Source organism: Streptomyces sp. NPDC096311, from assembly GCF_044763085.1.
GTDB lineage: Bacteria > Actinomycetota > Actinomycetes > Streptomycetales > Streptomycetaceae > Streptomyces.
This window is the reverse complement of record NZ_JBIWFN010000005.1, coordinates 171,422-286,764: the sequence shown is the minus strand read 5'-3', so window position 1 is coordinate 286,764 and position 115,343 is coordinate 171,422. Positions and strand designations below refer to the sequence as shown.

Sequence of the window (115,343 nt, the reverse complement as noted above, 5' to 3'; positions counted from 1 at the left end):
ACGCGTTCACCTCCGCCGAGGACACCCTGCACGACGCCCATCTCTGGGGCAGTGGGCACATCTTCTGGCTGATGGGCGTCTGGATATTCTTCCAGGCCGCCGTCGCCTTCCCTGCCGGGCAACTGCGTGAGAGCGGACGGCTGCCCGCACGGTACGCCATGATGCTCGGCGCGCTGGGCACGGTCCTGGGGTACCTCTCGCTCGCGTTCGCGCCGCATGTGACCGTCGCGTACATCGGCTTCGGCATGTTCAGCGGTATCGGCGCCGGCCTGGTCTACGCGACCTGCGTGAACATGGTCGGCAAGTGGTATCCGGAGCGCAAGGGCGGCAAGACGGGCCTGGTCAACGGCGGTTTCGCCTACGGCTCGGTGCCCTTCGTCTTCCTGTTCACCTCGTACATGGACCTCGGTAACTACCAGGGCGTCCTGGTGACGGTGGGCCTGGTCTGCTGTGCCGTGGTCGCCTTCGCGGGCTGGTTCTTCAAGGACCCGCCCAAGGGCTGGTGGCCCCCGCACGTGGATCCGCTGAAGGTGTCCGACGACCCGAGGATCCGCCGGGCGCTGGAGAAGAACCCGCCGGCGGTGAAGCAGTACACCCCCAAGGAGGCTGCCCGTACGCCCGTTCTCTGGATGATGTGGTTCTGTCTGCTGTGCACCGCCGGGATCAACATCTTCGGCATCGCCTTCCAGGTGCCGTTCGGCAAGGACATGGGGTTCGCGGGCGGCATCGTGGCCACCGCGATGTCCCTGAAGGCGATCGTCAACGGCACGGGGCGCGGCGTGATCGGCTGGATCTCCGACCGCTTCGGACGCCGCAACACACTGATCATCGTCTGTCTGGTGCTGGGCTCCGCCCAGTTCGGGGTGCTGGTCTCCGGCCAGATGGGCAGCATGCCGTTCTTCCTGTTCTGCTCCATGGTCTCCGGATTCGGCGGCGGGGCGATCTTCCCGCTCTTCGCGGCCATGACGGCGGACTACTTCGGCGAGAACAACAACGCGTCCAACTACGGAATGGTCTACAGCTCGAAGCTGATCTCGGGCCTCGTGGGCTCGGGCATGGGCGCGGTCGTCGTCGGCGCGTGGGACTACCACGGGGCCTTCGTGCTCGCGGGCTCCATCGGCCTCGCCTCCGCCGTGCTGGCGCTGTTCCTCAAATCACCGGGCCGCCCGAAGGCCCGCAGCATCGTCCCCAACCCGCAACCGCTCGGCGAGGAGATGGCGTGACATGACGACAGAACCCATCGCCACCCATGGCGCGTCGGCCACCGCCGGCGCCTCGAACCGCTCGTACCGTGAAGTCACCGACGCCCGGGGCCGTGTCTACCGGATCGGTGAGACGGACCGCGACATCCTCGGCCACTCCCGCACGTTCATGGTGTATCTGCCGTGGATCGCCATGATGGCCATCAGCGTCTTCGAATACGCGTACGGCTCGGCCGAGGACACGCTGTCCCACGCCCACGGCTGGACGCAGAGCAACACCTTCTGGATATTGAGCGTCTGGGTCTTCTTCCAGGCCGGCATAGCCTTCCCGGCGGGCTGGCTGCGGGAGCGGGGCATCCTCACCGCCCGCAGGGCCATGTACATCGGCGCGATCATGTGTGTGATCGGCTTCCTGGCCCTCTCGCACCTGAGCAACGTGCTGCTGGCCATCCTGGGGTTCGGCGTCATCGGCGGCCTCGGCTCCGGCCTGGTGTACGCGACCTGCATCAACATGGTCGGCAAGTGGTTCCCCGAGCGCCGTGGCGCGCGGACCGGATTCGTCAACGGCGGATTCGCGTACGGCTCCCTGCCGTTCATCTTCATCTTCAACTACGCGTTCGACACCGGGAACTACCACCGTGTCCTGGACCTCATCGGCTGTTACGTGATGATCGTCGTGCTGTCGTGCGCGTTCTTCTTCAAGGACCCGCCGAAGAACTGGTGGCCCTCGGACATCGACCCGCTGACGTACGGCGGCAACAGCAAGACCTCCGCCGCCCTCGCCAAGAACCCTCCCGCGGTGAAGCAGTACACGCCCAAGGAGGCCATCAGGACGGGTGTGCTGCCCCTGATGTGGATCACTCTGGTCATGACCGCGGGCGTGTCGATCTTCGGGATCTCCTTCCAGGTCGACTTCGCCAAGGAGGTGGGCTTCGGCCCGCTGGTGGCGGCGTCCTCCATGGGCATCATGGCCGTCATCAACGGCATCGGGCGGGCCGTGGTGGGCTGGCTGTCCGACACCTGGGGCCGCAAACTGACCCTGGTGTTCGTCATCGTCGTGCTGGGTCTCGCGCAGTTCGGCGTGATCTGGGCCGGTGACATCAAGAGCGAGTGGCTGTTCCTGTTCTTCGCCTTCCTCTCCGGGTTCGGCGGCGGCGCGTTCTACCCGATGTTCGCGGCCCTGACCCCGGACTACTTCGGCGAGAACTACAACGCCACCAACTACGGCCTGGTGTACAGCGGCAAGCTGATCAGCGGTCTGTTCGGCGGCGGCCTCGGCTCGATGGTGGTCGCGGCCTGGGGCTACAACGGCGCGTACGCACTGGCCGGCGGTATCTCGATGCTGGCGGCGGCGATCGCGTTGCTGCTGAAGCAGCCAGGGCGCGACAGCGAGGTGCGCACTCCGCAGCCGCAGCCCGCGAGCTGAGAGGTCTCCTGGTCAACGGATTGAGAGCTTCTCCTACCGGCACGGAGCACGGATCGGGCGGCCCTCCCCACGTGGCGCGTTGTGGGGAGGGCCGCCCGGTGCACCGCCGCGCAGCTAGTGACGCCGCTTGCGGAGGGCCGCGAGGTTGTCGTAGCCGATCTTCGCGTGCGTGAGTGACTGCCCGGGATCCGTGGCGCTCGGGGCGTTGTCCTGCTCGACCATCGGATTGTGGTAGTTCCGGTCACCGACGCGCGAGAAGAACGTGGTGTAGTCGATGACGCCGGTACCGAAGGGCACCATGTCGTAGCCCATGCCGTTCGTCGTGTTGGCGACGCCGTCCTTGGCGTGGAAGAGCGGGTAACGCTTGTTGTTGCGGACGACGAGCCCGGCGGGATCGAACACCTTCTCCCGGGTGGAGCCGTCGTGGGCCGTGTACGTGTGGAACTTGTACTGGGCCACGTGCGCCCAGAAGATGTCCATCTCCAGCCAGACCACCTTCGGGTCGGTGATCTTCAGGAAGTACTCCAGCTTGCGGATGCCGGAGCTGCGGGTTGGATTGCCCTGGGAGTCCAGCGGGCCCCCGTCGAGCAGGAAGCCGTACGCCGCGTCGTGGTTGTGGGTGTACAGCTTGAGGCCCTCGCGGCGGGCGATCTTGCCGAGCGCGTTCCACTTGTCGGCGGCCACGTCCCAGTCGGCGCGGTAGGCGCTGCCGGTGGGGTCGCCACCGGTGCCCATGTGCGCCATGCCGAGGATGTTGGCGATCTCCAGGTGCTTCTTGAAGGTGTCCAGGTCTGCCGTGGTGAGGGGCCAGGACGGGGGTATGAAGCCGTGGTTGCCCTGCGCCCGCAGGCCGTAGTCGTCGAGCCAGGAACGCAGCAGCTTGGCGCCCTGCACGGACTCCAGGCTCGCGCCGCCGGGAGCGTTGGCGTGCTGGCCGTATCCCGCGAACTCCACCTGCCGGTAGCCGAAGCGCGAGAGCTGCTTGAAGACCTCGCGGAATCCGGAGGGCAGGTCGGTGGCGAGCGGGTCGCGGCCCGTGGCGTCCCGGACGGTGTAGAGGATGATGCCGCGCTTGTTCGCGGGGACGAGGACGTCACCGCCGTGGTCGTGGTCGTGGCCTCTGCCCCGGTCCTGGGCCAGGGCGGGCGAGGCACCGAGGACCGGTGCCGCGATCGCCGCGGCCGCGGCGGCGGTGCAGGTGCTCAGAAAACGGCGGCGATTGAGGCCGAGAGTGCGGCGCAGGACTTCGCCGGTCGCGGGTTCGTCGTTGAAGACGGTCACGGTTTCTCTCTTTCGGATCGGTGTACGGCTTTGACGGGTGCCGTTGAGGCTGCTGCTCGTGCGCAGGTCAGAGGCGTGCGAAGCGCTCGCCGGACGCGTTGTCAGTGGCTCGTGCTTCACTTTCCGTAGTTGCTCGTCACGCCCTGTCAGGTCTCGTCAGGTGAGGCCGGCCAGGTCGAGCAGCAGGGATTTCACTTCGGTGGCCGCGATGCGGCCGGGAGCAGTGCGGGGGGTGGAGCAGATGAGGAGCGGACCTTCGTCGTCGCTCGTGGGAAGGCGGCCGTGGCTGCCGCGCATAGGTGAGGGGTCCAGCGGCACGACCGCCATGCGATAGCGCAGTCCGAGCTTCTTGCGGGCCAGTGCCGTGGCCGCCTTCACCTTGACGTAGGGGTCGAGGGGATCCATGAAGAGTTCGACCGGGTCGTAGCCGGGTTTGCGGTGGATCTCGACGAGCTGCGCGAAGTCGGGCGCGCGGGCGTCGTCGAGCCAGTAGTAGTACGTGAACCAGGCGTCCGGCTCCGCGACGGCGACGAGTTCGCCGGAGCGCGGATGGTCGAGGTGGTGGGTCTTCTTGCCCTCGTCGTCGAGGAGCCGCTCGATGCCGGGCAGGTCGGCGAGGACTGCCTTGGTGGCCTCCAGGTCCTCGGGGCGGCGCACGTAGACATGGGCGATCTGGTGGTCGGCGACCGCGAAGGCTCGGGAGGTCATCGGATCGAGGTACTCCATGCCGTCCTGTGTGTGCACTTCGAGGAGTCCGGCGCGGCGCAGGGCGCGGTTGATGTCGACGGGGCGGTCCGCGCGGGTGATGCCGTACTCGGAGAGCGCGACGACGGTGCGGCCTTCCGCCTTCGCGTCGTCGAGGAGGGGAGCCATGGCCGCGTCGAGGTCCGCGGCCGCCTGGAGGGAGCGCGGGTCGTCGGGGCCGAAGCGCTGGAGATCGTAGTCGAGGTGAGGGAGGTAGCAGAGGGTCAGGTGCGGCCGGCGGGTGCGGTTGATGTAGCGGGTCGCGTCGATGATCCAGCGGCTGGAGACGAGGTCGGCGCCGGGACCCCAGAAGTGGAACAGGGGGAACGTGCCGAATTTCTCGGTGAGTTCGTCGTGCAGGGCCGGGGGCCGGGTGTAGCAGTCGGGCTCCTTGCGGCCGTCGGCGTAGTAGACGGGACGGGGAGTGACGGTGATGTCGGTGTCGGCGCCCATGGCGTACCACCAGCAGATATTGGCGACCGTGTAGCCGGGATGCGCGCGCCGGGCGGCGTCCCACAGCTTGTCGCCGGACACCAGACCGTTGTGCTGCCGCCACAGCAGTACGTCGCCGAGCTCGCGGAAGTACCAGCCGTTGCCGACGATGCCGTGCTCGGACGGGTGGGTGCCGGTGAGGAAGGTGGACTGGGCGGCGCAGGTGACAGCGGGCAGGACGGTGCCGAGCGGGGCGCGGAAGCCGGACTGGCCGAGGGCCTTGAGGTGGGGCATGTGGTCGAGGAGACGGGGGGTGAGGCCGACGACGTCCAGGACGAGGAGAGGAATGGGGACGGACGGCTCCTGGGGTGGTGGGGTCACGGCAGCTCCTTCAGGCCGAGTTCCGTCAACAGGTCCCGGGCGAGGGTGAGTTCGGCGGCGATGCCATCGACGAGCTGGGCGCGGGCACGGGGGCGCAGCTCCGGCGGGAGTGCCTGCCAGGTGTAGGTCTCGACCTCCAGGTGATGGGTCAGGGGGTGCGGACCGCCGACGAGGCGGGTCAATGCGGCCCGCAGGACGGGGAGTGTGGAGGTGAGGGGTGCGGCGGGGGCCGCGTGCAGCGGGACGTGGAAGTGGGCGCGCCACGGGGAGGCGTCGGGCAGGGCGTCACCGGCGAGGGCCTCGCCGAGGTCGTCGGTGCCGCGCAGGCCCGCGGCGGTGAGGGTGCGGGTCTGGTGCAGGAAGCGGGGTTCGTCGAAGGCGGCGAGGGTCGCGCGGACTTCGGGGAGATGGGGGTGTTCGGCGTGCAGGGCGGCTGAGAGCTGGGATTTGACGATGGGGACGCGGGCCTGGGCGAGCGCGTCCAGGGCGGTGTGCGGGTCTTCGAAGGAGGTGGCGAGATGACAGGTGTCGACGCAGATGCCGATGCGGTCGTGACCGATCGCGGTGAGCGGGGCGAGGGCGTCACGGGTGGTCTCGACGGTGCAGCCGGGTTCCGGTTCCAGGCCGATGCGCAGGGAGCGGCCGGTGAGTTCGTGGAGGGCGTCGAGGCGTTCGGCGAGCATGGTCAGTGCGGTGTGCGCTGCCGTCGCCCGCTCCTGGTCGTACGCGGTGCGCCAGGCGAGGGGCAGGGTGGAGATGCTGCCTTCGGTGACGTCGTCGGGCAGGAGCTGGGCGAGGACTCGGGCCAGGTCGGTGGTGTGGGCGAGGCGTTCGGGGTCGGCCCAGTCCGGCTGGTAGACGCGGTACTTGACCTCTTCGGCGCCGAAGCCTTCGTAGGGGAAGCCGTTGAGGGTGACGACTTCGAGGCCGCGGTGTTCGAGTTCGGTACGCAGGCCGCGCAGCGCGGAGGGGTCGGTGACGAGGGCGTGGGCGGCGTCCCTGGCCAGCCACAGGCCGATGCCCAGGCGGTCGCGGCCGAGGCGGCGGCGGACGGGTTCGCAGTGGTCGCGGAGCTGGGCGAGGACGCCGTCGAGGGTCTCGGCCGGGTGGACGTTGGTGCAGTAGGCGAGGTGGACGGTGGAGCCGTCGGGGTGGCGCAGGCGCATCGCTCACTCCCCGCCGCGCAGGATGGAGTTGCCTTCGTGGGTGACGTCGGGGGTGGTGACGTCGAGGCTCAGCCGGCCGCTGAGGCCGTAGAAGGCGACGGGGTTGCGCCACAGCACCCGGTCGACGTCGTCCTCGGTGAACCCGGCGGCCAGCAGGGCGTCGGCGACGCGGCGGGTCTTGAGGGGGTCACTTCTGCCCCAGTCCGCGGCCGAGTTGACGAGCACCCGCTCCGGCCCGTACTCCGCCAGGACGGCGACGATGCGTTCCTCGTCCATCTTGGTGTCGGGATAGACGGAGAAACCCAGCCAGCAGCCGCTGTCCTTGGCCTCCTTGACGGTGTTCTCGTTGAGGTGGTCGACCAGGACGCGGTCCGGGGACAGGGCGGACTCCCGGACGACGTCGAGGGTGCGGCGCAGGCCGGCCTGCTTGTCCCGGTGCGGGGTGTGGACGAGCGCGGGGAGCTCGTGGTCGGCGGCGAGTTGCAGCTGGGCGGCGAGGGCGGTGTCCTCGGCGGGGGTCATCGAGTCATAGCCGATCTCGCCCACGGCGACGACCTGGTCCTTGACGAGATAGCGCGGCAGTTCGTCGAGGACGGGGACGCAGCGGGGGTCGTTCGCCTCCTTGGGATTGAGGGCGAGCGCGCAGTGGTGGGCGATGCCGTACTGGGCGGCGCGGAAGGGTTCCCAGCCGAGGAGGGAGTCGAAGTAGTCGAGGAAGGAGGCGACCGAGGTGCGGGGCTGGCCGAGCCAGAAGGAGGGCTCGACGAGGGCGCGGACACCGGCGGTGTGCATGGCCTCGTAGTCGTCGGTGGTCCGTGACGTCATGTGGATGTGAGGGTCGAAGATGCGCATCAGGACTCCTTGCCGGATGTGCGGGAGGTACCGCACGGGCCTGCGGGGGCGGCGGGCTCGGTCAGGGCCAGGACGCGGTGCAGGTCCTCGGGGACGGGTCGGTCCGCGGCGGTGCGTTCCCGTGCGTAGTCGCCGAGCATCCGGGCGAGTTCGGCGTCCGCGTGGGCGCGCGGCGCCAGGTCGGCCAAGACGTCCACGGGTACGCCGGTGAACAGGCACTTGAGGACCGCGTGCCGCCAGGTGTGGGCGTCCAGGTGGCGGGCGGCGTACGGGCCGAGGGCGGCGGCGACGAGCCGGGTGTCGTTGGTGCGCAGGGCGTCCTCGACGAGGGGCAGCGCGTCGGGGCCGGGCACGAGGTGGGGCAGGGCGTGCAGGACGGCCCGGCGTTCGGCGGCCGTGCCCTGCCGGTAGACGCGGGCGAGTGCGTCCGGGTCGGCGCGGGCGGCGTGCAGGAGGAGCACGCGGGCGGCGTCGGCATGCTCCGGGCCGCAGCGACGGCCCGCCTCGGCGATGCGCAACTCCCAGACAGAGATGGGTCCGTGGGTGCCGGGGTGGTCGGCGGCCTCGTCGAGGGCCTGGTCCAGCCAGGCGCGGGCGGGCGGAGCCAGGGAGGTGTTCAGGCGGGCGTGCAGGGCGGCGAGGGCGGGTTCGGCCGGGTGGTTCACCGTGCTGCCGTGGGATGCGTGCGGGTGCTGGTTCACGGGGTGCTCCCTTCGGCGCCGCCGTCGGGGATCGCCCGGGCCGCGCGGTGGAGGAACGGGAGGGACTGTGCGGCGAAGTGGGGGCCCGCGTGGGAGTGACGGGGCAGTTCGACGACGGTCAGCGCCTGGTAGTCGGTGGCGGCCAGGGCTTCGAGTACGGGCGGGAAGTCGATCTCCCCGTCCCCGAAGGGGAGGTGTTCGTGGTGGCCGCGGCGCATGTCCTCGATCTGGACGTGCCGCAGCCAGGGGGCGGCGGCGCGGACGCAGTCGGCGGGTGGCAGGGGTTCCAGGCACTGGCAGTGGCCGATGTCGAGGGTGAGGCCGAGGGCGGGCGGGTCGCCGAGGATGCGGCGCAGGTGGTGGAAGTCGGCGAGGGTGGCGAGGAGATGACCTGGTTCGGGTTCGACGGCGAGCGGGACGGCGGTGTGGGTGGCCGCGTCCAGCACGGGAGTGAGTGCCTCGGCGAGGCGCTTCCAGGCGGTGTCCTCGACTGTGTCGGCCGTGGCGGCGGGACGGGCCGGGTCGGCCGGGTGGCCCGGGTCGGCCGGGAGTACTCCGCTGAAGCAGTGGACGGCGTGGGCGCCGAGGTCGGCGGCGATGCGGACGGCGCGGATGAGGAGGTCGACGCGGCGGGCCCGGTCGGCCGGGTCCGGGTCGAGGAGCGAGGGGCCGTGCTTGCGGCGCGGGTCGAGCACATAGCGGGCGCCGGTCTCGACGGTGACGCCGAGTCCGAGGGTGTCCAGCCTGCGGGCCACCTTCCGGGTGCGGGCGGCGACGTCCGGGGCCAGGGGGTCCAGGTGCATGTGGTCGAGGGTCAGGCCGACGCCGTCGTAGCCGAGGTCCGCGAGAAGGGCGAGGGCGTCGTCGAGGCGGAGGTCGGCGAGACCGTTCGTGCCGTAGCCGAAGCGGAGGGGGTGGGCGTTCGTGGCGTGGGGCCGGGGGTTCGTGCGGTGGGGTGCCGGGGTCATGTGACGCTCACCTTCCTCGCGAATCTGCGGGCCGCCGGGGCGAGGGCGGCCGTGACAAGGGCGGAGGCGAGGGCGCCGGAGCGCGCTGCGAGGGCGGCCTGGAGGGGGATCATCGCGCGGATTCCGCCGCCGACGGCTCGCTGGGTGAGCGGGGGTGAGGGGTTGAGGGCGGCGTGGAGGAGGGGGCGGCCCGAGGTGGTGACGAAGGCGGCGGCGAGGACGGTGCGCAGGGCGTCGGCGGCGGGGTGCCGGGAAGGGACCGCGGCGGGGTGCCGGGAGGGGGCCGTGTCCGGGGCTCCCGGGGGCCTCGTCAACGTCCAGGCGAGCATGCCCGTCGTGGTGAGCGCGGCGAGCGGTGCGAGTGGCGAACCGCCCCGGGTCTCGCCGCGGGACACCGTGGTCACCGCGAGGGTGTGGGTGGCCAGGGTCAGGGCGGAGGGCAGGGCGGGGCGGGCGCTGCCGCCGGTGGCCGTCGCGCCGAGGAGCAGGTCCAGGCCCCGCGCGGTGGCCATCGCCACCGGCCCGGCGGGGGTTCGCTTGAGCGCGAGGTCATACGCCCAGACGGTGGCCGCGAGGGGGGCCGCGACGGCGAGGGCCGGGCGTCCGGCGCGTGCTGCCAGGGCCAGGCCCGCCGCCGTGAGGGCGCCTGCGGAGACGAGGGCCGCGGACGGGCGGACGCGTCCGGAGGGCAGTGGGCGGTGTGGGCGTTCGAGGGCGTCCTCGGCCTGGTCGGCCCAGTCGTTGAGGGCCATGCCCGCCTCGTACAGACAGAGGGAGGAGGCGATGGCGAGCAGGGTGTGGGGGTTGGGGCGAGTGCCGGTGGTGGCGGCGCCGGCGAGGGCGTCGCCCGGGACGGTGAACAGGGCGGGCAGACGGAGGAGTTCGGCCCAAGCCCTGGCCCTGGCCCTGGCCCTGGCCCTGACTCCGGCCCCGGCACTGACTCCGGCTCCGGCTCCGACACTGACTCCGGCACCGGCACCGGCACCGGCACCGGATGTTGTACCCGCTCGCGGGCTCTGGCTCGGGGTGATGGTCCGCGGCGGGCTCGTCGTGGTCGGTCGGTCCGGCCTGGGCGAGCGCGTCGTCATCGGGTCTCCCCGGGGAGTGCGCGGAGCCGCCCCGCGAGCCCCGCCAGGGCCGCGTACTGCTCACCCAGCGCCGCGGGCCCGTCGCCCACCGGGTCCTTGAAGTAGAAGCCGAGTTCGCTCAGGGGGCCGGAGAGACCGGCCTCGTGCGCGCGGGACGCCAGGCGCGCGAGGTCGAGGACCAGGGGCGCCGCCAGTGCGGAGTCGCAGCCCTGCCAGGTGGTCTGCAGGATCATCCGGGTGCCGAGGAAGCCGTCGAAGGCGATGTGGTCCCAGGCGGTCTTCCAGTCGCCGAGGGCCGGTACGTCGTCGATGTGGACCTCGCCCTGCGGGGCCCCGCCCAGGGTGTCCGCGAGGACCCGTTCCTTGCCGGCGTTCTTGGCCGCGGCGGCGGCCGGGTCGGCGAGGGAGGCGCCGTCGCCGCCGCCGAGCAGGTTGGTGCCGGACCAGGCACGGACCTCCAGTGCACGCTGCGCGAACATCGGGCCGAGCACCGACCGCAGCAGGGTCTGGCCCGTCTTGCCGTCGCGGCCGGCGTAAGGGAGGCCGCAGGCGCGTGCCGCCGAGGCCAGCGCCGGGTGGTGCAGGCCGGTGGACGGGGTGAAGTTCACGTAGGGGCAGCCGGCCGCCAGCGCCGCCGCCGCGTACAGCGAGCTCGGGGGCAGGGCGGAGCCCACGGGCGCGGGTTCGGTGGAGGCCACGTTCAGCACGACCGCACGAGTCAGGCCCCGTCGTCGTACGAAGTCGCGTAGATCGGCCGCGAAGGCGTCCACGAGCTCGGCGTCGTTCCGTGTGTCGCCGGGGACGGGGCCGCCGGGCCGGATCTCCGCGTCGGCGGCCTCCAGTTCGGCCGCGATCGCCGAGGGGAGGCCGGGTGGGAGCACGCCACCGGCGGCCAGGGCCTCGGCACGTTTCGGCAGGGGGCAGTCCACGGTGTCGTGGCCGCCGAAGACGAGGGAGGACAGGGTGGGCAGGCCGCACTCGGCGAAGAGGGATGTCTCGGTGACCATGCCCGTCGGGGGGTGCAGGCCGGCGGTGAGGGCCGCGCAGCCCGCGATGACGGTGGTGGCGACGGAGCCGCGGGCTCCGATCAGCCACACCCCCACCCGAGGTTCGGAAAGGGACGCGGGCATGGGGGACATGGGCAGCCTCCTTGTCGTACGTCAGCCACACAGGAGTGAGGAGAGAGGAGAAAGGAGCGAGGTGGGCGAGACGGCGGGCGGGGGTCCGGCGTCCCCCGCCCGCCGCCGGTCAGTCGCCCTTCGTGGGCAGTTCCTTGATCCGGACGTCACGGAAGGACACCTGGTCGTCGGCTCCGTGGTTCTGGAGGCCGATGTGTCCGTCGCGCAGGCTTCGTACCGGATCGGTGTTGGTGAAATCGTTGATCTTCACGCCGTTGAGCCAGACGCGGAGGTGCTCGCCCTCCACGCGGATCTCGTACGTGTTCCACTCCCCCGGCGGGTTCAGCGCGTGGTCGCGCTTCTTCAGGTCGGCGGACTGGAAGCTGTACACGGCCCCGGTGGTGCGGTCGGGGGCGTCGGTCGCGTCGATCTGGATCTCGTAGCCGTTGTTGACGGCCGACCAGGGGTCGTCGGACTCCGGGAACCCGACGAACACGCCGGAGTTGTCGTCCCCGGCCACCCGCCAGTCCAGCTTCAGCGAGTACGAGCCGATGCCGGAACCGGCGTACCAGAGCATCCCCAGGCCGTCGTGCGACGTCAGCGTGCCGTCGTCGCTCAGCGAGAACGCACCCGGGCCCGCCTGTCTCCACGCCGCCAGCGACCCGGCCGTGCCGTCGAAGAGCGGCCGGTAGCCGTTCTCCGGGCGGCAGTCGGCCTGGGCGGCGCCGATGGCGTACCGGATGCCGCCCAGCAGGTGCTGCCGGAAGGCGGGTTCGGCGTACGACTCCTTGGTGTGGCCGCCCCCGGTGTAGAAGGCGCGACCGCCCCGGTACTCCTGGCACCAGGCGATCGGATGGTCGCCGCTCATCGTGCCGCCGGTGTACGAGGACTCGTCGAGCGAGGCGAGGACGTGGGCCCGCTCGCGCGGATTCGAGCGGTAGTTGTACCACTCGTCCGTGCGCTCCCAGGATCTCGGGAGCTGCGAGGTCGCCGGGTGGGAGCGGTCCTCGACGGTGACCGTCGCGGGCTGGATCGCGGGGTGCGACTGGAAGTACGCGCCCGCGAGGCCGCCGTAGAAGGCCCAGTCGTACTCGGTGTCGGCGGCCGCGTGGATGCCCACATAGCCGCCGCCCCGCTTGATGTACCGCTCGAAGGCGGCCTGTTGGGGGATGTCGAGGACGTCACCGGTCGTCGAGAGGAACACGACGGCGTCGTACCGCGCCAGGTTGCGTGGCGTGAAGGCGCCTGCGTCCTCCGTGGCGTCGACCGCGAAGCCGCCCGTGGCCCCGAGCTCCCGTACGGCCGCGATCCCCTCGGGGATCGAGTCGTGCCGGAAGCCCGCGGTCTTCGAGAAGACCAGCACCCGGCTCCTGTCGGTACCGTCCGTGCCCTTCGACGCCGCCGGTCCCGACACGCAGCCGAGGAGCAGGGCGGCAGCGGCACCCACGGTCAGCAGGCGTGCCGATGTGCGCATGACCGTCACCCCCCGTCAGCTCGTCGTGAAGGTGAAGTCGTCCACGTCGTAGAGCGCTCCGGTGCCGCTTCCCTTGAAGACGAGGTAGAGCGTGGTGGTGCCGCGCGGGGCGTGCGCGAGGTCGGCGCTCACGTCCTGGAAGGTGTCCCAGCCGCCCGTCACCGGTACGGTCGCCCGGCCCAGGGTGCGGCCGGTCGGGGAGCCCGCGCGGATCTCGAGGGTGCCGCCCGCGCCGGCAGAGGCGACGCGTGCCGTGATCTTCTGGGCGTCGCTCAGGGAGTAGGGCGTGAAAGAGATCCAGTCGCCGTTGTCGATGTCGCCGACGGTCTTGCCGCCGTGCGCGGTGGTCTTCGTCTGGACGGTGATGCCGGAGGCCTTGCTGTAGTGCTCGGCCTGGCGGTGCTTGGGCTGGAGCACGTTCCGGTCGTGGGTGGTCAGCGGGGCCTGGCCGCCGCCTCCGCCGTCGGTGTACTCGGCGTCGAGGACTCCGAAGATGTTGGCGTCCTGGTCGTGGCCGCCGTCGGCGCTGGTCTGGAGGGTGCCGGAGCAGCCGTTCGCCGAGGTGAGCGGGTGGCCGTGGCTGTCGTGACCGAGGATGAAGGTGACCTTCACCTTGGCGCAGTCGATCGCTCGGCCGTCCTCGGGATCGGTGATCTTCACCTTGAACGGTACGGGGTCACCGAAGCTGAACAACTGACCGTCACGCGGCTGCTCGATCACGACCTTGGGTGCGGTGTTGCCGACCACGATCTGCACGCTGGCGCTGCCGGTGCGGCCGGTCGCGTCCTTGGCGGTCACCGTCGCCGTGTAGGTGCCGTTCGTCCTGTACTTGTGGGAGGGGTTCGCGGCCGTCGACGTACCGCCGTCGCCGAAGTCCCAGCTGTAGGTGAGGGCGTCGCCGTCCGCGTCGGACGAACCGGCCGAGGAGAAGCTCACCTTGAGCGCGGCCTGTCCCGAGGTGCGGTCGGCCGCGGCCTGGGCGACGGGCGAGTGGCCGTCGGTGGCGTTCTCGATGCGGTAGAGGCCCGAGTTCTCGTCGCCGCCGAACCAGGCGGTGCCGTAGTCGAGGACGTACAGGGCGCCGTCGGGTCCGAACGCCATGTCCATCACCTGCGTGCCGGACCACGGGACGGAGTTGATGGACTGCACCGTGCCGGCGGAATCGCTCGCGATCCGCTTGATCCAGCGGCGGCCGAACTCTCCGGCGAAGAAGTTCCCGTCGTACGCCTGCGGGAACTTCACGGGCGAGTCGAGTGCGGCGTCGTAGTGGTAGACCGGGCCGCCCATCGGGGACTCCGAGCCGCTGCCGAACTCCGGGACGGAAGCGCCGTCGTAGGGGATCCAGGCGGGCTGGGCCGGGGGCAGGTCCGTCAGTCCCGTGTTGTGCGGGGAGGTGTTCTTCGGGGCGTTGCAGTCGAAGGCGGCGCCGGAGGTCTTCGTCGCGAAGTCGTAGTCCACGTAGGCGTCGTTCTTGCCCGTGCAGTACGGCCAGCCGAAGTTGCCGGGGCCGGTGACGCGGGCGAACTCGACCTGGCCGCCGGGGCCGCGTGCCGGGTCGGCCGCGCCCGCGTCGGGGCCGTAGTCACCGACGTAGACGATGCCCGTCGCCTTGTCGACGCTGAAGCGGAACGGGTTGCGGAAGCCCATCGCGTAGATCTCGGGGCGCGTCTTGTCCGTGCCGGGCGGGAAGAGGTTGCCGTCGGGGATGGCGTACGAGCCGTCCTCGTTGACCTTGATGCGCAGGATCTTGCCGCGCAGGTCGTTGGTGTTGCCGGCCGAGCGCTGGGCGTCGAAGACCGGGTTGCGGTCGGGGCGCTCGTCGATCGGCGTGAAGCCGTCGGACTGGAAGGGGTTGGAGTCGTCTCCGGTCGACAGGTACAGGTTCCCCGCCGCGTCGAAGTCGATGTCGCCGCCGACGTGGCAGCAGATGCCGCGGGTGGCCTGGACGTCGAGGATCTTCTTCTCGCTGGCGGTGTCGAGGGTGCCGTCCGTCTTGAGGACGAAGCGGGAGAGACGGTTGACGCCGTCGAAGGGGGCGAAGTCGGCCGCCGTGCCCGTCTCGGGGGCGTCGCCCGCCGGGGTGTTCAGGGGCGGCGCGTAATAGAGGTAGATGAAGCGGTTGCCGGCGAAGCCCGGGTCCACGCCTACGCCTTGCAGGCCTTCCTCGTCGTGCGTGTAGACGTCGAGCTTGCCGGCGAGCTCGGTGTTTCCGGCCGCGTCGGTGAGGCGGAGTTCGCCGTCGCGCGAGGTGTGCAGGACCGAGCGGTCGGGGAGCACGGCGAGCGACATGGGCTCGCCGACCTCGGGCTCGCCCTTGGCGAGGGTGACCTGCTGGAAGTCCTCCGCCGCTGCCGTGTTCCCCGGGTCGGCGACGGCTGCGCCGGCCGGGGGTGCGCTGAGGGAGAGCGAGGCCGCCGCGAGCAGCGCGCCGCTCAGCAGGGCGAGCGCTCGGCGCAATGCGGGGCGTCGTCTGCGGGTCTCGGTTCTGTCGGTGCGGGTGGCGCGGTCTTTCCCGTGCACGAATGCCTCCAGAAAGGGGCTGGTTGTACGAGCGGGTGCTTGCGCCGGGGTGCGCCGTCACCCCGGAGACACAGGAGAAGTCAGTCGTTGCCGCCGAACGCCGCGTCGAAGGACGCCGACGGCGGCTCGAAGTCGTACGCCTTGAGACGGGTCAGGGCCTCGGGTGCGCCCTGGAGCCGGTCCATGCCGGCGTCCTCCCACTCGACCGAGATGGGGCCCGTGTAGTCGATGGAGCGGAGCATGCGGAAGACGTCCTCCCAGGGGACGTCGCCGTGCCCGGCCGACACGAAGTCCCAGCCGCGCCGGGGATCACCCCAGGGCAGGTGCGAGCCGAGCCGGCCGCCTCGGCCGTCGAGCCGCTTGCGGGCTTCCTTGCAGTCGACGTGGTAGATGCGGTCGCGGAAGTCGTAGAGGAAGCCGACCGGGTCCAGGTCCTGCCACACGAAGTGCGAGGGGTCGAAGTTCAGTCCGAACGCCGGTCGGTGGTCGACTGCCTTGAGCGCGAGCTGTGTTGTCCAGTAGTCGTAGGCGATCTCGCTCGGGTGGACCTCGTGCGCGAACCGCACGCCCTGCGCGTCGAAGACGTCCAGGATGGGGTTCCAGCGCGTCGCGAAGTCCTCGTAGCCGCGCGCGATCATCGACTCGGGGACGGGTGGGAACATCGCGACCAGGTGCCAGATCGCCGAGCCGGTGAAGCCGACGACGGTGTCGACGCCGAAGGCCGCCGCGGCGCGCGCGGTGTCGGCGATCTCGGCGGCGGCCCGCTGCCGTACGCCCTCGGGTTCGCCGTCGCCCCAGATCCGGGCGGGCAGGATCGCCTGGTGCCGCTCGTCGATGATGGCGTCGCAGACGGCCTGGCCGACCAGGTGGTTGGAGATCGCCCAGCACTTGAGGCCGTACTTGTCGAGGAGCGCGTGCCGGGAGTCGATGTACGAGGGGTCCGTGAGCGCCTTGTCGACCTCGAAGTGGTCGCCCCAGCAGGCGAGTTCGAGGCCGTCGTAGCCGAAGTCACGGGCGAGGCGGCAGACCTCTTCGAGGGGCAGGTCGGCCCACTGGCCGGTGAAGAGTGTGAAGGTGCGCGGCATGTCCGGGGCCTCCTCAGACCGCGATGGGTGTGTAGACGGAGTTCTTCTCGGCGCTCTCCTCCACCGCCGCGAGGACGCGCTGCACCCGCAGCCCGTCGGCGAAGGACGGTTCGGGGCGCCGACCTGCGGCGATGGCCCGCACCAGGTCGCGGGCCTGGTGGGTGAAGGTGTGCTCGTAGCCGAGGCCGTGGCCCGGCGGCCACCAGGCTTCCAGGTAGGGGTGGTCGGGCTCGGTGACGAGGATCCGGCGGAAGCCCGCGTGCGTGCCGGGCTCGGTGTGGTCGTGGTACGAGAGCTCGTTGAGCCGTTCCAGGTCGAAGGCGAGCGAGCCGCGCTCACCGTTGAGTTCGATGCGCAGGGAGTTCTTGCGCCCGGTCGCGAAGCGGGACGCCTCGAAGGAGGCGAGCGCACCGGAGGCGAAGCGGCCGGTGAAGAGGGCGGCGTCGTCGACGGTGACCGTGCCGGCACCCCCCGCCCGCGGGCTCGTGCCCGATACGGCGGTCAGTCCGCTCGGCACTCCGCCCGGCAGCGGGCGCTCCCGCACGAACGTCTCGGTGAGCGCGGAGACCCCGACGACCGGCTCGCCCGCCAGGTACTGGGCGAGGTCGACGATGTGGGCCCCGAGGTCGCCGAGCGCGCCCGACCCGGCGAGCTCCTTGCGCAATCGCCAGGTGAGCGGGAACTCCGGGTCCACCAGCCAGTCCTGAAGGTACGTCACCCGTACGTGCCGCAGGGCTCCGAGCCGCCCCTCGGCGACCATCTTCCGGGCGAGTGACGTCGCGGGCAGCCGACGGTAGTTGAAGCCGACCATGGACATCTGACCGCGGGCGAAGGCTGCCTCGGCGGCCTCCGTCATCGCCTCCGCCTCCTCGACCGTGTTCGCGAGGGGCTTCTCGCACAGTACGTGTTTGCCGGCGGCCAGGGCGGCGAGGGCGATCTCGGCATGGCTGTCGCCGGGGGTGCAGATGTCGACGAGGTCGACGTCGTCCCGGGCGATCAGAGCCCGCCAGTCGGTCTCGGCCGCCGCCCAGCCGTGCCGGTCGGCCATGGCCCGCACCGCGCTCGCGTCCCGGCCGCAGACGGCGGCGAGGACCGGGCTGCGCGGCAGGTCGAAGACGCGGCCCACGGTGCGCCAGCCCTGGGAGTGGGCGGCGCCCATGAAGGCGTAACCGACCATGCCCACCCCGAGCGTCGGCTTGCCCGCCTTCGCCCCGGCCGCCTCGGCTCCGGGCCTGGAAGCGAGCCCCGCCTCCGGCCGGGGCCCGGCAACGAGCCCCGCCTCCACCCCGGCTGCCTCGCCCTGGTGCGGCTGTCCCATACGGATGTCCTCCTCGTCGTCGTGACGCTGTGGGGGGTGTGAGCGGGGCGGATCACCTGAAGCCGGTGGCCATGTACTGGCCGACGTTGTCCTTGTCGACGACGGCCGAGTAAAGCGTGAGCGAGACCGGGATCTCGAACTCGGCGAGCCCTCCGATCCCCTTGCCCTGACCGAGCGCGCGGGCGAGGTCGATCGCGGAGGCAGCCATGGTCGGCGGGTAGAGGACGGTGGCCTTCAGGACGCTGTTGTCGGCCTGGATGGCCTGGAAGGCGGAGAGCGCGCCCGCGCCGCCGACCATCAGGAAGTCCTCGCGCCCGGCCTGCTTGATGGCGCGCAGGGCGCCCACGCCCTGGTCGTCGTCGTGGTTCCACAGAGCGTCGAACTTCGACTGGGCCTGCAGGAGTTGGGCCATCTTGGCCTGTCCGGACTCGACGGTGAAGTCGGCGGCCTGGCGGGCGACCTTCTTGATGTTGGGGTAGTTCTTCAGGGCCGCGTCGAAGCCCTGGGTGCGCTGCTTGGTGAGTTCCAGGTTGTCGAGCCCGGCGAGTTCGATGACCTTGGCGTCCTGCTTGTCCTTCAGCTTCTCGCCGATGTAGTGGCCGGCGCTGAGGCCCATGCCGTAGTTGTCGCCACCGATCCAACAGCGGTAGGCCTGCGGGGTGTTGAAGATCCTGTCGAGGTTGACGACCGGGATGCCCGCGCGCATCGCCTTCAGGCCGACCTGGGTGAGCGCCTTGCCGTCGGCGGGCAGCACCACCAGGACGTCGACCTTCTTGTTGATCAGTGTCTCGATCTGGCCGATCTGCGCGGCCGTGTCGTTGGAGCCCTCGGTGATCTCCAGCGACACGTCCGAGTACTTCTTGGCCCGGCTCTTGGCGTTGTCATTGATCGCGTTGAGCCAGCCGTGGTCGGCCTGCGGACCCGCGAAACCGATGGTGACGTGCTTGCCGGGCTTGTCGTCGGCGGCCGGCCGGGTGTCCGCGGCCGCCTTCTCGTCCTTGGTGTCGTTGCTGGTGCAGCCGACCAGGAGGGCGCCGGCCGAGGCGGCGGCGGTACCGAAGAGGAGGCCTCTGCGGCTCGTGAAGCTGGTGGGACTCGTGGATTCTGGCATGGCGGTGGGCCCTTCCCGTGTCAGGTGCTGCTTGCTGCCGTACGCCGCTGGACCAGGACCGCGGCGACGATGATCGCGCCCTTGGCGATCTGCTGGACGTCGCTCTGCAGGTTGTTCAGCGCGAAGATGTTGGTGATCGTGGTGAAGATCAGGACACCGAGCACCGAACCGGTGATGGTGCCGCGGCCCCCGCTGAGCAGGGTCCCGCCGATGATCGCGGCGGCGATGGCGTCGAGTTCGTACAGGTTGCCGTTGGTGTTCTGGCCGGAGCCGGACAGGATGATCAGCAGGAAGGCGGCGATGCCGCAGCACAGTCCGGAGAGCAGGTAGAGGTACAGGCGCTGGCGCCGCACGTCGATGCCGGCCAGCCGTGCCGCCTCCGCGTTGCCGCCGACGGCGACCGTGCGGCGGCCGAAGGTGGTGCGATTGAGAATCAGCCAGCCGATGATCGTGACGACGGCGAAGACCAGGACCAGCGGTGGGATGCCGAGGATGTACGAGTCGCGTTCGCCGAGTTTCAGGATCCCGTCGATGGTCACGATCTGGGTCTTGCCGTCGGTGATCTGGAGGGCGAGGCCGCGGGCCGAGGCGAGCATGGCGAGCGTCGCGATGAACGGGACCATCCCGCCGTACGCGATGAGCAGGCCGTTGACCAGACCGCAGCCCACACCGACGAGCACCGCGGTGAAGAGGATGCCCGCGAAGCCGTACTCCTGGGTCGCGACCGTCGTGGCCCACACCGAGGACAGCGCGACGATCGCGCCGACGGACAGGTCGATGCCGCCGGAGGTGATGACGAACGTCATGCCGACGGTGACCACGCCGATCACCGAGGCCTGGGTGAGGACGAGTTGGAGGTTTCGGGTGTCGAGGAACTCGTCGGGCTTGGTGATACCGCCGATGACGATCAGGGCGACGAGCACGCCGAGCAGCGAGAGGGTGCGGACGTCGGCGCGGGCCGCGAGGGTGCGCCACGCGGGGAGTTCGCTCATCGGCGGCACTTTGTCGGTGCTGCCCCGGGGCGGGGACACGGGCTGCGTCATGACGCCGGGCTTCCTTCCATCACGAGGTCGAGTACGCGGTGTTCGTCGAGCTCCCGGGCGGGCGCCGTGTGCACGACGCGGCCCTCCCTGAGCACCAGCACGCGGTCGGCGAGTCCCAGCACCTCGGGCACCTCGCTCGACACGAGCAGGACGGCGAGGCCTTCGTCGGCGAGGCGCCGGATGACCGCGTACAGCTCGGCGCGGGCGCCGACGTCGACACCGCGGGTGGGTTCGTCGAGCAGCAGGACGCGGCAGCCGCGCAGCAGCCAGCGGGCCAGGACGGCCTTTTGCTGGTTGCCGCCCGACAGCGTCCGGATCGGGACGGACGGGTTGTCGGGGCGCAGCGACAGCTCGCGTGTCGCGGCGCGGGCGGCGCCTCGCTCGGCGCTCCGGTCGATCCAGCCCCCGCGTGAGAAGCGGGACATGGAGGACACGGACACATTGCGGGTGACGGACTCCAGCATCAGCAGGGCTTGCGCCTTGCGCTCCTCGGGGGCGAGTCCGAGTCCGGCGCGGACGGCGGCGCGTACGCTGCCGGTCCGCAACGCCCGCCCCTCCACACTGACTTGACCGGCCGTCGGCTTGCGAGCCCCGTAGATCGTCTCCAGGATCTCGGAGCGCCCGGAGCCGACGAGACCGGCCAGGCCGACGATCTCGCCGGGGCGCAGTTCGAGGTCGAGGGGCTCGAACTCGCCCGCGCGCGCCAGTCCTTGGACCCTGAGCACCGGCTCGGACGAGGGTCCTCGCGTGGGCCGTTCCGGGAAGACGTACTCGACGTTGCGGCCCGTCATCAGCGCCACCACCTCGCGCGTGGGGGTGGATTTCGCGGGCAGTCCGCCCGCCACCGCGCGGCCGTCCTTCAATACGGTCACCCGGTCGCCGATGCGGCGGATCTCCTCCAGCCGGTGCGAGATGTAGACGACGGCGACGCCGTCCGCGGTGAGGTCGCCGACGATACGGAAGAGGTTGTCGACCTCGTCGGGGTCGAGGGCGGCGGACGGTTCGTCCATGACGATGAGGCGTACGTCGTGGGAGAGTGCCCGCGCCATGGAGACGATCTGCTGCTGGGCGGCCGACAGCTCACCGACGAGGCGTGCCGGGTCGATCTCCGGATGGCCGAGTCGGCGTAGCAGCTGCGCCGTCGATGCTTTGGCCGCCTTTCCCCGTACGACGAAACCGGCGGCGGTGGGTTCATGGCCGAGGTGGACGTTCTCGGCCACCGACAGGCCCTCCACCAGGTCCAGTTCCTGATAGATGGTGGCGATACCGAGGCGCATGGCGGCGATCGGGGAGCGGAGCGTGACGGGTGCGCCGCGCCAGCCGATGGTGCCGCCGTCGGGTTGGTGGGCGCCGGCCAGGACCTTGATGAGGGTGGACTTTCCGGCCCCGTTCTGGCCGAGCAGACAGTGGACCTCGCCGGCCTGGACGTCGAGGTCGACGCCGTCGAGGGCCCGGACTCCGGGGAACGACTTGGTGATGCCGGACATGGTGAGCAGCGGTGGTTCTGGTGCCATGACGGTTCCCCTTGGCGGACGTGCGGGCCGGTTTCAGGGCGTGCGCTCGCGGAGCGGGCGTTTTCGGGCAGGGCAGAGCAAGGCGCTGTACAGGTGGGGTGCTTGAGTGAGATGACCTTTGGTGCGGCTCTGGCAGGGGTGCTGCTTGCGGTTCCGCCAGGAGTGCTGCGTGCGGCTCTGGCGGGGTTACGCGGGCGAGAACAGGTGGTCGCTGATGAGCCGGGCCGCGCCGATGACCCCGGCGGTCGGCCCCAACTCCCCGAGCACGATGGGTAGGTTGCCGGTCGCCAGCGGCAGCGACTGGCGGTACACCTGGGTACGGATCGCGGCGAGCAGCGTGTGGCCGAGGCCGGTGACACCGCCGCCGATCACCACCAGGCCGGGGTTGAAGAACGAGACGAGGCCGGCGATGACCTGCCCGGTGCGATTGCCGCCCTCGCGGATCAGCCCGAGGGCGGTGGCGTCGCCCGCGGCGGCCGCGGCGGCGACGTCGACGGCGCTCAGCGTGCCCGCCGCCTCCAGCCGCGCGGCGAGCTCCGCCGAAAGCCCCTGCTGGGCGGCCTCCGTGGCGTCCCGGGCGAGCGCGGCCCCGCTGAAGTGGGCCTCCAGGCAGCCCCGGTTGCCGCAGGCGCACGGACGCCCGTCGGGCACGGCCTGGATGTGCCCGATGTCGCCGGCGCTGCCCGTCGTACCGCGGTAGACCTCACCGCCGACGACGATGCCGCAGCCGATGCCGGTGCCGATCTTGACGCAGAGGAAGTCGCCCACGGAGCGTGCGACCCCCGCGTGCTGTTCCCCCATCGCCATCAGGTTCACGTCGTTGTCGACCATGACGGGGCAGCCCAGGTCCTGACTGAGCGCCTCGCGGACCGGGAAGCCGTCCCAGCCGGGCATGATCGGCGGTGCGACCGGAACGCCCTCGGGGAAGCGGACCGGACCCGGGACGCCGATCCCGGCGCCGTCGAATTCCTCCGCGAGCCCCGATGACCTCAACTTGGCTGCCATGGCCAGGACTTGCTCGAAGACGGCGACCGGTCCCTCGCGGACGTCCATGGGCTGGTTGATGTGCCCCAGGACCTCCAGTTCCGCGTTGGTGACGGCCACGTCGATCGAGGTGGCCCCGATGTCGACGCCGAGGAGGCGCAGCGCCGGGGCGAGCCGGATGTTGTGGGAGCGGCGTCCGCCGCGGGATGCGGCGAGGCCGTCGGCGACCACGAGCCCGGTCTCCAGGAGCCGTTCCACCTCGACGGCCAGTTTCGACCGGGAGAGGTCGATCTGGTCGCCGAGCTGGGCCCGGGAGTTGGGGCCGCCGTCGCGCAGCAGGCGCAGCAGGCGCGCCTGGTGCGCGTTCGCGGGTCGTGCCGTCATACGTCTCACGAGCCCCTCCCCGCCTCAATCGGCCAGTGTCCAACGGGTTTTGGCCACATCACCGTGGCTTGCTTTCGATGGAAACGTAGCAGCGGCTGCTGGGAGTGGGAAGAAGTTGCGCAGAGATTGCCGTCAACTTTCTCCACTGAGTGGACAAAGAAAGACCCGGACGCGGCCGGTCCGGGTCACAGGGGGAGCGCACGAATGAGGTGGGTTACTTCTCGCGCTCGTGGTACGTCTTGCGCGTGTGCTCCGTGTGGGCGCGCATGACCTGGGTGGCGCGGGGTTCGTCGCGGGCGGCGATGGCCGCGATGAGGTCGCGGTGCTCGATCCAGGACTGGTGGCCGCGCTGCCGGGCGACCGGCGTGTAGTACCAGCGGACCCGGCGGTCGACCTGGGCGGCCAGCTCGGCGAGGACCGTGTTGCCTGCGAGCTCCATGACCTTCGCGTGGAAGCGGGCGTTCATCGCGACCGCGCCGTCCACGTCGTCGGCGGCGACCGCGCGCTCACCCTCGGCGCACAGTTCCTCGAGCGCGGTGATGCCGGCGGTGCCCGCGTTGGCGGCGGCGAGCCGGGCGGCCTCGGCCTCCAGCAGCGTACGGACCGTGAGGAGCTGGTCGGCCTCCTCCTCGGTCGGCTCGTGCACGAAGGCGCCCTGGGCGGGCCGAAGATCGACCCACCCTTCCGTGTTCAGCCGCTGGAGCGCCTCGCGGACCGGCTGCCGGGAGACGCCGAGGTGCCCGGCGAGCTCGCTCTCGACCAGGTGCTGGCCGGGTTGGAGGGCGCGGGTCGTGATGAGTTCGAGCAGCGCCTCGTAGACGCGGTCGCGCAGCGGGCCTGGCCGTTCGAGCTTGGGCACCGCCCCCGGCGGCAGTCCTGTCGACAACATCGGGGTCCCCTCCTGCCGAGCCATCCCGTCACCGTGACCGTCGCGTCACCGGAAAGCACGTGTCAAAAGACAGTATCGATTGTCTTTCGTCTACAGTCTACGGCGCACCATGGCCAGGCCCGGGGAGGGTCGGACGCGTCACACCCGGTGGTCCGCGCACGTCAGGGGCAGCGGACGACCTGTCCCGCGTACGAGAGGTTGCCGCCGAAGCCGAACAGGAGCACCGGGTCGCCCGTGCTGATCTCGCCGCGTTCGACGAGCTTGGAGAAGGCGAGCGGGATGCTGGCGGCGGAGGTGTTCCCGGAGTCGACCACGTCGCGCGCGACGACGGCGTTCACGGCGCCGATCTTCGCGGCGAGGGGTTCGATGATGCGCAGGTTCGCCTGGTGCAGGACGACCGCGGCGAGGTCCTCGGGCGCGAGCCCGGCCCGCTCGCAGGCCTGCCGGGCGATCACCGGGAGCCGCGTCGTCGCCCAGCGGTAGACGCTCTGCCCCTCCTGCGCGAACCGCGGGGGCGTGCCCTCGATGCGTACGGCGTGCCCCATCTCGGGCACCGATCCCCACAGCACCGGTCCGATCCCGGGCTCGGTGCCGGCAGCGGCGGCCTCGACCACCGCGGCCCCCGCCCCGTCCCCGACCAGGACACAGGTCGTACGGTCGCTCCAGTCCGTGACCTCGGACATCTTGTCCGCCCCGATGACGAGGGCGCGGGTCGCCGCCCCCGCGCGCACGGCATGGTCGGCGGTGGCGAGCGCGTGCGTGAAGCCCGCACAGACCACGTTGACGTCCATCGCGGCCGGGGAGGGCACGCCGATGCGGGCGGCGACCCGGGCGGCCATGTTCGGGGAGCGGTCGATCGCCGTGGAGGTGGCGACGAGGACCAGGTCGATGTCGGCCGAGGTGATACCCGCCGCCGCGAGCGCCTTGGCCGCGGCCTGCGCGGCCAGCTCGTCGACGGGCTCGTCGGGACCGGCGATGTGGCGCGTGCGGATGCCCACCCGGCTCGTGATCCACTCGTCACTGGTGTCGACCAGGCCCGCCAGGTCCTCGTTGGTGAGTACCTTGGCGGGCTGGTAGTGGCCGACGGCCGCGATGCGTGAGCCGTTCATTGGGGGGTCTCCCTCGTTGCCTTGGGTAGGGGGATCCTCCAGTCTGATCAGTGACTCGCGGGTACGACGGCAGGTGTTGCCACAGGAAAGCGGCGTCAGGCTTGTCGGCTTCTGTCAGACCTTCGGACGCCCTGCCCGCGTCCGCACACACGCCCGGCGCCGCAGTCCTTACGCCGGGCGTTACCCCGTGAACAGCTGTTTGACCTTCAGGACGAGCTCGTACAGGCCGTAGCAGAGCGGCGCCCCCACCCACAGCCACGCGAACGCGATCAGTGGACGGCGGTCAGGCGGACTGCTGGGGCTGGACGGAGTCGTCATCGGCGGCCTCCCTCGGGGCGGGGATGTGGTGGCGGGCATGGACGGGTCGCACCAGCTCATTGGCGACGAACCCGACGACCAGCAGCCCGATCATGATCAGGAACGAGGTGTCGTAGAGCTGCGCGCCGTGTTTGCCCGCCTCCTTCTGGCGGTCCGCGATCCAGTTGACGATCAGCGGCCCGAGGACGCCGGCCGTGGACCAGGCGGTGAGCAGCCGGCCGTGGATGGCGCCGACCTGGTAGGTGCCGAAGAGGTCCTTCAGGTAGGCGGGAATCGTCGCGAAGCCGCCGCCGTAGAAGGAGAGGATCACCAGGGCGCAGACGATGAACAGGGGCTTGGAGGAGTCCCCGAACTGCGAGATCAGCAGATACATGATCGCGCCCACGCCGAGGTAGACGCGGTAGATGTTCTTGCGGCCGATCAGGTCGGACGTGGAGGACCAGCCGATCCGGCCCGCCATGTTCGCGGCCGAGAGCAACGCCACGAAGCCCGCGGCTGCGGAGACCGACACCGGGGTCGAGGTGCCCGCGAAGAAGTCCGTGATCATCGGGGCGGCCTTCTCCAGGATGCCGATGCCCGCGGTCACGTTCATGCAGAGCACGACCCACAGGCACCAGAACTGCGGGGTGCGCACGGCGCTGTTCGCGGACACCTGCACCCCGTCGAGCGGCGCGGGTCCCGCCTTGACCGGCGGTTTGTCGCCGCGCGGCACCCGCACCAGCAGGACACCGAGCGTCATGAACACGGCGTACGACAGCCCGTGCACGAGGAAGGCGAGCGCGATGCCGGAGGAGTCGGAACCGAAGGACTTCAGCATCTGCGCGGACCACGGCGAGGCGATGAGCGCACCGCCGCCGAAGCCCATGATCGCGATGCCGGTTGCCATGCCGGGCCGGTCCGGGAACCACTTGATCAGGGTCGATACGGGCGAGATGTAGCCGATGCCGAGGCCGATCCCGCCGACGAAGCCGTAGCCGAACACGATCAGCCAGTACTGCTCGGTGGCGGCGCCGAGCGAGGCGATCAGGAAGCCGGTGGAGAAGCAGACCAGGGCGACGGTCATCGCCCAGCGGGGTCCGTTGCGCTCGACGAGGGTGCCGCCGAACGCGGCGGACAGTCCGAGCATGACGATGCCGAGCTGGAAGGGCAGCGCGCTCTGGGTCCCGCTGAGGCCGAGCGCGGATTCGAGCGGCGGCTTGAAGACGCTCCAGGCGTACGCCTGGCCGATGGAGAGGTGGACGGAGAGTGCGGCGGGCGGGACGAGCCAGCGGCTCCAGCCGGGTGGCGCGACAGGGGGACTCATGATCCCGGACGATAGGAAGCGGTTGCCCGGTTGTGAAGCCGTTCGACACCAACTCGTCGACGGTATGCGGTGAGCGGTATCCATCGCGCGACGAACGGTCGGCGGGTCCTCACGGTGGCTCGTCGAGGTGCTGCGCGAAGCCTTGCCGCCCCAAGTTCCATACTGTAGACAATATTTCGTCGACAGAGTTCGGCAGTTCCTCGGTACCCTCGACCGAACGGAGCGAGCCACAGTGAAAGTCGCCGTTCTCGGCGCCGGTGCGATCGGCGCCTATGTCGGCGCCGCGCTGCACCGCGCCGGCGCCGATGTGCACCTCATCGCCCGTGGACCGCATCTTGCGGCCATGAGGCAGCACGGAGTCCAAGTCCTCAGTCCGCGCGGCGACTTCACCGCGCGCGCCCATGCCACCGACGACCCGGCCGAGGTCGGCCCGGTCGACTACGTCCTGCTGGGTTTGAAGGCCCACTCGTACGCGGCGTGCGGGCCGCTGATCGAGCCTTTGCTGCACGACACCACGGCGGTGATCGCCGCCCAGAACGGCATCCCCTGGTGGTACTTCCACCGGCACGGCGGCCCGCACGACGGCCACCGTGTGGAGAGCGTGGACCCGAACGGCGCGGTCAGTGCGGTGCTCGCGCCCGAACGGGCCATCGGATGTGTCGTGTACGCCGCGACCGAACTGGAAGGACCGGGCGTCGTAAGGCACTTGGAAGGCACGCGGTTCTCCATCGGCGAGCCCGACCGCACCCGCTCCGAGCGGTGCACGGCGTTCAGCGAGGCCATGACGGCCGGCGGTCTCAAGTGCCCGGTCGAACGGGATCTGCGCAACGACATCTGGCTCAAGCTGCTCGGCAACATCTCCTTCAACCCGATCAGCGCGCTGGCCCGCGCGACGATGCGGCAGATGTGCCTGCACGGCGGCACCCGCAAGGTCATCGAGATCATGATGACCGAGACGCTCGCGGTCGCCGAGGCGCTCGGCTGCGAGGTGGGCGTCTCCATCGAACGGCGGCTGGCCGGCGCCGAGCGCGTCGGCGACCACCGCACCTCCACTCTCCAGGACCTGGAGCGCGGCAAGCCGCTCGAACTGGACGTACTGCTGGCGGCGGTCGTCGAGCTGGCGGACATCACCGGCGTCGAGGTGCCCACCCTGCGCACCGTCCACGCCATCTCGGACCTGCTCGCGCTGAGGAGCGCCGCATGAGGAAACGCGAATCGAAGATCTACGCCCGGCTCACGCACCCCCTGGTCCGTGACGCACGCGACGAGCCCTTCCGGCGGGCCACCTGGGACGAGGCCCTGACTCGCGCGGCGGCGGGACTGAGCGCCGCCCGCGGCGCCTTCGGCCTGTTCTCCTGCGCCCGCGCGACCAACGAGATGAACTACGTGGCCCAGAAGTTCGCCCGGGTCGTGATGGGCACGAACAACGTCGACTCCTGCAACCGCACCTGCCACGCCCCGAGCGTCGCGGGCCTGAGCGCCGCCTTCGGTTCCGGCGGCGGCACCTCCTCGTACGCGGAGGTCGAGGAGACCGACCTCATCGTGATGTGGGGCTCCAACGCCCGCTTCGCACACCCGATCTTCTTCCAGCACGTGCTGAAGGGGATCAGGAACGGCGCCCGGATGTACGCGGTCGACCCGCGCCGTACGTCCACGGCCGAGTGGGCGGAGAGCTGGCTCGGTCTGAACGTCGGCACCGACATCCCGATGGCGCACGCGATCGGCCGCGAGATCATCCACGCGGGCCTCGCCAACCACGCCTTCATCGAGCGGGCCACCAGCGGCTTCGAGGAGTACGAGGCGCTCGTCGAGCCCTGGACGCTGTCGCTCGCCGAGAAGGTGACGGGCGTACCGGCGGCGGCGATACGGCAGTTAGCACACGCGTACGCCCGCGCCGAGCGCGCCCAGCTGTGCTGGACCCTCGGCATCACCGAGCACCACAACGGCACCGACAACGTCCGCGCTCTGATCAACCTGACCCTGCTGACCGGGCACGTGGGCCGCCACGGCTCCGGCCTCCAGCCCCTGCGCGGACAGAACAACGTGCAGGGCGGCGGCGACATGGGCGCCATCCCCAACCGCCTCCCCGGCTTCCAGGACATCCTCGACGCCGAGGCGCGGCTGAAGTTCGAGTCCGCCTGGGACACCGTCATCCAGCCGCACTACGGGCTGAACCTGACGGAGATGTTCGAGGCCATGGAAGAGGGCACGCTCAAGGCCGTCTACTGCATCGGCGAGAACCCGGCGCAGTCGGAGGCCGACAGCGAACAGGCGGTACGGCGGCTGGGCGCCCTCGACTTCCTCGTCGTGCAGGACATCTTCCTCACGAAGACCGCCCAGTTGGCGGACGTCGTGCTGCCCGCGACCGCCGGGTGGGCGGAGACGGAGGGCACCACCACCAACAGCGAGCGGCGGGTGCAGCGGGTGCGCGCGGCGGTGACGCCGCCCGGTGAGGCCCGCGAGGACATCGACATCCTCTGCGGCCTCGCCGCGCGCCTCGGGCACGACTGGAAGTACGCCGACGCCGAGGCCGTCTGGAACGAGCTGCGGTCGGTGTCGCCGGACCACTACGGGATGACGTACGAACGTCTGGCGGAGCACCAGGGCATCCAGTGGCCCTGCCCCGACATCGGGCGGCTCGAACCCACCTATCTGCACGGCAGGTTGTGGGCCTCGGACCCCGCCGAACGCGGCCGGCTCGCGCCGTTCGGGATCGTCCAGCACGACCCGCCCGTGGATCTGACGGACGAGGAGTATCCGATCCGGCTCACCACGGGGCGGCGGCTCGACTCCTACAACACCGGGGTGCAGAGCGGCGGCTTCGCCTCGCCGTTGCGGCGCGGCGAGTATGTCGAGCTCTGCCCGGAGGACGCCGAGCGCTACGGGGTCGTGGTGGGCGAGGAGGTCCAGGTCTCCTCGCGCCGGGGATCCGTCATGGCACCCGTGTGGATCGACACCGCGCTGCGGCCCGGACTGGCGTTCATGACCATGCACTTTCCCGACGAGGTGGACACCAACCAGCTGACGATCGAGGCGAACTGCCCGATCGCGGGGACGGCGGAGTTCAAGGCGTCGGCCATCCGGATCGAGAAGCTGCCGGTCGCGACTCAAGTGAGGTGATGTGGTGGATCTGCACTTCGGTGACAGCAAGCCGACGGACGAGGAGCGGGCGGCGATCGACGCGCTGCTCGGTCCGCCGGAGTCCTCGTGGGAGGGCGCCGCCCGCGATGAGATGAGGGCCGCCGACCTCAGGTGGGCGCGCGGCGGCCGGGAGGCGCGCGAACGCCGTGACCTGCTGTTGCCGGGGATGCACGCCGTCAACGACCGGATCGGCTGGATCAGCGAGGGCGCGCTCGACTACCTGTGCCGCAGGCTGACCGTGCCACCGGCGGAGGCGTACGGGGTCGCGACCTTCTACGCGATGTTCTCGGTGAAACCGCGCCCCGCGACCGTGCTGCACGTGTGCACGGACCTCGCGTGCGCGGCGGCGGGCGCGGCGCAGCTGTGCGCCGGGGTCGAGGCCCGCCTCGGGCCCGGCAGCGGCGTCGGCGTCGAGCGCAGCCCCTGCCTGGGGTTGTGCGAGCGCGCTCCGGCGGCCCTCGCGGTCAGGGCGGGCGATCCGGTGCGTACGGCCGTGTCGGCGCCCACCACCGTCGCGCGGGCGGCACAGGCGGCGAGCGCCCCCGACTCGGCGCCCGAGGAGCCGCCCGCGGCTTTCGCGGTGCCCCAGGCGGGCGATCCCTCCCTCGTGCTGCTGAGCCGGGTCGGTGTGGTCGACCCCGCCTCGCTCGACGACTACCGGGCACACGGCGGGTACGCCGCGCTGCGGCGGGCCTTCGCACTCGGGCCGGCCGGGGTCATCCGCGAGGTCACCGACGCGGGCCTGGTCGGGCGCGGCGGCGCCGCCTTCCCCACCGGCCGCAAATGGCAGGCCACGGCGTCCCAGCCCGACCATCCGCACTACCTGGTGTGCAACGCCGACGAGTCCGAGCCGGGCACCTTCAAAGACCGGGTCGTCATGGAGGGCGACCCGTACGCCCTCGTCGAGGCGATGACCATCGCGGCGTACGCCGTCGGGGCGCACACGGGTTATCTCTATCTGCGCGGCGAGTACCCGCGCGCCCTGCGCCGCATGGAGCACGCCATCGGGCAGGCACGCGCGCGTGGCCTGCTCGGCGAGGACGTCCTGGGCCAGGGGTACGCCTTCGACATCGAGATCCGGCGGGGCGCGGGCGCGTACATCTGCGGCGAGGAGACCGCCCTGTTCAACTCGATCGAGGGGTACAGAGGAGAACCGCGTTCCAAACCGCCCTTCCCTGTGGAGAAGGGTTTGTTCGGCAAACCCACTGCCGAGAACAACGTCGAGACCCTGGTGAACGTCCTGCCGATCCTGACGAGGGGGGCCGAGGCGTACGCGGCGATGGGCACCCCGGGCTCCACCGGCCCGAAGCTGTACTGCGTGTCGGGCAGCGTGGACCGGCCCGGAATCTACGAACTGCCGTTCGGGGCGACGCTGGGCGAGCTGCTGGAACTGGCGGGCGTGCGCGAGCGGCTGCGCGCGGTGCTGCTCGGCGGCGCGGCGGGCGGCTTCGTACGGCCCGACGAACTCGACATCCCGCTCACCTTCGAGGGCACCCGGGCGGCGGGCACGACCCTCGGCTCGGGTGTGGTCATGGCCTTCGACGACACGGTCCCGCTCCCCCGCCTCCTGCTGCGCATCGCCGAGTTCTTCCGCGACGAGTCGTGCGGGCAGTGCGTGCCGTGCCGGGTCGGGACCGTACGGCAGCAGGAGGCGCTGCACCGGATCGCCGAGCGGAGGGGCGCCGCTGCGGCCGACGACATCGCCCTGCTCAGGGAGGTGGGCCGCGCGATGCGGGACGCCTCGATCTGCGGTCTCGGGCAGACCGCGTGGAACGCCGTGGAATCCGCGATCGACCGCTTGGGAGCCTACGAATGACCGCGATACCGCTGGGAGTGCCGCGTCGGCTCGTCGAGTTCACCCTCGACGGGCAGGAGGCCAGGGTTCCCGAGGGCTCGACGATCCTCGACGCCTGCCGGGCGGCGGGCAAGGAGGTCCCCACCCTCTGCCAGGGCGACACGCTCACCCCCAAGAACGCCTGCCGGGTCTGTGTCGTCGAGCTGGAGGGCGCCCGGACCCTCGTCCCGGCCTGCTCCCGCAAGGCGGAGGCGGGCATGGAGGTACGGACGGACACCGAGCGCGCCCGCCACAGCCGAAAGGTCGTCATCGAGCTCCTCGCCTCCTCGGTCGACTTGTCGACCACTGCGGAGGTGGCCGGGTGGATCAAGGAGTACGAGGCGAAACCGGACCGCTTCGGCCCCGGCGCGGCGCGCCTCGACGAGGAACCGAAGATCGACAACGGCCTCTACGTCCGCGACTACGACAAGTGCATCCTCTGCTACAAGTGCGTCGACGCATGTGGCGACCAGTGGCAGAACACCTTCGCGATCTCGGTCTCCGGGCGCGGTTTCGACGCCCGGATCGCCGTCGAGCACGACGCCCCGCTGACCGACTCGGCGTGCGTGTACTGCGGCAACTGCATCGAGGTGTGCCCGACGGGGGCTCTGTCGTTCAGGTCGGAGTTCGACATGCGGGCGGCGGGTACATGGGACGAGTCGGCGCAGACCGAGACGACGACGGTGTGCGCGTACTGCGGTGTGGGCTGCAACCTCACCCTGCACGTGCAGGACAATGAGATCGTGAAGGTCACCTCCCCGCACGACAACCCGGTGACCCACGGCAATCTCTGCATCAAGGGCCGCTTCGGCTACCAGCACGTACAGAACCGGGACTGATCAGGACATGGGACGAGTCACGGAACGACGCAAGGTGATCCGCATCCGGGACGGGGCCATCTCCACCCGCCCCGACACGCTCGTCGCCGAGGAGCCACTGGAGATCCGCCTCAACGGGAAACCGCTCGCGATCACCATGCGCACCCCGGGCGACGACTTCGCGCTCGCAGCGGGCTTCCTCGTCAGCGAGGGGGTCTTCGGCCGGGCCGAGGAGGTGCAGAACATCGTCTACTGCGCGGGCGCCACTGCCGACGGCGCCAACACGTACAACGTCGTGGACGTCCGGACCGCGCCGGGCGTCGTGCTGCCCGACATCACGCTGGAGCGCAACGTCTACACGACCTCGTCCTGCGGCCTGTGCGGCAAGGCGAGCCTGGACGCGGTCCGTACGACGGCCCGCTGGGCCATCGACGACGGCGCCGACGCTCCCCCGGTCCGGCTGGAGCCCGCTCTCCTCGCCGACCTCCCCGACCGGCTGCGCGCGGCACAGCAGGTCTTCGACCGGACCGGGGGTCTGCACGCCGCGGCCCTGTTCACGGAGAACGGGGAGATGCTCGACGTACGGGAGGACGTGGGCCGGCACAACGCGGTCGACAAGCTGGTCGGGCGCGCCCTGCAACGCGGCGACCTGCCGCTCTCCCGCACGATCCTGCTGGTGTCGGGCAGGGCCTCCTTCGAGTTGGCGCAGAAGGCGGTCATGGCGGGCATCCCCGTACTGGCGGCGGTCTCGGCACCGTCCTCGCTCGCGGTGGACCTGGCCATGGAGACCGGGCTGACCCTGGTGGGCTTCCTGCGCGGCCCCTCCATGAACGTGTACGCGGGCGAGCACCGCATCGCCCTGCGGGCCGCGGCCGCCCAGGGCTGACCGGCTCCCCGCGGCACGGCGGCGGGGCCCTGACCGGCGGGGAGCGCCCCCTGCGCCGTAGGGGCCCCGCCTCAGCCCGCCGCGACCGCGCTCACAACTCCTCGGCCCGCGCCGGGTCGGCGAGGGGCGCGAGCGGGGCGAAGGCGGTGATCAGGGGCGAGTGCCGACTCGCCTCCCAGGCGAGCAGCACCTCGTCGCGCTCCGCGTCCGGCACCGGTACGTAGGTGATGTCCGGGCGCGAGTACTGCTCGGCGACGGATTCCGGTACGAGCGTGATACCGGCCCCGCTCGCCACGGACTCGAACTTCTCTTCGATGGTGCGGATCGGCGGCTCGCCGGGACGGGGGTCGGCGTACCTCAGGCGCGGTTCGTCCGCGAGGTCGGCCAGGGCGAGTTCCGGTTTGCCCGCGAGCCGGTGGTCGGCGGGGAGCATCGCCACGCGCGCCTCGCTGAACAGCGGCAGCAGCGTGAGGCCCTGCTCGCGGATCGGGCGGCGTACGTAGGCGAGGTCGACGGTTCCGTCGAGGATCAGCCGCTCCTGGTCGTCCCATTCGACGCGGCGGGCGAGCGTCTCGACGTCCGGGTGGGCGGCCCCGAAGGCGCGCAGGGCGCGGGTCACGACGACGCCGGCCCGGAAGCCGACGACCAGTCGGCGCGGTCCGCCGGCCGCCCGGCGCACCCGGAGCCTGGTGGCGTCCGCGGTGGCAAGCAACTGCAGTGAGTCGTCGAGGAGTTGACGCCCGGCCGCCGTCAGGGTCACACCATGGCTGTCGCGTTCGAGGAGCCGTGCGCCCAAGTCCTTCTCCAGGGCGCGGATCTGACGGCTCAGGACCGGCTGGGCGATGTGCAGCCGCTCCGCCGCGCGGCCGAAGTGGAGCAGCTCGGCGACCGCCACGAAGTAGCGGATCTTCCGCAGGTCGAGGTCCATGGCCGCCCCTTTCGTCGTCGCGGTGGCGATGCCTTCAGGGTATCGCCCCTGGCGAAGGGGGGAGAGGCGCGGACATGCGTGTGCGAGGAGAGCGGGTCGTGGTCATCGCCGGCACGGCGGGCATCGGGCTCGCGGTGGCGGCTGCCGGAAGGGGCGGAGGGGCAGGTGCTCGACGTGACGGACGAGGACGAGGTACGCGGCTTCTTCGCCCGGATCGGGCACGGACACCGCGGGCCGGCGTCCGATGCCGGGCACGACCGTGGCGGCCGGCCCGTGCGGGGCGAGGGAGTCCCTCACCCGCGCACGGGCCCTGGAGCCGGCGCCGATCCGGGTCGATGCGGTCTCCCCCGGTGTGGTCCGCACCGCACTGTGGCGGGAGCCGGCGGAGGCCGACCGTGAGGGCCTGTTCGCGTCCGCCGCGCAGTCGCTGCCGGTCGGGCGGATCGGGGAGCCCGAGGACGTGGCGGAGGCCTGCCCCTACCGGGATCCCCTTCCCCGCTCCGCGCCTCAGCCCGCGCTGAAGCGCACCTGCGCGGTGGTCACGACCGTGCCGAGGCGGGGGAAGTCGAGGCGGACCGACGCCTCGTGTTCGGGCGCGGTGAGGGCCGCCATCGCGTCCTCGGCGAACACGAGGTCGTAGCCGAGGTCGCCGGCGGCGCGGGCGGTGGACTCGACGCCGAGGTTGGTGGCGATCCCGCCGAACACCAGGGTGGAGATGCCGCGCTCCCGCAGCCGCTCGTCGAGACCGCTGCCCTGGAACCCGCCGATGGTCCGCTTCACGACCTCGAGGTCACCCGCCACCGCGAGCCCGGCGACGAGTCCGCTGCCGGGCGGCTGTTCGGGCAGCCCTGGCCGTTCGCCCCGGACGAGCACGACGAGCGCGCCCGCCTTGCGGAAGGTGGCCGCCAGCTCCTCGGCGGCGGCGAGGACTTCGGTGCCCTTGCGGGGTTCCACGGGCAGTCCGACGATGCGCTCCATCAGATCCACGAGCACCAGGGCGGTGCGCGCGGGGTCGAGGGCGAGCCGGGGTTCGGTTTCGGGTGCGGTCATGACGGAACGTTAGCCTTCATCAGCCGTCCGTACCGGAAATCCGGATCAACAAGCCCATGAACTGCTCCCGCTCGGCCCCCGAGAGCGGCGAGAGGAGCGCGTCGTTGGCCTCGCGCGCCGCCCGCTCGCAGCGCGCGAGGAGGCGCGCACCCTCCTCGGTGACGGACACCGCGTTCTTGCGCCGGTCCCCGGGGTCGGGTTCACGCAGGACCAGGCCCGCGCCCTGGAGGCCGTTGAGAACACCGACCAGGTCCTTGGGGTCGAGCTGGATGCTGCGGCCCAGTTCGGCCTGGGCGACGGGGCCGAGATCGGAGACGGCGGAGAGCACCACGTGATCCCACATCTTCAGGCCCTCGACCGCCAGTGCCTCGGCGACGAGGGCACGCCCGCGGGCGGCGGTGCGGCCGAGAAGCCAGCTGGGGAGGGCGCGGATGGCGGGCAGGGGGGCGGACATGAGACCAGTCTAGCGAATAACCGTTGGGCGTCCCAATGAATATCGGCTACCGTTGGGACTCCCAACGACCCGAGGGCTCGCCCTTCGCCCCCTCACCCCTGGAGGTGCGATGCGTCGCGTCCGGTACGAGCACACCGGCGGCCCCCTGTTCCTGGAGGACGTCCCCGAACCCGCCGCCGGGCCCGGCGAACTGCTCGTGCGCACCGAGGCGATCGGCGTCACCCTTCCCGTCGTCCGCAAGGTCACCGAGGCCGCGGAGCCGATCCCGCTGGGCGGTGAGATCGCGGGCGAGGTCGTCGCCGCCGGCGCGGGCGTCACCCGCTTCACGGCGGGCGACCGCGTCACCGGACTCTGCTTCGGGCACGGGTACGCCGAGCACGCCCTGCTGGACGAGACCATGGCCTCCCCCGTCCCGGCGGGTGCGAGCGCGGTCGACGCCGTCACCCTGGTCCGCAGCGGGCTGGTCGCGCTCGGCGCCCTGAAGGCGGCGCGCCCCGCACCCGGCGAGGCGGCGCTGATCACCGGCGCGGCGAGCGGGGTCGGCCATCTCGCCGTCCAACTCGCCCGGCTGCGGGGCGCGTCACGTGTCGTCGGGGCCGTGTCCGCGCTCACCCCCGGCAAGACGGAGTTCGTGCGGGGACTCGGCGCGGACGAGGTGATCGCGTACGGCTCCGAGGACTGGGGCGAGCCCGTCGACTACGTTCTCGACGCGGTCGGCGGCGACCTGCTCACCCCGGCCGTCGCCGCCCTCGCCCCGGGCGGGCGGCTCGTCGCGTACAGCTCGGGCGGCGGAAGCGTGCGGGCGTACGACCTGCTGGTGGGCGCCAAGTCCGTGATCGGCTTCCAGCTGGCCCGGATCGCCCGGAACGAGCCGGGGCGGTACGAGCGGTGGCGCGAGGAACTGTGGCGCCTGTTCACGCAGGGGGCTCTGCGGCCCGCCGTGCACGGGGAGTTCGCCCTGGAGGACGCGGCGAAGGCGCACGCGGCGATCGAGTCACGGAGCAACCTGGGGAAAGTGGTGCTGCGCCCCTGACAGACGCGTTCAGATTTGGCGTGAACACGACCGGTGCTCGCTTCTTGTGGGGCCACTGAGAGCCCAAGTAGCGTCTGCGGCACACATTGGACGTCGGATGTCGGATGTCGGATGTCCAGATCACCCTGGTTGCCCAGACACACGAAGGGCAGGTCGCACCATGTCGGCACGTCTGCGCGCACGTCTCAGATCGACCCTGACCGCCGTCCTCACGGCCGCCGCACTGTGCGTGCTCGCGCTGCCGAGCCCCGCGAAGGCCTCCGCGTCCGGTGCGTCCGGCGCGTTGTTCGAGCAACAGGTGCTCTTCAGGGCCTCCCAGGATCCCGGCTACGCCTGCTTCCGCATCCCGGCCGTCGTGCGGAGCACCCACGGCACCCTGCTGGCGTTCGCCGAGGGGCGCGTGCACGACTGCGGCGACGCGGGTGACATCGACATCGTCGTCAAACGGTCGACCGACGGCGGCCGGACCTGGGGACCGCTCCAGGTCGTCAACGAGGGGGCCGGCGACACCCACGGCAACCCCGCCCCGATCGTGGACCGCGAGACCGGTCGCATCGTGCTGGCGGAGACGTACAACACGGGCCGCACGGACGGGCGCGGTTGCGACGTCCCCTGCGACCGCACGCCACATCTCCAGTACAGCGACGACGACGGCCTCAGCTGGTCCGCACCGCGCGACCTGAGCGCCGAGATCCTCCCGCCGAACTGGAACTCCTGGTACGCCACCGGCCCTGTGCACGGCATCCAGCTGACCCGTGGCAGGCACGCCGGGCGGCTCGTCTTCGGCGTCAACACCGAGACCTGGAACGGCAGTCGGGTCACGGCCAACAACGCCGCCCTCATCACCAGCGACGACGACGGCGACCACTGGCGGATCGGTGCGAGCGACTCCTGGCCGATCGCGGACGACGGCACCTTCCGTCAGAAGCCGTCCGAACCGACGCTCACGGAACGCGCCGACGGGTCCGTCCTCGTCAGCGGGCGCGAGCAGGACGGCACCGACCTCGGCCACCGCACCCAGACCGTCAGCCGCGACGGCGGCGACAGCTTCACGGCGCCCTTCCGCGACCTCCCCGGCCTCTACGCGCCCCAGGTCCAGGGCTCCGTACTCCGCCTCGGCGACCGCATCCTGCTGGCCTGCCCCGGCGACCCCGACCGCCGCAGGACCATGATGCTCCGCTCCTCGTACGACGGCGGGCGGACCTGGGACAGCGTGGACCGCGGCACGGTCGTGACCACCGACTGGTCGGGCTACTCCGACCTGGTCGGGATCGGCGGCGGCGCCGTGGGACTGCTGTACGAGGGCGGCGCGGTCGACGCACGCGACGAGGTCCGCTTCGCCCGCTTCACCGAGGACTGGCTCACCCCGCACCGCGGCCCCGACCCGACGACCGCCGACCTCGCCCGGCACGCCGAGCCGGCCGCGGTCCTCGGCGGCGCCCGGGAGACGGCGGGCGTGCGTGGCGGCGCGCTGGAGTTCGACGGCGCCGACGACGCCGTACGCCTGCCGTATCAGGACCGACTCCCGCTCGGGACAAAGGACTTCACCGCGTCGCTGTGGTTCCGCTACACGGCCACCGGCGGGGAGCAGCCGCTGCTGTGGATGGGCGGGATCGGGACGACGCAGCCGCAGGTGTGGATGCGCGCCGAGCCCGCGTCGCACCGGATCACCGCGCTGATCACCACCAGGAGCGGAGCCGCGGCCCCGACCTCCGCCTCCGTCCGCACCGCGAGCGCCTACAACGACGGCCAGTGGCATCATCTGGCCCTGCGCCGGGGCGGCGGACTGCTCACGCTCTCCGTCGACGGCACGGCGGTCGGCGCCGCGGGCGTGCCCGGGTCGGTCAGCCGCAACTCGCCGTTCGGGGTCCATGTCGGGCAACGGATGGACAGCCGGGCGTACTTCACGGGAGCGATCGACGAAGTACGCGTCTACGACCGGGCGTTGAGCGACGAGGAGCTGTCCGCGCCGCCCTCCCGGGAAGTGACCCGGGACACCGTCCTGTATCTGCCCATGGACCGGGTGCGCGGCGGCCACTAACGTCCCGTCCGTGCCCGACGACGCACGAGCACGACGACGGCGGACCGGGGCCGGCCTCGGTGTCCTGCTCGCCCTGGTCTGCGCGGCCGTGCTGCTCACCGCCCTCCCCGACCACGACCGGGAGGGCGGCGGCGCGTGCACGGCCCGCACGCTGCGGTCCTGGAGCGCGAACGCGCGGCTCACGGGCGAGTTCGCGCGGTACGGCGACGACGCGAGCCGTGTCGACGACTGGACCGGCGGCGACGGCACGCACTCGGTGCGGCTGCCGGACGGGCGGGTGCTGTGGCTGTTCTCGGACACGTATCTGGGCCAGGTGCACGGGCCGCCGAACCCGGTCGGCGAGTCGTACGCGTGGCGCGACACGAGCGCGCCCCTGGTGCGGAACTCGGCCGTGGTGATGTCGAAGGACGGGCGGCTGGAGACGACACTGCCGACGCCGGTGTTCCCCGACCCCGGGCCGGGGCGGTGGCGGTGGCCGGTCGCGGCCCGTGTCGAGCCCCGCTCCCCCGGCTCCTCCGAACAGGTCGTCCGCGTCCTGCTGTGGACCCGTACCGCCGGCCAGGCTCCCTGGATCTACGGCGTGCCCACGTCCACCGAGGTCGCCACGCTCGCGCTGCCCGACCTGCGGCTGGAGGGCATCGCCACGGTCCTGGACCAGAGTTCCGTGACGGATCCCTCCCGGCGGGTGCTGTTCGGCACCTCGACGGTCGACGCGGGCGCGTGGACGTACGTCTTCGGCGGCGACGACGGCCGGGCCGCCTCGCGCCCCACCTCGCGGGCGTACGTGGCGCGGGTGCCGCGCGGCCGGCTCGGGCAGCCGGCGGCCTGGGAGTACTGGGACGGCGGCGAATGGGCGGTGCGGGCACGGCCGGGGCCGGTGCTCGGGGACGAGCGGCGCACGGGGGTCGGCAGCGCGTTCACGGTGGTGCGGGACGGCGGGACGTACGTCCTGTTCACGATGGCGGCGGGCACCGCGGGGCTGACGACGATCACCTCGTACTGGGCGTGCGCGCCGACCGGCCCCTGGCACGGGCCCACCCGGAGTTTCAGTCCGTCCCTGCCGCAGGGGCAGGTGGCCGCGTACAACCCGCAGGTGCACGCGGCGCTGAGCGACGGCGACCGGCTCGTGCTGAGCTATGACGTGAACTGGCTGGACACGACGGGCGGTGTCTCGGCGCAGGCGAACCTCAGTCGGAACGTGGCGCTGTACCGACCGCGATTCGTGACGCTGCGGCTGGGGGAACCGGGGTCGTAGCCGCCTCGGGGTCGTGGGCGCGGCGCTTGGCGATCACCGCGCACACCATCAGCTGCATCTGGTGGAAGAGCATCAGCGGCAGCACGGCGAGCGAGGCGTGCGCGCCGAACAGCACGCTGGCCATGGGAAGCCCCGAGGCGAGGGACTTCTTCGACCCGGCGAACTGGATCGCGATGCGGTCCTCGCGGTGGAAGCCCAGCGCCCTCCCGCCGTACCAGGTGAGCGTCAGCATCACCGCGAGCAGCACGGCCTCGACCGCGAGCAGGCCCGCCAGCCGCACCGCGCTCACCTGGTGCCATATGCCCTGCACCATGCCCTCGCTGAACGCGGTGTAGACGACGAGCAGGATCGAGCCGCGGTCGACGTACCCGAGGACCTTCTTGTGGCGCGTGATGAACCCGCCGATCCAACGGCGCAGCACCTGCCCGGCCAGGAACGGCACCAGCAGTTGAAGCACGATCTTGACCAGCGAGTCCGCGGAGAAACCGCCGCCGCTGCTGCCCAGCAGTGCCGCGGCGAGCAGCGGGGTGACGACGATGCCCGCGAGGGAGGAGAAGGAGCCGGCGCAGATCGCGGCGGGCACGTTGCCTCGGGCCATGGAGGTGAAGGCGATCGACGACTGGATGGTCGAGGGGACGAGCGTGAGGAAGAGCAGACCGGTGTAGAGGTTGTGTGTCAGGAGCACCGGTTCGAGGCCGCGGGCGGCCAGGCCGAGCAGCGGGAAGACGACGAAGGTGCAGGCCAGGACGGTGACGTGGAGCCGCCAGTGCTTGAGGCCCTCGACCGCCTCACGGGTGGAGAGCCGGGCCCCGTAGAGGAAGAAGAGGAAGGCGATGGCGGCCGTGGACGCGCCCGACGCGATGTCGGCGCCCGTACCCCGTGCCGGGAGCAGGGCCGCCAGGCCCACTGTCCCGAGCAACAGCAGGATGTACGGGTCGATCGGCATCCAACTCGGCCACTGCAGGCGTTTCACGGTGCTCCACTGCTCAGACGTCGTACGGGGCGGTCCCGGGGCGGGTCGTGCCCTCTCCATCGTCCTCTTCCGGCCCGCGATCGGGAATCCGTCATACAGTTCTGACTGTCATCGCGATTCGCGATAACGTGAGGGGGTGTACGACCCCTCCCAGCTGCGTACCTTCCTGGCGGTGGCCCAGACCCTGAGCTTCACTCAGGCCGCACGGCGGCTCGGGCTGCGCCAGTCGACCGTCAGCCAGCACGTGCGCCGCCTGGAGGACGCGGTGGGACGGCAGCTGTTCTCGCGGGACACGCACTCCGTGGAGCTCACCGAGGACGGCGAGGCGATGCTCGGCTTCGCGCGCCGCATCCTGGCGGTGCACGAGCAGGCGACCGCCTTCTTCACGGGCACCCGGCTGCGCGGCCGGCTGCGCTTCGGCGCCTCCGAGGACTTCGTCCTGACCCGGCTCCCGGAGATCCTGGAGGGCTTCCGGTACGACCACCCGGAGGTGGACCTGGAGCTGACGGTCGAGCTGTCCGGCACGCTGCACGAACAGCTCACTGCGGGCAGGCTGGACCTGGTGCTGGCGAAGCGGCGGCCCGAGGATCCGCGTGGCGAGCTGGTCTGGCACGACCGCCTGGTGTGGATCGGCGCGGAACGCCTGCGGCTCGACCCCGACCGCCCGGTCCCCCTGATCGTCTACCCGCCCCCGGGCATCACCCGTGCCCTCGCCTTCGAAGCCCTGGAGCGCCAGGGCCGCGCGTGGCGCATCGCCTGCACCAGCGGCAGCCTGAACGCCCTCGTCGCGGCGGCCCGCGCGGGCCTCGGCGTGATGGCCCACTCACGCGGACTGATCCCTCCCGGCCTCGTCCGCGTCCCCGACCGCGCGGGCCTGCCGGAGCTGGGCGAGGTCGACTTCGTGCTGGTGCACGGGCAGCGGCGTACATCCGCGCAGGGCGCGGCGGACGCCCTCGCCGCCGCAATCCTGGGGGGCGGGGACCGCCTGCTCAGAGGCGGCGGCCCTAGCGGGTCGGTCTCGCGTACGTGAGTTGCTTGATGCGGCGCAGGAACGGGGTCGTCTCGACGTGCTGGACCCCTTCGAGGGTGCCGAGACGGCCGCTGAGGTAGGCGTAGAGACCCGCCGTGTCACGGGCGACGGCGGTGACGACGATGTTGGAGGGACCGGCCGTCGCCGCAGCGAAGGCGATCTCGTCGTGGGTGGCGAGGGCCTCGCCGACGGAGTGCAGGGCCGCCGGGGCCGCGGTGATCCACAGGACGGCCGCGCAGGCGTAGCCGAGGGGCTCGGAGTGGTACTCGACGTCGACGTACACGGCGCCGGAGGCGAGCAGCGCGGCAAGGCGGCGTTTGACGACGGACTCGGAACGGCCGGTGGCGCGCTGGAGTTCCGGATAGGTGGCGCGTCCGTCGCGTTCGAGCGCGGCGACCAGTGGCTCGTCCTCGGGGTCGATCCGGACGGGCCCCGCGGGATCGCAACGTCGCGGCCGCAGCGCGGCGATCTGCTCGTCCGTCAGCGCGTCGAACCTGCTGACCCAGCCCGTCGGTCCGCCGAAGAAGCGGTTCAGGATCTGGTGGGCGCGGATCTCCATGATGCTCGGGGTGCGCGGCAACTTGCCGAGCAGCAGGTCGTCGTGGTCGCCGGGGCTGCGCGGCCGGGTCATGCAGACCACCTCGGTGCCGCCCGAGGCCAGTCCGATCCACGCGGTGTCCGGCCGCTTGGCCAGCGCCTCCGCGATCGTCTCCGCGCTGTCGGGCGCGCAGCGCAGCCGTAGCATCCACTGGCTCTGGCCGAGCCGTTCGGCGTCGCGCACCGCGACCACCCGCAGCCCGCCCTCGGCGGAGAGTCTGCGGAAGCGGCGCGCGATCGTCTGGTCGGAGACGCCCAGCACCGCCGCGATCCGGCTGAAGGGTGCGCGGGCGTCCAGTTCCAGCGCGGCCAGCAGTTGCAGATCGAGCGTGTCGAAGGTGTGGGATTCCATCTCCATGGGGGCCGTCCTAGTCGGATTCCGGCGATCTGGCGCCCGAGGTCACCGCGATCACCCCTCGAGAGCTCATCGTACGGAGGCTTACGCATCCGCGGCACGGGGTTCTGGAGGAGTTGAGGACATGCGTACATGGGGGCCGCTCACGGCGGTGTGCCTGGGGACGTTCATGTTGTTGCTGGACGTGACGATCGCGGTGGTCGCGCTGCCGGACATGGCACGGGCGCTGCACGCGTCGCTGAGTGATCTGCAGTGGGTGATCGACGGGTACGCGCTCGCGCTCGCCGCGCTGCTGCTGGGAGTGGGGGCCGCCGCCGACATTCTGGGACGGCGCCGGGTGCACGTGGCGGGCGTGGTGCTGTTCGCGGTGGCGTCGCTGCTGTGCGGGCTCGCGTCCGGGCCCGGGATGCTGGTGGCCGCGCGTGGGCTGCAGGGGGTGGGTGCGGCGGCGATGTTCGCGACGACGCTGCCGCTGCTCGGCTCGGTCTACCAGGGGCGGCAGCGGTCGACGGCGCTCGGGGTGTGGGGTGCGGTCAGTGGCGGCGCCGCGGCGGTCGGGCCGGTGCTCGGCGGGCTGCTCACCGAGGGGCCGGGCTGGCGGTGGATCTTCTTCGTGAACCTGCCGGTGAGCGTGGCGTCGGTGTGGCTGACACTGCGGGTGGTACCGGAGTCACGCGGACCGCGCGGGATGCGCATCGACTGGGCGGGCACGGCCGCCTTCGCCTGCTTCGCGGGGGCGACGACGTACGGGGTGGTGCGGGCCGGGGCGGACGGCTGGACGTCGGGGGTGGTGACGGGATCGTTCGGGACGGCGGCGCTGGCGCTGGTCGCGTTCGTCGTCGTCGAGCGGCGGGTCGCCCACCCGCTCCTGGACCTGTCGCTGCTGCGCAAGCCCGCGTTCGTGGGCGTGATGGCGGGCGCGCTCGCCTTCAACGGGGTGGCATTCGGTGTGATCCCGTACCTGTCCATCTGGATGCAGACCGTGCTGGGCATGAGCCCGGTGCGCGGCGGGCTCACTCTGCTCCCGCTGACCGGCGCGACGATGGTGGTCGCGATCCTCGCCGGGAAGCTGCTGCACGGGGTCCCGGCGCGGCTGACGATAGGCGGCGGGCTGCTCCTGGTCGGCTCGGGCGCGTTCTGCCAGGCCGTGCTGGACGCGGGTACGAGCTGGACGGTGCTGGTGCCGGGCCTCGTCCTGGTCGGCATCGGCACGGGCTTCGTGTCCCCCGCCATCGCGGGCGCCGCGCTCGCCGCCGTACCGCCGGAGCGGGCGGGCATGGCGGGCGGCGCGGTGAACACGGTCCGCCAGCTGGGGTACGCGCTCGGGGTCGCCGTCTTCGGCACGGTGCTGACCTCCCGCATGCAGGACACGCTCTCGCGCAACGCGGCCCACACCCTGGCCGGCGGCGGTGCCGGGGCACTGCGCGGCCCCCTCTCCGAACACGCCCTGCGGGCCGCGTTCGCCTCGGGGCTCGACTCGGCGTCGGTGGCGGCGGGCGTGACGGGGATGGTCGCCGGGGCGCTGGTACTGGTGTTGGTGCGGACGCCGCGCGCTGTGACGGACACGGCCGAGGCACCGGCGGAGCGGGCGACGGCGTCCCGCGCATGACACCGGTGAGGGCCCGGTCATGACACCGCCGGAGCCGGTCCCGGAGCCACCGGGACCGGCTCCGGCGGTAGCCGCACGGGCGCGGAATCGGAACCTCCGTGTCCGGTATTCGGTGCCCCGCATCCCGTAGCAGGCTCGTACAGATTCCGTGGAGATTACGAGATCGAAACCTACGGAACCGTAAGGAATTCTGTCCGGCCCTTCCCCATGTGCGGGCATTTTCTCGGCTGACCTGTGGATATGCCGCACACACCCCCGGCCGGCCGCGCTTCGGCACCCCTCCCGCCCGACGGCGCGGTGGGGTAGCTTTCACGGCGCTGTGCGGAGCGCCACTAGGAGCGGGATTGCGCGAGTTCACCAACCCTCCGTTGGCGTCGGCGCCGCCGGTGGGCGGCCTGGCCGACGTCGTATTCGACCATGCCCAGGAGGACCCGCTGCGGGCCGCGTTCGGCCGCAAGGACGAGAACGAACAGTGGCACGATGTGACGGCCGCCGAGTTCCGTGACGAGGTCCTCGCACTGGCCAAGGGACTGCTCGCCCAGGGAATCCGATTCGGCGACCGGGTCGCGATCATGTCCCGTACCCGCTACGAATGGACACTCTTCGACTACGCGTTGTGGACGATCGGCGCCCACGTCGTCCCCATGTACTCGACGTCCTCGGCCGAGCAGGTCTTCTGGATGCTGCACGACGCGCAGGTGTCGGCCGCGGTGGTCGAGCACGAGGACCACGCGATGACCATCGCCACGGTGATCGACCGGCTACCCCAGCTGCACAAGCTCTGGCAACTGGACTCGGGCGCGGTGCAGGAGCTCTACGAGGCGGGCGCGGGCATCGACGACGAGGTGGTGCACCGGCACCGGCGCGCCGTCACCCCCGAGTCGATCGCGACGATCATCTACACCTCGGGCACCACGGGCCGCCCCAAGGGCTGCGTCATCTCGCACGCCAACTTCATGGCCGAGGCGAGCACGGTCATCGGGCTCATGGAACCGATCTTCACCTCCAAGCGCGACAACGGAGCATCCACACTGCTGTTCCTGCCGCTCGCGCATGTCTTCGGGCGGATGGTCCAGGTCGCGGGAGTCCTCGGGAAGGTCAAGCTGGGCCATCAGCCGCAGATGCATGCCGCCGTGCTGCTGCCCGACCTGGCCGCGTTCCAGCCGACGTTCATCCTGGCGGTGCCGTACATCTTCGAGAAGGTCTTCAACTCGGCCCGGCGCAAGGCCGAGAAGGACGGCAAGTCCGGAGCCTTCGAGAAGGCCGTGGAGGTCGCGGTCCGCTACGCCGACGCGATCGAGGCGAAGGCGTGGGGGATCGGCGCCGGGCCGTCGGCGAGCCTGCGGATGCAGCACCAGTTCTTCGACAAGGTCGTCTACACCAAGATGCGCGCCGCCATGGGCGGCCGGGTCAGACACGCGGTGTCGGGCGGCTCCGCGATGGACCGTCGGCTCGGGCTGTTCTTCGCCGGCGCGGGCATCCAGATCTACGAGGGATACGGGCTCACCGAGACCACCGCAGCCGCGGTCGTCACCCCGCCCGAGCGGACCCGGTACGGGACGGTCGGCCAGGCCATTCCGGGCACGACCGTGCATATCGCGGACGACGGCGAGATCTGGCTGCACGGCGACAACATCTTCCAGGGCTATCTGAACGACCCCAAGGCCACCGACGCCGCGCTGCACGACGGCTGGCTCGCCACCGGCGACCTCGGCGCCCTCGATGAGGATGGCTTTCTCACCATCACCGGGCGCAAGAAGGAGATCCTGGTGACCTCCGGCGGCAAGAGCGTCTCGCCGGGCGTCCTGGAGGAGCGCGTGCGCGACCATCCGCTGGTCGCCCAGTGCATCGTGGTCGGCAACGACCGGCCGTACATCGCGGCGCTCGTCACCCTCGACGCCGAGGCCGTCGAACACTGGCTCCAGATGCGGGGCAAGACGCGGCTGTCCGCGTCCGACCTGGTGCGCGACCCGGACCTGGAGACCGAGGTGCGGCGGGCGGTGGTCGCCGCGAACACCCTGGTCTCGCAGGCCGAGTCGATCCGTACGTTCCGGATACTGGCGAACCAGTTCACCGAGGAGCACGGGCTGCTGACGCCTTCCCTCAAGTTGAAGCGGAAGGCGATCGAGAACGCGTACGCGACGGAGGTGGAGGCGCTGTACCGGGCATGAGCCCGCCGCAACGCCTCGGTCCGGCTAGTTGATGCTCACCTTGAAGATCTTGTCCGAGCCGTCCGCCGCTCCTCCGTTGTTGTCGCAGTTGGTGGTGGAGAGCCAGAGCTGGTCGGCGCCGGGCACCTTGGTGACCGTGCGCAGGCGACCGTAGGTGCCGACGTAGTACGCCGTCGGCGTGCCGACGTTCTCCGTGTCGCCGGTGAGGGGGATGCGCCACAGCCGTTCGCCGCGCAGGGACGCCATGTAGACGACGTTGCGCACGATCGCGATGCCGCTGGGTGACGCCTCGGAGACGTTCCAGGTCGCCTTCGGGTTGGTCATCCCGGAGACGCTGCAACTGCCCTCACAGGTGGGCCAGCCGTAGTTGGCGCCCGGTTTGATGAGGTTGAGTTCGTCCTTGGAGCTGTTGCCGAACTCCGCTTCCCACAGGCGGCCGTTGCGGTCGAAGGCGAGGCCTTGTGGGTTGCGGTGCCCGTAGCTGTAGACGTAGTTGCCGAACGGGTTGCCGGGGGCGGCCTTGCCGTCCGTCGTCATCCGCAGGATCTTGCCGTTCAACGACGTCTTGTCCTGGGCCAGTTCGGGCGTCTGGGCCTCGCCGGTGGAGACGTACAGATAGCCGTCGGGGCCGAAGGCGAGACGTCCGCCGTTGTGGTAGCGGTTCTTCTTGATGCCCTGGAGGAGAATCGTGTAGTTGGTGAGGGAGCTGCCGTCGTAGGTCATGCGGACGACGCGGTTGCCCTCGGAGGCCGTGTGCATGAAGTACACGTAGTGATTGGTGGCCCACTTCGGGTCGACGGCCACGCCCAGCAGTCCGCCCTCGCCGTTCGTGGTGACGGCGTTCGGCACGGTTCCGACCTGGGTCCTCGTGCCGTCCTTGGTGACCTTCCAGACCCGGAAGTCGTCCCGCTCGGTGACCAGCGCCGTCTGTCCGTCGGGCATCCAGTACGTGCCCCAGGGGATCGTCCAGCCACTGGAGACGGTCCCGATGGACGAGGGGACCCCGCCGTCGGTGGCACAGGCCTTGGTCGTGAAGGTGACCGTGTTGCTCTGCGGCGACACGTTGCCGGCCGCGTCGCGCGCCACCACGTTCAGCGTGTACGGACTGTTGCAGGCGAGCCCGGTGAGTGTGGTCGACGTACCGGTGACGCTCTTGTAGACCGTCGTGTCGCTGCGCACGTCGTAGCCGACGACCGCCTTGTCGTCGGTCGAGGCGCCCCAGCTCAGGTCGGCGCTGGTGGCCGTGACGTTGGAGGAGGTGAGGGTGCCGGGTTGGGTGGGTGGGGTGGTGTCGGAGCTGGGCCGGGTCGTGCAGTCGACGACCGGGCTGGCCTGGGAGGCGTTGCCGGCGGCGTCGCGGGCGATGACGGTGAGGTTGTAGGTGGTGTTCGGACTCAGGCCGGTGAGCACCTTGGAGGTCGCGTCACCGGCCGCCTCGGCGAGCTTGTTGCCATGCTCGTAGAGGTCGTACGCGGCCACGCCGACGTTGTCCGTGGAGGCGCCCCAGGAGAGGGTGAGGCCGTCCTCGCCGATGGCCGAGCAGCTCGGCTGGCCCGGCCGCGAGGGTGCCTGGGTGTCGGCGGCGGCACCGACGCTGACGCGGTCGAGGTTGGGGCCGCCGTTCGCCGTGGTGGCGGTCGCGCGGATCTTGTTGGAACCCGCGTTGAGCTGGACGTTCACACTCTTCGTCGCCCAGGTGTTCCAGTCGGTGGTGGCCGGGAAGGAGACCCCGGAGGCGACGACCGTGCCGTTGACGGAGAGGTCCATCGGGCGGTCGACGCTCGTGCCGTTGGCGTAGCGCAGGGCCAGCGAGGAGGTGCCGGCCGTGGCCGCGCTCACCGTGAACTCCACGTACGAGCCGGTGATGTTGGTGTAGTCGACGAAGCCGGTGCCCGTGTAGCCGGTGTGGTTGGTGGCGACGGCGCCCTGCGAGATCGCGGCGTCCTCGGCCTGGTAGTCGGTGGCCGCCTGCGCCGCCGTGCCGGTCAGTGCGACGAGGGGCACGGCCAGGACGAGCGAGAGGCACCAGGGCAGCGCTCTGTTGAGTTTCATGATTTCGTCCCCTCAGCCCGTGTACTGGGCGAAGACCTTGAGGTAGTCGTACGGCTGCTGCGACACGCCGCTGCAGGAGTCACCGTCGGAGCCGGAGCCGCAGGCCCGGTCGCGGTTCACGGACCAGTAGGTGAGGCGCCCGATGTGGTGCTGCTGGGCGTAGGCGAGCATGGTCTTGAAGTCGGCGACGCGGACCCGTTCGCCGGAGTCGTCGGTCTTGCCGTTCATGGACGACAGGCCGATGTGCGCGTACGCCGTCGCGTCGCTGTATCCATAAGCCGACTTGACCCGTGCCTTGAGGCCCTCCATGGCCTGGGTGGTGAGCGTGCCCATGTTCGTGGTGCCGCCCCCGAAGTCGAACGGCATGATGCACCAGATGTCATTCGCGAGGCCGGAGGCGGCGGCGCGCTTGATCATGTCGACGCCGGTGGAGTCCGGGCCGCTCGTCGTCGTGCCGAAGGTGATGATCGTCTTGAGCCCGGGGTTGCCGGCCTTCACGATCTTCAGCGCGTCGATCACCCGTTGCCGGACGGTGGCGTTGCTCCACTCGGTGTTCTCGATGTCGATGTCGATGACCTTGAGGCCGTAGGCGTTGATGACCTTCTGGTAGGCGCCCGCGAGCGCCGAGGCGCTGGAGCACTTCTCGCCGAGCTTGGCGCCGCTCCAGCCGCCGATGGAGACGACGACGTCACCGCCGGCCGCGCGGATCGCGTTGATCTTCGACTGGTCGTTGCCGCCGGTCAGCGGGCGCGAGCCGTCCCACTTCGGGTTGCAGGAGCCGTCGGAGAGGACGAACGCGAGCGTGAACCACTTCACCCCGGTCGCCGACATGACCGACGTCGGGTTCTGCGGGCTGCCCCAGCCGAGGTACTCGTAGGGTGCCACCGCCATGCCGGGTGAGGCCGCGGCGGTCTTCAGGGCGGTGCTCACCGGCTTCACCCGGATCAGGCGCGTCTCCCCCGGGCGCAGGGTCGCGCTGTACGAGTCGGCGATCGTGCCCTTGTGGGAGCCCGACCACAGGTCCGTGACGTCGCCGGAGCCGGTGAAGCCGACCTGCGACCAGTTCACACCGACCGTGGAGTTGCCGGACGTGCCGGTGTTGAAGAGGGCGACGACGTACTGGCCGTCGCTCTCCTTCTTGCTCCAGACCTGCTTGACACCGCTGCTCACGATCCGCTTCGCGGCGACGCCGTCCTGGTCGACGCCGATGAGGCGGTCGTTGGTCAGCATCGGCTTGTCGACGGAGTCGAGGTTGGTCAGGTCCGTGCCGAGCAGCAGGGGCGCGCCCGCCATCGCCCACAGGGTGAAGTGCGAGCGGCGCTGGTCGGCGGTCAGGCCCGCCTGGTCACCGTTGCCGATCTCCAGGGAGTCCAGGTCGTTCCAGCCACCAGGACCGGCGTACTGCTGCCAGTTGGCGGCCGAGGTGAAGCGGGCGGACACATGCGACCAGTCGGTCAGCGGATAGCCGCTGCCGTTGTCGCCCGAGCCGCAGTAGCACTCGACATCGCCCTGCGTGCGCCAGCTGTTCGCCAGTGACTTCCAGGTGGAGGCATTGGCGATCGGCAGGTTGTTGGAGAGGGCGAAGGTGATGGGCCGGCCGGTGGCGCGCAGCGCCTTGTCCCAGGCCTGGACGTCGGGGATGTCGGCGCTCCCCACCCCGTCGATCTTCAGGTAGTCGACTCCCCAGGAAGCGAACTGCTTGGCCCACGAGTTCACGAACTCCTGGGCGCCCGGCTTCCCGTAGTCGATGTAGTACATGTTCTTGCAGTTGTAGTTCTTCTCGGTCTTCGAGGTGTCCGCGATGTCGGCCGCGTGGTACGAGGTCCCCTCGATCGGTGTGTTCCTGGTGACGGCGTTCTTGGCGATGCCCGGCGTCACGTAGAAGCCGAACTTCAGCCCTTTGGAGTGGATGTAGCCGGCCAACGCCTTGATCCCGGAGGGGAACTTGGCGGTGTCGACGGTCCAGCGTCCGTAGGAGTCGACAGTGAACCCGTTCGCGTCGCACTTCTGCCAGAAGTCGTCGAGGTTGATGTACACGAAGCCGTGGTCCTTGAGCCCGCTCGCGACGAGCGCGTCGGCCTGGGCCTTGATCTTCGCCTCGGTCGGCCAGCGGCGCACGAAGCTCCAGCTGCTCCAGCCCATGGCGGGGCGCAGGGCCTGGCCGTTGTCCGAGTACGTGTGGACGGTGGCCGCCGGGGTGGCGTACGACGTGCCGATCCAGGCCTCGTCGATCCGCAGCCGCTTGTAGCGGGTGGTGTCGGTGGACGCGGCCCAGGTGGTGTCGACTTCGAGGCGTACGTATCGGGCGTTTGCGGCGGTCAGGTCGATCCCCTGGATGCCCCGCCGACTGGCGAGCTGACCGGTCTTGACCGCGCTGCCCCAGGTGGACCCGTCGTTGCTGAGGAACACCTTGTAGTCCTTGATGCGTGCGGACTGCTCGGTGTCGGAGCGCGCGTAGGCGACGGAGTCCTCGCGCTGGTTGAGGCCGATGTACTGGACCTTCTTCGCGCTGCCGAGGTCGAAGGTGAGGTTGACGGGCAGCGTCTTGTTGCTGTCCCAGTAGGTGAGGTAGTTGCCGTCGCCCGCAGCCGCCGCGCCGTGACCGCTCGCCGAGGCGCTCGCGGACATCGTGACGCCGGACGCGATGCCCTGGCGGCCGGCCGTGGTGACCTTGAAGACGGTGTCGTACGGGTCCCAGTTCGCCAGGCCGCTCAGGGTGAGCACGCCGCCCGACTGGGACCACGAAACAGCCGCTCCCGTACGGAGGTTGGTGACGGAGGCGATGCGGTATCCGTTGTCACGGATGCGCAGGGTGCTGGTGCTGGGCGGGGTCAGTACGTGGAGGTACTGGAGGTCGGGGTCGGTCTTGCTGACCGTGGTGACACCGTGGGCCCCGTCGTTCCAGAAGCCGGGCTTGAGGCCGCCGTACATGTAGCCGCCGCCCTCGGTGCCGTGCAGTGACTGCCAGATGGGGCCGAGATAGGAGTTGGCGAAGTTGTTGAAGGCCTCCTGGTTCGTTGGGAACTTTCCGTTGACCTGCGCGGTCTCGGCCATCAGGGCCTTCACGGAGGAGCCCGCGTTGGTGATCAGTCGGCCGAGGGTGAGCATCTTGTCGACGGAGGGGTTGGAGCCGTCGTACCACCACGCCCCGCTCGACGGCAGCTTGAAGTCTGCTTCGGTGAGGCGGGGCCCGGCCGTGTAGACGGCCTGGGGGTAGTCGTAGGACGGGGTCATGCCCGTCTTCTGCTCATTGCTGATCATGTCCATGATCGGCGTGTCTTCGTTGTTGTTGCTGAGCGTGTAGTTCGGGCGCTTCTGCTGGATCTGCGCGTAGAGGTCGTGGCTCTCCCAGTACGCGTTGTCGTTGTCGATCCAGAAGCCGCCGAGGTCCGGATAGCGGTCCATGACCTCGAAGAAGTTGTCGTAGCTGAAGCGGCCGAAGCCGTCGCGGGTGGTGAGGTCGACGTCGGTGCCCTTGTAAGCGGAGTACGCGGCCGAGTCGAGCCACTCGTGGCCGCCCTCGTTGTGCCACTGGGGGTCGTCGGTCATGTAGAGGATGACCTTGAGGCCCTTGGCCTTGGCGGCGGTGATGAGTTCGCCGAGGAAGTCCCGCTTGGTGGAGCAGCTGCCGGGGATCTTCGAGGGCCAGGGGCGGGCGTAGCCGAGGCGGCTGTGGAAGGTGGCGAGGACGAGGTACTGGGTGTGCAGTTTCTGAGCCTCGTTCACCCAGTAGTCGGGAGTCCAGCCGCCGCCCGTGACGTCGCTCTCCCAGGCGGTGCAGCTGGTGTGGGCGGGGGCGGTGCGTTCGCCCCAGTGCAGGAAGAGTCCGCCGACGGAGCCGCGCAGAAAGGCCTGGCGGGGGTTTTCGAGGTCGAGCGGTTTCACACCTGTGTGCGGCCGCTGCACGGCGGTGGTCGCCGTCGCCGTGCTCTTGGCCGCCGTACCGCAGTTCTCACTGGAGCCGCCGGCGGAAACCCGCAGCGCGCCGCCCGAGGTGTTGTGACTGTCCGTCAGGCAGTAGCCGGTGACGTTCTGGAAGCCCATGTCGTGGGGTGAGTTGCTCCCCCGCTGGGCCGTGAACCGGGTAAACCTGATCCCGTTCGCGGCGTTCGCGATGACGGCCGGGCGTCCGTCGTCGGCCGCGTACTTCACCGAGCTGTCCGTGAAGGTGACGTTGTCGGCGTTGTGGACGTACCAACCGTAGGCGGGCCGTGTGCCGATGGCCTTCGGGTTGTAGTCGCCCGGGTCGTTGCTCGGCACGGCGGTGGACATGGTGCCGTTGCCGCCGGGGACGGTGATGTTGACGTTGGTGAAGGTGACCCCGTTGATCCGGTGCCCGCTCTCGCCCCACAGCGTCGGGCTGAAGGACGGACTCACCCCGGTCGCCGTGATGTCGTCGTACGTGACATTGCTGATCGAGCCGACGCCGGGACTGTTGCCGCAGCGCTTTCGGGTACCGATCTTCTGCATGATCGGCGAGCGGACACCGGTCATGGTGATGTCGCGGTAGTGGACGTCGGAGATCTTCGCGCCGTCCATGGAGACCATGCCGAGCCCGGACTTGTCGGAGCCCTCGATGCGTATCTTGGCGAACTGGTAGTCGGAGAAGTCTCCGCAGGTCTCGGACCCGAACATCAGGGCGTTGCAGCACACCGCCGACAGATACGAATCGCTCACCCGGACATGGCCGTTGGCGAGCTTGGCGCCGAGCGCGTAGTCGCTCTTGAAGACGAGGGCGTCGTCGTTGGCCTTGATGGTGGCGTTCGTGACCGTGACGTTGGTCGTGCTGATGATGTTCCAGCCGTCGCGGTCGCTCGCCGTGTCGATGGTCAGGTGGTCCGAGGTGACGTTCGTACAGCCGTTGATGAGGGCCGCGAAGTGACCGCCGCGCCGCAGGGTGAGGCCGTCGCCGAGGCGCAGGCCGTCGCAGCGGGTCAGCGAGAGGATCTTGTCGGCCTCGCCGGACTTGGGGTTGCCGGTGATGAGGTTGCCGAGGCCGTCGATGACACCCTCGCCGACGAAGCCGATGTGGGTCAGCCGGTCGCCGTAGATCATCGCGTTGTGGAAGTGGCTGTGCCCGTAGTCCTGGTAGGCGTCGTTGGGGTTGGCCTCGGGCGGGTCGTAGGTGTCCGCGCTGGAGCCCTGGAGCGTCGCGCCCTTGTCCACCTGAAGAGTGACCTCGCTCTTCATGTGGATGGTGTTCTTGGACTTGTACTGGCCGGCGGGGAAGCGGACGGTGCCGCCACCCGCCGCGTTGGCGGCGGTGATGGCCTTGTTGATGGCGGGGGTGTCGTTGGTGGAGCCGTCGCCCTTGGCTCCGTAGTCGTGGACGTCGAAGACGGCGGCGTGGGGTGCGGTGGTGGACGTGGGCGCGGTGGTGGACGTGGGTGGGGTGGCGGTTCGGGGGGCCGCGAGGGCCTCAGGGTGGGTCAGGCCGAGTACGACGGCGAAGGCGAGGAAGACGCTCGCTGCCCAACTCCGTTTTCTCATGGGTGGTTTCATGGAACGGCTCCTCATACCAGTTGGTAGCCGCGCAGGTTGGTCAGCAGCAGGTAGCAGTCCTGCAGAGACCCGGAGGTGTCGCCGAGGGACCGGTAGATGCCCCACTTGGGGCGCACCCGGTCGGCGAGGAAGGTGTCGACGCCCGTCCTGGACTTGTCGATGATCGTGGTCGAGCCGCTCTTGAGGATCCAGCGGACCGAGCCCGACGTACCGTCACCGACCTTGATCTGGAAGTCGACGTCCGTCCACTTGTCGTGCAGCGGATCGAGGTCCGTACGGCCGATGAGGATGTCGTCGATGGCGAGCTTCAGCTCGATGGTCTGCACGCCGTTCACCCGGCGCAGCGACTGCACGACGATCGGCGAGGTGCCGGTGCCCGGCTGCTTCATCTGCATGATGTGCGTGAAGGTCGTGGTCGCCTTCAGCGAGCTCGGGATGTACATCGAGTACGTGAGCCGCCAGGTCTGCCCGGCGGTCCACTTGAGATAACTGCTGCCGCTCGTACGCAGCCCGGTGACCTCCTGGCGCTGGCGGTCGGTGGAGGTGTCGCGGTCGACGGTGTGCATGTTGAAGCGCCAGTTGTCGCCGGTGGCGAAGATGTGCGGCTGTCCCGCGGGGTGCGAGTCCGCGCGGTCGTCCTCGATCGTCTCGAAGGCGCCGAGCTTGTCGCCGCTCGCCGAGGGGGACCACTTCAGCTGCCAGGAAGCGGCGTGGGCGGCGGTGGCCGTCGCCGGGATGCCGACCGCGGCTCCGGCGGCGCCGCCGAGCGCCACGCCGAGCAGGGACCTTCTGGTGGTGCTCATGGCTGACTCACCTCGTCCTGAGTGGGTGGGCTGTGAGCTGTTCGTTCATGATCAGAAAGGCGCCGAGGCCGTGGAAGTCGTTCGTGGCCCGGTCGCGGGCGATGTAGTACGCGTAGTCGCCGACATTGGTGCCGATGGAGATGTCGGTGAGGTTGGTGCGGCCGTCGGAGCCGACCGACATCCTGGCGAGGACGCCCTGGTAACCGCGCCCGGCGACGGTCGCGTAGTGCGGGTCGAGGTAGCCCTGCTGGGCGCCGCGGGAGAGGGCGTAGGTGAACATGCTGGAGCAGGACGTCTCGGTCCAGTTGTCGCTGCGGGCGCCCTTGTCGATCACCTGGAACCAGCGGCCGGTGGCCGGGTCCTGGTACTTCTCCAGACCGGCGGCCAACCTCCTGAAAATGCCGACGAGTTGGGGCCGCCTGGGGTGGTTGACCGGGATCGCGTCGAGCACGTTGACGATCGCCATCGCGTACCAGCCGACCGCCCGGCACCAGTGCTCCGGGGCGAGGCCGGTCGCCGGGTCGGCCCAGCTCGCCGTCCTCGACTCGTCGTAGGCGTGCTTCAACAGGCCGTTCGCCACCTGAAGGTGGTTGCCGTAGACGTAGAGCTGCTTGGCGGCCTCGTCGTTCGCGTAGGTCGCGTCCCCGAACTCCTTGCCGTACTCGACGAGGAACGGGTTCACCATGTAGACGCCGTCCGACCAGAGTTGGTGGGCCCGGCTGCTGGTGTCGGCGTGCCAGAAGCCTCCGTCGGAGGTCCGCGGGTAGGTGTTCAGACGGTTCCGGATCTTCAGCGCCGCCTTGCGGTAGCGGTCCTGGCCCGTCTCGTGGTGCAGGATCGTCAGCAGTCGGCCCGCCTGCATGCTGTCGAGACTGTTGAAGCTCTGGCCGATCGAACCGTCGCTCGACACGAAGCGGTCGACATAGCTCTTGATGTAGGTGAGATAGCGGGCGTCGTGCGTGCGCCGGTACGTGAGGTACTGGCCGTAGAGGTACAGCCCGACCGGGTACGACCAGCCGCCGATCGTGCTCGGGGTGTAGCGGGCCATGGTCGAGTCGATCAGGGCGACGGACCAGTCCTGGGCGGCGGCGGGCCTTCCCGCAGGCGCTTGGGGTAAGGGTGCCGGGGGTGCGGTGGCGGCCACCGTGGTCAGGCCGGCGGTGGTGAGCACGCCCGCCATCAGCATGGCCCGCAGTCGTCGTCTCATGTTCCTCCCTCTCGGTAGGCGTAGGCGGAGTTCCTGAGCGGGGCCTCGTCGACGAGCGCGCGGACGAGGTGGTGGTCGGGTGCGTGGCGGCAGGCCGGGTCGGTGCGGGAGGCGTCGCCGGTGAGCGCGTACGCCTGGCAGCGGCAGCCGCCGAAGTCGGTCGTGCGCAGCGCGCAGCCGCGGCAGGGGTCCGGCATCCAGGCCTCGCCGCGGTAGGCGTTGAAGGCCTTCGACTCGCGCCAGATCCAGTCGAGCCGGTGTGCGCGCACGTTCGGCGCGTCGAGTGCGGGGAGTGTGGCGGCGGAGGGGCACGGGAGCGCGGTGCCGTCCGGGGCGACGGTCAGGGAAACGGCGCCCCAGCCGCCCATACAGGGTTTCGCGGTGGCGTCGAGCAGGTCCGGGGCGACCCAGACCAACTCCAGGGAACCGTTGAGTTGTTCGCGTCGGCGGCGCACGGTGACGCGAGCCTGTTCGAGCTGGTCCCGGGTCGGCAGCAGGGCGGTGCGGTTGCGGGCGGCCCAGCCGTGGTACTGCGTGTGGGCGAGCTCGATCCGGTCGGCGCCCCAGGCGAGGGCGAGCGTGATCAGGTCGTCGACGGCGTCGATGTTGGCCCGGTGCAGCACGACGTTCAGACCGAGTGGCAGCCCTGTCGCCCGCACCAGCCGTGCGGCGCGCTCCTTGGCGGTGAACGCGCGAGTTCCCGCGATGAGTTCGGCGGCCTGGGCATCGGTGTGCTGTACGGAGAGCTGGACGCTGCGCAGTCCCGCGTCCACCAGCTCCGCGAGCCTTCGCTCGTGCAGGCCCACTCCGCTGGTGACGAGCTGGGTGTAGAGGCTCACGGTGTCGGCGGCGGCGACGATCCGGGCGAGATCACGCCTGAGGAGGGGTTCGCCGCCGGACAGGTGGGTCTGCACAACGCCCAGGTCAGCGGCTTGACGAAAGACGTCGGTCCATTGTCCGGCGGTCAGCTCTCTTGACCGACTGATCAGTTCGACGGGGTTGGAGCAATACGCGCAGCGCAGCGGGCAGCCGTGGGTGAGTTCGGCCAGCAGGGCCCAGGGGGGATCGACGGTCGCGGTCATCGCAGCCAGCCCTCCTCGTGCAACGCCGTGAGGAATCGGGGCACTTCGTCGGCGACCGGCGCGCCGGGGAAGCGTGCGGCGAGCGCGGCGACGATCTCGGGTACCTCGCGTCTGCCGTCACAGAGCCGGACGACACTCCCGGCGTGGCCGCGCAGGACGACGACGCGTTCGGGCATGAGCAGCAAATCGGTGTCACGGACGGGATCATGACGGAGCATCACGGCGCGGGCGAGAACGGGACGCCAGGTCATGGCGGCCCCCCTGCGGGGCCGGGCACCACCGAGGTGTCCGTCTGCACGGGTGTACCGGGGTGAAGGGTCTGGGCCTTCGTCGGCATCGACGCACCCGAGGTCCGCGCCTGCGCCGCCGCGCCCGAAGCCACGTCGCCGCCGGCTGCATTCCGCGCGGCGCGGGGGCACCCCTGCGCGGGCCGGCGCGCACGCGAAGTCGCCACCGAATCCGAGGGACCCGCTGAGGCGCCTCCGCGCGAGACATCCTCTGAGGCCGACTCGAACACGAGGGGTGAGGCATCTCCCGGCGCGCCCTCGGACACCCAGGGCAACGCATCCCCCGGTACACGCTCAGGTCCGAAGAGCGAGGCATCCCCCGGCGCACCCCCGGACACGAAGAGCGAGGCATCCCCCGACACCCCGCCCGACGTGCCCGTCGGCGCTGAGTCGCTCGCTCGGTCCACCGCGTCCAGGAGCGCCCACAGCACCTCGCACTTGAACGTCAGCGCCGCCACCGCCCGTTCCTGCTGCTCACGAGTGCGGGCCCAGCCCTGGACCAGGGCGAGCGCCTCCTCGCTGTCACGGCCGCCCTGCCCGATGCGGGTACGGAAATACGCGAGCCCCTCTGCCTCGATCCAGGGGTAGTACCGCTCGAACGCGGCGATCCGCGTGCGCATCAGCCCCGGTGCGGACAACTCCGTGAGGGAGGCGGCGACCGCGTCGAGCGCGGGGCGCAGGCGGCAGAAATTGACGTAGCCCTCGACCGCGAGCCGGACGCCGGGCAGCACCCGGGCGGTGTTCCACAGCGCCGGCCGTTCGAGGCCGGCGGCCTCGCCCAGCCGCAGCCAGCGTTCGATGCCGCCCTGCCCGACGGCCGTGCCGTCGTGGTCCTGGATCCTGCGGACCCACACCCGCCGCACTGCGGGATCGTCGAACTTGGCCAGGATCAGGGCGTCCTTGACGGGGATGTGGCGTTGGTAGTGGAAGCGGTTGATGATCCAGCGGCGCAGCTCGGCCGGGGTCAACTCGCCTTGGTGCATACGGACGTTGAAGGGATGACGGTCGTGGTAGCGGTCCTCGGCGACGGCACGCAGCCGCTCGGTGAACTCGGCGGTTCCCCAAGGGGCCGCGGCACCGTCGTCGCGCACCGGTGTCGCGGTCATGGTTCGACAACCGTGGGGCTAGGCCGTACGTGCCGCGTGTGGCCCGGCGGTTGCCCGTTCGGCCACCGGGCCCAGGCGGTCACCGAGGGCGTACGCGGTGACCTCGAGGGCGGTCTCGACGACCAGATACCCGGGGGTCTCCCAGACCCTTTCCTCCGATGTTTCCCGAATGGCGTGCTCCGCGCGGCGGCCTTCGAGGGCGCTCTTGTTCATGTGCGCGTACCTGCTTTCCTGATGGGTGGGGGGTGTAGAGCCCAGACAGGTGCTGGTGTTCACATGCATGCACCGGGTTCATGAACCCGTTCGGTGACGCCCTACAGAGTGGTCGGATGACGGAACTCGGTCAATGGTCCGGACCGATAAGGTCGGATCCATTTCCGGCCAATCTCCGATCCTCACCAGGAATCCACAGCGAATCCGCCGGTCAGGAATGCATAACGACCGGTGATCGTTGACCATGGGAGTACCACCCGACGACTTAAGGATCAAAAGCTCGTGAGCAAGGTCCCCCCGATCATCCTGAACAACGGCGTCGAGATGCCGCAGCTGGGCTTCGGTGTCTGGCAGGTCCCGGACGACGAGGCGGAGCAGGCCGTCGCCACGGCGCTGGAGTCCGGATACCGCAGCATCGACACCGCGGCGATCTACGGCAACGAGGAGGGTACGGGCAAGGCCATCGCCACCTCCGGCATCCCCCGCGAGGAACTCTTCGTCACCACCAAGCTGTGGAACAGCGACCAGGGGTACGACTCGACGCTCCGCGCGTTCGACACCTCCCTGGAGAAGCTCGGCCTGGACTACCTCGACCTGTATCTGATCCACTGGCCGCTGCCGACCCGGGGCAAGTACATCGACACGTACAAGGCCTTCGAGAAGCTCTACACGGACGGCCGGATCAAGGCCATCGGTGTCTCCAACTTCTACCCCGAGTACCTGGAGCAGCTGATCGAGGCGACGTCCGTCATCCCGGCCGTCAACCAGATCGAGCTGCACCCGCACCTCCAGCAGCACGCGGCCCGCGAGTACCACGCGCAGCAGGGCATCGCCATCGAGGCCTGGTCCCCGCTCGGCTCGGGCAAGGGCCTGCTGGAGGTCCCCGCGATCGTCGCCATCGCCCAGAAGCACAACCGCACTCCGGCCCAGATCGTGCTGCGCTGGCACATCCAGCTGGGCAACGTCGTGATCCCCAAGTCCGTGACCCCCTCCCGGATCAAGGAGAACATCGACGTCTTCGACTTCTCGCTCGACACCGAGGACATCGCGGCGATCAGCGCGCTGAACGAGGACCGTCGCCTGGGTCCCGACCCGGCGACGTTCGACATGGGCTGAGCCCGGCCCCCATGGGCTGACCTGCCCCGATCCCGCCGCCGGCCCGGACGCGCACCGCGTGTCCGGGCCGGCGGCGTTCTCCCCCGCACGCGCCGACACGCGCCTGCACCCCTTCACGGCGGTTCCAGCCCCTGGACCGGACCAACTCCGCCGGAGGGCTTGACGCGCTCATGCAAGAGGGCCACCTTGTACGGCAACCCGGTAAGGAAACTTTCCTAACAGAAGGGTCCCCCACAGTGCGCTCTCGAACACTGACCCTCGCGGCCGTCGCCGGCGCCGCGCTCCTCGCCACCGCGGCACTCCCGGCCAGCGCGTCGGGCTCCGTCACCCCCCGTTCCGCCCAGGAGGGTTCGGTCAGCGCGGCCGACCTGCTCGCCAAGGTGACATCCTGTTCGCAGATATCGAGTGGCAAGTACAAGACCGACGACGAGACCTCGGCCACCATCCCCGTGTGCGGCAAGAACGGCGCGGTGTTCTGGAAGGCCGACATGGACATCGACTGCGACGGTCAGGTCACCGGCAAGTGCAACGGTGACGCCGACCCCTGGTTCCAGGACGACACGGCGTTCCACCAGTCCAACGGGAAGCCGCTGCGCGCCGAGTCACTGCCGTATGTCGTCGTGCCCAGCACCAGCAGTATCTGGAAGTACACGAGCTACGGCATCAAGGGCGGCGGTGTCGTCGCCGTGATCTACAACAACAAGGTCGAGTACGCGGTGGTCGGCGACACCGGGCCCACGAAGATCATCGGTGAGGCGTCGTACGCCACGGCGAAGGCCCTCGGCATCGACCCCGACCCTGCCACGGGCGGGGCCGACTCCGGCGTGACGTACATCCTGTTCAAGAACTCCCAGGTGTCGCCGATCGAGAGTCACAGTGCGGCGGTCTCGCTCGGGGACTCGTTGGCGAAGCAGTTCCTGCAGAACAACTGAGGCTTCCGCAACGACTGAGGCTTCCGCGACAACCGAGGTTGCCGCTACGACCGAGGCGCCCGCGGATCCGACGTCAGTTGGGCTGGCCGATCGGACGTACCACCACGGTGTTCACATCGACGCCCGAAGGCTGTCCGATCGCCCAGACGATCGACTCGGCGAGCTGGTCCGCCGTCAGCAGATGACCGGGTGGCAGACTCCCGTAGCTGTCCCAGAACGGGGTCTCCACCCGGCCCGGCGAGATCAGGGTCACGCCGACACCGAACTCGGTCACCTCGCGGCGGGCGTTCTCTGCGAGCCCGGTCACAGCCCACTTGGTGGCCCCGTAGATGTTGCCGGGGCCGTGGACGTGGCCCGCCACACTCCCGACCAGCACGATCCGGCCCCGCGTCTCCTTCAGGGCGTCGATGGAGGCCCTGATCAGCAGCGCGGGACCCAGCACATTGGTCAGCACCATCTCGGACCAGCCCGCCGGGTCACCCTCGGCGACGGTGTCGTGCGTGGCGAAGCCCGCGTTGGCCACGACGGTGTCGAGGCGCCCGAACTCCTTGAGCGTCAGCTCGACGGCGGCGCGCACCTGGTCGTACTCGGCCGCGTTCCCGACGACCGTCAACAGGCCCGGCGGGCGGCCGAGTTCCTCGGCGAAGGCACGCAGCCGCTCCGCACCGCGGCCGGTGACCGTGACCCGGTGGCCGGCGTCGAGCAGTCGCCGCGCGACCGCGGCGCCGATACCGCTTCCGCCACCGGTGATGAGTGCGACAGGTGAGTCGGTCATGGATACCCCCGTATGCGTACGACAACGAACGGGAGTACATCACTTGAAGCGCTCTCGAAGTCAAGGCCGGCACTGCCGGCCTCCCTCAACACGTCCGCCGGTAGGGCACGTCGGGCAGATGTCTGCGCCACTCGGCCCGGGTCACCCCGCCCCCCGTCCGGGCGCACACATCGCCCGCCGCACGGCTCGGCGTCAACTGTGCCGAGCGCAGGGGAAGATGAGCTGTCGCGATGTGCAACTCCCTTGCGTCCTCGGTGAATCCCATGGCGAGGACCGGTCCGTCACCGGTGGGGAGACTCGCCCCCTCCAGCCGCGGGGACGCCGTCTCCCACACGCGGACCGAGCCGTCGGCCCGGCTCGCGGCCAGCAGCGAGCCGTCGGCCGAGAAGGCCAGGGCGGGCCGCTCGACGGTGGAGTCGGCGGCTGCCAGGACGGCGAACCGGTGCTGCCCGCCCGCGTCCCACAGGGTGAGGCGCCCTTGGATGTCGGCGGCGGCCAAGTAGCGTCCGTCCGGGCTGAAGACCGCGGTCGGCAGGAGATCCTCGCCCTGGAGTCCCTGTCTGCGACTGCCCGTCGCGACGTCGATCAGGACTCCCTCGGCGGTCACGACCGTACGCCCCGCCGGGTCGATCGCGGCGGGGCCTTCGCTCCGTCTTCCGACGACGTGGGAAACGGGGTGCGCGCCCCGACGGGTGACGAGGATGCCGTCGCGGGTGCTGACGGCGGTGTGCACCGTGCCGTCCGCGGCGACGGCACGCACCGCGGGCCGCATGGCGGGTTCGGCCGGCTTCCCGTCGGCGTCGAACGCGGCGTCGGTCCGCGCCGTGTTCCGCCACGCCGGGCTGATGAGCCCGTGCAGCGAAAGGGTGCGTACGACTCCCGCCTGGGAACCTTCGCGGTAGCGCAGCACGCCCTCGCGCGGGTCGAGCCGGATGTCGGTGACGGCGGGGGTTTCGACGGGGAACGTGATGAGCGGTCGGCGCGGCCCGCCGTCCGCCGGGGCCGGGCTGTCCGTACGCCACAGGGCGAGGCCGGCCGAACCCCAGGTAAGGACATAGGCGCCTGTGGGATCGAACTCCACCGAGTTGACGCCCTCGCCGGGCATCGGCAGCAGGGGACGTCCCTGGTCGGCGTGGAAGTCCCAGGTGACGACGCCGTCGGCGGTTCCCGCGGCCAGCGCGCGGTTGTCGGGGGTGAAGACCGACTCGTCCGAGCGGCACAGGAGCCGCTGGGTCCGCGCGGGCGGCTCGGTCGCGACCCGGCGCCGCTCGACGACGTCCCAGACGCGCAGTTGTTCACCGTCGTGGGTGCACCAGGCGAGAAAGCGGTCGTTCGGGCTCAGAACCGGCAGCGGTCCGTCCCGGTCGACTCCTGGATATCGGAAGAGGACCCGCTCCCGTCGTACGTCCCACACCTCGACCGTGGCCCGCTCGTCTCCGGTCCCCCGCCCCTCGCGCCGTACGACGAAGGTGCGTCCGCTCGGCCCGAACGCCCCGCCGGTGTCGGTCCAGGATCCCGGCGCGACGCGGTGGCTCTCCCCGTTCGTCAGGTTCCTGACCGTCGCGCCGTCGCGGCCGCGGTACGCGATCCAGCGGGCGTCGGCGCTGACGTCGATGATCCCCTCCGAGAGACCGGGCAGCGCGACCTCGCGCAGCCGCCGCTGACGGCGTACGTCCCACTGAACTGCCTTGTCCCCTACGACCGTTGTCAGGATCCGGCCGTCCGCGCCGAGCCAGTGCGGCGCGTCGGGGGCGCCGAGCTGTGCGGGCTCGGTGAAGGCGGCCTGGTCGCTCTGGGCGGCGGCCGTCCGGACCGCCTCGCGGGTCTCGGGCAGGTCCGCGGTGCGCCAGGCCGCGAGCGCGAGGCGCATCGCCGTGCGGGGATCCGTCGGCCGGAGCGTGTCCGCGAAGGCGGCGACCCGCCGGGCCTGCGCCTCGTCCCGCTGCCGTGCGCTGACCCCGCTCTGCCGCCAGGCGGTCGCACCCGCGACTACGGCGAGACAGAGCAGCACGGCGAGGGACACGGTCAGACTCCGCAGTCGGCGGGCCGCGCGGGCGGCGGCACGACGACCCGACTCATGCGCCGTCACGCTCGCGGTCAGGAAGTCCCGCTCCAGCCTGCTCAACTCGCCCGGTTCGGACCCGAATTCCTCACGCGCCGCCGTCAGTCGCACCCCCCGGTAGAGGGCTCCGGCGTCCCGGTCCAGCTGCTGCCAGGTGCGCGCCGCCTCGGTGAGCCTGCGGTGCAGCCGCAGCCGTTCGCGGTCCTCGTCCACCCAGCCGCGCAGCCGGGGCCAGGCACTGATCAGGGCCTCGTGCGCGAGGTCCACGGTGTCGCCGTCCACCGTCAACAGGCGTGCCCTCACGAGCTGTTCGAGCACCCGCGCCGTGGTGCCCGCATCCCCCAGTTCGTCGCGAAGGACGGGCCGCCGGGTGTCCTCGGCCCCGTCACCGGGGTTCACCAGCCGCAGCAGCAGCGCCCGTACCGCTGCCGCCTCGACGGGGGCGCAGCGCGCGTACACCTCTTCCGCGGTGTGCGCGACGGCGCCCTGGACGCCGCCGATCGCCTCGTACGCGGCCAGGGAGAGGGTACGGGCGCTGCGGCGCCGCCAGATCTCGCGCAGCGCGTGGGCCATCAGGGGCAGACCGCCCGGCTCGTCGGCCACGTCCGCCACGATGCGTGCGGTGAGGGCGCGTTCGACGACGACCCGTCGCGCGACGGCCGGCCGGACGACCGCCTCCCGCAGCCGCTGCGGGGTCATCGGCCCGACGAGCAGGGTGGAGTCCCGCAGCGCCTCGGCGAGCGGGCCGTGTTCGGCGCACCGTCCGTAGAAGTCGGCGCGGACCCCGATGATCACGCGCAGTCCGCTGTCCGGGTCCAGCGCCGTGAGCAACCGCTCGATGAACAGGGCCCGTTCACCTGGGTCGGCGCAGAGCGCGAAGAGCTCCTCGAACTGGTCGATGACGAGCAGGGTGTCGCCGGGCGCGTCGTGCGGGACGAACAGCGCGCCGTGGGTGCGGGCCGGGTGGGCGCCGGGGGTGAGGATGCGGATGACGGCGGGGGCCGGAGGGTGAGTGGCGGACAGCGGGGCGGGGACGGCGGGCGGAGCGGACTCGGTGGCCGTGGTCCCGAATTCGGCCACGGGGCAACTGCGTTGTCCGGGGAGCGACACGCGCGCCCGCACCGCGACGGCCGGCTCCGTTTCCCTCGTACCGGCCGATGTGCGCAGTGCCGGTATCAGCCCCGCCCGTAAGAGGGACGACTTGCCGCTGCCCGAGGCGCCGACGACGGCCGACACCCGCCTGCGGCCGACGAGTCGCAGCAGTTCGGCGATCAGGTCGTCGCGGCCGTGGAAGCGGTCCCGGTCGGCGGGCTCGAAGCGGGCGAGTCCCGGGTACGGGCACTCTGCGTCGGCCGGTGCGGGCGTGCCCGCCTCGTCCGCGAGCGCCGCGCGCCAGCGCCGCTCCCACTCGGAGGTGTCCCCTCCGCAAGCGCTGACGTACGCCAAGAGCACCGGCAGTGTGGGCAGTTTCTCGCCCGCCGCCGCGGCGGACAGTGTGGGGCCCGAGTAGCCCGCCCGGCGGGCCATCGCGCGGTAGGTCGGGGCGCCCGCCTCGTCGCGGAGCCTCCGCAGCTCGAAGGCGAACCGCGCCACCGCGCCCTGGGCCGGATCCAGCGGCTTCTCTCGGCGTCCCACCGGTGACTCCCCCTGTCCGCGGCGGCCCGATCCGTCGGCACCGCTCCCCACCTGCATTGATAGGTGCCCCGCGACGGGGCTGCCCATCAATCGTCCGGAGGCTGGACTCGACGGTGCACGTTCTCGGGGCCCCCTCGGAGGGGACCGCGAGGCATCGACCACGCGCCGGAGTCAGCCATCGCCACCACACACACTTCCAGACCGCCGTTCTCCCCCGCACGGTTGTCGTCGCCCGCCCCGCACACCCCACTGACGGTGTACGCCCCCGCCCTGCTCTCGCTCGCCCTCGGACTGTGGGGCGTTCGGCGCGGCGGCACCATGTGGCGGGACGAGGCGGTGACCTACGACATGGCGCGGCGGTCCCTGCCCGATCTGTGGTCGACACTCGCCGATGCCGACGCCGTACACGGGCTGTACTACCTGCTCATGCACCTGCTCTTCGAGGCCACCGGCGGGCTGGATCCGCTCCTGGTGCTGCGGCTCCCGTCGGTCCTCGCCACGGTCGCGGCGACGGGAACGCTGGCTCTCCTCGGACACCGGCTGGCCGGACCCCGCGCGGGTCTCCTCGCCGGATCCGTCTTCGCACTGCTGCCGCAGGTCCAGCGGTACGCGCAGGAGGGCCGGTCGTACGCGATCGTGTGCGCGCTGGTCGTCTGGGCGACGTATCTGCTGGTGCGGGCGGTGGCGAGCCGGGACGGCCGCACCTGGGTCGCCTACGCCGCAGTGCTGGTGGCCGCCGGGCTGCTGCACGAGTTCGCCGTACTGGCGCTGACCGCGCACGCGGTCGCCGTGCCACGCGCCGCCCGCCGGGCCTGGGCCGGGGCGGCGGCGGTGGTCCTCGTCACGGTGGCGCCGCTCGCCGTGCTGAGTACGCGGCAGTCGGATCAGGTGTCGTGGATCGGCGGACCGGGCGCCGGAGCGCTCGCGGGATTCGCGGGAACGGCCGTTCTCGCCGTGGCCTGCGCGACGATATGCCGGAACCCCACTGCGCGGGTACTCCGGGGCGTCCGGCTGCCCGCCCTCGCGCTCGGGCTCCTCGTGCTGCCCGCCCTGCTGCTCCTGCTGGTCTCGCTGGTCACGCCCCTGTATGTGGATCGCTATGTGCTCTACGGCCAGAGCGGCACCGCCCTGTTGACCGGCGCGGCACTGGCCCGGATCACCCGGGCCCGGCGGTCCCGCGCGGTGGCGCTGGCCTGTGCGGGCGCCGCCGTTCTCGCGCTGCTCCCCGTCACCCTGCAACTGCGTACACCACAGAGCCGGGTCGACGACGTGGGCGCGATCACCCGGGCCGTCGCCGAGGCCGGTGCGCCGGGTGACGGGGTCCTCTACCTGCCGGCGCGGCGCCGGGTGTGGTCCCTGTCCGACCCCGGGGCCCTGCGCGGGCTGCGCGATCTGGCCCTCGACCGCGCACCGGCCGCCTCGCACACCCTGTACGGCACCGAGGTTCCGGCGCCGGTCGTCCGCGCCCGCATGATCATGGCGACACGTATCGTCGCCGTGCGCGATCCCGCGGGGCAGCCGCTCGACGCGACCCCGGGGGAGATCGTCAAACGGCGGGTCCTGGCCACGTACTTCGAGCAGTGCGACACACGCCGGGTCCAGGGTGCCCGGGTCACCGTGTACGCGCGCCCCGGCACCTGCTGACCGGACGGGAACTACTCCGGCTTCACCGCGACGTGCACGGTGTGCGCGGTCAGCAGGAAGACGTCCGGCCGGTGGTACACGCTCGCCTTGTCGTCCGGGTCGAGGAGACGGTCGAGGGTGGCGAGGTCGTCCGCGTCGAGGCCGGGAGCGAGGAAGGTGCGGCGGTGGGTGAGGGAGGTGACGACGAAGGCGCGTGTCTCGTCCGAGAGCGGGGCGGGGAGGTCGACGAGGAAAGTGCGGGTCGCGGTGTGGCGCAGGCCGACGGCGGTCATCAGGGCGGGCCAGTCCTCCGTCTCGGCCACCGCCCCGGGCAGCTCGTCCCGCATCCGGCCGAACCACTCGTCGTGGACCGCCTCGACACGGGACTGGAGGCCGGGGCGACCCATGCCGATGTCGCGCGGGAAGTAGCGCGTGGGCAGGCCGCCCTCCATGAGGGCGAGGGTGCCGCCGGGCGCGAGGGCGCGCGCGAATCCGGCGAGCGCGGCACGCTGGTCGCCCACGTGGTGCAGGGACCTGCTCGCCCACAGCAGGTCCGCCGGGTACTCCACGTCGCCCAGTCCGCTGCCGAGTTCGGCTCGCAAGGTGCTGAAGCGGTCGCCGAGGCCGAGCCGGTCGGCGCGGGCGCGGGCCCGCTCCAGCAGGGGTTCCACCTCGTCCACGGCCACGACCCGCGCCGCGGGGAAGGTCTCCGCGAGGAGACAGGAGATGACACCGGGGCCACTGCCCGCGTCCACGATCAGCCCGGTCTCGGACCGCTGGTCCCGCAGCCAGCCCGCCGCCTCGGTGTAGAGCGGGCTGAACAGCTCCGCCTCCTGCTCCAGCATGGGGATCATCTCGGCGAAGTCCACGTGGGTGTGGTCATGAGCGTGCTGGGCGCTCTCGTGGTCGTGGTGGTCGTGTGCCATGGTGGTCCGCCTCTCGTCCGGGTGCGTACACAGCGTGCTCCTCGGCTTCCGGAAACAGCCAACGATGTTGCGCAAACGGCAAACCCGGCCGCGGAAAAACCTGATGCGTCCCAAGCGGCCCGTCCCCGAGCATGACCCCATGGACGACGAGATGGTGGAACGGTTCCTCGAGGACGGGTTCGTGAAGATCGAGGGCGCCTTCCCGCCGCGCGTCGCCGAGAGCTGCGCTCGGCTGCTGTGGAAGGAGACGGGGTACGACCCGGACGACCCCGGCACCTGGAAGGACCCCGTGCACTGGGTGAGCAGCATGGCGCAGGGCCCGTTCGCCGCCGCGGCCAACTCCCCCGCGCTGCACCAGGCCTTCGATCTTCTGGTCGGCGAGAGCCGCTGGGAGCCGCGCTACGCGCTGGGCAGCTTCCCGCTGCGGTTCCCGCACCCGCAGGAGCCGGACGACGCGGGCTGGCATATCGAAGGCAGTTACCTCCCCGACGGTGAGGCGCTCTACCACTCCAATCTCCGTTCGCGGGGCCGGGCCCTGCTGATGCTCTTCCTGTTCAGCGAGGTGACCGAGGCAGACGCCCCGACCCGTATCAGGGTGGGCTCGCACCTCGACGTGCCGCCGGTCCTGCAGCCGTACGGCGAGGCGGGGGCCTCGTTCCTCGAACTCGGTCCGAAGGTGGCCGCGGCCTCCGCACACCGCCCGCTCGCCCACGCCACCGGCCGCCCCGGCGACGTGTTTGTCTGCCATCCGTTCCTGGTGCACGCGGCGCAGCCGCACCACGGCACGCGCCCGCGCTTCATGGCGCAGCCGCCGCTGTATCCGACGGTGCCCTACGAGCTGGAGCGGGCGGACGGCGACTACTCGGCGGTGGAGTTCGCGATCCGCCGGGGGCTGGCCCAGGAGGCCTGACCCCCGGCGGATCACCAGGTCGGACGCCCTACAGCGGCGGATACGCGTTCGTCATCAGCTGCTGGAACTGCGCCGAGAACCAGTGCCCCGACAGCGGGGCGTTCGGCAGCGCGCCGGACATGTTGTTGTTGTTGCGGGGGTTGCCCGTGTACGTCGGGTCGCACATCCGGTCGAAGCCCTTGCCCTCGTCGTTGGCGATGGCGGAGCTGGAACCGTCGGACTCACCCGGGGGCTTCATCCAGACATAGGCGTCGATCCCGGTGGCCGGGGAGGCCTGCGGGCGCTCGCCGAGACCGGCACCGGCCTGGTTGCACCAGTTCCCGACGTGGATACGGCGGTCGTAGCGCCCGCCGTCGACGTAGGTGTCGACGCTGGTCGTCGCGCCGGGACCGGTGGGCCGGGCGGCGCCGCCCCAGCCGTTCCTGGAGGTGTCGATCAGCATGCCGATGCCGGAGTTGAAGCCGACCGACACGAGCTGGTTGCGGAAGGCCTGGGCGAAGGACAGCTCGTCGACATAGCGGTTCCAGTCGACCCACTTGGACTGGCGGACGGAGGTGCCGTTCACCGAGTCGTTGATGGTGAAGTTGTTCTCCTTCAGGGCGCTGTAGTTCGCCGTGTTGGTGATGAACCCGGCGACGTCGTCGACCGTGGCGCCCTCGCTGGTGGCCGCCTGCTTGAACAGGGTGGCGGACGCTCCGAAGTTGTCGTCCCAGCCGATCCAGCCGTGGTGGCCGGCGTCGAGGTAGTTGTAGACGTTCGGGATCGCGCCGAGCTTGGCGAGCGCGTAGCCCACGCCCTTCACGTAGTTGCCGTTGGCGAGCATGGTGTCGCACTGCGGGGTGGCGGTGGCCCGGCTGCCGGTGTTGGTGACGAGGTTCGGCAGCGAGTCGATCTCGAGGGTCGTGACGATCCGCAGCGAGGCGTACTTGCTGTCCGCGAGGATCGCCGCGATCGGGTCGATGAACTGTGTCTTGTACTTGTCGATCTCCGTCGGGCCGAGCTCTCCGTTGGAGGCGAGGGCCGCGCAGTCACGTCCGGGCAGATCGTAGACGACCAGCTGGACGACCTCTTCGCCGCTGCCCTTCTGCGCGAGCGCCGCGTCGAGGTGGGCGCGCAGGCCCATGCCGCCGCCGGCCCCATTGATCGCGGCGATCCGGTCGAGCCAGACACCGGTGGGCTGGTTGGAGATCCGGCTGCCGCCGGTCTCCGCCGCCGCCTTCGCAGACCACTCCGGGTTCACATACACCTTGGCACCGGCGTACGGGTTGTCGACTTTCCCGGAGGGGTCACTGCCCCCTCCGCCGCCTCCGCCACCGCTTCCGTCGTCGACGTTGCAGGTCACCCCGTCAAGGGTGAAGGAGGTGGGCAGCGCATTGGTGCCGCTGTAGGAGGCGTTGAAGCCGAAGCCGACCGAACCGCCGGTCGCCAGCGTCCCGTTGTAGGTCTCGTTGGCCGCGGTGACGGCGGCGGCGCTCTGACTGATCTTCGCGTTCCAGCCCGAGGTCACCTTCTGGTTCCCGGCGTACGCCCACTTCACCGCCCAGGAGGTCTTGGCGGCGCTGTTGTTGGTGACCGTCACGGCGGCGGTGAAGCCGGTGTCCCACTGGTTCTGCACCTTGTAGTCGACGGTGCAGGGGATGGCGGCGATCCCGGCGGGGTCCGCGGGAACGGCCGCCACGGCGGTTCCCGAGGCGCTGGCGAGCAGGACGAGCGCCCCTAAGAGCGCGGTTTTGGTACGACTCATGAGTGCGGTTTCCCATCTCTTCTTGTGCGGGTGTCCGTTGACTTCCCGCGCGGGTGTGCGTCTGGTTCCTGCGCGGGTGTACATCTGGTTCCTGCGCGGGCGTGCGTGTGATTCCTGCGCGGGCTATCCGTTGAGGGCGCGCAGATGATCACGCAGCCCGACTCCGTACGACGTGGGAGTGCCGTCGTAGTCGGAGATCAGGGAGGGACCGGAGGAGCAGTCCCAGGTGTTCCAGGTCCAGCCGAGGTAGGAGAGCCCCCGGTCGTCGAACCACTTCATCGCGGTGTCGACGAAGCCGTGGGAGCAGGTGTTCTCGCCGATCTCCCCCGCCACGAGCGGGACTTGGGCCGCCACCGGGGCGAGCGTCGCGTTCCAGCAGCTCTCACTGGCGCACGTGTTGAAGTTGTAGGTGTGGAAGGCGGCGACAAGGTTGCCCGTCGGATCGCTCGGCTTGTACGTCAGCCACTGGCTCAGGTCGTTGGAGTACGCGAGGCCGCCGGCCAGGATCAGGTTCCTGGCGCCGGTGCCGCGCACCGCGTCGACCAGGTCCTGCATTCCGGCGACCTCGTAACCGATGCCCGGGCAGGTGCCGCCGTCCTTCCAACAGGCCCACGCCTGGGCGGTGGTGGAGGTCGCACGGTCCGGGTAGGGCTCGTTGAACAGGTCGAAGGCGACGGCCTGGTCGTCCTTGAACGTACTGGCGACCGAGGACCAGAACGCCGGGCTGTACTGCGCGTCCGGCATCGGCTTCTGACAGGTGGCGTGCACGTCCGAGCAGCCCGCCGAGTTTCCGGTGTACTGCCCGTAGTTCCAGTGCAGTTCGACGAGCGGGGTCATCCCATGCGCCTCGACCTTGGCCACCAGGTCCTTGACGGCGGAGATGTAGTGGGCGCCCGCGTACTCCGGTTTGATGTTGGACAGGCCGAGCCAGCACTCCTCGTTGAGCGGAATGCGGACCGTGTTGGCCTTCCAGTCGGCGATCGCCTTGACCGAGGCGTCGTCGACGGGCCCGTCGAAGATGCCGTAACCCTGGACGCACATGAACTCGCCGCCGGAGCGGTTGACGCCGAGCAGCCGCCGCGTCGCGCCGTCGGCGTCGACGAGCTTGTTCCCGGAGACGTGCAGCTCGGGTGCCGTACCGGTCGTGGGCGGCGGATCCGTCGGAGGCGGCTCCGTGTCCACGTTGCACGTGGTCCCGTTGAGCTTGAACGTCGTGGGTACGGCGTTGCTCCCCGACCACGAGGCGAGGAACCCGGCGCTGACACTGGCCCCTGAGCCCAGCGAACCGTTCCAGCTCTCGTTGGCCGCGGTGACCGTCGTGGCGGACTGGGACCACTTGGCGTTCCAGCCCTGGCCGACCTGCTGACTGTTCGCGAAGTCGAAGGTGAGACTCCAACCGCTGAGCGCGGCCCTGTTGTTGGTGATCTTCACGGCGCCCTGGAAGCCGGTGTCCCACTGGCTCGTGACGGAGTAGTCCACCGTGCACGCGGGTGTGGCTCCTGAAGCCGTGACGACCGGCGCGATCGCGGTGCCCACGAGGGCGACCGCGGCGCCGACCACTAAAAGTCCTGAACGCGGAGGGTGTCGCATGAGCGACTCCTTGCAGCTCGGGCGCGTCGTGACGGACGCGTCGACTGATGGAACCGCTCCCACTGGTGCGGATGAAGTTAGCGCCAAGTGTCGGTAAAGGACAGAGGCGTCGCACTGTTGATCAATCGAACAATTTCGACTCTTCAAGCACCTTGACCCCTTCGACCCCCCTCTCCAATATGGGAGCGCTCCCACTGGTTCAAGGCTTGTTGCTGCTCCGCCCCCACTTCTCCGAGCCGCAAGGAGGAACCAGGAACATGCACCCAAGTTCAAGAAGCAGACGCCGGAGGACCCGGCGGCTGTGGACCGCCGTGGTGGCCGCCCTCGCGCTTCCGCTCACCATGCTCGCGAACGGCTCAACTCCCGCTCAGGCGGCTGGCGTTCAGTGCAGCGTCGACTACAAGACCAACGACTGGGGCTCCGGCTTCACCGCGGATCTCACACTCACCAACCGGGGCACGGACCCGGTCAACGGCTGGACCCTGACGTACGACTACACGGGCAATCAGACGCTGACCAGCGGCTGGAACGGGACCTGGTCGCAGTCCGGCAGGACGGTCACCGCGAAGAACGCGTCCTGGAACGGGACGATCGCCGCCGGGGCAGCGGTCTCCACCGGCGCGCAGTTCACCTACAGCGGCACCAACACGGCGCCCGCCTCCTTCGCGATCAACGGCACCACCTGCACCGGCGCCCACCAGCCGCCGGTCACCGTGCTGACCAGCCCGGCCGCGGGCGCGGTCTACACACAGGGCGACGCGATCCCGCTTGCCGCGACCGCGGCGGCCGCCGACAACGCGACGATCGCCAAGGTCGAGTTCTACGACGACACGACCCTGCTGGGCACGGACACCAGCTCCCCCTACACGCTGTCCACCTCCAGTTTGACCGTGGGCAGTCATTCGCTGGTGGCCAAGGCGTACGACAGCCTGGGCGCCTCCGCGGCGTCCACACCGGTCGGCATCTCGGTCGCCTCGGGTCCCGCCGTGGTGGCCTCGCCGACCCAACTCGGCATCCAGCAGGGCAAGTCGGGATCGTTCGCCGTGCAGCTTTCGAAACAGCCGGCCGCGAACGTGACGGTGACGACCGCCCGTACGGACGGCAATACGGGACTGTCCGTGACCGGCGGCGCCTCGCTCACCTTCACCCCGGCCAACTGGAGCACGGCGCAGAACGTCACCCTCACCGCCGACGCCTCCGGGACCGGCGCCGCAACCTTCACGGCCTCGGCGACGGGGTACGCCAAGGCGACGGTCACCGTGACGGAGCTGGCCGCGTCGAAGGCGTACGACGCGCGTTTCCTGGACCTCTACGGCAGGATCACCAACCCGGCGAACGGCTACTTCTCCCCCGAGGGCATCCCCTACCACTCGGTGGAGACGCTGATCGTCGAGGCGCCGGACCAGGGTCATGAGACGACGTCGGAGGCGTACAGCTATCTGATCTGGCTGCAGGCGATGTACGGGAAGGTCACCGGCGACTGGTCCAAGTTCAACGCCGCGTGGACGACCATGGAGACGTACATGATCCCCACCCACGCCGACCAGCCGACGAACTCCTTCTACAACGCCTCGAAGCCCGCGACCTACGCGCCGGAACTCGACACCCCGAACGAGTACCCGGCCAAGCTCGACACGGACGTCTCCGTCGGCTCGGACCCGATCGCGGCCGAGCTGAAGAGCGCGTACGGCACGGACGACGTGTACGGCATGCACTGGCTCCAGGACGTCGACAACGTCTACGGCTACGGCAACGAGCCCGGCAAGTGCGAGGCCGGACCGACCGCGACCGGACCGTCGTACATCAACACCTTCCAGCGCGGCGCGCAGGAGTCGGTGTGGGAGACCGTGCCGCAGCCGACCTGCGACGCCTTCAAGTACGGCTCCACCAACGGCTACCTGGACCTGTTCACCGGGGACTCCTCGTACGCCAAGCAGTGGAAGTACACCGACGCGCCGGACGCCGACGCGCGGGCCGTGCAGGCCGCCTACTGGGCCGACGTGTGGGCCAAGGCGCAGGGCAAGGGCGGCGAGGTGTCCACGACCGTCGGCAAGGCGGCGAAGATGGGCGACTATCTGCGCTACGCCATGTACGACAAGTACTTCAAGAAGATCGGCAACTGTGTCGGCCCGTCGACCTGCGCGGCCGGCACCGGAAAGGACGCCTCGCACTATCTGCTCTCCTGGTACTACGCCTGGGGCGGCGCGACCGACACCTCGGCGGGCTGGGCCTGGCGCATCGGCTCCAGTCATGTTCACGGCGGCTACCAGAACCCGCTGGCCGCGTACGCGCTCAGCTCGTACGCGGACCTGAAGCCCAAGTCCTCGACGGGTGCGGCCGACTGGGGGACCTCCCTCACCCGGCAGCTGGAGTTCTACCGCTGGCTGCAGTCCAACGAGGGCGCCATCGCGGGCGGCGCGACCAACAGCTGGGCGGGCCGCTACGCGACCCCGCCGGCCGGGACGCCGACCTTCTACGGCATGTACTACGACCAGCAGCCGGTGTACCACGACCCGCCGTCCAACCAGTGGTTCGGCTTCCAGGCCTGGTCCATGGAACGGGTCGCCGAGTACTACCAGCAGACGGGGAACGCGAGCGCGAAGACGGTCCTCGACAAGTGGGTGTCCTGGGCGCTGTCCAAGACCACGATCAACCCGGACGGCACCTACCAGATCCCCTCCACGCTCCAGTGGTCCGGCGCACCCGACACCTGGAACGCGTCAAGTCCCGGCGCGAACACCGGACTTCATGTGACCGTCGCCGACTACACCAACGACGTCGGTGTGACCGCCGCGTACGCCAAGACCCTGTCGTACTACGCCGCCAAGTCCGGCAACGCCCAGGCGAAGACGACGGCGAAGGCACTCCTCGACGGCATGTGGAGCAACTACCAGGACAGCCTGGGCATCGCCGTCCCGGAGACCCGCGCCGACTACAACCGCTTCGACGACACGGTCTACGTCCCGAGCGGCTGGAGCGGCAAGATGCCGAACGGCGACACGATCAACTCCACCTCGACCTTCACCTCGCTCAGGTCCTTCTACAAGAACGACCCGAACTGGTCGAAGATCGAGGCCTATCTGGCGGGCGGAGCCGCGCCCTCCTTCACGTACCACCGGTTCTGGGCCCAGGCGGACATCGCCCTGGCCATGGGCTCGTACGCGGAGCTTCTCGAATAGTCCCCGCCGGGCGCTCCGCGGGTCGGGCGGTACCTGGGCTGCGGGCCGGTTGTGGCTGGTCGCGCAGTTCCCCGCGCCCCTGACGGGCGCGGGGCCCAGGGCCGCGCCTCGCCGGGCGCCCGAAGCTCCGCGTGCGTGGTCCCGTCACCTGACGACGGGACCGCCTGGCCGGGCGGCCCCCACCCGCACTGGGGGCCGCCCGGTCGTCATGCCCTCCTTCAGAGAGGACCCCACCGTGCGAAGAACCCGCATCCTCACGGCCGTACTGGCCCTCGCCGCAGGCTTACTGGCCGGCAGTCCGTCCGCCCTCGCCGCGAGCACCCCGACCACGACGCTCGCCGCCGACACGTACACCTGGAAGAACGCCCGGATCGACGGCGGCGGTTTCGTCCCCGGCATCGTCTTCAACCGCTCCGAGAAGAACCTCGCCTACGCCCGCACGGACATCGGCGGCGCCTACCGCTGGCAGGAGTCGACGAAGACCTGGACCCCGCTCACGGACTCGATCGGCTGGGACCGGTGGGGCCACACCGGGGTGGTCAGCCTCGCGTCCGACTCCGTCGACCCGAACAAGGTGTACGCGGCGGTCGGCACGTACACGAACAGCTGGGACCCCGGCAACGGTGCCGTGTTGCGCTCCGCCGACCGGGGCGCGAGCTGGCAGCGGACGGACCTGCCCTTCAAGCTGGGCGGGAACATGCCGGGCCGGGGCATGGGCGAGCGCCTCGCGATCGACCCCAACAAGGACAGCGTGCTGTACCTCGGCGCACCGAGCGGCAAGGGTCTGTGGCGGTCCACGGACTCGGGTGTCACGTGGTCACAGGTGGCCAATTTCCCGAACGTCGGCAACTACGTGCAGGACGCGACCGACACGAGCGGCTACGCCGGCGACAACCAGGGCATCGTGTGGGTGACCTTCGACGAGTCCACGGGCACCTCCGCAAGCGCCACGCAGACGATCTACGTCGGGGTCGCCGACAAGGACAACGCGGTCTACCGCTCGACGGACGGCGGCGCGACCTGGTCACGGCTCGCCGGGCAGCCCACCGGCTACCTCGCCCACAAGGGCGTCCTCGACGCCACGAACGGCTACCTCTACCTCGCCTACAGCGACAAGGGCGGCCCGTACGACGGCGGCAAGGGCCAGCTGTGGCGGTACGCGACCAGGACCGGGACCTGGAGAAACATCAGCCCGGTCACGGAGGCCGACACCTACTACGGATTCAGCGGACTGACCGTCGACCGGCAGCATCCGGGCACGGTGATGACCACGGCGTACAGCTCGTGGTGGCCGGACACCCAGATCTTCCGGTCCACCGACAGCGGCGGCACCTGGACGAAGGCGTGGGACTACACCTCGTACCCGAACCGCTCGAATCGCTACACGATGGACGTGTCGTCCGTGCCCTGGCTGACCTTCAACGCGAACCCGTCACCCCCCGAGCAGTCCCCCAAACTCGGCTGGATGACCGAGGGGTTGGAGATCGACCCGTTCAACTCCGCCCGGATGATGTACGGAACGGGCGCGACGATCTACGGCACCGAGAACCTCACGAACTGGGACAGCAACAGCCAGTTCACGATACGGCCCATGGTCCAGGGCCTGGAGGAGACGGCCGTCAACGACCTGGCCTCGCCCCCCTCCGGTGCCTCCCTCCTCAGCGCCCTCGGTGACATCGGCGGCTTCCGGCACACGGACCTCACCAAGGTGCCGTCGATGATGTACACCTCGCCGAACTTCACCACGACGACGAGCCTCGACTACGCCGAGACCAGCCCGAACACGGTGGTGCGCGTCGGCAACCTCGACTCGGGCCCGCACATCGCCTTCTCCACGGACAACGGCGCCAACTGGTTCGCGGGCACCGACCCTTCGGGCGTCAGCGGCGGCGGCACGGTCGCCGCGGCGTCCGACGGCAGCCGTTTCGTGTGGAGCCCGGTGGGCGCGGGCGTGCAGTACACGACCGGCTTCGGTACATCGTGGTCGGCGTCGGCCGGCATCCCGTCCGGCGCGATCGTGGAGTCGGACCGGGTCGACCCGAAGACCTTCTACGGGTTCAAGTCCGGCACGTTCTACGTCAGTTCGGACGGCGGTGCCACCTTCACCGGCTCCGCCGCCACCGGCCTGCCGAGCGGTGACAGCGTGCGCTTCAAGGCGCTGCCCGGCACGAAGGGCGACGTGTGGCTGGCGGGCGGCGCGAGCGACGGCGCGTACGGGCTGTGGCACTCCACGGACGGCGGCGCGAGCTTCGCCAAGCTGTCGAACGTCGACCAGGCCGACACCATCGGCTTCGGCAAGGCGGCGACCGGCGCCTCGTACCAGACGCTCTACACCAGCGCGAAGATCGGCGGGGTACGTGGCATCTTCCGCTCGACGGACAAGGGCGCGAGCTGGACCCGCATCAACGACGACGCCCACCAGTGGGGTTGGACGGGCGGCGCGATCACGGGAGACCCGCGGATCTACGGACGCGTGTACATCGCGACCAACGGGCGCGGAATCATCTACGGCGACAGCTCCGACACCGGTGGCGGGGGTGGCGGCACGGATCCGACGCCCCCGCCGACGGGCGCCTGCGCGGTGACGTACAAGATCACCAACCAGTGGTCGGGCGGTTTCCAGGCCGACGTGGCGCTCACCAACACCGGCACCACCGCCTGGAGCGGCTGGTCCCTCTCCTGGGCCTTCGCGGACGGACAGAAGATCACTCAGGCCTGGAACGCCGACGCCACCCAGTCGGGCACGAGCGTCACGGCGAAGAATGTGAGCTGGAACGCGAACGTGGCGGCGGGTTCATCGGTGAGCTTCGGCTTCACGGGAAGTTGGACGGGGTCGAACACCAGACCCACGACCTTCAAGCTGGGGGATCAGGCCTGCTCGGTGAGCTGATCCGAGAGGGTGGGGCGCGCGCCGGCCTCGGCACGCGCCCTTTCTCTCTGCTGCGGACCTACGGCGTGTAGACCGTCGGCCGGGGCGGCGTCGGCATTCCGTCGCCGAGGAAGAAGCTCGGGTGCGGGGGCTGGTTGTAGGCGGTGTTCTGCCAGGCCAGGGCCGTGCGGTACTGGGTGTCGTGGAGGAGGGTGGTGATCTTTGTCGTCGTCTCGTACGGGGTGGAGTAGATCCTGAGGGCCGTGTTGTCGGTCGTCGGCCAGACGACCTCCTCCCGCCAGTCCCCGAGGATGTCGCCGGACAGTGACGGAGTCGCCTTCGTGCTGTTGTTGGAGTGGACGCCCGAGCCGGTCAGCAGGCGGGTGTCGGACGAGGTGCCGTACTTGTCGATGTGGGTGTCGTCGAGGAGTTCACGGACGGGGTCCCCGTCCCACCAGGACAGGAAGTTGATGCTGCCCGGCTTGCGGGTCGCCACCACCGTGCCCTGCGGGTCGCGGACGCCGTCGGCGTGCGAGGACCAGGACTCGGCGCCCGCGCTGCCCGCCCAGATGTCACCGCAGACGCCTCGGCCGTTGTCGCCGTTGGCCGCCGTGGACCAGAGGATCGCGCCCGTCTTCGCGTCCGCCATCCAGGACGCCGGTTTCGAGGAGTCCTCGTCGACCTTGAACTCCTCCAGACCGGGACGGGACGGGTCGAGGTCGCCGACGTGCATGGCGTCCCCGTGCCCGTTCTTGGTGGTCCACAAGCCGTTGCCGTTGTCGTCCACGGCCATCGAGCCGTACACGATCTCGTCCTTGCCGTCCCCGTCGACGTCCGCGACCGACAACTGGTGGTTGCCCTGGCCGTCGTAACCCTTGCCGCTGTTGGTCGAGGAGTTGGTGTCGAAGGTCCAGCGCCGGGTGAAGGCGCCGCCCCGCCAGTCCCAGGCCGCGATGACGGTACGGGTGTAGTAGCCGCGCGCCATGACGAGGGAGGGCCGGGAGCCGTCCAAGTAGGCCGTTCCCGCGAGGAATCGGTCGACCCGGTTGCCGTACGAGTCGCCCCAGGAAGAGACCGTGCCGCGCGCCGGGACGTAGTCGACGGTGCCCATGGCGGCGCCCGTCTGCCCGTTGAACATGGTCAGGTACTCGGGTCCGGACAGCACGTATCCGCTGGAGTTCCGGTAGTCGGCGGAGGAACTGCCGATCACCGTGCCCCGGCCGTCCGTCGTCCCGTCCGCCGTCTTCATGGCGACCTCGGCCTTGCCGTCGCCGTCGTAGTCGTACACCTGGAACTGTGTGTAGTGCGCGCCCGAGCGGATGTTCCTGCCCAGGTCGATGCGCCACAGGCGGGTGCCGTCGAGCTTGATGCCGTCGATGACGGTGTTGCCGGTGTAGCCCGACTGGGAGTTGTCCTTGGCGTTGGTGGGCTGCCACTTGAGGACGAAGTCGAGCTGGCCGTCCCCGTCGAGGTCGCCGACGGAGGCGTCGTTGGCCTCGTAGGTGTAGGCGACTCCGTCGGGAGTGGTGCCACCCGCGGGCGGGGTGATGGGCACGTCCTTGTATCCGGTGCGGAACTGGACGGCGTGGACGGAGTCGGCCTGCTCGACACCGTTCACGATCGCGCGGACCGTGTAGTCGGCCTGGGCGGGCGCGCCCGAGTGGAAGTAGTTCGTGGAGCCGGTGATCGGCGTCGGGTTGACCAACGTACCGGCCCGGTAGACGTTGAACGACACGTTGTTCGGGTCGGTGCCGAGCCAGCGCCAGCTGACCAGGTTGCCGCTGTCGGTGTGGACACTGACGACGCCCCGGTCGAGGGCCTCCACCTGGCGGGCCGTGGCCGCATGGGCCGTTCCGGTGCCGAGGGCGGTGAGTCCGGCGGCGATGAGGGCGGCCGTGGCCACCAGGGCCGAGCCGATGGCGCGTCTGCGGTGCTGCCTGTGCGGGTGCTGCACGATGGTTACCTCCTGGGAGGACAGACTGCTTCTGTCCCCTCAGTTGCCGCCACCGGCAGGTGGGTTGCCGCCCTTCGCCACGTATCCGCAAGCGCTCTCTACGCGTACAGGCGGGCCAGCGCCGCCACCGTGCGCGCGATGCGCTCCCGCAGTTCGGCGGGCTCCAGGACCTCGATGGCCGCGCCCAGTCCGAGGAATGCGTCGTGGGCCTGGTCGATGGACTCGACGAGGACGGTGGCGTGTGTCCAACCATCCGTATCCGTACGGCCGTTGACCTCGACGGTCCGGGCCACCGGGCCGGTGAGAACGGTTCCCGGTGCGATCCGGATCACGGCCTCGGCGCGGTGCAGCCGGTCGTGGAACTCCTGTTGGTACGCCGTCCAGTACGCGGCCAGGTCGAACGTCTCCGGGCGGATGAACTCCTCCGCCGTCGCGGTGAGTTCGAGCATCTGGTCGACGCGGAACGTGCGCGGACCGGGGCCCGCGACGACGTACCAGCGGCCCGCCTTCAGGACCAGGCCGTACGGCTCCAGGCGGCGCCGCACATCCGTGGGCTCGCGCCAGCGGCGGTACAGGACGTGCAGCACCCGCGCGTTCCACACGGCATCGGCGATGGCGGGGAGGTACGGGGTGTCGTCGGCGTCCGCGTACCAGCCGGGGGCGTCCAGGTGGAAGCGGCCGCTGATCCGGTCGGCGTGCGCGCGCAGCTCGCGCGGCAGGGCGGCGCGCACCTTCAGCTGGGCGGCGGCCAGGACCGGGCCGAGGCCCAGCTCGGCGGCGGGGCCGGGGACGCCGGCGAGGAAGAGGGCCTCGGCCTCTCCCTCCGTGAGGCCGGTGAGACGGGTGCGGTAGCCGTCGAGGAGGCGGTAGCCGCCGGCGTGCCCCGCGTCGCCGTACAGCGGGACGCCCGCCGCGCTCAGTGCCTCGACGTCCCGGTAGACCGTGCGCACCGAGACGTCGAGTTCCTCGGCGAGGTCGGCGGCGGTCATCCGGCCGCGGGTCTGGAGCAGCAGGAGGATCGAGACGAGTCGGCTGGACTTCACTGACACAGGATGTCAGTGAAGTCGGCCTAGCGTGCGCGTCATGGCTTCCACGACCTTGCCGAACTCCTCGGACTTCAGGGAGAAACTGCTGACCGTGCCGCCGCCCATCGAGGTGGCGGGGCGACGGATCAAGCGCTACCACGTCACCGCGGACCCGGCCGGTATCGCACCCGACGTCGAGGCGGCGGCGTACGCGATGCTGCCGAAACTACTGCCGGAGCCCGACGGCACACCGCCCGCGACCTTCGTCGTACTGCACCGGGGCGGCGACGACGGCGCCTACCTCAACGCGTACAGCTGGGTATGGGACAACGTCCTGCACTTCCGCGGCGCGTCGGCGGGCCAGCCGGTCCTGGGCTGCCCGGACCGGGACCCCACGCACTTCATCGCACCCGACCTCCCCTGGATCGGCTGCGTCTGGGAGCTGCCGCCGATCCTGCACGAACGCGACGCCTGGGTGCGGCACATGCTCGCGCCCGGCGCCCCCGACCTCGACGCCTACCTCGCCGACTCCCTCCCCGAGGGCACGACTGGAGACCGCTCATGAGCAGCCCGCACGACTTCGACTTCTTCCACGGCGAGTGGGACGTCCGCCACCGGCGTCTGACCGACTTCCTCGACCCCGGCAGCGGCTGGGAGGAGTTCGGGGCCACGAGCCGCTGCTGGAGCCTGTTCGAGGGGGCCGCGAACATCGACGAGATGACGGTGCCCGGTCAGGGCTGGCAGGGGCTCACCCTGCGGCTCTTCGACCCGGCGGCGCGGGTGTGGTCGCTGAACTGGTCGTCGAGCCGCAGCGGGAAGCTGTTTCCGCCGGTGGTGGGGCGGTTCGGGTCCGACGGGCGCGGTGAGTTCCACGGCGACGACACGCACGACGGGAAGGACGTGCGGGTGCGGTTCGTGTGGTCGGGGATCTCCCCGACCACGGCCCGCTGGGAGCAGGCCTTCTCCATGGACGGGGAGAGGACGTGGGTGACCAACTGGGTCATGGAGTTCGCGCGGCGGGGATCTTCCTGAACGCGCGGAGGGCGAACTGCGGGTCGGGGCGCGGGACTTCCTGATCGGGCAGCGCTTCGAGCAGCGTGACGAAACGCTCGGCCAGCGGTTCGTCCGGGGTGATCCGGGTGAACCAGCCGCGGCGCAGGTCCGCCACCGTGCTGCGCGGGCTGCGACCCTGGCCGTGGCCCCGGAAACGGGCCCGACCGGCCGGGGTGAGGCCGTGCTCGACGGCGTACGCCTCGACGTCCTCGGTGCGGTCCTGGGCGGGGCGGCGCGGGCGGGCGGCGAGCACGGCGTCGATGTCGCTGCCCACGTCGTGTGCGGCGGCCTTGTCGACGGTGGTGACGTACACCCCGCCCGGGCGCAGGACCCGCGCGCACTCGGCGACGATGGCACGGACGTCCTCGGCGCCGTCGACCAGATGGAGCAGCCAGACGGTAGTGACGGCGTCGAACGAGGCATCCGGGAAGGGCAGTCGGCGGCTGTCGGCGCGGACCACCGAGCCCGGGAGCCGTGCCGCCGCCATCCGGGCCATGCCCTGCGCGGCGTCCGCGCCCGTCACCCGGAGCGCCGGGCGGGCGGCGGCGAGGAGGCGCGTGACGATTCCGGTGCCGCAGGCGACGTCGAGCAGGGCCTGCACGCCGTCGGGGACGAGGCCGAGTACGGCGTCCGCGGCAGCGGCCGCTCTGGGCTCACCGCCCCTGCTGGCGTCGTATACGTCGGCTTCCTTGTCGTAGTCCAGCATGTGGATCAGTGTGCGCCATGTCCCGGAGCGAGTGCCTCCACCCTGCGGGCGAGGTTGAGGTCGAGCTCGGTGACGGCGCCGCCGATGCTGTGGGTGTTCACGGTGAGGGAGATCGTGTGGTAGCCGAGGGTGAGGTCGGAGTGGTGGTCGAGCTCCTCCTGGACCTGGGCGATGTGGACGACCATCGCGGTCGCGGCGAAGTGGGAGGCAAGGCGGTAGGAGCGGGCGAGGTGGTCGCCGTCCAGCGACCAGCCGGGCAGCTCCGCGAGCTGATCCTCGATCTCCTTCTGCGACAGGGGTTCGACGGGCATGGCCTCGCTCCGTTCTTCTTGTGGTGGGGTGCGGTGGGGACTGTTCCTCAGCCTGCCACAGTCCCCCGACCAGGGCTCTCCGGCGCCCCGGCTCTCTTCGGAGGCTCCGCCCGAAAGTCCCGGCCGTCCGGCGTTCGAGGGCAAGGCCCACGCTCCACCCACGGCGTTCCTCGGTTACGGTCGGCGTATGTCCCTCGTCGCGTCCGGTCCGACCAGACCCTCAACCCACCCCGCCGGCAAGGGCGTCGGCCCGCTGCTGCGCGGCTGGCGGGAGCAGCGCCGGGTCAGCCAGCTGGAACTGGCGCTGCGGGCCGGTTCCTCGGCCCGCCACATCAGCTTCATCGAGACCGGCCGCTCCCGCCCGAGCGAGGAGATGGTGCTGCGGCTGGCGGAGCACCTCGACGTCCCCGTACGGGAACGCAACGCGCTGCTACTGGCCGCCGGCTACGCGCCCCACTACCCGGAGACCCCCCTCGACGACCCGTCGATGGACGCCCTGCGCCAGGGCATGGAGCGGCTGATCCAGGGCTATGAGCCCTACCCGGCGCTGGTGGTCGACGCCACGTACACCGTGCTCGCCGCCAACCGTGGCATCGCCATGCTCCTGGAGGGCGTCTGCGAGTCGCTGCTCACGCCGCCGCTGAACGCGATGCGGCTGACCCTCCACCCGGAGGGCCTGGCGCCGCGGATCCGCAACCACCGCGAGTGGCGCGACCACCTGCTCGCGCAGATGGAACGGCAGATCGCCCTGGACCGCTCCGCGCCACTGCGTGCGCTCTACGAGGAGGTGGCGGCCTACCCGGCACCGGAGCGGGAACAGGGACACGAAGGGGAAGGGGGACTGGACGGCGGCGTCGAGCCCGTTCCCCATGTCGCGCTCCCCCTGCAGATCGAGCACGGCGGGCGCGTGCTGTCCTTCATCTCCTCCATCTCCACTTTCAACACCCCGATGGACGTGACCGTCGCCGAGCTGGCCATCGAGACGTTTCTGCCCGCGGATCCGGCGACGGTCAAATACCTTCAGTCACTGGTCTCTTGACGGAGCGTCGCCGATCCGTTTGAGTGGTGGCTTCGGCGCTTGGGGAGGGCGTGGCGTGAGTGAGCGGCGGGCTGCGCCCACCGTGGGGCAAGTGGTGCTCGGGCGGCGGCTGCAGGAATTGCGGGAGGCCACCGGGCTGAAGCGCGAAGAGGCCGCGCGTGTCCTGCGTGTCGCCCCGGCGACGGTGCGGCGGATGGAGATGGCCGAGGTCGCCCTCAAGATCCCTTACCTCCAGGTGCTGCTGACGACGTACGGCGTGGCCGACGACGAGGTGGCCGCCTTCGTCACGCTCGCCGAGGAGGCGAACCAGCCGGGCTGGTGGCAGCGGTTCCACGATGTGCTGCCGGACTGGTTCAGCATGCACGTCAGCCTGGAGGGCGCCGCCCGTCTGATCCGCTCGTACGAGCCGCATTTCGTGCCCGGGCTGCTGCAGACCGAGGAGTACGCGCGCGCCGTGCTGGAGGCGGGGACGGTGGGCCAGACGGGGCCCGAGGCCATCGAGCGGCATGTGACGCTGCGCATGACGCGGCAGCAGCTGCTGCTGGGGCGCGAGCACCGGCCCCACCTCTGGGTGATCATGGACGAGACCGCGCTGCGGCGTCCGGTGAGCATCCGTGGCGAGGTCATGCGGGACCAGATCGACCGGCTGCTGCGGGAGATGGAGAGCGACGACATCTCCGTCCAGGTCGCCGAGTACGCGAGCGGCCCGCATCCGGGGACGTACACCTCCTTCGCGCTGTTCCGCTTCGCGGAGCCGGAACTGCCCGACATGGTCTACAGCGAGTACCTGACCGGCGCCCTCTACCTCGACTCGCGCGCCGAGGTGGGCATGCACCTGGAAGTGCTGGACCACATGTCCGCCCACGCCGCCTCCGTGCCCCGTACCAAGGAGATCCTGCGGGAGATCCGGGACTCCTACTGAGAAGTTCTCGGAGCGGGGTTCTTGGTGAGGGTTGCCCGTGAGGGGCTCCCCGCGAGCCCCTCACCTCTAGGTTCCTTATGCCGCGCCGCCCCTCGTCTCCCTCTCGTCGTCCACGATCTCGGCGTCCACCACACCCTCCTCCTCCGCCGCCGTGGTGTGCTCGGCGGCCGGCTCCTCCGGGGGCGTCTGCTGGGCCTGGGCGTACATGGCCTGGCCCATCTTCTGGCTCACCGAGGCCAGCTTCTCGACGCCGCCGCGCAGGGCGGTGGTGTCGGTGGCGGAGTCCTCCAGGAGGCGCTTGAGGTCGGCGACGGCGGACTCGACCTCGGGTTTCGTCTCGGAGGGGATGCGTTCGTCGTTGTCGCGGAGGAACTTCTCGGTCTGGTAGACGAGTTGTTCGGCCTGGTTGCGGGTCTCGGCGGCCTCGCGGCGCGCGCGGTCCTCCTCGGCGTACTGCTCGGCCTCGCGCATCATGCGGTCGATGTCGTTCTTGGGGAGCGCGGAGCCACCCGTGACGGTCATCTTCTGTTCGCGCCCGGTGGCGAGGTCCTTCGCGGAGACGTGCATGATCCCGTTGGCGTCGATGTCGAAGGCGACCTCGATCTGCGGGACTCCGCGCGGCGCGGGCGGCAGCCCGGTGAGGTCGAAGACGCCGAGCTTCTTGTTGTACGCGGCGATCTCGCGTTCGCCCTGGTAGACCTGGATACCGACCGAGGGCTGGTTGTCCGCGGCCGTGGTGAAGATCTCCGAACGACGGGTCGGGATCGTGGTGTTGCGCTCGATGAGCCTGGTCATGATGCCGCCCTTGGTCTCGATGCCGAGGGACAGCGGGGTGACGTCGAGGAGCAGGACGTCCTTCACGTCCCCCCTGATGACACCCGCCTGGAGGGCCGCGCCGAGCGCCACGACCTCGTCCGGGTTGACGCCCTTGTGCGGGTCCTTGCCGGTGAGTTCCCTGACCAGGTCCGTGACGGCGGGCATCCGGGTCGAGCCGCCGACCAGGATGACGTGGTCGACCGCGGCGAGCTTGACGCCCGCGTCCTTGACCGCCTGGTGGAAGGGGGTCTTGCAGCGGTCGAGCAGATCGGCGGTCAGCTCCTGGAACTGGGCGCGGGTCAGCTTCTCCTCGAGATGCAGGGGGCCGTCGGCGGTGGCGGTGATGTAGGGCAGGTTGACGGTGGTCTCGGAGGAGCTGGACAGTTCGATCTTGGCCTTCTCGGCGCCCTCGCGCAGCCGTTGCAGCGCCATCTTGTCGTGGCCGAGATCGATGCCGTACGAGGCCTTGAAGCGCTGTGCGAGGTGTTCGACGATCCGCTGGTCCCAGTCGTCGCCGCCGAGCCGGGTGTCGCCGTTGGTGGCCTTGACCTCGATGACGCCGTCGCCGATCTCCAGGAGCGAGACGTCGAAGGTGCCGCCGCCCAGGTCGAAGACGAGGACGGTCTGCTCCTCGCCCCGGTCGAGGCCGTAGGCGAGGGCGGCGGCCGTCGGCTCGTTGATGATCCGCAGCACCTTCAGGCCCGCGATCTCGCCCGCCTCCTTGGTGGCCTGGCGCTGGGCGTCGTCGAAGTACGCGGGCACGGTGATCACGGCGTCCGTGACGTCCTCGCCGAGGTAGGCCTCCGCGTCCCGCTTCAGCTTCTGCAGGACGCGCGCCGACAGTTCCTGGGCGCGGTAGCGGGTGCCGTCGACGGAGCCCTTCTCCGGGAAGCGCCAGCTCGCGTCGCCCATGTGGCGCTTGACCGAGCGCGCGGTGCGCTCCACGTTCGTCACGGCCTGACGCTTGGCGACCTCGCCGACGAGCACCTCACCGTTCTTGGCGAAGGCCACCACGGAGGGGGTGGTGCGCGCGCCCTCCGCATTGGTCACGACGGTGGGGTCGCCGCCTTCCAGGAGGGCCACCACCGAGTTCGTCGTACCGAGGTCGATCCCGACCGCACGTGCCATGTCCGTCCCCTTCCGCCAGGGCGCTGCCCACCTTCAAGCACAAAACTTGAGTGCGTTCTTGTCAATGGGGCGGACATGACAGCGCCGCGGGCCCTGCGTGGGGACCGCGGCGCCGTACTGCTCCCGGGCGTCAGCCCAGCTTGGCCGACAGGGTGATCGTCGTGCCGGTCAGCGCCGCGCTGACCGGGCAGTTCTTCTTCGCGTCCTCGGCCGCCGCGACGAAGCCGTCGTTGTCGAGGCCCGGCACCGTGCCCTCCACCGTCAGGTGGATGCCGGTGATGCCCTCGCCGGGCTGGAAGGTGACGTCGGCGTTGGTGACGAGCTTGGTGGGCGGGGTGCCCGCGCCCGCGAGGGCGTGCGACAGCGCCATGGAGAAGCAGCTGGAGTGGGCGGCGGCGATCAGCTCCTCGGGGCTGGTCTTGCCGTTGGCGTCCTGCGCCCGCGACGCCCACGTCACCGGCTGCTGGCCGATGCCGGAGGAGTCGAAGGTGACGACGCCGCTGCCCTCGAGCAGGTTGCCTTCCCACACGGTGTGCGCGGTGCGCGTGGTTGCCACGATGATTCCCTTCGATGGGGTCCCGTTTTCGGGGTCCGTGCGCACCATCCGATCACACCTGCGCGCGACTCACCCAGAATGACGGCTCACCAAGTCCGCCAAGACGGCTCGCCGCGGCCGCGAAGGTGGTTCACCGCACCCGGAAGACCGGTCCCCGCGCCGTGAACGGCAGCCGCGCGCCCTGCGGAATCAGATACGCGTGCTCGCGCCGCACCCGCAGCACGTCGCACCCGCCGTCCGTGATGACCAGCAGCGGCGCGCCCGGCGGGAAGTCGTCCGCGCGGTGCAGCAGATCGATGCCGGGCTGCAGCACCGTACCGCCGCGCCCGTGCACCCGTACGCGACCGGCGATCTCGGTGACCGGGAGATAGCCCGCGTCGTGCGGCGCCGCGTCGCAGAACACCACCCGCGCTGCCGGTACGTCCCGGGCCTCGGCGTACGAGGCGATGGCGCCCAGCGCCTTGCCGAGCAGCGTGCGGTCCATGGAGCCGGAGGTGTCGAGCACGACGCCGAAGGTGCACCGCGCGATCTCCTCGGGCGGGAAGTACCGTCCCGCGCGCGGGATGTCGGGGGTGGACGCCTGACGGCGCGAGGGGCGCGCGTACGTCCGTACCGGCTCGGGGCGGGGCACGAACTCGTCGAACCAGCGGGCCAGGCGGGCGTCCCAGGGCAGCGGCGGATGGTCGAGCGCGCGGATCTCCTCGACCAGACCGCCCGGCAGATAGCCCCGCTCCAGCTGCTGGTGCAGGTCGAAGCCGTGGCTCAGCCCGCGGCGGTAGAGCTCGTCCAGGTCCACGTAGTCGCGCGGGGAGCCGAGCGGGGCACCGAGGATGTCACCCGCACCCTTGCCGCGCAGCGTGGACAGCCGGCGCATCCGGCGCAAATCCTTCGCGATCCGGTCGTACACCTCCTCCGCCGAGAGGTCCTTCAACTCCGCGTCGTACAGGAGCCCTTCGGGCATCGTGCCGACCTGCATCTCGCACAGCCAGCCGTTGATGACGTAGTCGGCCGCGATGTTGAAGAGGTACGGGTCGCGGGGGCCGCAGCGGTCGCCGTGCCGCAGGGCGGCGTGCAGCATCTCGTGGGCGAGGACGAACCGCCATTCCTCGTCCTCCAGTTGACGCAGCGGGTTGATGTAGATCTCCCCCGCCTCCGCGTTCACCGCGGCGACGGAGATGTCATGGGCGCGGGCCAGTTCGGCGTCGGCGACCAGGGTGATACCGGCCGCGATGCCGCCGAGCAGCGGGTAGGAGGAGATGAACCAGCTCAGCGCCCGCTCCCAGGGCTGGAGCCGGGTGGGCCCGCCGCGCATCGAGCCTCGGCGGCCGCCGGCCACATCCATCGCCGTGGCCACGGTACGGGTCAGGGCGTGCGCGAACTCGAGCTGCCAGTCCGGGGCCCGGCCGCCCTTCCAGGTGTCCCACGGCACCAGCAGCTGGTCCGGCTCGCCGCCGGCCGTACCGCAGCGCTCGTACGGGGCCGGAGTGCCCTCGCGCCGCCAGCGGGCGGCGAGTTGCTCCTCGTCGCCGTCGGGGTAGCTGGGCGGCAGGTCCTCGGGGGTGAGGCCGATGGGGAAGCCGAGCAGGAAGCGGTTGACGACCGCGCAGCGGGCGGCGAGGGCGTGGCGGTCGGGCTGTTCGCGCGATTTCGGCGCCGCCGGGACATGGCCGAAGCCCAGGTGGATGACGGCGTGCGCGACCGCCCAGGCCCACTCGACGGGCTCGGCGCGGCGGGTGGGGTGGACGTGCAGCACACCGTTGGAGTCGACGCGGACGAGACCGTCGCGAGGCGAGTCGGGGCAGTCCTCCTGGCGGCAGGTGCTGAAACCGATGGCGGCGAGCGCCCGGTTGGCCCGCACCAGCCGCATGCCCTCCGCGAAGGCCTCCGCCGCCAGGTCCTTCTTCGGCTGTCCCTTACCGCGGCTGGTCGGGGTGCGGCTCACTGCCGCGCCTCGACCAGCCGGGGCATGTCACGGGCCGCCTCGACCAGGAACCAGGCGGGCAGGAGGGGATTGCCGTCGGTGTCCGGGGCGATGACGCTCTGCGCGACCTCCACGGAGATCTCGGCGAGCTGCACGAGCAGCGACTTGGCGCGGTACGCGGTCTGCTGTCCGTTCGCCGAGAGGTGCTCCTTGCTGGCGGGCAGCTCCTTGACGAGCCGGCCGCGGAAGGACTCGGCGAGGTAGTAGAGCAGGTCGCGGTCCTCGGGGCGGTGGGGCCAGCGGGCGTCGCCCTTGACGATCGCCTCGATGCCGAACCGGCTGCGCACGATCTTCACGTAGCCGCAGAAGGCGACCGCGTGCGCGGGCGTCAGGGTGCCGTGCGCGATCACCTTCAGGGTCGGCTCGTCGAGGGCCGGCCCGAAGGAGTGCAGCGCGTCGGAGAGCATGTGCCAGGAGCGGGGCGTGGAGAACGGCTCCTCGGTCTTCGGCGGCTTGGACCACAGGTGGTCGGGCCGGTCGGTGAGGTGGTCCACGACCCAGGGGTGAATGCCGTTGCCGGCGGCCCAGGCGAGCCAGTCCTTGGAGGAGGCCTCCAGGTGCACGTGCGTGAGGCGGTTGATCAGCGCGGAGGCGATCGGGCGGGCCAGCGCGTTGTCGGTGGCGCGGTTGCCCGCGCCGATCACGATCGAGCCCTTGGGCAGCTCGTAGGTGCCGATGCGGCGGTCCAGGATCAGCGAGTAGAAGGCCTTCTGCACATCCGGCGTCGCCGCGTTCAGCTCGTCCAGGAAGAGGCAGTACGGCTCGTCCCTGGCGATCGCCTCCGGCGGGCAGAACACCGAGCGTCCGTCGCGGATCTGCGGGACGCCGATCAGGTCCTCGGGTGCGAGCTGGGTGCCGAGCAGGCTGACGCACTCCAGTCCCAGCGACTCGGCGAACTCCCTCACCAGGGAGGACTTTCCGATGCCGGGGGCGCCCCACAGGAAGACCGGCCGCACGGTCGCGAGACCGAGCAGCAGTTCCGGTATCCGGGCGGGGGTGACGGTCACGACTGCCTGCACGCAGCATCCTCGGGGGTCGGGAAGTGCCCCGCGGGTGCGCGGTGCTCCATGCGAACAGTGTGTGCGCGGGACTCGCCGACCGCAGCCCATTTTCCGCCGCCACCGACCGCGGCCCGTTGTCCGCCGCCCCCGGCCCCGCCCCTGGCCGTGGCTCAGGCGGCGCGCTCGTCCGCGGGGGCCGCCAGCGGCACTTGGGGGCCGTCGCACTCGCGCAGCCAGCGCCGCAGCACGCGGTGCACCTGCTCGGCGCCCACGAGATCCGCGTCGTCCTCGACCGGCACGGACAAGGCCACGGGTGACAGCAGGAAGGGGCGCGCCTGGGCCCCGCCGAGTCCGCCGTGCGAGCCGATCTGCTCCTCGAAGGCGAGGACCTCGCCCTCCCGCGGGTCGTACGAGGAGTTGACCATGATGTCGGCGACGTGCGGGAAGGCGTGCGTACGTCGTACGGCGTCGGCGGCGCCGGGGCCGAAGTCGGCGAGCGGGCCCTGGCGCGCGTCGTTGAGCTTGTCGACCGGTACCTCCGCGCCGTTCGCGCCCAGCACGAGTCCGCCGTACTCCTCGCTGCGGACCAGCACGAAGCCGACGCCGGGGTGGTTGGCGAGGGTGGACAGCAGCGCGGGGTGGCGGCGGTCGATCTCCTCCCGGCTCATCCGGTGCGGCACGTCGGGGAAGGAGACCAGGCCGAGGTTGCCCGAGGCCAGCACGATGGGCTCGGAGCGGCGTGAGGGACGGTGACGCTCGCCGCGCTCCTCGACGGGTCTGCGCAGCGCGGCCCGTACCGCCGCCCGCGCCTCGGTGCCGCTGTGGGTGCGCTGCGCCTTGCGCGGCACGGGCAGCCCGCATCCGGCCCGGACCAGGTTGCCGAGGCTGAGGCCGTAGCGGGTCAGGAAGGTCTCGCCGGGGCTCTGGCCGTGGTCCGACAGCAATACGATCCGGTAGGGCCGCGGGGCGTGTTCGGCGACCTTGGCCACCAGGGCGAGGGACCGGTCGAGGCGCTCCAGGACCTTCTCGGCGTCCCGGCCGCGCGGCCCGGAGTGGTGGGCCACCTCGTCGTACGCCACCAGGTCCGCGTAGACCGCGTTGCGCCCGGCGAGCATGTCACCGATCACCGCGGCGACGACGACGTCCCGCTCGACGACGGTCGCGAAGGCCCGCACGAAGGGGTACAGCCCGCCGCGCTTGACCCGGGGCCGCCGCTTCTTCATCCGGGCCCACGTGGACTGGCCCATCTCGCGCAGCACCTCGGCGACGAAGGACATGGCCGTACGGACGGCGTTGGCGGGGTCGCTGAAGTAGGCGAAGTAACCGGAGCGGGAACGGTTCTCCCGGCCCCTTCGCGCGGCGATGGACAGCACCAGGGCCAGCTGGTCGGCGCCACCGCTGAAGAGGTTGCCGCGGCTGGCGCCGTCGACGGTGAGCAGGCCTCCGTCGCCGGTGTACTCGATGGCCCGGCGCTGGAGTTCGGCGGCGCTGGAGGGCCGGTTGCACACCATGACCTCGTGCGTGTCCTTCTCGTACCAGCGGAAGGCCGGCACGTCGTGGTTGCTGCCGTGCAGGATGCCGAGCTGGCTGGCGCCGGTCTGGCTGGACCAGTCGGTGCGCCACGGGGTGAGCCGGTGGCTGGGGCAGCCACCCTCCCCGGGACCCTGGAGCCACTGCGCGACGGTGGGCATCAGCCCCTTGCCGACCGCTTCCTGCAGCACGTCGTGGCCGACACCGTCGAGCTGGAGGAAGACGGCGCCGGGGGTCGAGGACCAGGCCTGCCCGTCACCGCGCCTGCGGCGCCGGTCGGCGAGCCGGTAGAGCCTGCGCCGGTAGGCGTCGTCGTCACGGACGGCGAGGGCACCCCCGGTGGCCGAGGCGACCGCGGACATCACGGCGGCGACGACCACGGCGGTCTCGGGCGCGGCCTCGCCCTGCCCGGAGGGGTTGATGCGCAGGGCTATCAGCAGCAAGGACCCGTTCAGGAAGAAGACGAGCAGACCGAGCACGAGGGCGGGCACCAGGAGCAGCGCCCGTACGAGCAGGGGCCACACGAGCGAGGAGAGCAGACCGAAGACGGCCGCGCCGGCCCCGGCGGTGACGGCGATCCGCGTGGCGCTGTCGCCGTTGCCGGCCTCCAGCTGGAAGTCGGGCAGCACACCGGCGAGGACGAGCATGGTGACGGTGGACACGGCCCACACCGCGATGCTCCGCCACACTCCGCTGAGAAGCCGTCGCCAACGCCTTCCGCCCACGCCCTGTCCACCTCACGTCCCGGCCCGCCCGGTGTGCGAGGCCTGCTCCCACCCTGTCACAACGGTCGAGGGGCCCCCGGTGTCCCCGTCAGCGGCCGTCGTACCCCGCGGTCGGCATCGACAGGCGGCGGTGGACCCGGGCCTTCATCTGGGCGTCGTACGACGGTTCCGCGCACCCGACCATCTCGATCCGTACGCCGCGGCGGGCGCATTCGGCGGTGAACTCGTCCACTGAGGCGAGGGCGCGCTCCAGGACGCGGTGGCTCGGCGCGACGAACAGGTCGACGAGGCCCGCCTCGACGTCCGCCCACAGGGTGCGGTGGTCGGGGCGCAGACCGCGGACGAGGAGCTCGCGGGTGACGACATATCCGCGCTCGGCGGCCCAGCGGGCGCACATCGCGTACTGGCTGCGGGAGTCCACGAGGAAGGGGTCCGCGTCGAGCTCCTCCAGGGGCGTCAGGCTCGCGATGGCCGTGACGCGAACCACAGCCGACACAGCCGGCACAGTCGGCACTGCGGAGGCGCTGCGCGCGTGTCCCATGGCGTCCCCCCTCACCTCCGGGTTTCGCCGCCGACCCTACTCCTGCACGTAGGCTCGGGGGGAGTCGCACGGAGGAGGCAAAGAAGTGCCGGTGGAGATCACCTGGTGGGGGCACGCCACTTGCACGCTGGAGGACTCCGGCACACGCGTCCTCACCGATCCGCTCTTCGCGCGCCGGCTCGCGCACCTGCGGCGCAGGCGCGGGGCGCCGCCCCCTCCCGAGGCGGCGGTCGCGGACGTGGCGCTGGTCTCGCATCTGCACGCCGACCATCTCCATCTGCCCTCGTTGCAGCGGCTCGCGCCGGGCACGCCGGTACTGGTGCCGAGGGGCGCACCACGTGTGGTGCCGGCGCTGCGCAGGCTGGACCATCTGCGGTTCGTCGAGGTGGCGCCCGGGGACCTGACCGAGGTCGGCGACCTGGTCGTACGTACGGTGTCGGCGCGGCACGACGGGCGGCGACTGCCGGTCGGACCGCACCGCTCCCCCGCGCTGGGCTTCGTGGTGGAGGGCGAGGCGCGGACGTATTTCGCCGGGGACACCGGGCTGTTCGAGTCGATGGCCGAGGAGGTCGGACCGGTCGACGTGGCACTGCTGCCGGTCGGCGGGTGGGGCCCGTTCCTCGGGGAGGGACACCTGGACGCGGGGCGGGCCGCCGAGGCGCTGGCCCGGCTGATGCCGAGGAGCGCGGTGCCGGTGCACTACGGCACATACTGGCCCATCGGCATGGACAGCGTGCGCCCCCAGGAATTCCATGCGCCGGGTGATGAGTTCGTGCGCCTGGCTGGGGAACGTGCGCCCCAGGTGGCGGTGCACCGGCTCGAACACGGCGAGAGCGTGCGCCCGGAGGTCGCGCGGTGACGCCTCTGACCGCCATGGGCGCGGCCCCCGCGATATTCCTGTCCGCGAAGAGCACCACCCCCGCCCTGTTCCTGGCCGCCGCGGGCGCGGCCGTGTCACCGGAGAGCACGCAGCAGGCGATCGGCTATCCGTCGCTGTTCGTGCTGGTGCTGATCGGCGCGCTGGTCCCGGTGGTGCCGACGGGCGCGCTGGTCAGTTCGGCAGCCGTGGTGGCCTTTCACGAGACCGCGCCGTTCGCCCTGCTGCTGGTCTTCGCGGTGGGCTCGCTCGCGGCGTTCCTCGGTGACGTGGCGCTCTACTGGCTCGGCCGGCGCGGCATGGGATCCAAGAACGGCTCGCGCTGGCTGGAGGCGATCCGGGTGCGCGCCCCGGAGGACCGCCTCACCCAGGCCCAGGAGAAGCTGGACGACCACGGTGTCGCCGTCCTCGTCCTGTCCCGCCTCGTCCCGGCGGGCCGCATACCGGTGATGCTCGCCTGCCTGCTGGCGAAGATGCCCCTGCGCACCTTCGCCCGCGGCGACATCCCCGCCTGCCTCGCCTGGGCGGCCACCTACCAGGTCATCGGCATTCTCGGCGGCTCCCTCTTCGACGAGCCGTGGGAGGGCGTGGTGGCGGCGGTGGTCCTGACACTGGCGATCAGTGCGGCGCCGGGAGTGTGGCGGAGGGTACGCGGGACCGCGCCTCGGTAGGCACCCCCACCACCGCCGTCACCCCAGGACCCGAGAACCGCCCACCGCCAGATCCCACAGATTCCCCCGCTCCAGCCCCACCCGCTCCCAAGCCGCCTTCACCCGGGTCAACGGCTCCAGCACGGGCTCCGCGGACAGCACGAACGTCCCCCAGTGCATCGGCGCCATCCGTCGAGCCCCCACGTCGACGGCCGCCCGAACAGCCTCTTCCGGGTCGCAGTGGACGTCACTCAACCACCACCGGGGGTCGTACGCCCCGATGGGAAGCAGGGCCAGGTCTATCCCCGGGTACCGCTGTCCGATGGCCGCGAACCAGTGCCCGTACCCCGTGTCCCCCGCGAAGTACACCCGCTGTCCTTCGGGCGCCGTCAGCACCCAGCCGCCCCACAGCGTGCGGCAGGTGTCGGTGAGACCGCGCTTGGACCAGTGGTGGGCGGGGACGAAGTCGAAGCGCACGCCCTCGAGTTCGACCGCCTCCCACCAGTCCAGCTCGGTGACCCGGGTGAACCGGCGGCGCCGGAACCAGCGCCCGAGTCCGGCCGGCACGAACACCGGTGTGTCGCGCGGGAGCCGGCGCAGCGTCGGCGCGTCCAGATGGTCGTAGTGGTTGTGGCTGATGACGACCGCGTCGACGCGCGGCAGCGCGCTCCAGGCCATGCCGACCGGGGTGATCCGGGCCGGGGTGCCGAGGATCTTGCGGGACCAGACCGGGTCGGTGAGGACGGTGAGCCCGCCTATACGGATCACCCAACTCGCGTGCCCCGCCCAGGAGACGGCGACGGTACGGGTGCCCACCCGCGGCAGCGGACCCGGTTCGAAGGGCAGCTGTGGAATGTCGGCGAGCCCCTCGGGCCTCGGCCGCAGCGCCCCCTCACGGGCGAACCGCGCGAAGGCCCGCAGTCCCGGCAGCGGCGCGGTCAGCCGGTCGACGAACGACCGCGGCCACGCACGGCGCTCACCGAGCGGACGGGGTTCGGCGAGAGGTGGGGGCTCGACGAGCGGACGGAGGGGAACGGCCAATGAGGAACGCCCCGCCGTGGGGGCCATGGAGGACGCCGGCTCCTCGGCGTCCTGCGTGTCCGTGGACACGGACGTGCTCGTGGGTATGGACGTGCTCGGGGACGTACTCGTGCTCGTGGCCGACTGGGACTGCTGCGTCATCGAGGAGGCTCCCATCGCTGAGCGTCGTCACGGAGATCGTCGAACGCCGACCCCAAGAGGGTCAACGCGCGTTGCACCTGTGGCAGTTCCAACGGTGAGGGTGAACTGAGGCATTCCGCCCGCTCCTCGTCGGTGGCGCCGAGCAGCGGTCCGGTCTCCAACCGCACGCGCAGCGCCTCGAGGTCGTCCCCGAAGCGGTGGCCGCCCGGCGCGGGCATGCCGAGCCGGGCGGTGAGGAAGTCCTCCAGTTCCTGTGCGTCCCCGACCCCGAGGGCGGTCAGCGCGGAGCTCAACGGGCCGAGATCCACGTACAGATGCCGGCCGGCCTGCGGCGGCCGTGCGAGGGCACCCGACCCGATCACCGCGCGGTGCGCGGCGAAAGCCACGCGCGCGTGCAGGCGTACGGCGGCGGTCAGCCGCTCGGTGACCGCGTCCGGCTCGCCGAGCGCGTACGCGGCCGCCGCCGCGACCGGTTCGGCGACCCGGGCACTGAGCACGGTGAGCACGTCGAGGACGCGGGCGCGCAGCCGAAGGCCCTCGTCGGTGTCCGGGAAGCGGGCGACGGCGGCCGGCCAGCCCTGCGGCAGGAAGGCGCCCGCGAGGTCCGTCAGCACGGTGACCTCGCCGGGGAGCATCTCGGCGGGGCTGAGCAACACGGTGTCGTGCGGCCGGTGCAGGGTGTCGCGCCAGGTCTCGTCGCTGACCACGTGCAGTCCCTCGCCCACCGCGGCCTCCACGGTCTCGTGCACCACCTCGGGCGGTGCGACGGTGGCGGTGGGGTCGTCGGCGACGGAGAGCACGAGCAGGCGCGGGTCGCCGCCCTCGGCGCGGACCCGGCGGACGGTCTCCAGGAGTGCGTACGGATCCGGCAGGCCACCGCACTCCGCGGGCGTCGCCGCGTGGAACACGGACCGGCCCAGGAGGCGGACCTGCGGTGCCCACCAGGCGGCGCACGGGCGCGGCACCAGGACGTCGCCGCCGAGTGCGCCGGTCAGCGCGAGGAGCAGCGCGGGGGCGCCGGGGGCGGCGACCACCCGGTCGCGGTCGGCGGCCAGGCCCCGCCGGGTCCAGTAGCCGCAGGCGGCGTCGAGGAGCGCGGGGCCGCCACCGGAGGGCTCGGCGTGGGCGTGGCCCGCCGCGTCGGCGAGCACGGCGCGCAGCTCGGCCAGTACCGGCAGGCCCTGATCGGGAAGGGGCGGGCCGTAGCGGACCGGACCGTGCCCTTCCGGAACCGTCCGCCGCATACGTGCCTCCGTGCAGTCCGTGGTGCCGTGCCCTGTCGTTACCCGGGCTCCCGCCCCGCCATGGGCGCCCGGCCGGGTTGCGCCCGTCACAGCGTCAGCGGTGGGAGGAGCCCTTTGGGCGCAGCCGGTGGACGGCCGCGCCCACCGCGCCCACGATCAGGACGCCGCCGGTGATCAGGGCCGGGACGGAATCGGTGAAGGTGCCGCCTTCGCCGCCCTGCACTCCGTACTGGGAACCGGTGGGGCGCTCTTCGGTGTCGTGCCCCGTGCCGGTGTCACGCCCGGTGCCGGTGTCGTGAGCCGCACCGGTCTCGCGCCCGGCGCCCGTGTCATGAGCCGCGCCGGTGTCGTGCGTCGCGCCGGTGTCGTGCGTCGCACCGGTGTCACGACCCGTATCCGTGTCACGACCCGTACCGGTGTCGTGCGTCGCACCGGAGTCACGACCGGCACCCGTGTCATGAGGCGCACCCGTGTCACGAGGCGCACCGGTCTCGCGCCCCGTAGCCGTGTCACGCCCGGCACTTGTGCCCATGCCCGTGCCGTTGCCGATGCCGTTGCCGTTGCCGTTGCCGGCGCCCGTACCGGTGCCGGCGGCGCGGGACACGGTGTACGAGGCGTTCCACGGCCGCTCCTGGCCATCCGGCGCGACGGGACACACGCCGTTGACGCCCCATTGGGCCTCACGGTCCCCGGCGACGGAATCGCTGTTGAACTGCTCGCCGGCCCCGGCTGCCGCTCCGAACCCACCGACCCCTCCGGATCCACCGACCAGTCCGGATCCAGTGGATCCAGCGTCGGAAGTCGCACCCGCCGGGACACGGGCCGTCCCGCGGTACGAGGTGGCGCCGCCCGTCTTCTCGTCGCCGCCGGTGACCCGGTGCAACGCGGCCTTGCCCCCCTCGAAGCCCTGGGAGTGGGCGTCGATGGACTCGGGCGGGGTGCCGCCGATCGCGTCGCACGTGACGGAGATGGAGAGGACACCACCGGGGCCCACGGAACGGGGATCGACCTCCGCGCCCGGATCCGCGGACGCGGCCGTGGCGGCCGCCCCCAGGGCGGCACAGGCCAGGGCGGTGGCGGACAGGACACGGACGGTACGGCACATGGGTCGGGCTCCTTCGGACAGACACTGTCTGAAGGGGGCACGGCCGTCGCGCCCCCACCCCATCACAGCCCGCCCCGGCGCGCGGCGCGCGCGGCCGGACACCATTCGCGCGACACGGACGCCCGAGCGGGTGACGTGGGTGACAGCGGCGGCTCGGCCGGCCGGGTCAGTTCGACAGGGAGGAGAGCTCCCGTTCCAGGCCGCGTCCACGCTTGTCCACGACGGCCGAGGCCACGTCGGACAGTTTGCGCTGGGTCGCCTGCGAGACGCGGCGCAGTACGCCGAAGGCCGCGTCCGCGTCACAGCCCAGTACGTGCATGACGATCCCGCACGCCTGGTCGACGACGGGCCGGGTGCGCAGCGCGGCGCCGAGCTGGTCGAGCTCGGTGAGCGCGGCCCGGTAGGAGCGGTCACGGACCAGGCAGGTGACGGCGAGGTCGCCGAGCGCGCGGGCGGGTCCGTGCGGGGCGTCCTCCAGGGCGCCGGGCCGGAAGCTGTAGAGGCTGAGGGTCACGGTCAGCCCGGAACGCCGGAAGGGAATCGTGACGCTGGAGCGGACACCCGAGTCGAGGGCCATCGCGCGGTACGCCGGCCAGCGCTCCTCGCGCAGCAGGTCCGCCGAGTCGACGGGCTCACCGCGTTCCAGCGCGGCGGGGATCGGACCGTCTCCGGAGCGGAGTTGGACCGAGACGAGTGCGGCGAGGTCGGGGTGGGTGACCGCGGCGGGGCGTTCCGGGCCGCCCTCGGAGACCAGGCAGCTGGCGCCGCAGCAGTCGGTGGTGCAGCGGGCGGCCTGCTCGGCGAGCTCCGACAGCCGCCTCCCCGGAAGCGTGGATTCCGGCGACCGCGTTCCCAGGTGCCCCAGTCGACCGCCCCGGCCGTCTCGGCCGTCTCGACTGCCTTGGCCGCCTTCACCGCCTCGACCGCGCCGTTCGTCGTGACCGCGTTGCTCAAGTCGCCCCGCATCCAGCATGGTTCCCCCCTCCTCCCTCCGCGCCTTCCCGCTCACCTGCGCGGAAAACAGGCCCGGTGGGTTACACCCCCGCCACACCCGGAACCCATCCTTCGGGTTACGTTCATCGCATGGCGCAGACGGACGAATTCGGTGAAGAACTCGCGGATTTCGTACGCCGCGTGGCGGAGCTCAAGGCGGCTCGATCGGTACCGGCCGACGACCTGCCGACGGTGCTCGACGCGGCGATCTTCGAACTCGACCACGTGGCGGGCCAGTTGTGGCCCTGGTACGAGAGTCTGTCCTCGACGGGCCCGTCCGGCGTCGCCTCCGTCGACCGCCAGGAGCAACAGCTCCTCAAGGCGCTCTTCCAGCGGGTGCCGGTGCCTGTCGCACTGGTGGACCGCGAGACAGTGGTGCGCAGGCTGAACTTCGCGGCATCCTCGTTCACCGGCGTACGGGCCGGTTACGCGACGGGCAGGCCGCTCACCGGTTTCCTCGCGCACGCCGACCGTGCCGCGTTCCGCTCGCAGGCGGCGGCGGTCGCGCGCGGCGAGGGCGACCGCAGTCTCACCGTGCACCTCCAGCAGCAGCCCGCGGTGCCGGTGCGGGCGACGCTCACCGCGCTGCGGCCCAGCGGCGAACCCCGCACCGCCGTCCTCGTCGTCCTGCAGCCCGCGGACAGCCGGGTGCCGTCCCCCGAGCGCGTGCCCGGCCCGGTACCGGACCTGACCGAGACGACCCGGCACGCGGTGCTGATGGACCTGGTGGACGCCATGACCACGGCGCTGCTCAGCGGTCCGGTCGGCGATCCGTCCGGGGTACTGGAGCGGGCGGCCGGGGTGCTGCACGGGCGGTTCGCCGACTGGGTGGTGGCCGACGTGGCGGGAGCGGCGCGGCTGTCCCGTACGACGGTGCTGGCCCCCTCCGACAGCGTGGCGGGGGCCCGGGGCGTGGCCGCACAGGATCCCGCCGGGTGTCCGCTCGTCGTCGAGGCGGCCCGGGGCGGATCCACGGCGCTGCCGGTGCGCCCCGAAGATCCGGACGCCTTCGGCCGTGACACCTCGGGCGCCCCGATCCTCGTACGCGCGAACGTGACGTCGCTGCTGTGCGTGCCCCTGACCACCGCGCCTGGCCCCGTACAAGGCGTGCTGACCCTGTTCCGCAGCGGCGCCCGCCGGGCGTTCTCGATGGCGGAGGCCCAGGCGGTGGACATGATGTCCCGCCATCTGGCCCTGGCGATGAGCGCGCCCCGGTAGGGCTACGCCGCGTCGCGCATCACCTGGTGGCGCAGCCGGTGGCAGCACCGGCTGATCAGCCGCGACACGTGCATCTGCGAGATCCCGAGTTCGTCGGCGATCCGGCTCTGCGTCATGTCGCCGAAGAACCGCATGTAGAGGATGGTGCGTTCACGCTCGGGCAGGGCCTGCAGCCGGGGCTTGACGGCCTCGCGGTCGATGACGACGTCGAGCGCGGGGTCGGCCGAGCCGAGGGCGTCGCTGAGCGAGTAGCCGTCGTCGCTGCCGGAGACCTGGGCGTCCAGGGAGAGCGCGGTGAAGCTCTCCAGGGCCTCCAGGCCGGCCTGGACGTCCTCCTCGCTCATCCGGGCGTGCTCGGCGATCTCGGCGACGGTGGGCCCTCGGCCCGAGATGGTCCCCGAGAGTTCCTGGACGGCGAACCGCACGCGGTTGCGCAGGTCCTGGACACGGCGGGGCACGTGCAGGGTCCACATGTGGTCGCGGAAGTGCCGTTTGATCTCGCCGGTGACGGTCGGCACGGCGTAGCTCTCGAAAGCGTTGCCGAGCTCGGGGTCGTACCGGTCCACGGCCTTGACCAGACCGAGCGCCGCGACCTGGCGCAGGTCCTCCAGGCTCTCACCGCGGTTGCGGAACCGGCCCGCGAGCCGGTCCGCCATCGGCAGCCAGGCCTCGACGATCTGCTCACGGAGCGCGTCGTGCGGCCGGCCCGGAGGGAGCGAGGCGAGCCTGCGGAATGCCTCCGTGGTGTCGGGGGCGTCGTCGTGCGGATGGCGTTTCGCGCTCACTTGGTTTCGCATGGTGCGTCGCAACTCCCTTGCAGGTGCCTTGGGTTGGACGGTCACCGGGGGAGCGCACGGGTGCGTCGAACGGCACACCCGTGGCGAGGACTTCCCCGCTCCCACGGACGTGCCTCCTGTCCGAAGCACTTGAATTCCGCCTGCCCCGGCCTGTGCGGGGCAAACACCCACGCCTGTCGGCGCGTTGGGCTCAGGGAGCGGCGAGCAGGTACTCGATCGCGGCGCGCAGCTCCTCGTCCTGGAGGAAGGCCTCGTAGTTCCGTTCCTGCGCCAGGCGGCCGTCGAAGCCCCGTACCGTCCGCAGTGCGGCGCGCGTCGCGGGGGTGAGGGTGCCGATCCGGGCCAGGGCTCGCAGCGCCTCTCCGAAGAACCCGTAGTCGTCGCCGCCGTCGGCGATGGGCAGGACGAACTCCGCCAGGACGGAGATGCTCGGCTCGGGCTCGCCCGTGCCCGACCAGAGGGCGAGCGCGGCCTCGATCCGGCGACAGCCGCCGGTGTTCTCCATGATGTACCGCACCCGGTCGGCGTACGGCGCGGCCGCGGGACCGAACTCGGTCAGCAGGTGGACGGGCCCGTAGTAGGGGCCCTCCTCGGTCAGCACCGCTTCGCCGATGAGCCGCAGTGCCGCCGTTCGGTCTCCGCCCATCTGCGAGGCGGCCCACGCCACGTTCCGCTGGTATTCCGGCCAGTTGAGCGGCTCACAGGCGCGCAGGGCGGGCTCGGCGGACGCGGCGCCCGGCCCCATCGCCGCCAGCACCTCGACGATCGAGAGCGAGCCGCTCTCCTTGTCCAGCAGCGCCACGACCTCCGGCAGCGCGGGCAGCGCGTCCGGCCCCCACGCCTTCAGGACCTTCAGGAAGGCGCCGGTCAGCGGGCCGTGGCCGCCGTTGTGCGTCGCGTGGTGCCGCATCACTTTCCGCAGGTCGGGCAGCAGGACGTCGGCATGCGCCCGCAGCGGAACCAGCACGGCGTCGACGTCCGGAAGGCGCGGGTCGCTGACGCAGTAGCCACGTCCGTAGTGCTCCCGATAGGGCTCGTAGAGCCGTTCGACGAGCCCCGGCATCGCGCGCGGGTCGCCGATCCGGGTGAGCGCCCAGCGCGCGTAGTCACCGACGGTCCCCTCCAGACAGGGGGCCTTCCCCGGGTCATCGAGCAGCGTGGCGAGCCGGTCGGCGTACCGGGCCGACCGCCGGCCGAGCACCGCCAGAAGGTGCGCCGCCCGCAGGCGCACGGGGTCGGCCCGGTCGTCCAGCAGCCGGCCCGCCACCGGCAGCAGCGCGGGCGCCGCGGACGGCCTGAGCACCAGCAGCCGCCATGCCTCGTCCAGCACCGCCTCGGACAGTTCGGTGTCTCCGGTGCGTGCCGCCGCGTCGGCCAGCCGGACCACGAAGGAGGCGGCTGTCCGGGCGTCGTGGTCGAACAGCTCGGCGGCCCAGGTGACGACCGCTGCACGGCTGAAGGGTTCCTCGACGCCCACCACGTACCAGATCTCCTCAAACCTGGGCCGTACGGCGAGGTCGGAAAGTGTCTCCAGCAGCAGGTCGATCCACCGGACCGGCTCCTGCGGGTCGAGCTGCGCCCAGGCGATCACGGCCGCGACCTTCATGACGGGCTCACCGTCACGCAGGACGCCGTCGAGCACCGCCCGCACCTCCTCGACCGACCGGGCATCCGCTTCCGCCGCGGCGGCGGCCGCCCATCCCAGCCGCAGCAGCACCGGCAGACGCACCGCCGGGTCCGTCTCGGCCCGCCACCGCTCCAGAAGCGGTACGACACCGTCGGCGAGCGGAATGGCCTCCCGCCGCACATCGGGGTCCGGGTCGGCGAGCAGCGCGAGGACCGCACCCTGGTGGCGTCTCCACGCCGCGGGCCACCCCTCGTCCGCCAGGTCCGGCCGGGCCGTCCTGGTCGCGTGCGCGAAAGCCACCAGCAGTCCTACGAGGTCGACTCGTGCGCCCGACCCCGGATCGGCGGCGAGCGCCACCACGAAGGGCAGGGCCGCGGTCGCGGCGGAGGGCACCCGGCCGTCGCCCGCGAGCAGGCAGGAGTACAGCGGGTAGCTGTACTCCTCCGTCGCGGCCCCGCCCGCGAGCGCCAGCCGCCGCAGCGCGCGAGGCACCTCCTCGACCGGGTGCCGGGGCAGCCCCGACTCGAGCCGGTCCCACGGCACCGCGTCCAGCGCCTCGAGCGATATCCCCGTCACGTCCACCCCCATGACCTCGGAGAACCGGTTCTCCGGCCGTCATCATGCCGCCTGGCGGTGGAGCTCGTCGTGCCGTTTTCCCACGGCCGTGTCGACTCCGGGTCCATGGGTACGCGATCACCGTCCCCGATCCCCTGGAGGGAGTCATGCAGCGAGGCAGCGACCGGCTGAGCGTCCACCGGGACGACGGTGTGGCCGACCCGGACGCGCTGCGCCTCGACGAACGGGCCGTGGCGGTCGTCCGCGCGTTCCTCGGGCGCGGCATTCCGGTCGCCGCGATCTGTCACGCCCCCTGGACGCTCGTCGAGGCGGACGTGGTCGCCGGCCGGGTCCTCACGTCCTGGCCGAGTCCGCGCACCGACATCCGCACCGCGGGCGGCACCTGGGTCGGCCGGCGGGTGCAGGTGTGCGAGCAGGGTCCCGGCACCCTGATCACCAGCCGCAAGCCGGGCGACCTCAAGGCGTTCGACGAGGCGTTCCTGGAAGCGTTCGCGCGGCAGGCCGCCTGACGGAGTGTCCGCCCTCGCAAAATCCGGCACCATCCGGCGCGCCTCGGTTCACCGGCGCCGACGGGGACCGAGGCACGCCGAGCGTGGGCGTCAGCGACGGGTGCGCGCCGACGGGGACCGAGGCGCGCCGGGTGTGGGCGCCAGCGACGGGTGCGGGCGGCAACGGGTGTGCGGGCCGGGCGAGTTCGGCCCGACGTCGTCACTCGTGCCTCCCTGACGCCCTCCTGACGCCCCGACCCGTCATGTCGCCCCGACCCGTCGTTCAGCACTCCGCCGCGAGGCCCCGCTCCCGGGCCCCCTCGCGCGTACGGGCCGCGGCGACGCGGCGGCGCGGATGGCGGCGCAGGTACTCGCCCTCCAGCTGCGCCATGCGCATGTTGTGGGTCCGCAGGGCGTCGTTCGAACCGTGCAGCAGTGTGTCGTGGCGGGTGCGGTGGATCGACTCCAGCTCTTTCATCAGCTGCTGGTCGTCCAGCCGGTCCGGGTCGACTCCGGTCATGGTGGTACCCCGCTCGTCGTGTCCTGCGGCGCGGTCCGGGCAGCCGCCGGGCAGGCGCTGCCGTGCGCGGCGCCCGAGCGGCGTCCGGGAGGGAGCCGTGGATCTCGCCGTCCTCCCTCCACTCTACGAACTTCCGGGCCCCCGGTCCTCCGGGAAGCACCGGACGACCGGGACCGGGACCGGGTCCTGGCGCGCCCGAGTCGTAGCGGACCCGGGTCCTACCGGGCCCGCTCGACGCGCCGCTCGTCCCACACCGGCTCCGCCGTCTCCCGAATCCTGCCGTCCGAGCCGAAGACCAGATAGCGGTCGAAGGAGCGGGCGAACCAGCGGTCGTGGGTGACCGCGAGCACCGTCCCCTCGTATGCCTCCAGGCCCTCCTGGAGTGCCTCGGCCGACTCCAGGTCGAGGTTGTCGGTGGGCTCGTCCAGCAGCAGGGCCGTGGAACCCTCCAGCTCCAGCAGCAGGATCTGGAAGCGTGCCTGCTGGCCGCCGGAGAGCTTCTCGAAGCGCTGCTCGGCCTGGGCGGTCAGCTCGTAGCGGCGCAGCCGGGACATGGCGGCGCCCCGGTCCTGGGAGTGCTCGCTCCACAGGATGTCGAGAAGGGGGCGGCCCTGGAGCTCCGGGTGGGCGTGCGTCTGAGCGAAGTGTCCGGCGACGACGCGCGCGCCGAGCTTCCACTCGCCCGTGTGCGCGACGGTGTCACCGGCGAGCAGGCGCAGGAAGTGCGACTTGCCGGAGCCGTTGGAGCCGAGCACGGCGACCCGCTCGCCGTAGAAGACCTCCAGGTCGAACGGGTTCATCAGACCGGTGAGCTCAAGTCCCTTGCAGGTGATGGCCCGTACGCCGGTACGCCCGCCGTGCAGACGCATCTTGATGTCCTGCTCGCGCGGCGGCTCCGGCGGCGGGCCGGCCTCCTCGAACTTCCGCAGCCGGGTCTGCGCCGCCGCGTAGCGGGACGCCAACTCATGGCTGATGGAGGCCGCCTGCCGCAGATTCAGCACGAGCTTCTTCAGCTGGGCGTGCTTCTCGTCCCAGCGCCTGCGCAGCTCCTCGAAGCGGGCGAACCGCTCCTGTCGCGCCTCGTGGTACGTCGCGAAGCCGCCGCCGTGCACCCATGCGTCGGCGCCGGTGGGGCTGGGCTCGACGCTGACGATCTTCTCGGCGGCGCGGGACAGCAGCTCCCGGTCGTGGGAGACGAAGAGAACGGTCTTGCGGGTCTCCTTGAGCCGCTCCTCCAGCCAGCGCTTGCCCGGGACGTCGAGGTAGTTGTCCGGCTCGTCGAGGAGCAGTACCTCGTCCGTGCCACGCAGCAGGGCCTCCAGCACCAGCCGCTTCTGCTCTCCTCCGGAGAGGGTGCGCACCAGTCGCCACTGCGCCTTCTCGTACGGGACGTCGAGCGCGGCCATCGTGCACATGTCCCAGAGCGTCTCGGACTCGTAGCCGCGTACCTCGGCCCAGTCGGAGAGTGCCTGCGCGTAGCGGAGCTGGGCGGCCTCGTCGTCCACGGTCATCATGGCGTGCTCAGCCGCGTCGACGGCCTTGGCGGCCTCCTGTATGCGGGGCGGCGCCACGGAGACGAGCAGCTCCCGCACGGTCGTCTCGTCTCGCACGGACCCCACGAACTGACGCATCACGCCCAGGCCGCCGGACACGGTGACGGTGCCCCCGTGCGGCTTCAGCTCCCCGGAGATCAGCCGCAGCAGCGTGGTCTTGCCCGCTCCGTTGGGGCCCACCAGTGCGACGACGGCCCCTTCCCCCACCCGAAACGACACATCGCCGAGCAGCGCCCTCCCGTCAGGAAGGTAGTACTCAAGATGCGCGGCTTCGAGATGTCCCATGGGGAGGCATTCTCCGGCCACCCGGCCCACGGAGCAAACGCATATCCCCTCCCCGGGGGCTCCACCCCTGGGGATGCGGGGCGAAGCCCCCGTCTCAGGGGCGCGGGGCCGGGTTCGGGAGGGGACGGATACGGGCGGCGGGGGCGAGGAAACGGCGGTCGGCGGGTACGGGGAGTTCATGACCGTCACCCCGGACATCGACCTCACCACCCGCCCCCCGAACCACCACACCCTCCGTAACCACTTCCTCGCGGCCGACTCCCGCCTCTTCGAAGCCATCGCATCCCGCCACTGGCCGGGGTGCGAGCCCCTCCTGCCCAAACTGAGCCGTAGCGCGAACCACGGCCTGCTGTGGTTCGCCACAGCGGCGGCGCTCACGGCGACCCGCACCCCCCACGCCCGCCGAGCCGCCGCAACCGGCCTTGCCTCCCTCACCCTCGCCTCCGCCACGATCAACACCGTGGGCAAGCGCTCGGTACGCCGCCCCCGCCCATCCCTCGCCCCGGTCCCCCTGGCCCGCCGGCTCAAGCGCCCGCCGATCACCACCTCGTTCCCCTCGGGCCACTCCGCGTCGGCCGCCGCCTTCGCCACGGGCGTGGCACTGGAGTCGCACGGCTGGGGCGCCGCGGTGGTGCCGCTCGCCACTGCCGTGGCCCTGTCCCGCGTCTACACCGGCGCCCACTTCCCGAGCGACGTCCTCGCGGGCGCGGTGCTGGGCACGGCAGCCGCGTACGCCGTACGAGGCCTTCTCACCCGCCGCCACCGACCGTGACCCGTCCGGACACCTCACCGCTGTCATCGCCCGGGCCCACCACGCAACTTGTCCACATAACAAGACACGGGTCTCACCATGCGACATGCAGGCGTACGGTGATGCGCAACCGACGAGACGACGCGAAGGGGAATCGGTCATGTCGAAGTCGCGGGAGACCGCCGTCTACACCCACGGCCACCACGAGTCCGTACTGCGTTCGCACACCTGGCGCACGGCCGCCAACTCGGCCGCCTACCTGCTCGACTCGCTGAAGCCCCACATGAAGATCCTGGACATCGGCTGCGGTCCTGGCACCATCACCGCCGACCTGGCGGAACTGGTCCCCGAAGGCCACGTCACCGCCGTCGACCACGCCCCGGGAATCCTGGACCAGGCCCGCGCCGTGGCCGCCGAACGCGGCCTGGACAACGTCGATTTCGGGGTCGCGGACGTGCACGCCCTGGACTTCCCGGACGACACCTTCTGCGTGGTCCACGCCCATCAGGTGCTCCAGCACGTGGGCGACCCGGTGCAGGCGCTGCGCGAGATGTACCGGGTCACCAAGCCGGGCGGTTACATCGCCGCCCGCGACGGGGACTACTCGGCGATGGCCTGGTACCCCGAGGTGCCGGGCCTGACCGACTGGCAGGACCTGTACCTGCGCGTGGCCCGAGCCAACGGGGGCGAACCGGCGGCCGGCCGCCGTCTCAAATCGTGGGCACTGGCGTCCGGCATCAAGGACATCACGGCGACGTCGGACACCTGGACCTTCGCCACCGACGACGAGCGGGAGTGGTGGGGCGGGCTGTGGGCCGATCGCACGCAGGCCTCGGCATACGCGGAGCGCGCCACGGAGGGCGGCCACGCGACCACCGCGCACCTGCGGGCCGTTTCGGAGGCATGGCGGGAGTGGGCGCGGCAGGAGGACGGCTGGTTCTCCGTCCTGCACGGAGAGATTCTCTGCCGAAAGGAAGCGTGATCCGCCCGCGGTTGTCCTGGGCGCCGGATTCAGCGGGTGCGGCTCAGCGCACGATCGCCGTCTCCACCAGCAGCCGCGCCGCCGCCGCGATCGACTCCGCGTCGATGCCCGCGGCGTGCAGTTGCTCGGCGGGGGTCGCCGAACCCGGCATCGTACGGACGGCGAGGCGGACCAGGCGCGGCACCGGCCGGCCGTCGAGGAAGGCGTCGAGGATCGCGTCGCCGATGCCGCCCTCCTCGCGGTGGTCCTCGACGGTGACGAGGCAGCCGGTCTGTTCGGCGGCCTCGCGCAGGGTGTCGCGGTCGACGGGCTTGACCGAGTAGAGGTCGATGACCCTGACCTGGATGCCCTCGCGGTCGAGCGACTCGGCGGCGGCCAGCGCCTCGTGCAGGGTGACGCCCGCGGCGACGAGTGTCAGCCGGTCCTCGTCACTCGCGCGCAGTACCTTGCTGCCGCCGACGGGGAACTCCTCGGTGGGGCTGTAGATCACCGGGGTGTCCCCGCGCGAGGTGCGCAGATAGCGGATACCCTCGCGGTCCGCCATCGCGGCGACGAGCTTGGCCGTCTGGTTGGCGTCGCACGGGTAGAGCACGGTCGTGCCGTACAGCGCCCGGAACATCGCCAGATCCTCCAGGGCCATCTGCGAGGGGCCGTCCTGGCCGATCGAGACGCCCGCGTGCGAGCCCACGAGGTTGATGCCGGAGCCGCTGATCGCTGCCATCCGGATGAAGTCGTGGGCCCGGGTGAGGAACGCCGCGAACGTGGTGGCGTACGGCACCCAGTCGCGCGCGGCCATACCGACGGCGGCCGCGACGAGTTGCTGTTCGGCGATGTAGCACTCGAAGAAGCGGTCGGGGTGCTCCTTGGCGAAGAGCTCGGTGCGGGTGGAGTCGCTCACCTCGCCGTCCAGGGCGACGACGTCACCACGGGCGGTGCCGAGGGCGGCGAGCGCCTGTCCGTAGGCGTCGCGGGTGGCGGCCTTGTCCCCGGTGTCGTAGCGGGGCAGTTCGAGGTGGCCGGAGCGGACGGCGTGCAACACCCTTGCCGGGGGCGGTTGTCGAACCTCCACGTGCAGGTTGCGCACTCCGCCGAGTTCGGCGATCGCCTCCTCGGCGTCCGGCAGCGGTTTGCCGTGCAGGCCCTCGCGGTCCTGGACGGACTCCACGCCCTTGCCCTTGAGCGTGCGGGCGATGATCACGGTGGGCTGTCCCGCGGTGGACTCGGCCTCGGCGTACGCGCGGTCGATGGCGTCGACATCGTGTCCGTCGATCTCCACCGTGTGCCAGCCGAAGGCCTGGAACCGGCGCGCGTACGCGTCGAGGTCGTGGCCGTGCCGGGTCGGGCCGCGCTGACCCAGCCGGTTGACGTCGATGATCGCGACGAGGTTGTCGAGGTGCTCGTATCCGGCGTGCTCGGCGCCCTCCCAGACGGATCCCTCAGCGAGTTCGCTGTCGCCGCACAGCACCCACACCCGGTAGCCGGTGTGGTCGAGCCGTTTGCCGGCCAGTGCGACACCGACCCCTACGGGCAACCCCTGGCCGAGCGAGCCGGTGGCGGTCTCGACCCACGGGAGCCGCCGGGGTGTCGGATGCCCTTCGAGGCGGCTGCCGAGCCTGCGGAAGGTGAGCAGCTCGGCCTCGCTGATAGCCCCGGCCGCCCTGTACGCGGCGTACAGGAGCGGTGAGGCATGCCCCTTGGAGAGGATGAAACGGTCATTGCCGTGATGCTGGGGGCGCTCGAAGTCATAGCGCAGGTGCTTGGCCAGCAGGACCGCCATCAGGTCGGCCGCCGACATCGAGGACGTGGGGTGCCCGGATCCCGCGGCGGCGGCGGCGCGCACGCTGTCGACACGCAACTGCTGGGCCAGTTCCTTGAGTTGACGGGTTTCCATGGCGTTCACAGTGGTGTTCATGACTCTCCTTCCGGACGGCTCGCGAAGTCGCAGGGAAAACCGGCCACCCGTGCCGGTTCCGGCGAGGGGGCCTGACAGCGGGATACCCAGGGGGTCGGGTCGCGTGGTCCCGGAGGTACAGCGCCTCGGGCAGTCCGCGGAAGCCGTGCGCGTACTCGGCGACACCGGGCACGGGCAGCAGCTTGTTCACGCCGCCGACGGCCAGCACGAAACGATCGTACGTCAGCGGGGTGACACGGCGTGGTTCCAGGATGTCGGCGGCGACCTGGTTGAGCAGGGGCGGATACAGAAAGCAGTCGATCCGGTCGCGCAGGGTGACGTCGGCCTTGTGCCGGGTTCACGATCTCGCCTCCGTCGATGTCGCTCGTACCTCGTACGGGGCTTTCCGCGTCCCCGTGGTCGGGGCGCCCAAACCCGGGGGCTCCGGTGTTTCCTCCTCGCCCCCGGGGTCACTCCGCCCTCCGCAGGAGACTCCGAATCGATCTCGCCCTCCGGCGTGCCCAACTAAGCTCGTCCGCATGGAGATTCTGGGAGCCACGTTGCGGATCTGCGTCGACGACCTGGAGGCTTCGGTCCCCTTCTACGAAAGACTTGCGGGTGGGCGGGCCCTGCGGTTCGAGCGCGGCGGTGTGTCGGTGGCGGCGGTGGGCTGCTTCCTGCTCATGAGTGGACCCGAGGCCGATCTGGAGGTCCTGCGGAAGGTCTCCGCGACCATCGCCGTCAAGGACGTCGAGGACGCGCATCGGGTGCTCAGTGAGCTGGGCGCGCGGATTCTGGCGGGCCCGGTGGGGACGCCGGCCGGGCGCAACCTGATCGCCATGCATCCGGACGGCGCCGTGTACGAGTACGTCGACCGCGGTTCCCCGACCCCCTGACCACCCCTCGGGGCTTCGCCCCGGACCCCGCGTCCGCGGCATGATCCGCCGGACAGGCCCTAGTCGGAGGACGGGCGCATGCGGAAGTCGTAGTGGGGTGGGAGTGGCTCGTCCGTCAGGCGGGTCCACAGGGCGGTGACGGTCTCCGCCCCCTCCCGCAGGTCGGCGACCTCGAACGCCTCGTCGAAGACGGCCCGCGCCCCGTCCCGGTCCCCCTCCGCGAGGAGCAGCTCCGCCTCGAGCAGACGGAACCGGCCGCGCGCCCGCGTGGCGGGCCGCAACCGGTCCCAGACCCGCCGCGCCTCCCCCGTACGCCGCATCGCGAGCAGCGCCCCCACCGCCTCCCGCCCGAGCGCGGCCGTGGCCGCGGTCCAGGCCGGACCGTCGTCACGCCGCTCCTGGCACAGGTCGTCGAAGGCCTCGGCGTACCGGTCGGCGGCCCGTTCCCGGTTGCCGGCCTCCTGGTCGGCGACGGCCAGACACCGCAGCAACGGCCAGAGCGACGGGGCGAGTTCGAGCGCCCGCTCCCAGCTGCGCACGGCCTGCGCCAGGTCCCCGGCATGCCACTGCGCGACGCCGAGGTGGTACTCGGTGAGCGGTTTGGCGGGCGCGGTCTCCAGCATGTCCCGCCAGTGCGGAGCGACCAGGCTCTCACCGGGTGGCCCGACCCGCCGCGGCTCCGGGAAGGCGCCGGTCCGCAGGAGTTCCACCCAGGGTGCCTGCGGCTCCCCCAGCGTGGACTCGTCGAACGGCGTCCCGGCCAGCTTGTGGGAGGCGCGCAGCACTTCGAGCGCACCCCAGCCGGACCCGACGGCCAGCACCTCACCGGGCTCGGTGTCGGCGTACGGCAGCCACGCCTCGTACGCCGCGTCGACGTCCCTCCGCGGCAGGACCTCCGACAGCCGGCGTTCCGTCTGCGCGCGCGCGAGCGCCCAGTCCGCCCCGTGCACCACCCCCGCGTCCGTCGCGAGCGGCCCGTACGCCTCCAGCCAGGACACCTCGCTCTCCGCCTCCAGCCGGACATGCTCCAGCTGGGTACGGGCGAGCCCGGCCTGGATCTCGCAGTAGCCGCCGGTGCCGGGTTCGGTGAGCCATTCCTGCCAGCGCCGTCCGCCCGGGCCGGAGCCCCAGACGAACAGCTTGCGCCCGCGCAGCACGTCGGTGGAGGTCTGCACGAGCCCGTCGCCCTGGTCGTCGAGCGCGGCGATCCAGCGGCGCTGCCCGTCGGGCACCTCGTAGAAGTAGTCGGCGGGGAAGACGCCGCGCGGCGGATACGTGCGGTCCACCCCCTCGTACTCCGGTACCGGCACCCTCCGCAGCCGCCGCTCGTACCCGAAGTGCCAGGCCTCGTCCGCGGGGGCCAGCACCCGGCGTTCCTCGGGGACGGCGATGTTGGACCACCAGTACAGGGGCGCGGGCCTCTCGTGCGGATTGCGGACGCGGACGCCGACGTGGAGGAAGTCGGAGCCGTCCGGGAGCCACAGATCGACCTGGAAGGGCATGTCGCGCAGCCTCTCCCACTCCCACAGGCGGAGCATCTCGCCGCCGTCGGGGGCGGGGACCCGGGCGGCGTGCACGGGGGCGCAGGACAGGGTGGTGTGGCCGGTCGCGCCGATGTTCCACTCGATGCCGCCGGAGAACCAGGCTCCGTTGAGGGCGAAGCAGGCAGGCTGCACCACCGGGTTGCGGTAGAGGAGTTCGCGCTGCGAGGGCTTGTGGAACAGCGAGACCACCCGGCCGCCGTGGCCCGGCAGCACCACCGCCCGCAGCCGGTCGTTCTCGATCACGATCGTGTCGATCCCGCACGGCTCGCGCCGTCTGTCGTATCCGTCCCGGATACGCTCGGGCAGGACGCTGCGCAGCGGCTCGTAGCGGATCTGCCGGGCCATGTCGCGCGGCAGGTCGGCGCTTTCGCGGTCGTCGATGCGGTGTGTCTCGTCGAGCGGCCGCAGGGGTGGCAGCGGGTTGTCCGGGCCCAACTCCGCGACCGGCAGGGTCAGTACGTCACGTCGGATCGTCGTCACGATGACCATGGAACAGCGACATCGACCACCTGACCAGGGTGTCCGCTCGTCAGGATCCGGTCAGGATTCCGCAAAGGCGACGACAGTACTCGAAGGGAGGTCCGGCTGGACGGGAGGTTCAGCTCGACGGGAGCATCTCCGAGGTGATCGCCCATCGCTCATGGTCGCGCCACGCCCCGTCGATGTAGATGAAGTCCGGCGAGAACCCCTCGAGCCGGAATCCGCAGCGCCGGGCGAGGGCGATCGAGGCCGCGTTGCGGGGCTGGACGTTGATCTCCAGGCGGTGCAGCCCCATCGCCCCGAAGGCGTACCGGACCACGAGCCCGAGCCCCTCGGCCATCAGCCCGCGCCCCGTGGCGTGTGCGAAGGCGCCATAGCCCAGCGCCCCGCACAGGAAGCCGCCCTCGACGATGTTGTTGATGTTGATGAAGCCGGCGATGGCCCCGTTGTCCCGTTCGCAGACCAGGAACCCGGCCTTCGTACGGTCCTCGATGAGCCGCCCCGCGTAGGCGGCGTAGGCGGCGACGCTGCGGGGCGGGAAGAGCCAGGGCTGGTGCAGCGCCTTGCTGTCCCGGGCCCGTGCGGTGAACTCGGCACCGTCCTCGTAGGTGAAGTGCCGGATGCCCACCCGGGGGCCCTCGGCAAGGTAGGCGGAGGCGTTCTCAGGCATCCCGACACAGTACGCGACGGCGGCCTTCACGCCAGGCCCTAGATGAGCGCCGGCTCCTCCAGCGTCAGGGTCCCCGCGTCCGCGTCGAGTTCGGCCCGTACCCCGAAGGGAATCGTCAACGCGCCCTCGCTGTGCCCGAATCCGAACTCCTCGGCGACCGGCACCCCGAGCCCGCCGAGCCGGTCGGTGAGCAGCGTCCGCACGCGCTCGTACGGCGAGCAGCGCACCCAGGAGCCGAGCAGGATCCCGGTGACCCCGTCCAACCAGCCGGCCCGCAGGAGTTGGGTGAGCGCCCGGTCCAGGCGGTACGTCTCCTCGCCCACGTCCTCCAGGCAGAGCAGGCCGCCGCGCGCGGAGGTCCGGGCGTGCGGGGTGCCCAGGTCGGCGGCGAGCATGCTCAGGCATCCGCCGAGCAGGACACCCGAGGCGCGGCCGGGCACGAGCGGTGCCGCGCCCCCGCCGGACTCGATCACCCGTACCGTCTCCGGTTCGAAGAGCGTCGCCCGCAGGTGTTCCTGTGCCCGCTCGTTCTTGACGAAGTCGACGGCGGCGACCATCGGCCCGTGCAGCGTCGCCAGCCCCGCCCGATTGGCGAACGCCTCGTGCAGTGCCGTGATGTCGCTGAAGCCGAGGAGCACCTTGGGCCCCGCGGCCCTTATCGCGTCCCAGTCGAGGAGGTCGACCATGCGCTGGACGCCGTAGCCGCCACGGGCGCAGAGCACCGCGGCCACGTCCGGGTCGCACCAGGCGGCCTGGAAGTCGGCGGCCCGGTCGGCGTCGGTGCCCGCGAGGTAGGCGAACTCGGGGTGCCGGTCCAGGACATGGGGTGCCACTACGGGGTCGAGGTCCCAGCCGCGCAGGATGTCGAGGCCCGCGGCCAGGCGCTCCTCGACCAGGGGTCCGCTGGGAGCGACGACGGCGACGCGGGCCCCGGGGGCGAGACGGGCGGGACGGGTCAGGGCTTTCACTGGGTGGACTCCACGATCGGTGGGACGGATCCCGTCGGCGCCGCGACAGGCTCTTCCTGGGCGGTGAGGTGCAGGATGGGGATGCCGGGCGGACGCAGGCCGAAGACCTGGGCGTACAGGGAGAGCTCGGCCTCCAGGGCCCGCACCATGGTGTCGGCCCGCCGGAACCCGTGCCCCTCTCCCTCGAAGGTGAGATAGGCGTGCGGTACGCGTCGCCCGGTCGACCGGGCCAGCCTGGCCAGGAACCGTTCGCACTGCGCGGGCGGACAGATGACGTCGTCCAGTCCCTGGAGGAGGAGGAAGGGCGCGGCGATGCGGTCGGCGCGCTCGGTGGGCGAGCGTTCCACATAGCGGCCCGGCACCTCGGCGATCGGCCCGATCAGCGTCTCCAGGTACTGCGACTCGAAGTCGTGGGTCTCCCCCGAGCCCCATTCGCCGAGGTCGAGGACCGGATACAGGATCGTGCCGCAGGCGTAGACGTCGGTGCTGGTCAGGGAGGCGGCGGTGGTCCAGCCGCCCGCGCTGCCGCCGCGGATGGCGAGCCGGCGCCGGTCGGCGG

At 71.1% G+C, this 115,343-nt stretch carries 87 protein-coding genes and 6 pseudogenes (2 of these 93 running past the window's edge); 31 read left to right on the top strand and 62 right to left on the bottom strand.

The annotated features are described in order from the left end of the window. Together ACIRA5_RS15490 and ACIRA5_RS15485 are read left to right on the top strand one after the other, a co-directional pair. Positions 1-1,223 carry the 3' portion of an OFA family MFS transporter gene (locus ACIRA5_RS15490; RefSeq protein ID WP_403691035.1) on the top strand. It extends 166 nt beyond the left edge of the window, so 1,223 of the gene's 1,389 nt are visible here — the last part of the coding sequence; its start codon lies off the left edge, out of view; its stop codon occupies positions 1,221-1,223. A 1-nt stretch (position 1,224) separates the two neighbouring features. Continuing rightward, on the top strand, positions 1,225-2,628 hold the full coding sequence (locus tag ACIRA5_RS15485) for an OFA family MFS transporter (protein WP_403691033.1): 1,404 nt from the start codon (positions 1,225-1,227) through the stop codon (positions 2,626-2,628). A 114-nt stretch (positions 2,629-2,742) separates the two neighbouring features. Here the strand turns inward: ACIRA5_RS15485 and ACIRA5_RS15480 are convergent, their stop codons facing one another. The 20 genes from ACIRA5_RS15480 to ACIRA5_RS15385 form a co-directional block, all read right to left on the bottom strand. Continuing rightward, positions 2,743-3,909 carry a sugar phosphate isomerase/epimerase family protein gene (locus tag ACIRA5_RS15480; RefSeq protein WP_403691032.1) on the bottom strand — a complete coding sequence of 389 codons (1,167 nt, stop codon included), beginning with the start codon at positions 3,907-3,909 and terminating at the stop codon, positions 2,743-2,745. 156 nt (positions 3,910-4,065) lie between these two features. Continuing rightward, complete coding sequence (locus ACIRA5_RS15475) at positions 4,066-5,466, bottom strand: nucleotide pyrophosphatase/phosphodiesterase family protein (protein ID WP_403691031.1); 1,401 nt, start codon at positions 5,464-5,466, stop codon at positions 4,066-4,068. Then, positions 5,463-6,632 (bottom strand): metabolite traffic protein EboE, encoded by a 1,170-nt coding sequence (gene eboE, locus ACIRA5_RS15470; protein ID WP_403691029.1) that lies wholly within the window; start codon positions 6,630-6,632, stop codon positions 5,463-5,465. Before eboE ends, ACIRA5_RS15475 begins: the two co-directional genes overlap by 4 nt. A gap of 3 nt (positions 6,633-6,635) precedes the next feature. After that, positions 6,636-7,484, bottom strand: a complete 849-nt coding sequence (locus ACIRA5_RS15465; protein ID WP_403691027.1) for a TatD family hydrolase — start codon at positions 7,482-7,484, stop codon at positions 6,636-6,638. Then, positions 7,484-8,149, bottom strand: coding sequence for an EboA domain-containing protein (locus tag ACIRA5_RS15460; protein WP_403691333.1), 666 nt, complete (start codon positions 8,147-8,149; stop codon positions 7,484-7,486). Before ACIRA5_RS15460 ends, ACIRA5_RS15465 begins: the two co-directional genes overlap by 1 nt. Before the next feature lie 32 nt (positions 8,150-8,181). Next, a complete protein-coding gene (locus ACIRA5_RS15455; RefSeq protein WP_403691026.1) occupies positions 8,182-9,153 on the bottom strand; it encodes a sugar phosphate isomerase/epimerase family protein in 972 nt (323 codons plus the stop codon). Continuing rightward, on the bottom strand, positions 9,150-10,241 hold the full coding sequence (locus ACIRA5_RS15450; protein WP_403691024.1) for an SCO3242 family prenyltransferase: 1,092 nt from the start codon (positions 10,239-10,241) through the stop codon (positions 9,150-9,152). Before ACIRA5_RS15450 ends, ACIRA5_RS15455 begins: the two co-directional genes overlap by 4 nt. Beyond that, entirely contained in the window at positions 10,238-11,371 is a 1,134-nt protein-coding gene (locus tag ACIRA5_RS15445) for an inositol-3-phosphate synthase (protein WP_403691332.1), read from the bottom strand. Before ACIRA5_RS15445 ends, ACIRA5_RS15450 begins: the two co-directional genes overlap by 4 nt. Before the next feature lie 118 nt (positions 11,372-11,489). Continuing rightward, a complete protein-coding gene (locus ACIRA5_RS15440; protein ID WP_403691023.1) occupies positions 11,490-12,833 on the bottom strand; it encodes a ThuA domain-containing protein in 1,344 nt (447 codons plus the stop codon). 15 nt (positions 12,834-12,848) lie between these two features. Next, positions 12,849-15,353: a carbohydrate-binding protein gene (locus tag ACIRA5_RS15435; protein ID WP_403691021.1), complete on the bottom strand. Its 2,505-nt coding sequence runs from the start codon at positions 15,351-15,353 to the stop codon at positions 12,849-12,851. Positions 15,354-15,433: 80 nt separating this feature from the next. Continuing rightward, positions 15,434-16,438: a sugar phosphate isomerase/epimerase family protein gene (locus ACIRA5_RS15430; RefSeq protein WP_403691019.1), complete on the bottom strand. Its 1,005-nt coding sequence runs from the start codon at positions 16,436-16,438 to the stop codon at positions 15,434-15,436. Positions 16,439-16,451: 13 nt separating this feature from the next. Continuing rightward, positions 16,452-17,756, bottom strand: a complete 1,305-nt coding sequence (locus ACIRA5_RS15425) for a Gfo/Idh/MocA family protein (RefSeq protein WP_403691018.1) — start codon at positions 17,754-17,756, stop codon at positions 16,452-16,454. 52 nt (positions 17,757-17,808) lie between these two features. Next, positions 17,809-18,867, bottom strand: a complete 1,059-nt coding sequence (locus ACIRA5_RS15420; RefSeq protein WP_403691017.1) for a substrate-binding domain-containing protein — start codon at positions 18,865-18,867, stop codon at positions 17,809-17,811. Between the two features lie 20 nt (positions 18,868-18,887). After that, positions 18,888-19,910, bottom strand: a complete 1,023-nt coding sequence (locus ACIRA5_RS15415) for an ABC transporter permease (protein WP_099919739.1) — start codon at positions 19,908-19,910, stop codon at positions 18,888-18,890. Next, on the bottom strand, positions 19,907-21,424 hold the full coding sequence (locus ACIRA5_RS15410; protein WP_403691015.1) for a sugar ABC transporter ATP-binding protein: 1,518 nt from the start codon (positions 21,422-21,424) through the stop codon (positions 19,907-19,909). Before ACIRA5_RS15410 ends, ACIRA5_RS15415 begins: the two co-directional genes overlap by 4 nt. Positions 21,425-21,610: 186 nt before the next feature. Beyond that, positions 21,611-22,792 (bottom strand): ROK family protein, encoded by a 1,182-nt coding sequence (locus tag ACIRA5_RS15405; RefSeq protein WP_403691014.1) that lies wholly within the window; start codon positions 22,790-22,792, stop codon positions 21,611-21,613. 214 nt (positions 22,793-23,006) lie between these two features. Next, positions 23,007-23,681: a GntR family transcriptional regulator gene (locus tag ACIRA5_RS15400; RefSeq protein WP_095851607.1), complete on the bottom strand. Its 675-nt coding sequence runs from the start codon at positions 23,679-23,681 to the stop codon at positions 23,007-23,009. Between the two features lie 161 nt (positions 23,682-23,842). Beyond that, entirely contained in the window at positions 23,843-24,790 is a 948-nt protein-coding gene (locus tag ACIRA5_RS15395; protein ID WP_403691013.1) for a beta-ketoacyl-ACP synthase III, read from the bottom strand. Between the two features lie 180 nt (positions 24,791-24,970). Beyond that, positions 24,971-25,108: a hypothetical protein gene (locus ACIRA5_RS15390; protein ID WP_352044743.1), complete on the bottom strand. Its 138-nt coding sequence runs from the start codon at positions 25,106-25,108 to the stop codon at positions 24,971-24,973. Then, the gene (locus tag ACIRA5_RS15385; RefSeq protein WP_403691011.1) at positions 25,074-26,411 is read right to left on the bottom strand and encodes an OFA family MFS transporter; all 1,338 of its coding nucleotides are present in this window, start codon (positions 26,409-26,411) and stop codon (positions 25,074-25,076) included. Before ACIRA5_RS15385 ends, ACIRA5_RS15390 begins: the two co-directional genes overlap by 35 nt. A gap of 232 nt (positions 26,412-26,643) precedes the next feature. Here ACIRA5_RS15385 and ACIRA5_RS15380 point away from each other — a divergent pair, with 232 nt between their 5' ends. The 5 genes from ACIRA5_RS15380 to fdhD are packed head-to-tail and all read left to right on the top strand — an operon-like array spanning position 26,644 to position 33,090. Beyond that, a complete protein-coding gene (locus ACIRA5_RS15380; RefSeq protein ID WP_403691009.1) occupies positions 26,644-27,615 on the top strand; it encodes a 2-dehydropantoate 2-reductase in 972 nt (323 codons plus the stop codon). After that, positions 27,612-29,531, top strand: a complete 1,920-nt coding sequence (locus ACIRA5_RS15375) for a molybdopterin oxidoreductase family protein (RefSeq protein WP_403691007.1) — start codon at positions 27,612-27,614, stop codon at positions 29,529-29,531. Before ACIRA5_RS15380 ends, ACIRA5_RS15375 begins: the two co-directional genes overlap by 4 nt. A gap of 4 nt (positions 29,532-29,535) precedes the next feature. Further along, positions 29,536-31,368 carry an NADH-ubiquinone oxidoreductase-F iron-sulfur binding region domain-containing protein gene (locus ACIRA5_RS15370; protein WP_403691005.1) on the top strand — a complete coding sequence of 611 codons (1,833 nt, stop codon included), beginning with the start codon at positions 29,536-29,538 and terminating at the stop codon, positions 31,366-31,368. Next, positions 31,365-32,225: a 2Fe-2S iron-sulfur cluster-binding protein gene (locus tag ACIRA5_RS15365; RefSeq protein WP_403691004.1), complete on the top strand. Its 861-nt coding sequence runs from the start codon at positions 31,365-31,367 to the stop codon at positions 32,223-32,225. The genes ACIRA5_RS15370 and ACIRA5_RS15365 overlap by 4 nt, the downstream gene beginning before the upstream one ends. Before the next feature lie 7 nt (positions 32,226-32,232). Beyond that, positions 32,233-33,090, top strand: coding sequence for a formate dehydrogenase accessory sulfurtransferase FdhD (gene fdhD / locus ACIRA5_RS15360; protein WP_403691002.1), 858 nt, complete (start codon positions 32,233-32,235; stop codon positions 33,088-33,090). 91 nt (positions 33,091-33,181) lie between these two features. On the opposite strand, the gene ACIRA5_RS15355 is transcribed toward fdhD, so the two are convergent. Beyond that, the gene (locus tag ACIRA5_RS15355; RefSeq protein WP_403691001.1) at positions 33,182-34,018 is read right to left on the bottom strand and encodes a LysR family transcriptional regulator; all 837 of its coding nucleotides are present in this window, start codon (positions 34,016-34,018) and stop codon (positions 33,182-33,184) included. 244 nt (positions 34,019-34,262) lie between these two features. Between ACIRA5_RS15355 and ACIRA5_RS15350 the strand changes: the two are divergent. Then, positions 34,263-34,433: pseudogene (locus ACIRA5_RS15350) on the top strand (short-chain dehydrogenase); the annotation flags it as partial. A gap of 92 nt (positions 34,434-34,525) precedes the next feature. Here ACIRA5_RS15350 and ACIRA5_RS15345 read toward each other — a convergent pair. Beyond that, entirely contained in the window at positions 34,526-35,068 is a 543-nt protein-coding gene (locus ACIRA5_RS15345) for an isochorismatase family protein (protein ID WP_403691000.1), read from the bottom strand. Between the two features lie 19 nt (positions 35,069-35,087). After that, positions 35,088-35,522, bottom strand: a complete 435-nt coding sequence (locus ACIRA5_RS15340) for a MarR family winged helix-turn-helix transcriptional regulator (protein ID WP_403690999.1) — start codon at positions 35,520-35,522, stop codon at positions 35,088-35,090. Positions 35,523-35,631: 109 nt separating this feature from the next. Here ACIRA5_RS15340 and ACIRA5_RS15335 point away from each other — a divergent pair, with 109 nt between their 5' ends. The 3 genes from ACIRA5_RS15335 to ACIRA5_RS15325 all read left to right on the top strand — a co-directional run bounded on the left by ACIRA5_RS15335 (position 35,632) and on the right by ACIRA5_RS15325 (position 39,851). Continuing rightward, positions 35,632-36,555, top strand: a complete 924-nt coding sequence (locus ACIRA5_RS15335; protein WP_403690997.1) for a zinc-binding alcohol dehydrogenase family protein — start codon at positions 35,632-35,634, stop codon at positions 36,553-36,555. Positions 36,556-36,715: 160 nt separating this feature from the next. Further along, entirely contained in the window at positions 36,716-38,596 is a 1,881-nt protein-coding gene (locus tag ACIRA5_RS15330) for an exo-alpha-sialidase (RefSeq protein ID WP_403690996.1), read from the top strand. Between the two features lie 10 nt (positions 38,597-38,606). After that, positions 38,607-39,851, top strand: coding sequence for a DUF4185 domain-containing protein (locus tag ACIRA5_RS15325; protein ID WP_403690995.1), 1,245 nt, complete (start codon positions 38,607-38,609; stop codon positions 39,849-39,851). Here the strand turns inward: ACIRA5_RS15325 and ACIRA5_RS15320 are convergent. After that, a complete protein-coding gene (locus tag ACIRA5_RS15320; protein WP_403690993.1) occupies positions 39,784-40,824 on the bottom strand; it encodes a bile acid:sodium symporter family protein in 1,041 nt (346 codons plus the stop codon). The two genes, ACIRA5_RS15325 and ACIRA5_RS15320, sit on opposite strands and share 68 nt — an antisense overlap. 136 nt (positions 40,825-40,960) lie before the next feature. Between ACIRA5_RS15320 and ACIRA5_RS15315 the strand changes: the two genes are divergently transcribed. Continuing rightward, entirely contained in the window at positions 40,961-41,854 is an 894-nt protein-coding gene (locus ACIRA5_RS15315; RefSeq protein ID WP_099944252.1) for a LysR substrate-binding domain-containing protein, read from the top strand. On the opposite strand, the gene ACIRA5_RS15310 is transcribed toward ACIRA5_RS15315, so the two are convergent. Then, positions 41,829-42,809, bottom strand: coding sequence for an Lrp/AsnC family transcriptional regulator (locus ACIRA5_RS15310; RefSeq protein ID WP_403690992.1), 981 nt, complete (start codon positions 42,807-42,809; stop codon positions 41,829-41,831). The genes ACIRA5_RS15315 and ACIRA5_RS15310 overlap by 26 nt on opposite strands. 121 nt (positions 42,810-42,930) lie before the next feature. Here ACIRA5_RS15310 and ACIRA5_RS15305 point away from each other — a divergent pair, with 121 nt between their 5' ends. Further along, complete coding sequence (locus tag ACIRA5_RS15305; RefSeq protein WP_403690990.1) at positions 42,931-44,415, top strand: MFS transporter; 1,485 nt, start codon at positions 42,931-42,933, stop codon at positions 44,413-44,415. Between the two features lie 344 nt (positions 44,416-44,759). Beyond that, a complete protein-coding gene (locus ACIRA5_RS15300; RefSeq protein ID WP_403690988.1) occupies positions 44,760-46,586 on the top strand; it encodes an AMP-dependent synthetase/ligase in 1,827 nt (608 codons plus the stop codon). Positions 46,587-46,610: 24 nt separating this feature from the next. On the opposite strand, the gene ACIRA5_RS15295 is transcribed toward ACIRA5_RS15300, so the two are convergent. The 8 genes and pseudogenes from ACIRA5_RS15295 to pqqA all read right to left on the bottom strand — a co-directional run. Beyond that, positions 46,611-48,638 (bottom strand): PQQ-dependent sugar dehydrogenase, encoded by a 2,028-nt coding sequence (locus tag ACIRA5_RS15295; RefSeq protein WP_403690986.1) that lies wholly within the window; start codon positions 48,636-48,638, stop codon positions 46,611-46,613. A 12-nt stretch (positions 48,639-48,650) separates the two neighbouring features. Next, a complete protein-coding gene (locus tag ACIRA5_RS15290) occupies positions 48,651-54,140 on the bottom strand; it encodes a glycosyl hydrolase family 28 protein (RefSeq protein WP_403690985.1) in 5,490 nt (1,829 codons plus the stop codon). 11 nt (positions 54,141-54,151) lie between these two features. Further along, positions 54,152-54,943, bottom strand: coding sequence for a Tat pathway signal sequence domain protein (locus ACIRA5_RS15285; RefSeq protein WP_403690984.1), 792 nt, complete (start codon positions 54,941-54,943; stop codon positions 54,152-54,154). A gap of 7 nt (positions 54,944-54,950) precedes the next feature. Further along, complete coding sequence (locus ACIRA5_RS15280; protein ID WP_403690983.1) at positions 54,951-56,150, bottom strand: glycoside hydrolase family 105 protein; 1,200 nt, start codon at positions 56,148-56,150, stop codon at positions 54,951-54,953. Then, positions 56,147-57,232 carry a pyrroloquinoline quinone biosynthesis protein PqqE gene (gene pqqE / locus ACIRA5_RS15275; RefSeq protein ID WP_403690982.1) on the bottom strand — a complete coding sequence of 362 codons (1,086 nt, stop codon included), beginning with the start codon at positions 57,230-57,232 and terminating at the stop codon, positions 56,147-56,149. Before pqqE ends, ACIRA5_RS15280 begins: the two co-directional genes overlap by 4 nt. Then, positions 57,229-57,483, bottom strand: a complete 255-nt coding sequence (gene pqqD / locus ACIRA5_RS15270) for a pyrroloquinoline quinone biosynthesis peptide chaperone PqqD (protein ID WP_403690981.1) — start codon at positions 57,481-57,483, stop codon at positions 57,229-57,231. Before pqqD ends, pqqE begins: the two co-directional genes overlap by 4 nt. A gap of 431 nt (positions 57,484-57,914) precedes the next feature. Further along, positions 57,915-58,625: pseudogene (gene pqqC, locus ACIRA5_RS15265) on the bottom strand (pyrroloquinoline-quinone synthase PqqC); the annotation flags it as partial. Positions 58,626-58,700: 75 nt separating this feature from the next. After that, positions 58,701-58,796, bottom strand: a pseudogene (pqqA, locus tag ACIRA5_RS15260) (pyrroloquinoline quinone precursor peptide PqqA); the annotation flags it as partial. A 366-nt stretch (positions 58,797-59,162) separates the two neighbouring features. On the opposite strand from pqqA, the gene ACIRA5_RS15255 reads away from it, so the two are divergent. Beyond that, positions 59,163-59,954, top strand: coding sequence for an aldo/keto reductase (locus tag ACIRA5_RS15255; protein ID WP_403691331.1), 792 nt, complete (start codon positions 59,163-59,165; stop codon positions 59,952-59,954). A 236-nt stretch (positions 59,955-60,190) separates the two neighbouring features. Next, positions 60,191-60,886 (top strand): glycoside hydrolase family 75 protein, encoded by a 696-nt coding sequence (locus tag ACIRA5_RS15250; protein WP_352044722.1) that lies wholly within the window; start codon positions 60,191-60,193, stop codon positions 60,884-60,886. A 73-nt stretch (positions 60,887-60,959) separates the two neighbouring features. Here the strand turns inward: ACIRA5_RS15250 and ACIRA5_RS15245 are convergent, their stop codons facing one another. Beyond that, a complete protein-coding gene (locus tag ACIRA5_RS15245; protein WP_403690980.1) occupies positions 60,960-61,661 on the bottom strand; it encodes an SDR family oxidoreductase in 702 nt (233 codons plus the stop codon). 85 nt (positions 61,662-61,746) lie between these two features. Further along, entirely contained in the window at positions 61,747-65,358 is a 3,612-nt protein-coding gene (locus ACIRA5_RS15240; protein WP_403690978.1) for a hypothetical protein, read from the bottom strand. A 255-nt stretch (positions 65,359-65,613) separates the two neighbouring features. Here ACIRA5_RS15240 and ACIRA5_RS15235 point away from each other — a divergent pair, with 255 nt between their 5' ends. Continuing rightward, positions 65,614-67,002, top strand: coding sequence for a glycosyltransferase family 39 protein (locus tag ACIRA5_RS15235; protein ID WP_403690977.1), 1,389 nt, complete (start codon positions 65,614-65,616; stop codon positions 67,000-67,002). 11 nt (positions 67,003-67,013) lie between these two features. On the opposite strand, the gene ACIRA5_RS15230 is transcribed toward ACIRA5_RS15235, so the two are convergent. Further along, positions 67,014-67,907, bottom strand: a complete 894-nt coding sequence (locus ACIRA5_RS15230; protein WP_403690976.1) for a class I SAM-dependent methyltransferase — start codon at positions 67,905-67,907, stop codon at positions 67,014-67,016. A gap of 139 nt (positions 67,908-68,046) precedes the next feature. Between ACIRA5_RS15230 and ACIRA5_RS15225 the strand changes: the two genes are divergently transcribed. Beyond that, entirely contained in the window at positions 68,047-68,817 is a 771-nt protein-coding gene (locus ACIRA5_RS15225; protein WP_403690975.1) for a phytanoyl-CoA dioxygenase family protein, read from the top strand. A 28-nt stretch (positions 68,818-68,845) separates the two neighbouring features. Here ACIRA5_RS15225 and ACIRA5_RS15220 read toward each other — a convergent pair whose 3' ends face one another. Together ACIRA5_RS15220 and ACIRA5_RS15215 are read right to left on the bottom strand one after the other, a co-directional pair. Beyond that, positions 68,846-70,561 (bottom strand): glycoside hydrolase family 6 protein, encoded by a 1,716-nt coding sequence (locus ACIRA5_RS15220; protein WP_403690974.1) that lies wholly within the window; start codon positions 70,559-70,561, stop codon positions 68,846-68,848. A gap of 123 nt (positions 70,562-70,684) precedes the next feature. Further along, complete coding sequence (locus ACIRA5_RS15215; RefSeq protein ID WP_403690973.1) at positions 70,685-72,151, bottom strand: cellulase family glycosylhydrolase; 1,467 nt, start codon at positions 72,149-72,151, stop codon at positions 70,685-70,687. Between the two features lie 257 nt (positions 72,152-72,408). On the opposite strand from ACIRA5_RS15215, the gene ACIRA5_RS15210 reads away from it, so the two are divergent. Together ACIRA5_RS15210 and ACIRA5_RS15205 are read left to right on the top strand one after the other, a co-directional pair. Beyond that, positions 72,409-75,330 carry a glycoside hydrolase family 48 protein gene (locus tag ACIRA5_RS15210; RefSeq protein ID WP_403690972.1) on the top strand — a complete coding sequence of 974 codons (2,922 nt, stop codon included), beginning with the start codon at positions 72,409-72,411 and terminating at the stop codon, positions 75,328-75,330. 235 nt (positions 75,331-75,565) lie between these two features. Beyond that, positions 75,566-78,220: a cellulose binding domain-containing protein gene (locus tag ACIRA5_RS15205; RefSeq protein WP_403690971.1), complete on the top strand. Its 2,655-nt coding sequence runs from the start codon at positions 75,566-75,568 to the stop codon at positions 78,218-78,220. 58 nt (positions 78,221-78,278) lie between these two features. On the opposite strand, the gene ACIRA5_RS15200 is transcribed toward ACIRA5_RS15205, so the two are convergent. Together ACIRA5_RS15200 and ACIRA5_RS15195 are read right to left on the bottom strand one after the other, a co-directional pair. Then, complete coding sequence (locus ACIRA5_RS15200) at positions 78,279-80,153, bottom strand: rhamnogalacturonan lyase (protein ID WP_403690969.1); 1,875 nt, start codon at positions 80,151-80,153, stop codon at positions 78,279-78,281. Positions 80,154-80,251: 98 nt separating this feature from the next. After that, entirely contained in the window at positions 80,252-81,196 is a 945-nt protein-coding gene (locus ACIRA5_RS15195) for a helix-turn-helix transcriptional regulator (RefSeq protein WP_403690967.1), read from the bottom strand. A gap of 40 nt (positions 81,197-81,236) precedes the next feature. Between ACIRA5_RS15195 and ACIRA5_RS15190 the strand changes: the two genes are divergently transcribed. Together ACIRA5_RS15190 and ACIRA5_RS15185 are read left to right on the top strand one after the other, a co-directional pair. After that, positions 81,237-81,743 carry a hypothetical protein gene (locus tag ACIRA5_RS15190; protein WP_403690966.1) on the top strand — a complete coding sequence of 169 codons (507 nt, stop codon included), beginning with the start codon at positions 81,237-81,239 and terminating at the stop codon, positions 81,741-81,743. Continuing rightward, positions 81,740-82,210 carry a hypothetical protein gene (locus ACIRA5_RS15185; RefSeq protein ID WP_403690964.1) on the top strand — a complete coding sequence of 157 codons (471 nt, stop codon included), beginning with the start codon at positions 81,740-81,742 and terminating at the stop codon, positions 82,208-82,210. The genes ACIRA5_RS15190 and ACIRA5_RS15185 overlap by 4 nt, the downstream gene beginning before the upstream one ends. Here ACIRA5_RS15185 and ACIRA5_RS15180 read toward each other — a convergent pair. Together ACIRA5_RS15180 and ACIRA5_RS15175 are read right to left on the bottom strand one after the other, a co-directional pair. Then, positions 82,179-82,937, bottom strand: a complete 759-nt coding sequence (locus ACIRA5_RS15180) for a class I SAM-dependent methyltransferase (protein ID WP_403690962.1) — start codon at positions 82,935-82,937, stop codon at positions 82,179-82,181. The two genes, ACIRA5_RS15185 and ACIRA5_RS15180, sit on opposite strands and share 32 nt — an antisense overlap. A gap of 5 nt (positions 82,938-82,942) precedes the next feature. Then, a complete protein-coding gene (locus ACIRA5_RS15175) occupies positions 82,943-83,248 on the bottom strand; it encodes a 4a-hydroxytetrahydrobiopterin dehydratase (RefSeq protein ID WP_403690960.1) in 306 nt (101 codons plus the stop codon). A 187-nt stretch (positions 83,249-83,435) separates the two neighbouring features. Between ACIRA5_RS15175 and ACIRA5_RS15170 the strand changes: the two genes are divergently transcribed. Continuing rightward, positions 83,436-84,287, top strand: coding sequence for a helix-turn-helix domain-containing protein (locus tag ACIRA5_RS15170; RefSeq protein ID WP_403690958.1), 852 nt, complete (start codon positions 83,436-83,438; stop codon positions 84,285-84,287). A gap of 55 nt (positions 84,288-84,342) precedes the next feature. Next, positions 84,343-85,209 (top strand): helix-turn-helix domain-containing protein, encoded by an 867-nt coding sequence (locus ACIRA5_RS15165; protein WP_403690956.1) that lies wholly within the window; start codon positions 84,343-84,345, stop codon positions 85,207-85,209. Between the two features lie 75 nt (positions 85,210-85,284). Here the strand turns inward: ACIRA5_RS15165 and dnaK are convergent, their stop codons facing one another. The 6 genes from dnaK to ACIRA5_RS15135 all read right to left on the bottom strand — a co-directional run bounded on the left by dnaK (position 85,285) and on the right by ACIRA5_RS15135 (position 93,487). Beyond that, positions 85,285-87,153: a molecular chaperone DnaK gene (gene dnaK, locus ACIRA5_RS15160; protein ID WP_403690955.1), complete on the bottom strand. Its 1,869-nt coding sequence runs from the start codon at positions 87,151-87,153 to the stop codon at positions 85,285-85,287. A 130-nt stretch (positions 87,154-87,283) separates the two neighbouring features. Beyond that, positions 87,284-87,709 (bottom strand): OsmC family protein, encoded by a 426-nt coding sequence (locus ACIRA5_RS15155; RefSeq protein WP_403690954.1) that lies wholly within the window; start codon positions 87,707-87,709, stop codon positions 87,284-87,286. A gap of 130 nt (positions 87,710-87,839) precedes the next feature. Next, the gene (locus ACIRA5_RS15150; RefSeq protein WP_403691330.1) at positions 87,840-89,576 is read right to left on the bottom strand and encodes a hypothetical protein; all 1,737 of its coding nucleotides are present in this window, start codon (positions 89,574-89,576) and stop codon (positions 87,840-87,842) included. Positions 89,577-89,647: 71 nt separating this feature from the next. Continuing rightward, positions 89,648-90,709: an ATP-binding protein gene (locus ACIRA5_RS15145; RefSeq protein WP_403690953.1), complete on the bottom strand. Its 1,062-nt coding sequence runs from the start codon at positions 90,707-90,709 to the stop codon at positions 89,648-89,650. Between the two features lie 152 nt (positions 90,710-90,861). Further along, positions 90,862-92,946: a phage holin family protein gene (locus ACIRA5_RS15140; protein WP_403690952.1), complete on the bottom strand. Its 2,085-nt coding sequence runs from the start codon at positions 92,944-92,946 to the stop codon at positions 90,862-90,864. A gap of 88 nt (positions 92,947-93,034) precedes the next feature. Next, positions 93,035-93,487: a hypothetical protein gene (locus tag ACIRA5_RS15135; RefSeq protein ID WP_403690951.1), complete on the bottom strand. Its 453-nt coding sequence runs from the start codon at positions 93,485-93,487 to the stop codon at positions 93,035-93,037. An 85-nt stretch (positions 93,488-93,572) separates the two neighbouring features. Between ACIRA5_RS15135 and ACIRA5_RS15130 the strand changes: the two genes are divergently transcribed. Then, entirely contained in the window at positions 93,573-94,346 is a 774-nt protein-coding gene (locus ACIRA5_RS15130; RefSeq protein WP_403690950.1) for an MBL fold metallo-hydrolase, read from the top strand. A 14-nt stretch (positions 94,347-94,360) separates the two neighbouring features. Continuing rightward, a complete protein-coding gene (locus ACIRA5_RS15125) occupies positions 94,361-95,035 on the top strand; it encodes a DedA family protein (RefSeq protein WP_403691329.1) in 675 nt (224 codons plus the stop codon). Between the two features lie 18 nt (positions 95,036-95,053). Here ACIRA5_RS15125 and ACIRA5_RS15120 read toward each other — a convergent pair whose 3' ends face one another. The 4 genes from ACIRA5_RS15120 to ACIRA5_RS15105 form a co-directional block, all read right to left on the bottom strand. Further along, on the bottom strand, positions 95,054-96,196 hold the full coding sequence (locus tag ACIRA5_RS15120) for an MBL fold metallo-hydrolase (RefSeq protein ID WP_403690949.1): 1,143 nt from the start codon (positions 96,194-96,196) through the stop codon (positions 95,054-95,056). Further along, a complete protein-coding gene (locus tag ACIRA5_RS15115; RefSeq protein ID WP_403690948.1) occupies positions 96,193-97,440 on the bottom strand; it encodes an aminotransferase class I/II-fold pyridoxal phosphate-dependent enzyme in 1,248 nt (415 codons plus the stop codon). Before ACIRA5_RS15115 ends, ACIRA5_RS15120 begins: the two co-directional genes overlap by 4 nt. A 94-nt stretch (positions 97,441-97,534) precedes the next feature. Next, positions 97,535-98,545 carry a hypothetical protein gene (locus ACIRA5_RS15110; RefSeq protein WP_403690947.1) on the bottom strand — a complete coding sequence of 337 codons (1,011 nt, stop codon included), beginning with the start codon at positions 98,543-98,545 and terminating at the stop codon, positions 97,535-97,537. A 166-nt stretch (positions 98,546-98,711) separates the two neighbouring features. Next, positions 98,712-99,518 carry an ANTAR domain-containing response regulator gene (locus ACIRA5_RS15105; RefSeq protein ID WP_403690946.1) on the bottom strand — a complete coding sequence of 269 codons (807 nt, stop codon included), beginning with the start codon at positions 99,516-99,518 and terminating at the stop codon, positions 98,712-98,714. Between the two features lie 110 nt (positions 99,519-99,628). Between ACIRA5_RS15105 and ACIRA5_RS15100 the strand changes: the two genes are divergently transcribed. Continuing rightward, a complete protein-coding gene (locus tag ACIRA5_RS15100) occupies positions 99,629-100,756 on the top strand; it encodes a PAS domain-containing protein (RefSeq protein ID WP_403690945.1) in 1,128 nt (375 codons plus the stop codon). A gap of 2 nt (positions 100,757-100,758) precedes the next feature. On the opposite strand, the gene ACIRA5_RS15095 is transcribed toward ACIRA5_RS15100, so the two are convergent. Then, on the bottom strand, positions 100,759-101,553 hold the full coding sequence (locus tag ACIRA5_RS15095) for an RNA polymerase sigma factor SigF (protein WP_403690943.1): 795 nt from the start codon (positions 101,551-101,553) through the stop codon (positions 100,759-100,761). Positions 101,554-101,743: 190 nt separating this feature from the next. After that, a complete protein-coding gene (locus tag ACIRA5_RS15090) occupies positions 101,744-103,756 on the bottom strand; it encodes a hypothetical protein (RefSeq protein ID WP_403690942.1) in 2,013 nt (670 codons plus the stop codon). Positions 103,757-103,944: 188 nt separating this feature from the next. Here ACIRA5_RS15090 and ACIRA5_RS15085 point away from each other — a divergent pair. Beyond that, a pseudogene (locus ACIRA5_RS15085) lies at positions 103,945-104,265 on the top strand (DJ-1/PfpI family protein); the annotation flags it as partial. A gap of 262 nt (positions 104,266-104,527) precedes the next feature. On the opposite strand, the gene ACIRA5_RS15080 reads toward ACIRA5_RS15085, so the two are convergent. Continuing rightward, complete coding sequence (locus ACIRA5_RS15080; RefSeq protein WP_403690941.1) at positions 104,528-104,764, bottom strand: DUF6158 family protein; 237 nt, start codon at positions 104,762-104,764, stop codon at positions 104,528-104,530. 218 nt (positions 104,765-104,982) lie between these two features. Beyond that, a complete protein-coding gene (locus ACIRA5_RS15075) occupies positions 104,983-106,602 on the bottom strand; it encodes an ABC-F family ATP-binding cassette domain-containing protein (RefSeq protein WP_403690940.1) in 1,620 nt (539 codons plus the stop codon). A gap of 178 nt (positions 106,603-106,780) precedes the next feature. Here ACIRA5_RS15075 and ACIRA5_RS15070 point away from each other — a divergent pair. Beyond that, positions 106,781-107,362 (top strand): annotated as a pseudogene (locus ACIRA5_RS15070) (phosphatase PAP2 family protein); the annotation flags it as partial. Between the two features lie 151 nt (positions 107,363-107,513). Further along, positions 107,514-108,335 (top strand): class I SAM-dependent methyltransferase, encoded by an 822-nt coding sequence (locus ACIRA5_RS15065; RefSeq protein ID WP_403690939.1) that lies wholly within the window; start codon positions 107,514-107,516, stop codon positions 108,333-108,335. Positions 108,336-108,378: 43 nt separating this feature from the next. Here the strand turns inward: ACIRA5_RS15065 and ACIRA5_RS15060 are convergent, their stop codons facing one another. Together ACIRA5_RS15060 and ACIRA5_RS15055 are read right to left on the bottom strand one after the other, a co-directional pair. After that, positions 108,379-110,247 carry a transketolase gene (locus tag ACIRA5_RS15060; protein ID WP_403690937.1) on the bottom strand — a complete coding sequence of 623 codons (1,869 nt, stop codon included), beginning with the start codon at positions 110,245-110,247 and terminating at the stop codon, positions 108,379-108,381. A 94-nt stretch (positions 110,248-110,341) separates the two neighbouring features. After that, positions 110,342-110,584 (bottom strand): annotated as a pseudogene (locus ACIRA5_RS15055) (NAD(P)/FAD-dependent oxidoreductase); the annotation flags it as partial. Between the two features lie 181 nt (positions 110,585-110,765). On the opposite strand from ACIRA5_RS15055, the gene ACIRA5_RS15050 reads away from it, so the two are divergent. Then, positions 110,766-111,122, top strand: coding sequence for a VOC family protein (locus ACIRA5_RS15050; protein WP_054230276.1), 357 nt, complete (start codon positions 110,766-110,768; stop codon positions 111,120-111,122). A gap of 59 nt (positions 111,123-111,181) precedes the next feature. On the opposite strand, the gene ACIRA5_RS15045 is transcribed toward ACIRA5_RS15050, so the two are convergent. From ACIRA5_RS15045 to ACIRA5_RS15030, 4 genes are all read right to left on the bottom strand, one after another. Continuing rightward, positions 111,182-113,155 carry a DUF5107 domain-containing protein gene (locus ACIRA5_RS15045; RefSeq protein WP_403690936.1) on the bottom strand — a complete coding sequence of 658 codons (1,974 nt, stop codon included), beginning with the start codon at positions 113,153-113,155 and terminating at the stop codon, positions 111,182-111,184. Between the two features lie 109 nt (positions 113,156-113,264). Then, entirely contained in the window at positions 113,265-113,816 is a 552-nt protein-coding gene (locus ACIRA5_RS15040) for a GNAT family N-acetyltransferase (RefSeq protein WP_403690934.1), read from the bottom strand. Between the two features lie 38 nt (positions 113,817-113,854). Then, a complete protein-coding gene (locus tag ACIRA5_RS15035; RefSeq protein ID WP_403690932.1) occupies positions 113,855-114,784 on the bottom strand; it encodes an LD-carboxypeptidase in 930 nt (309 codons plus the stop codon). After that, a protein-coding gene (locus ACIRA5_RS15030) for a prolyl oligopeptidase family serine peptidase (RefSeq protein ID WP_403690931.1) crosses the window boundary here: on the bottom strand, positions 114,781-115,343 show its final stretch. The gene runs 1,474 nt beyond the window's last position; only the last 563 of its 2,037 coding nucleotides appear in the window; the start codon falls outside the window, past its right edge; it ends in the stop codon at positions 114,781-114,783. The genes ACIRA5_RS15035 and ACIRA5_RS15030 overlap by 4 nt, the downstream gene beginning before the upstream one ends.

Excerpts from the sequence above, each read along its gene's own strand:
- ACIRA5_RS15485 (WP_403691033.1), top strand. The coding sequence starts at position 1,225 with ATGACGACAGAACCCATCGCCACCCATGGCGCGTCGGCCACCGCCGGC.
- eboE (WP_403691029.1), bottom strand. The coding sequence starts at position 6,632 with ATGCGCCTGCGCCACCCCGACGGCTCCACCGTCCACCTCGCCTACTGC.
- ACIRA5_RS15465 (WP_403691027.1), bottom strand. The coding sequence starts at position 7,484 with ATGCGCATCTTCGACCCTCACATCCACATGACGTCACGGACCACCGAC.
- ACIRA5_RS15455 (WP_403691026.1), bottom strand. The coding sequence starts at position 9,153 with ATGACCCCGGCACCCCACCGCACGAACCCCCGGCCCCACGCCACGAAC.
- ACIRA5_RS15450 (WP_403691024.1), bottom strand. The coding sequence starts at position 10,241 with ATGACGACGCGCTCGCCCAGGCCGGACCGACCGACCACGACGAGCCCG.
- ACIRA5_RS15445 (WP_403691332.1), bottom strand. The coding sequence starts at position 11,371 with ATGCCCGCGTCCCTTTCCGAACCTCGGGTGGGGGTGTGGCTGATCGGA.
- ACIRA5_RS15440 (WP_403691023.1), bottom strand. The coding sequence starts at position 12,833 with ATGCGCACATCGGCACGCCTGCTGACCGTGGGTGCCGCTGCCGCCCTG.
- ACIRA5_RS15430 (WP_403691019.1), bottom strand. The coding sequence starts at position 16,438 with ATGCCGCGCACCTTCACACTCTTCACCGGCCAGTGGGCCGACCTGCCC.
- ACIRA5_RS15425 (WP_403691018.1), bottom strand. The coding sequence starts at position 17,756 with ATGGGACAGCCGCACCAGGGCGAGGCAGCCGGGGTGGAGGCGGGGCTC.
- ACIRA5_RS15420 (WP_403691017.1), bottom strand. The coding sequence starts at position 18,867 with ATGCCAGAATCCACGAGTCCCACCAGCTTCACGAGCCGCAGAGGCCTC.
- ACIRA5_RS15415 (WP_099919739.1), bottom strand. The coding sequence starts at position 19,910 with ATGACGCAGCCCGTGTCCCCGCCCCGGGGCAGCACCGACAAAGTGCCG.
- ACIRA5_RS15410 (WP_403691015.1), bottom strand. The coding sequence starts at position 21,424 with ATGGCACCAGAACCACCGCTGCTCACCATGTCCGGCATCACCAAGTCG.
- ACIRA5_RS15405 (WP_403691014.1), bottom strand. The coding sequence starts at position 22,792 with ATGACGGCACGACCCGCGAACGCGCACCAGGCGCGCCTGCTGCGCCTG.
- ACIRA5_RS15400 (WP_095851607.1), bottom strand. The coding sequence starts at position 23,681 with ATGTTGTCGACAGGACTGCCGCCGGGGGCGGTGCCCAAGCTCGAACGG.
- ACIRA5_RS15395 (WP_403691013.1), bottom strand. The coding sequence starts at position 24,790 with ATGAACGGCTCACGCATCGCGGCCGTCGGCCACTACCAGCCCGCCAAG.
- ACIRA5_RS15390 (WP_352044743.1), bottom strand. The coding sequence starts at position 25,108 with ATGACGACTCCGTCCAGCCCCAGCAGTCCGCCTGACCGCCGTCCACTG.
- ACIRA5_RS15385 (WP_403691011.1), bottom strand. The coding sequence starts at position 26,411 with ATGAGTCCCCCTGTCGCGCCACCCGGCTGGAGCCGCTGGCTCGTCCCG.
- ACIRA5_RS15375 (WP_403691007.1), top strand. The coding sequence starts at position 27,612 with ATGAGGAAACGCGAATCGAAGATCTACGCCCGGCTCACGCACCCCCTG.
- ACIRA5_RS15365 (WP_403691004.1), top strand. The coding sequence starts at position 31,365 with ATGACCGCGATACCGCTGGGAGTGCCGCGTCGGCTCGTCGAGTTCACC.
- fdhD (WP_403691002.1), top strand. The coding sequence starts at position 32,233 with ATGGGACGAGTCACGGAACGACGCAAGGTGATCCGCATCCGGGACGGG.
- ACIRA5_RS15355 (WP_403691001.1), bottom strand. The coding sequence starts at position 34,018 with ATGGACCTCGACCTGCGGAAGATCCGCTACTTCGTGGCGGTCGCCGAG.
- ACIRA5_RS15345 (WP_403691000.1), bottom strand. The coding sequence starts at position 35,068 with ATGACCGCACCCGAAACCGAACCCCGGCTCGCCCTCGACCCCGCGCGC.
- ACIRA5_RS15340 (WP_403690999.1), bottom strand. The coding sequence starts at position 35,522 with ATGTCCGCCCCCCTGCCCGCCATCCGCGCCCTCCCCAGCTGGCTTCTC.
- ACIRA5_RS15335 (WP_403690997.1), top strand. The coding sequence starts at position 35,632 with ATGCGTCGCGTCCGGTACGAGCACACCGGCGGCCCCCTGTTCCTGGAG.
- ACIRA5_RS15330 (WP_403690996.1), top strand. The coding sequence starts at position 36,716 with ATGTCGGCACGTCTGCGCGCACGTCTCAGATCGACCCTGACCGCCGTC.
- ACIRA5_RS15310 (WP_403690992.1), bottom strand. The coding sequence starts at position 42,809 with ATGGAGATGGAATCCCACACCTTCGACACGCTCGATCTGCAACTGCTG.
- ACIRA5_RS15305 (WP_403690990.1), top strand. The coding sequence starts at position 42,931 with ATGCGTACATGGGGGCCGCTCACGGCGGTGTGCCTGGGGACGTTCATG.
- ACIRA5_RS15295 (WP_403690986.1), bottom strand. The coding sequence starts at position 48,638 with ATGAAACTCAACAGAGCGCTGCCCTGGTGCCTCTCGCTCGTCCTGGCC.
- ACIRA5_RS15290 (WP_403690985.1), bottom strand. The coding sequence starts at position 54,140 with ATGAAACCACCCATGAGAAAACGGAGTTGGGCAGCGAGCGTCTTCCTC.
- ACIRA5_RS15285 (WP_403690984.1), bottom strand. The coding sequence starts at position 54,943 with ATGAGCACCACCAGAAGGTCCCTGCTCGGCGTGGCGCTCGGCGGCGCC.
- ACIRA5_RS15280 (WP_403690983.1), bottom strand. The coding sequence starts at position 56,150 with ATGAGACGACGACTGCGGGCCATGCTGATGGCGGGCGTGCTCACCACC.
- pqqE (WP_403690982.1), bottom strand. The coding sequence starts at position 57,232 with ATGACCGCGACCGTCGATCCCCCCTGGGCCCTGCTGGCCGAACTCACC.
- pqqD (WP_403690981.1), bottom strand. The coding sequence starts at position 57,483 with ATGACCTGGCGTCCCGTTCTCGCCCGCGCCGTGATGCTCCGTCATGAT.
- ACIRA5_RS15255 (WP_403691331.1), top strand. The coding sequence starts at position 59,163 with ATGCCGCAGCTGGGCTTCGGTGTCTGGCAGGTCCCGGACGACGAGGCG.
- ACIRA5_RS15245 (WP_403690980.1), bottom strand. The coding sequence starts at position 61,661 with ATGACCGACTCACCTGTCGCACTCATCACCGGTGGCGGAAGCGGTATC.
- ACIRA5_RS15230 (WP_403690976.1), bottom strand. The coding sequence starts at position 67,907 with ATGGCACACGACCACCACGACCACGAGAGCGCCCAGCACGCTCATGAC.
- ACIRA5_RS15225 (WP_403690975.1), top strand. The coding sequence starts at position 68,047 with ATGGACGACGAGATGGTGGAACGGTTCCTCGAGGACGGGTTCGTGAAG.
- ACIRA5_RS15220 (WP_403690974.1), bottom strand. The coding sequence starts at position 70,561 with ATGAGTCGTACCAAAACCGCGCTCTTAGGGGCGCTCGTCCTGCTCGCC.
- ACIRA5_RS15215 (WP_403690973.1), bottom strand. The coding sequence starts at position 72,151 with ATGCGACACCCTCCGCGTTCAGGACTTTTAGTGGTCGGCGCCGCGGTC.
- ACIRA5_RS15210 (WP_403690972.1), top strand. The coding sequence starts at position 72,409 with ATGCACCCAAGTTCAAGAAGCAGACGCCGGAGGACCCGGCGGCTGTGG.
- ACIRA5_RS15190 (WP_403690966.1), top strand. The coding sequence starts at position 81,237 with ATGGCTTCCACGACCTTGCCGAACTCCTCGGACTTCAGGGAGAAACTG.
- ACIRA5_RS15185 (WP_403690964.1), top strand. The coding sequence starts at position 81,740 with ATGAGCAGCCCGCACGACTTCGACTTCTTCCACGGCGAGTGGGACGTC.
- ACIRA5_RS15180 (WP_403690962.1), bottom strand. The coding sequence starts at position 82,937 with ATGCTGGACTACGACAAGGAAGCCGACGTATACGACGCCAGCAGGGGC.
- ACIRA5_RS15175 (WP_403690960.1), bottom strand. The coding sequence starts at position 83,248 with ATGCCCGTCGAACCCCTGTCGCAGAAGGAGATCGAGGATCAGCTCGCG.
- ACIRA5_RS15170 (WP_403690958.1), top strand. The coding sequence starts at position 83,436 with ATGTCCCTCGTCGCGTCCGGTCCGACCAGACCCTCAACCCACCCCGCC.
- dnaK (WP_403690955.1), bottom strand. The coding sequence starts at position 87,153 with ATGGCACGTGCGGTCGGGATCGACCTCGGTACGACGAACTCGGTGGTG.
- ACIRA5_RS15150 (WP_403691330.1), bottom strand. The coding sequence starts at position 89,576 with ATGCGGCTGGTGCGGGCCAACCGGGCGCTCGCCGCCATCGGTTTCAGC.
- ACIRA5_RS15135 (WP_403690951.1), bottom strand. The coding sequence starts at position 93,487 with ATGGGACACGCGCGCAGCGCCTCCGCAGTGCCGACTGTGCCGGCTGTG.
- ACIRA5_RS15125 (WP_403691329.1), top strand. The coding sequence starts at position 94,361 with ATGGGCGCGGCCCCCGCGATATTCCTGTCCGCGAAGAGCACCACCCCC.
- ACIRA5_RS15120 (WP_403690949.1), bottom strand. The coding sequence starts at position 96,196 with ATGACGCAGCAGTCCCAGTCGGCCACGAGCACGAGTACGTCCCCGAGC.
- ACIRA5_RS15115 (WP_403690948.1), bottom strand. The coding sequence starts at position 97,440 with ATGCGGCGGACGGTTCCGGAAGGGCACGGTCCGGTCCGCTACGGCCCG.
- ACIRA5_RS15110 (WP_403690947.1), bottom strand. The coding sequence starts at position 98,545 with ATGTGCCGTACCGTCCGTGTCCTGTCCGCCACCGCCCTGGCCTGTGCC.
- ACIRA5_RS15105 (WP_403690946.1), bottom strand. The coding sequence starts at position 99,518 with ATGCTGGATGCGGGGCGACTTGAGCAACGCGGTCACGACGAACGGCGC.
- ACIRA5_RS15100 (WP_403690945.1), top strand. The coding sequence starts at position 99,629 with ATGGCGCAGACGGACGAATTCGGTGAAGAACTCGCGGATTTCGTACGC.
- ACIRA5_RS15095 (WP_403690943.1), bottom strand. The coding sequence starts at position 101,553 with ATGCGAAACCAAGTGAGCGCGAAACGCCATCCGCACGACGACGCCCCC.
- ACIRA5_RS15080 (WP_403690941.1), bottom strand. The coding sequence starts at position 104,764 with ATGACCGGAGTCGACCCGGACCGGCTGGACGACCAGCAGCTGATGAAA.
- ACIRA5_RS15075 (WP_403690940.1), bottom strand. The coding sequence starts at position 106,602 with ATGGGACATCTCGAAGCCGCGCATCTTGAGTACTACCTTCCTGACGGG.
- ACIRA5_RS15065 (WP_403690939.1), top strand. The coding sequence starts at position 107,514 with ATGTCGAAGTCGCGGGAGACCGCCGTCTACACCCACGGCCACCACGAG.
- ACIRA5_RS15060 (WP_403690937.1), bottom strand. The coding sequence starts at position 110,247 with ATGAACACCACTGTGAACGCCATGGAAACCCGTCAACTCAAGGAACTG.
- ACIRA5_RS15050 (WP_054230276.1), top strand. The coding sequence starts at position 110,766 with ATGGAGATTCTGGGAGCCACGTTGCGGATCTGCGTCGACGACCTGGAG.
- ACIRA5_RS15045 (WP_403690936.1), bottom strand. The coding sequence starts at position 113,155 with ATGGTCATCGTGACGACGATCCGACGTGACGTACTGACCCTGCCGGTC.
- ACIRA5_RS15040 (WP_403690934.1), bottom strand. The coding sequence starts at position 113,816 with ATGCCTGAGAACGCCTCCGCCTACCTTGCCGAGGGCCCCCGGGTGGGC.